This is a genomic window from Lederbergia panacisoli, assembly GCF_024626525.1.
In the GTDB taxonomy this organism is placed as follows: Bacteria; Bacillota; Bacilli; order Bacillales; family Bacillaceae_C; genus Lederbergia; species Lederbergia panacisoli.
The window spans coordinates 346,028-461,370 of record NZ_JANJGU010000002.1 but is presented as its reverse complement, the minus strand read 5'-3'; the positions used below and the strand labels follow the sequence as shown (position 1 = coordinate 461,370).

Below are 115,343 nucleotides of genomic sequence, written 5' to 3'. Positions count from 1 at the left end.
GCTACTAAATTAATGGAGAAGCAACACCAATATCTGAGAGAACTAGGCTATAAGGTTGTACAAACAAAAACAAAAAACAAATGGAGGCATATGCTTATTTTAAACATAAAAAATGGATTTAATGTTATGGATACATATACTGATAAAAACGGCGAAATGAAAATTATTCTTGAAAAAGATTTATAACGAAAATTGGTTTCTTGATGTGGTGGAGGGAATTGAGAATGAACATTTCTGAATTGAGATCCGAGGATCTAACAGATGAACTAATGACCAAACTCCTATACAGTGATATAAACGACGACCTTCTAAAAGGGGATTGCATTATGGTTTTTGGGAGCAGTAAAGCTGTACAATATCGCTTGCCAAAAGCTTTACAGTTATATCATGAAGGCAGGGCTAATAAAATATTATTTTCAGGTGGAGTAGCCTGGAATGGTAATTCTTTACCGGAAGCTATTGTATTAAAAAATAAGGCAATAGAGTTGGGTATTCCTGAAACAGATATATTAGTTGAAACACTATCAACGAATACGAAGGAAAATATACTGGCATCATTATTAGTGTTAGATCGATTTTTTGATTTGCACAAAGTAAAAAGGTTATTGATCGTAACAGCAAGTTACCATATGCAAAGAACTCACTTGACCTTAAAAACGTATATGCCAAGTTGGATTGAATTCTCCCTTTGTCCGGCAGAAGATCAAAGTACCAAAAAGGAAAATTGGTTTTTGAATGTTCATGGGAGGAAGAGAGTCACGGAAGAGTCTCGAAAAATTATAAGATATATTAAAGAAGGGGCAATTGTGGACGGGACTCTTCCGTAAACATTTTTATTAATAATCAATTTCTTCGTAATCTTTTGGTTGGGGTACTGGTTTCCCGCTATCTTGATCAAAGTAATCATCTACCGATTGTTGGAACTCATTTCTGTTACTGTCATTTCGATTTTTATCTTGCTTTTTGGGGTTTTTCATTTGAAATTACTCCTTTATGTTAAACTAAAAATTAATATGTATCATCTAAGGGCAAAGTATACGAGTAAAATAGTGCGACGGCCAGTAAATCGTGAGGAATGGCCCGTAAACATACGGTGACGGCCAGTAAATCGCAAAGGACGGCCAGTAAACTTGCCCAGTTCGCATGTACTTGAAAAATTTATGTTAGGATTATGGTAAAATCATATTTGTACATTTTAAAATGATTGGAATTAACTATAGAAAGAAGGAAATTCAGTGATTGTTCAAACTGAGGAGGATCTAAAAGGTCTAAAAGAGATTGGGAAAATAGTCGCTATAATTCGTGATGAAATGATTAAAAAAGCGAAACCTGGAGTCACAACAAAAGAGTTAGACGATTTTGCCGGGGAGCTTTTTGAAAAATATGCTGCCATTTCTGGTCCAAAAGGTGAATATGACTTCCCTGGTTTTACATGTATTAGCGTAAACGAAGAAGTGGCACATGGAATTCCTGGAAAACGTGTAATCAATGAAGGAGACTTAGTAAATATTGATGTATCAGGATCTAAAAATGGTTACTTTGCTGATACAGGTCTCTCCTTTGTTGCAGGCAACGGTGACCCTATCCTGTATTCTTTATGTGAGGTAGCCCAAAAAGCATTCGAAGCAGGCCTTGCAAAAATAAAAATCGGCGCTAAATTAAACGGGATTGGAAAAGCTGTACACAATACTGCAAAACAAAATGGCTTTACAGTTATTAAAAACTTGACCGGGCATGGGGTTGGACGCTCCTTGCATGAATCACCGAAACATATTATGAATTACTATGAGCCTTGGGATAACGAACTTTTAAAAGATGGAACAGTGTTAGCCTTTGAACCATTTATTTCTTCTAATGATGAGGAAGTATACGAAAAAGGGGATGGCTGGACATTTATTACATTAAATCAAAGTTATGTTGCGCAAATTGAACATACTGTAATCGTGACAAAAGAAGGTCCTATTATCATTACTAAATAAAGCCCCGAATTAAAACTGACAAAACATAGCAGAAAGAAACAGGATTGCGATCCCTTATGTTGTTATGATTTATTCAAGGGAAGGGGGCTGCTATATGGCATGGGTCGAATCTTTGCAAAAAGCAATTGATTATATAGAAGATCATTTACTGGATGACATGACGATGGAGCAAATTGCTCAACAGGCAAACTCATCACAATTTCATTTTCAACGAACATTTTCAATTTTAACGGATATGACTGTTGGCGAATATGTAAGACAGCGCAGGCTGACATTAGCTGCACAAGAATTAATAAGAACAAATGAGAAGATCATTGATTTGGCCCTAAAATATGGCTATGACTCTCCCGAAGCTTTCTCAAAAGCTTTTCGAAGACAACATGGAATCAGCCCAACAGAAGCGCGAAAAAATATGGGAAAGCTTAAATCATATAATCGCTTGGTGATCCAAGTGAGTCTGAAAGGGGCAGATCCAATGCAATACAAAATTGTAGAAAAAGAAAGTTTTCAAGTAGTGGGGGTCAAGGAAAATTTTTCGTGGGAAAACGGAGAAAACTTAATCGGTATTCCAAAAATGTGGGAAAAAGTCCATCAAGAAGGAATTGTAGACATACTGGTGGAAGTTAATGATGGAGCACTAAAAGGTTTATTGGGTGTTTGTTTTGACCCATTGTCTAACGGTGTGATTGATTACTGGGTTGCCACAGCATCTAAAAGTGATAAACCTGATCAATTAGAGAGCCTAACAATACCTGCATCTAAATGGTCTGTATTTGAGGTTCATGGTCCTATGCCAGACGCAATGCAAACCGCATGGAAAAAGATTCATACTGAATGGTTTCCATCGAGCGGCTATGTACATGCAGGAACTCCTGACTTGGAAGTTTATACAGATGACGATCCTTCCAGCCCAGATTGTTATTCAGAAATATGGATACCAGTAAAATAACTTTTTTGTGAGGCAGGTTTATTAACCTGTTAATAAAAGATGGTTGGCGTGATTCTAATTTATATAGCATTCTTGAACGTGAATGGAAAGCTAGATACCCCATGTACCTAGCTTTCCATTTTTGTTAAAGGTCTTTTCGTTTCCTTTTTCTAATAAGAAAGAAAACGGCCCCCACCATTATTAAAAGTATAACGATAACAGGTAAATTCCCTACAAAAAACACTACAAGAGCAGAGCATGCTGATAAAATAAAATTCATGCTATCGACAAATTGTTTTTTCGTCTTTTCCCACGTATTTAAGTTTTTATTATCTATCCCTGGAATTATGACACGGGTTTCTGTCATATAAATTTCAATTGTTGAAAAAGATGTTTGATTTTCAAGATACTTCATTCTTCCTACAAGAACTTCAATTTCTTCTTGCACTTTCGCTAAATCCGATGATATTTTCAATAAATCCTCTGTCTTTTTTGCATCAGTCATAAAATCAAGAAGTCTTTTTTCAACAGCTCTTTTTGATTTAAGTCTCGATTCCAAATCCACATATTCCTCAGTTACATCTTGACCCGTTACGTTTCGACTTAAAACTTCCGCTGCTTGTTCTTCGGCATCATTTAAAAAAGTTTGAAAATACTTTTCAGGAATGCGGACGATAATCGTACCACTGACTGTCTCATCAGTTTCACGATAAGTATTAGACTCTACAACATATCCTCCATATCCTTTTACTTTCTTTTCAATGTTAAGTTGAGCTTTCTCAAAGTTTTTTACCTTTACTTGCAATTGTGCTTGGTGGATGATCATTCTATCTGTTGTAATATTTATATCATCAGAGTTAACTGCTTTGTCAGCATTAGCAAAGTCTTCATTCGGCATTTCCATGGCTATTTCACCAGATGAATCTTCTCGCGACAATTCCATTTTACCTTGATCTGAAGCAATAGATGAATCATAACTTCCGGCACTATTTTCACTACTTTTTGCTTCATTAGAGTTTGAACTGCATGCTGTCATAAAAAGACTCGCCAACAATAATAATAAAAACCCCTTTTTCACAATAGTCCCTCCTGTCTGTTTAACATATTCGACGGTTAAATAAATAATAAGTTGCACTTAGGTATCAGAAACAATTATTTTTTAAAAGAAGGAAATGCTTCGAATTACTCGAATCTAGTAGATATCTAGAAATCTAAAAAAGTATTCGTTTAAGGTGGAGTTCATGTATGACAAAAGCAATAAATGATCGAAATTACTGGTTGCAAACAATGTTGAATATAGCTGATCCTGTTTTGCAAGCTATTTCCATCCGACAATTAAAGCAGAAAATGCCTATAGAAGGAACGCTTTTAGATCGAGACCAATATAGTCATTTAGAGGCATTTGCTAGGCTTCTTTCTGGAATGGCTCCTTGGTTAGAAAACAGTACGAAAGATGGCGAGGAATGTCAATTACGGGAAAAATATAGTCGATTGGCAAGAGAGGGGCTGGATGCCGCAACAGATCCCTGTTCGCCGGATTTTTTAAATTTTTCCGATGGTCATCAACCAATTGTCGATACCGCCTTTTTAGCACATGCAATTTTGCGAGCACCGACTGAGTTATATGAAAAACTGGATATGAGGGTGAAACAAAACTTGGTAATTGCTCTTAAAGCTTCAAGAACTCGAAAGCCATTTTTTAGTAATTGGCTGTTATTTTCCGCAATGATTGAAGCTGTATTGTTTAGATTAGGCGAGGACTGGGACCAAATGAGAATTGATTATGCATTAAGGCAGCATGAACAATGGTATTTAGGTGATGGCATATATGGGGACGGGCCAGAATTTCATGCGGATTACTATAATAGTTATGTCATTCAGCCAATGTTAGTGGATATTATCGAGACCATTGGCGATCAGTCTTCGGATTGGCAAGTAATGAAGGAAAAGATATATAAAAGGGCAAAAAGGTTTGCTGCCATCCAAGAAAGGAGCATCTCACCTGAAGGGACCTTTCCGGTTATCGGAAGGTCAATTGCTTATCGATTTGGAGCTTTTCAACATTTGGCGCAAATGGCTTATCAACATAGATTAGACGACAGCATAAAACCAGCTCAAGTAAGGTGTGCTCTTACGGCGGTCATCCAGCGAATGATTAAAATCCCTGGTACTTTTGATGAAAAAGGATGGCTTCGTATTGGATTCTGTGGCCATCAGCCGGAATTAGGGGAAAACTACATTTCAACTGGCAGCTTGTATCTCTGTGCTACGGTATTCTTACCCCTCGGATTGCCCAAGGAGGATCCTTTTTGGCAAGGAGAGGAAGACTGGACAACTAAGAAAGCATGGTCTGGAAAATCAATTCCAATTGATTTCGCGATATAAAATCGTTTATTAATGACATTTGCAAAAAATAAAAGCGAAAAGTGATTTTATCAGTAAGATATTTACAGGGCAAGTAATCTGGGGAAATGTTTTGTTTTATAAGATGGTCAGTAGGGGGTGGTAAAATGAGTGCTAGAATACTGCGAAGCGTTTTCTTCCTTTTATTATTATCTTTCATACTAGTACCATATTCACATGCTAGTTGGGCATATTCTTTTGTAGTATGGGACGGCTATGTTTATGTTGTCAGTGATGAACTTATCGATAATATTGATAAAGAAATTGGCCAAGTCACGAAATACTCCGATAAGGAAGGATCTTACTGGGGAAATTTTTCAAATACCTATAAAATAGGAACTAAATATTACTCAATAGTAGGGATAAATACAACTGAGGCTATTGCAGTTCAAACGGAGGATGGTACCTATATAAAAGCAATTAAAGAAGGAAAATATAAGAGTGAATGGCCATTGCCTATAATCATCGCTTGTATAATCGTTCTGATTGTCCTCATTTTAGGAATTATTATTTTCAGGAAGAAAAAAGGGGAATTAAACCTATGAATAAAATAGAAGTGTATTGGAAGAAATTTTTAGAAAAAACGAAAACGCCGAACCAACCTTATACGTCATGGCATTTCGAGCTGAATGAAAGATTAGCAAACGAATTGTTAGAACTTGTTTTGCAAGGGAAGAAGAGAGCAACAGCATCGTCCATTTATGATTTTGAACAAGAGCCACTTCCAAAGGTAGGGGATTATAGCGTCATTACGAATTGGCCAGGGGAACCAAAATGCATCATCCAAACGACATCTGTTCAAATTCTTCCATTTAAAGACGTTACATTCGAATTAGCGAGATTAGAAGGCGAAGATGACAATTTGGAATCATGGCGAGAAGGACATATAAGATATTATACACAAGTATGCGAGGCGGCTAATCAAGAATTCACATGGGATATGCCCGTTGTTTTTGAAGAATTTCAGGTTGTTTATCAATAGGAAGAAAAATAAAGATAGTCTTTGGGTAGGTTTGGAATCATAATGATTTTATTCTTATTTTCAGGGGGGAAAGAAGATTAATAAGAAGAACGCACTTATTTTTATGGTTGGGTTTGTAGTGACTGCATTCATTTTAATACCTTTATTTGGAAATCCTTTAACTGTTTTATTTAAATAATTCGTGTGAGCAGTCAGTTGGATGGCCATTTTTCTGTTGATGGGGAATAAAAAGTTAAAGAAGGTTTTTTAATATCAATAATTGAATGTTAATTTATATGTTTTTAGTAAGTGCATTTATTTGACAGTAATATTGAAAGGAGCTGCACTTTTGAGTGAATGGAAAGAGTTGAACCAAGAATCAAAATTAATGTGGAATAAAAATGCGGAATTTTGGGATGATTATATGGGAGAAGAAAGCAATCGGTTTCACCGTGAAATCATCAGACCACATACTGAAGAATTGTTGGATGTACAAGCTGATCATACAGTTCTGGATATTGCCTGCGGGAATGGTAATTTTTCTAGGAGGCTTGCGGAAAAAGCGGCCAATGTAGTTGCGATTGATTATAGTTCTAAAATGATTGAACGGGCGAAACTGCGATCTGAGTTGAAACAAATTGAGTATAAAGTTCTAGATGCAACGGATTTTGATTCATTAATAGCTCTCGGAAATGATCGATTTAATAGTGCGGTAGCTAATATGGCTTTAATGGATATTGTCGACATTCAGCCATTATTGAAAGCTTTATTTTATTTACTTAAAGATAATGGTGTCTTTGTTTTTTCAATCACACATCCTTGCTTTCAATCTCCGAATATGCGAAAAGTACATGAAGTAGAAGATATGGGTGGCATAGTAGAATCAAGGAATAGCATTCAGATTTTCAACTATCTTACACCACTTCCTTATAAAGCAATTGGCATTAAAGGGCAGCCGACCCCGCACTATATGTTTCATAGACCTTTATCATATTATTTAAATCTAGCATTTCAACACCACTTTGTCTTAGACGGCATAGAGGAACCAAGCTTTCAAAAAGAAAATGAAACGAATCAATTTGACTGGTATGAAATTCCTCCAGCCATTATTTTGCGTTTTAGGAAATATGCTGCAGCTTCAAATAATCATTTATAAAGAGGTGGAAACGATGTATGAATTAAAAACAAAAGAAAATGAGAGCAGTGTTATTGAATTTATTGAACATGTGGATAATCCGAAAAAACGAGAAGATGCGTACGAGTTATTAGACATTTTCACAGAAACAACAGGGTATAAAGCGAAAATGTGGGGACCAAGTATTATTGGATTCGGCTCTTATCATTATAAATATGAATCTGGACATGAGGGAGATGCACCTTTAGTTGGCTTCTCCCCGCGAAAAGCGAAAATCAGTTTATATTTTGCGACTGGCGATTCAGAAAGAGATGCATTATTAAAAGATTTCGGAAAGCATACTGCGGGAAAGGCATGTGTGTATATAAATAAAATAGCCGACATTAATATTGACGTGTTAATAAAATTAATCAAGCAATCAGTAATATTTTTGCGAGAAAAATACCCAAATCAATAAGGTGAGGTTTTGGAGTGTTAAATCATTTATTATTCTCCGTTTCTAATTTAGAAGAGTCTATTAAATTCTATGAAAATGTTTTAGATGCAAAGCTTCTCGTAAAGGGAAGAAAGATTGCTTATTTTGATTTGAAGGGGATTTGGCTAGCTCTTAATGAAGAAAGAGACATTCCCCGTAATGAAATAAAATATTCTTACACCCATATCGCTTTTTCAATAGAAGAATCCGACTTTAATTGTGTATATGAAAAACTGAAACAATTAAATGTTAATATACTTGAAGGGCGTAAAAGAGATAAAAAGGATAAAAAATCGATATATTTTACTGATCCGGACGGACATAAGTTCGAGTTCCATACTGGAACATTGGAAGATCGATTGGATTATTATAAACAGGAAAAAGACCATATGGAATTTTTTGTTTAGAGTGGAGGATATTATGGAGATTTCGAAAAAAAGGATCACGATTAATGAACTGGATCTTTGTTCAAAACTTTATATTTCCGTATTCAATCAAGCACCGTGGTTTGATGAATGGACACTGAAGAGTGCAAGCGAACGCTTGATGGGCATATTGAAACATCCTGAGTTCTGGGGAGTTGGCCTATATGACTCAAACGATCAACTTCTTGGATTTTTAATGGGATATTCAGAACCGTGGTGGGATGGCAAGCATTTTCAAGTTGTTGAAATGTGTGTGAAAACAGAAGAGCAAGGAAAAGGAATTGGTTCAAATTTACTTTCTGCACTTGAAGATTACTGCAAAGATTGTGGAGTCAAGCGTGTGTATCTTTTGACTGGAAGCGGTGGGCAGGCGGAGAATTTTTATATAAAAAATGGTTTTTACGTAAATCCAAGAATGATTATGATGTCAAAAATGATTGGGGATTAAAAATATGGGCGAACCAGTAACCATTCACATAGGTAAAGTGACTTTTCACTTAAGAGAATATCATCATTTTGATTGGCTTCAAAATATGGGCGAGGCATTTGCTGTTTTTGATCAGCAAGATTCAGGCAATATATGTTTTGGCATTGAAAAAGATGGTCAGAAAAAGTTTGTGAAATATGCAGGGGCAAAGACACTGGAATATGAGGGGCATCCCGATGATGCTATTGATGAGTTAAAAAATTCGGTGGTGCTTTATGAAAAATTAACTCATCCATATTTAGTGAAGTTGGAGAAGCATTTTCCCGTTGATCAAGGGTATGTATTAATTTTTGAATGGTTTGAAGGAGAATGTCTCCATTCACATTGGTCTTTTCCACCTCCTGCAAAATATGAACATCCTAAGTCGCCTTTTTATCGTTTCAAACAGTTAACACTGAAAAAAAGATTAGACTCCTTACAGGGAATCTACGATTTTCACGTACATATGGAAAGGAAAAACGTTGTTGCTGTTGATTTTTATGATGGAAGCATTATGTACCATTTTGAGACCAATGAAACGAAGATTTGTGATATTGATTTATATAAGATAAAGCCTTTTACCAATACGATGGGAAGGTTATGGGGTTCTTCCAGATTTATGTCACCGGAAGAATTTGAGCTCGGTTCGGCAATTGATGAGAGAACGAATGTTTTTAATATGGGAGCAGTTGCTTTTTGTTTACTTGGTGGAGAACTAGATCGTTCTTTCGAAAAATGGGAGGCAAATAAAGAATTGTATGAAGTTGCTTCACATGCTGTTGAAAAGGAAAGAAATAAGCGCTACCAATCGGTGGAAGAATTTTTCTTAGCTTGGAATAAGGCTTTAGGGGCGTAAATGATGTTATTTCAAAATGATGAATTATCAGTTCGTACTTTAACCTTGGAGGACAATCTTTTATTGGCACATTGGCTATCGAATCCTGTCGTTCTTGAATTCTACGAAGGGCGTGATAACCCTTTTAATAAGGAGAAAGTATTAGAGAAGTTTTATAATCGAAATGACGGAACTTACCGCTGTATAGTGGAATATAGTGGAATTCCGATTGGCTATATTCAATACTATCAATTGGATAATGAAGATAAAAAAGAATACGGATTTTTTGATTCAGAAATCATATTCGGCATGGATCAGTTTATTGGTGAGCCGGATTATTGGAACCGTGGGATTGGCCAGCTTTTAGTTAGTTCTATGGTGGAGTTTTTAATTGAGGAGAGACAGGCTGAAAAGATTGTAATGGACCCACAAACATGGAATAAAAGGGCAATTAGCTGCTACGAAAAATGCGGATTCAAGAAAGTGAAGTTTCTCCCAAAACATGAACTTCATGAAGGAGAATTTAGAGATTGCTGGTTGATTGAATATATTGCGAAATAAAGCGGTAAAAGAAAAAGTTTAAAAAACCCCTTGTGAATAATCATAAGGGGTTTGATCTTTACTATTTAATTTCACTGCATTTGTCACACGTTGTACCATAGCATTCATGTTGTTCTGTAATTTTTTCTCCGCATTCTGTACATTTTTTGGCAGGAAGGTTTTTAAAAAATTCTATGACGTTTTCTAGCATGCTCTCCACTCTCCCATATATTTTGTTGCAGTACTGAATCTCGTTATTTACATTGTATTATAACAGTTTTATAGGTGTCAATCCTTTTGTTAAATATGAAAAAATAAAGTATAGTAATAATTAGTTTGAATAAAGGAGCTAATCTTATGGAGATAACGGTAATAGGGCATTGGGGCGGTTATCCTAAAGCAGGGGAAGCAAGCTCCGGCTACTTGCTTACCCATGATGGATTTAATCTTCTCATTGACTGTGGGAGCGCTGTACTATCACAGCTGCAAATGTATATAAATCCTGAGGAACTAAATGCTGTCATTCTTTCGCACTACCATGCTGATCATATTGCAGATATTGGAGTACTTCATCATGCACTGCTAATCAGTAAATATGTGACTGGATATAACAGTAACTTGCCAATATATGGTCATACATACGATCAGGAAGGGTATATGGGGTTAACTTACAAAGATATTACAACAGGTATTCCTTACGATAAAAATGATCAAACACATATTGGTCCATTTAAACTTGAATTTTTGAAAACGAAACATCCTGTTCCATGCTTTGCTATGAGAATATCCTGCAATGAAAAAACGCTTGTTTACACTGCGGATTCTGCTTATTTTGATGATTTGATCAGTTTTTCCAAAGATGCAGACATATTGCTTGCGGAATCTAATTTTTATAAAGGTATGAATGGAGCAGATGCCGGTCATATGACTAGTGAGGAAGCCGGAAAACTTGCTAAAAAAGCGAATGTTAAAAAACTAGTCCTCACCCATTTACCGCACTTCGGTGACTTAAACCAATTAAAAGCTGAAGCGGCTGAATATTTTAAACAGGAAGTTATTCTTGCATCTAAAGGATTGAAATTGGCTTTTTAAAAGAAAATAGGAGGAAATGTAATGAAGTTTATTGATAATCAAGGAATTACGGATCCACGGATTAATTTGGCGATTGAAGAACATGCTTTGAAAAATTTGGATGTAAATGAATCCTATTTATTATTTTATATTAATGAACCTTCTATTATTATTGGTAAAAATCAAAATACGATTGAGGAAATTAATACTGAATATGTAGAGGGAAATGGCATTCACGTTGTGCGCAGATTATCTGGAGGCGGCGCGGTTTATCATGACTTAGGAAACTTGAACTTTAGTTTTATTACGAAAGATGAGGGTGACAGCTTCCTAAATTTCAAAAAGTTTACGGAACCGGTTGTTAAAGCATTAAATAAATTAGGTGTCGAGGCCGAATTAAAAGGACGTAATGATATCCTTGTTGGTGAAAGAAAAATTTCAGGGAATGCGCAATTCTCTACTAGGGGCAGAATGTTTAGCCATGGTACGTTAATGTTTGATTCCGAAATTGAAAATGTCGTTTCAGCTTTAAAAGTTCGTAAAGATAAAATAGAATCCAAGGGAATTAAATCTATCCGGAGCAGAGTCGCAAATATTTCTGAGTTTTTAGAAGCAAAAATGACGATTGAGCAATTTAAAGAGGAATTGCTTCGTTCTATATTTGAAGGCATAGATCCAATCCCAGAATATAAATTAACAGAAGATGACTGGAAACAAATTCATGAGATTTCAAAAGTGCATTATGCAAATTGGGATTGGAATTATGGAAGATCGCCTCATTTCAACATTCAACATTCACATCGATTCCCTGTAGGTCTTATTGAATTCAGGCTTGATGTGGACAAGGGGCAAATTCAAGAATGTAAAATCTTTGGAGACTTTTTTGGTGTCGGGGATGTCAGTGAAATTGAAAGCCGCCTAACGGGTGTACGCTACGAAAGATCTGATATTCTAAATGCATTGGAAGATGTAGACATTAAACACTATTTTGGAAACGTCACTAAAGATGAAATCATCAATCTGATTTATTAATATGAAGGATGGAAGTGCTATTAATTTGGCCTTCTATCCTTTTTCATAAGCATTCCTATTTCAGAAATTGCGTATATATTACAAAATACCTTTGGAGTGAGGGAATGCTTTGGAAACAGTAAAGTTAGATATTGCTGAAAATATAGCTGTAGTGACATTAAATCGGCCTGAAACATTAAATGCATTCAATTATGATATGTTGGTAGAATTATCACAAAGGGTAGATTTATTAAGAAGTTCTCCAGAAGCTCGAGTGATTATTTTTCAAGGGGCTGGAGAAAAAGCTTTCAGCGTTGGCGCTGATTTAAAAGAGCGGAAAACACTTACTGAGCAAGAGGTCCGGCGCAATTTACAAAAGATAGGGGAAGTAATTCTTGCCATTGAGACGCTGCCACAGCCGACAATAGCAGCTATTAATGGCTATGCTTTTGGCGGGGGGCTGGAACTAGCTTTGGCTTGTGATTTTCGTTTTGCCTCTGAAAAAGCAATTGTTGGGCTGACTGAAACGAGTTTAGCTATCATTCCGGGAGCGGGTGGAACGCAGCGGCTGCCACGGTTAATAGGAGAAACGAAAGCATTAGAGTTAATTTTAACTGCGAAAAGATTGAAGGCGTTTGAAGCTGAGGCATATGGAATTATATTAAAAGCTTTTGATAAAGATCGCTTCATGAAAGAGGTACAGGCATTTGCACAAGAAATTTTGAAAAATGGTCCAATCGCTGTCCAACAAGCAAAATACGCGATTAAAGCCGGGATGAACAAAGATCTTCTTTCAGGTCTTAAAATTGAAAGGAAAGCCTATGAAACTACCATACCTACGGAGGATAGGATAGAAGCATTAAAAGCTTTTAATGAAAAAAGAAAACCTATTTTTAAGGGAAAATAACCTTTAAAAGATTCCTTTGTTCTTGCCGAATGTACAATTCACGCTTATCATTGAAAAAATTAAATACAGTAACAGAGGGGGATTTAGGGATGGAGGCTTCGGTGCCAAAAGTGAAATTTACAGAATTTCGCCGGGGGCTTCAAGAGGGGATGAGTATCGCTATCGGTTATTCTCCCATTGCGCTTACGTTTGGCTTACTTGCAAAAACAACCGGTTTAACATTATTTGAAACAATATTAATGAGTTTAGTATTATATGCGGGAGCCTCTCAATATATTGCACTTAACATGTTTGCTCTTGGAACAGGTGCTGTGGAAATGATATTAACAACATTTATTGTCAACATCAGGCATTTTTTGATGTCTGCATCATTAAATGAAAAAGTTGAAGAAGATGTTCCCTGGAAAAAAGCTATTTATGCTTTTGGTGTAACGGATGAAACATTCTCCGTTGCGGCGACCAAAACGGATACGGTTTCGACTGGGTATTTATTTGGCCTCAACATAATTGCGTATATGAGCTGGGTAATTTTCTCGGGTGTAGGCTTTGGAATAGGTGCGGGTCTTCCTCAAGTATTGCAGGAAAGCATGGCTGTTGCTCTATATGCAATGTTTATCGGCCTGCTTGTACCTTCTTTGAAAAAAAGTATGAAAGTCGCTTGCCTCGCGTTGCTTGCGGCAGCCTTTAACAGTATTTTTGTATTTTCTGAAATGATGAGTAAAGGCTGGGCAATAGTCATTTCCACCCTTTTATCAGCTATTTTAGTTGAGACAGTGGAAACATTGAAGGGAAGGGGGCAAATGAAAGAATGAGTAGTTCTATTATCGTATTAACAATTATCGGAATGGGGCTAGTCACCTATATCCCGAGGATGATCCCATTTGTGATGTTTAGGGGAAATGAGCTTCCACCTTTTGTACAAGGAGTTTTGAAAAATGTTCCTTATGCCACCCTCGGTGCACTTATATTTCCTGCAGTTTTCTTTATCCAAGAAGGTAATATTTTGTTCGGAGCTGTAGGAATGGCTGCTGCCTTTCTGATTGCGTTTCTCGGAGCAAATGTAATAGCAGTTGTACTTGGATCGATCGCCATTCTTAGTGCATATTCTTGGCTTTTCTAATTTTCATAACGAAAGAAACAGCGCCACTTGATCAATCAGGTGGCGTAAATCATTTCATTTTAGTGCTACAATCGTAATGATGAAGAAAATTGAAGAAATAATAACTATAAGTATTGGGAAAAATATTCTTTCAGTTAGTTCTATTTAAAGATTTTCTTTCTACATATAATAAGAGATGGACAGGGGGGATATATCATTGATTAGAAAATGGGCGATGCGAGCCATTATAGCGTACCTTTTATTTGGACTAGCTATATTTTTGTATTTATTTTATTTGGCGGACACATCGATACCGGAAGCTCTTAAAGGGACAAACGCAGATCCGGCTACTTTCCTAAATGGAAGGGAACTTGAATTAAGTGAAGAATATTCAAGAATCCGTAATTTAATGTTTTTCTTAGCAACTCCTTATGAATGGCTATTTTATTATTTACTTTTAATATTTGGTGTATCGGCACTTTTTGAAAGATCTGCAAAGCATATATCCAAATTTTTCATAGCCAGGACTGCCATTTACTTATTCTGGCTCTCTCTTGCATCGTTCGTTGTCATGTTTCCACTTAGCTATTTATCTTATACGATTTCCAAATCTTATAATATCTCAACACAGATTTTCCCTGCATGGATGAAAGATAAAGTAATTGATTTCTGGGTACAGTACGCAACAATGCTAATCATTATTACCGTTTTATATGCATTGATGCGGAAATATAAAAGGCGCTGGTGGCTGGCGGCCTGGGTCGTATCAGTCCCATTTTCAATATTTATGATGTTTATCCAGCCGGTTGTAATTGATCCGCTATATAATGATTTTTATCCTTTAAAAGATAAGCATCTTGAGGCAAAAATATTGGCAATTGCAAAAGAAGCAGATATACCAGCCGAACATGTGTATGAGGTGGATATGTCTACTAAAACAAATTCTTTGAATGCATATGTGACCGGGGTAGGATCTAATTCTCGAATCGTTCTATGGGATACTACATTGGAAAGGCTGTCTGATGAAGAAATACTCTTTATTATGGCGCATGAAATGGGCCACTACGTAGAAAAGCATATTTATAAAGGAATTGCGGGATATTTGCTGCTCACTTTTGTTGGTTTATGGTTGACTGCCAAATTAATGGAAAAATGGATTTCACGACGTGGGAAGGAATGGAAAGTTGAAAAAGTAACAAATATTAGTTCACTCCCAGCATTTCTTTTAATTACATCGATACTTCTATTTTTGGCAAGCCCTCTTTCAAACTGGGTATCACGATATCAAGAAATGAGGGCAGACACGTATGCTATAAAAATGACTCAAGATAAAGAGGCAGGGATTCAAACATTTCAAAGTCTGACAAAAGCAGGTTTAAGTCAAGTAAATCCCCCTATTTTAGTTAAAATATTCCGCTATGGACACCCAACCATGCTCGAAAGAATAAAAATGATTCAGGAATATCAATTAAATATCCCTAAAGGTGAAGAAAGCTTTAGCGAAAAAAATCCCCCTAATTTTTAAGGGGGATTTAACATTTTCATTGACCCAAAAGATCAACTAACTCGTTCGTGAGCTTAGTAAAAGTTTCTTTATCATGTAGATCAAGCGCACGGTCAATATCTTCACGAAGCCGTTTTTCACGTCTTTGCAAAAGTAGGCCGTTTAGGAAAAAATCTGCATACCATTCCATAGCTTCTGTTTCATTTTTATTCTGGGTCATCGTATACTCTTTAAGCAGTTCCTGATAAGATTTCCTCTTTTCCATCGATGATCACCTCTGAAACTTTTTTTAATTATAAACGAAATGGGCAAAAAAATCAACTGAAGAGTGTAAATTTTCAGATGAGTTACTTAAATCCAAATTTTAATAACAGCCTTTCGTATTATTATCTGACTTTTTAAAAAAATAGTGACATTTGAACTAGAGTGTGATATGGTTAATTTGTCATATTATAAGGAGGGAAGTTAAAATATGTTGAAAACAGAATTATTTTTGGAGGAGTATGAAATTAATCCTTACACGGTGATGATCAAGCCATACATAAAGGATGATGAAGTATACTCAGAGATCTTTGAACTAGATGATCATTTCATAGTTCGCCAAAAGCCACTGGATATTGTCAAAAAAGGTTGTAAATATTTTGGAAGTTCTTTTGAAGGCAGGCGAGCCGGAACGAAATCACTTATTATGGTTACCCACAAACCGCCAATCATCATCGACCCCAACACCTCAATTTATTTAATTCCAACCACATCACCGACTAGACCTGACTGTATATGGATATCGCATGATCATATTACCTCCATACATAGAGGGGAAAATAATAATTCGATCATTAGTTTTCAAAATAATCAAAGCTTTGAAATTCCAATTTCTTTAAGTTCACTTTCTAACCAACTGTCCAGGGCCGCTCAACTACGAGTTAGTTTTCAACAAAATATTGAAAGAATGGAGTTCTATACATCACGTCCCCCAAAGCCTAAGAAAATGAGAGCAGCAGAATTTAAGAAGATTTATAGAATTAATAGAAAAAAGTAATTTAGGTTGAGCTTGTTAAGAAAGCGTTCTATTCTTAACAAGCTTTTTTGCTATTGCTATGTTAAAAAAATTCTTGACATATGAAAACGATTGCAATATGATTCTTGTAGAGAAAACGTTTTCGTAAAACGTTTTCTCCAGTGATTCAATTGTAGGTGGAGAAGAAATGAAAAGATGGACCATTAAAGACATTGCGAAAAAAGCAGGTGTTTCGATTACGACTGTTTCGCGTGTGTTGAATCAAAAAGAGGAGGGGATGTCCTCACAGACACGTGAGAAAGTACTCAAAGTGATGGAGGAGGTGGATTTTCAGCCCAATCAATTTGCCCGTGGTCTTGTTACTAAGCGGTCTAAAACATTTGGATTAATTGTACCAAATATATCTAATCCGTATTTCCCTGAATTATGCCGAGGAGTAGAAGATGAAGCGAATGAAGGTGAATATAGCTTAATTATATGTAATTCCGATGATCAAACAGATAAAGAGAAACGTTATTTGCGTCTTTTAGAAGAACAGCAGGTTGATGGAATAATATTTTCTGCAAAAGATCATTTAGACACATCAGATGAGGAGCAATTGAATCGTGCAAAAATTCCTTTCGTTCTTATAGATAGAGGAAAAGAGGAGAAAAAGCACGCGGGAGTGTTCCTGGATAATGATAAAGGTGGATATTTAGCTGGAAAACATTTAATAGAACTGGGTCATCGTAATATTGCATGCATAACAGGGCCAAAGTCTATTATTCTTTCAAATGAACGTTTGGAAGGATTCAAAAGGGCCTTAAATGAAGCTGGGGTTGAACTATTGCCATCACACATTATTGAAGGGGATTTTCAGATGGAGATGGCATATCACAAGTCTAAAGAAATTCTTTTGAAAAAAGATGTAACGGCAATATTTGCCTGTAATGACATGATGGCTTGCGGTGTTTATCAAATGGCACATGAGCTTGGGATTCGTATTCCAATTGACTTATCCATTGTAGGGTTTGACGATATACCATTAGTATCCGCGTTAATTCCGAAACTTACAACCATTCGGCAGGATACATATGAAATGGGGAGGGAGGCGGTAAAGATATTATTCCGTAAACTTGCAAATGCTGAAACGAAATCTATAATCTTTAATCCAAAACTGGTTGTACGGGATAGTAGTACAGCACCAATTCAATAGTACAACTTTCGTGTATTTTAACTAGAGGAGTGAATTCGTTGAATAAAATACCAGTAATCATAGATTGCGACCCAGGAATAGACGATGTTATGGCCTTGTTATTAGCCTTTTCCCGAGATGAACTAGATATTAAGTTAATCACGACTGAACCAGGTAATCAAACGCAAGACAAAACGATTTACAACGCTAGAGCTTTTACAAGTTACATGAAACAAAGCATTGAAATAGCGAGAGGATTAGACCAACCATTTTTTCGAGAGCTTGAAGTTGCAGACTATGTTCATGGAGAAAGTGGACTCGGAGAAGTAATCTTTCCGGAACCCGATTTACATGAAAGTGATAGAACTGCAATCAATGCCTTAAAGGAAGTCTTATCTGAAAGTGAAGAACCTGTCGTTCTAATAGCTACTGGTCCACTTACCAATATAGGCGCCTTGTTGTTGGCCCATCCGGAAATAAAGGAAAAAATTAGCTATATCTCCTATATGGGAGGTGCTGCGGTTGCCGGAAATATGAGCCCTTTTGCAGAATTTAATGTGTATGTTGATCCTCATGCAGCCGATATCGTTTTTCGTTCAGGAATCCCGATTGTAATGAGTGGACTAGATGTTACTCATAAAGCATATGTCAATATGGAAGAGTTAGAAAAAATTGAAACTATGGGTACCGATTTGGCGCAAAAAATTGCTTCAATGCTTCGTTTTTATATACAAACTGCAAAAAACAATGAGTTTCAAGAAACGGATTTTGAAAATGGTATTCGTTTACATGATCTTTGCGCCGTTTCTTACGTTGTCACTCCAGAACTTTTTGAAGGGGATGATTGCTATGTAGCCATTGAGACGGAAGGACGCTATACTGCTGGTGCGACTGTTGTAGATTACACGCAGAATTCAGGAAAACCTCATAATGTAAAGGTTTTGCATTCGGTACAGCGTGAGGCTTTTGTTAATCAGTTTATGGAAGCGATTAAAGAAATGGGCCGATATATCGGTCAATAATTTAAAAAGGTGGGGAAAAACAAGATGAAACGAAGTTTTAAAGATGATTTCAATATGATGGCTATGCTCCTCATACCAATTGGTGTAGCAGTAAACATTGTCGGTTTTCAAATTGCAAACGTTTTAAGACTCCCTATTTTTCTCGATACGATTGGTACAATCTTAATTGGGGTTATTGCGGGACCTTGGGTAGCACTGCTCGCTGGATTAATTACAAATCTAATCAATGGTATTTTTAATCCCGTTTATTTTCCATATGCCATCACATCTATAGCTATTGGTGTAGGAGTAGGGTATTTGTCGAAAGCAGGTATGTTTAAAAATATTCCAAAATCAATTATTTCTGGTATTATCGTTACTTTTATCGCCGTCATTGTATCTGCTCCGATTACTGTACTTGTGTTCGGTGGGGCAACAGGTAATACGTCTTCTCTTCTTACAGCAACTTTACTTGCATCAGGCCAAGAAATATGGGGAGCAGTATTTGCTTCATCTTTCATCTTCGAAATTGCTGACAAAATTGTATCTGTCCTTATCGTATATTTTATTGTAAGAAAAATGTCGGACCGCTATTTATCCAAAATGAATTACGGACTTCTTTATATGAAGCGCGGCGGCCGCAAATGATTGGATCATCAACTCTTTCCGTTCATATGAGCGGAAAGAGCCATTTTTTCAGGGAGGGTTTACAATGCAGAAAAATATAATCCTGCAGTTGCATCCAATGACTAAGTTTTATTTTGCATTGTTTATATCAGCTGCCGTTCTTATTGTTCCTGGGTATTTATTCTCATTCTTAAGTTTTGGCATTTTGCTTCTTATCGCTGTCGCGGCAGGTGTAGCAAAAGAATTTTTTGGAACGGTTATGAAAGCATTATTATTTTTACTTATCATTGTTTTTCTTATGCAGCTCTTTTTCTATCCCGGAGATCATGTCATAGGACAATGGGGAATATTAAAGTGGACAGAGGAAGGTTTAAATTATGGATTAACTCTTTCTTCACGAATTCTTGCAATGGGTTCTGCATTTATATTATTTTTTCGTATGACTGAAGTGCGTGACTTTGTGAAATCACTTGAAGATGCTGGACTACCTCCAATGGGGGCATATGTTGTTTTATCCACATTGCAAATTATTCCAGAAATGAGACGCCAAGCAAACACCATTATGGATGCTCAAAAAACACGTGGGGTTGAAACAGAGGGATCTTTATTTGTAAGAGCAAAAGCTTTTATTCCAACTCTGACACCACTCATATTATCTTCCATATCAAGTACGGAAGAACGGGCGATCACTTTGGAATCCAGAGCTTTTTCCGCTCCAACAAAAAAAACTAGTTTGCATAAGCTGACTAAAAATACAGCTGATCGAATTCTGCCATTTGTCTACATCGTCATCTTGGTAGGTCTAGTATTATGGAGGGTACTCACATGAATTCAATCGTTGAAATGAAAAATGTTTCTTACCAATATCCTGTAAGTGATGATCGGATTATAAAAAATGCATCTTTTACAATTGAAAAGGGAAAATTTACGGCTATTATCGGTAATAATGGCTCAGGTAAAACAACACTTTGTAATATTATCCGTGGATTCATTCCTCATTTTTACAAAGGTGAGCTTGAAGGAGATGTCATAGTAGATGAAAAGAATATTTTGGATTACCAATTAGGCCAACTAGGCGAAAAAATTGGATATGTCTTTCAAAATCCTTTCATTCAAGTATCAGGTGTAAAAGATACAGTTTTTGACGAAGTAGCTTATGGACTTGAAAACTTGGGAGTTGAGGAAAACGAAATTCGGGAACGGGTAAAGGAAATATTGAAGCTTGTTAAAATTGAGCATTTGAAGGATAAACATCCAATGGGACTATCAGGCGGCCAACGCCAACGTGTTGCCCTTGCTTCCATCATCGTTATGAATCCTGATATTCTCGTCATTGATGAGCCAACATCTCAGTTAGACCCAATTGGGACAGAACATGTATTTGATATTATTCGGCTTATGAAAGAAAAGGGAAAGACGATTATTTTAGTAGAACATAAAATGGATTTAATCGCTGAATATGCGGATAATCTTATAGTACTTCATAATGGGGAGATTGTTTTGCAAGGACCGACAAGAGAAATCTTTGCAGATCCTCGATATGGTGAATATCAAATTCAATATCCTCACGTAACAGAGGTGGCTCTTCAGTTACAAAAAAATGGTGTAAAACTAAAGTTTGTTCCAATTCGTGATGAAGAACTACCTGAAAGTATTGGTTGGACAAGTATGGGGGAGGGTGCTCATGACTGAACTTTTATTGAAAAGCGTTAGTTTCTCATATCCCGATGGAACAAAAGCATTGGAAGATTTAACACTTACAGTGCCTTCTGGTCAACGTCTTGCAATTATTGGGCAAAATGGCGCTGGTAAAACGACTGCTGTTAAATTAATGAATGGTCTTTTAAAGCCAACTGAAGGAGCGGTTTTTGTAGGAGACTGGAATACAAAAGATTATACAACGGCACAAGTATCCCGAAAGGTAGGGTATGTCTTTCAAAATCCAGATGACCAAATATTTCATAACGATGTAGAATCAGAAGTGCAGTTTGGCCCAAAAAATATGGGTTTTGATCCGGAGCGTGTGGAGAAATTAACGGATTGGGCGATGGAATTATGCGGGATTAGAAATGTTGCCGAAGAAAATCCTTATAATCTACCATATTCAGTTCGTAAATTTGTTACGATTGCTTCGGTCTTGGCAATGGATTCTGACGTCATTATTTTGGACGAACCGACCGCCGGACAGGATCGGGTCGGGTTGGATTTATTAGGTAAACTTCTTGAAGAATTAGAAAGCAAGGGAAAGACGGTTATTACGATTACACATGATATGGAATTTGTTACAGAATACTTTTCTAGAATTGTCGTGATGGCTAATCGACGGATTATTGCAGATGATGATTCAGAGTATATTTTTTATAATCATGATATTTTAGAAGAAAGCATGCTTAAACCGCCAGCAGTTGCTAAAATGGCAAATTTGTTAGGTCTTGAAAAAGGTATTTTAACAAAGAGCCAATTATTGTCGTTAATAAAAGAAAGAGATATTGCAGGAGGACGATAGGGTAATGGATATTTCATTAGTCGGCAGCATTAATATTGATCTTGTTTATCGTGTTCCCTATGTTGTAAATAATGGTGAAACACTGCATAGCACGTCACATAGTGTTCATTTCGGCGGAAAAGGGGCCAACCAAGCTGTGGCTGCCAGCCAGCTAGGAGCAAATGTTCATTTTATTGGAAAAGTCGGCAATGATGATTTTGGTGATCAAGCGCTAAATAATCTAAAAGATAAAGGCGTTTATATTGATTCCGTTCAAAAAGAAGGAGCGACTGGGCAAGCGATTATACAAGTGACAGAGACGGGCGATAATGCAATTGTTTTGTTTCCTGGAGCCAATTTTTTAGTTACACCAAAGCAAATTGAAGAGGAGGCTGATATCATTTCATCGAGTAAAGCACTTCTACTTCAGCTGGAGGTTCCGCTGGATACAGTTGAAAAGGCAGTGGAAATTGCCGCTCAACATGGGAAAATCGTTATTTTAAACCCAGCTCCTTCGCAAAAATTGCCGGATTCATTATTAAAGAATGTTACTTTTTTAACACCAAATGAAACAGAGCTAGCACAGATGACGGGTATTGAAACGACGACGGAGGAAGATATACGGGCTGCATGCAGTCTATTATTGGACAAGGGCGTCGGAACGGTAGTTGTTACACTCGGCTCAAAAGGGTCTTTTTATATGAACCATGAAGAAAGTGGTTGGGTACAAGCCTCGAAGGTTGATGCGGTTGATACAACTGGGGCGGGAGATGCATTTAATGGAGCATTTGCTGTAGGTCTTTGTCGTGGAAATTCACTTCGAAGTTCAATAGAGTTTGCCACGAAGATTGCTGCTTTCGTTGTTACTCAGATGGGTGCACAGCCACTTATCCCACATTCACTTTTGGAATAAACCTCGTAGCTCTTCGTATTTGTTGCGAAGCAGCTACGCTTTTTTTTCAATGTGTATATTTTTATACCTCCCAAATAAATAATAACGCAGCAATTCTTCCGTCTTGTTCCTTAGCCTTGGATTAAAGTAATTATGCTCCTCTTCGTATCCTTTATAAATAAAAACATACATTGTAAAGGCATCATCCGATTTAAGACGCTCCACTTTTATATTGTTTTTATGCAAATAGCGCCTTACTTCAGCGAGATCCTTTTGAATTGCCTTCATTGTTTCTTCAATCAGCTCTAAATAAGGTTTTTTTAATTTAAAGGAACTTGCATTTACTACGATTAAATCCCGATTTAATACTGTAAGCAGCATAGGTAAATATATTGCCTGTTCAATAATATCTCGATCACCAGTAGGAATTCTCGTCATATAGATACCTCCTAATAAGAACATCCGTTCCCTTATATAATACTAAGAAAAAATATGTATAGCAAGATTAAAATCCTGACAACATGAAAATGGGCTGAAAAAAACTTTTTCCTTCCTAAGCAGGGAAAATACTTAGGGTGTCGAAATATTGTATAATGTAAAGAATCAACTAGAAAGGGCGATGAAATATGACAATAGGAATTAAACCAAAAGATCTATATGAATTAAAATCAGTAGCTAATCCGCAACTATCACCGGATGGTACTGAGGTTGTGTATGTTGAGACACATATTGATGAAAAGAAAAAGGACTATGTTTCTAACTTATTTTACATAAATTTGAATGAAAAAATTCCTCAACAATGGACATTCGGAGAAAATAAAACGAATTCACCGGTTTGGTCTCCGGATGGCAGCAAAATTGCGTTCGTTTCTACACGAAATGGCAAACCGCAAATTTTTGTTCTTTCTAAAGCAGGCGGGGAAGCGAAGCAAATCACCGATTGTAAAAATGGCGCAACCTCTCCTGTTTGGTCTCCATGCGGAAAGAAACTTGCTTTTTCCGTGAAATTAGGGAAAGACGAAACGATTTTAGATAAAGCGGAAACAGATAAAAAGGAAGAAAAGGAACTAAAGCCGCTTGAAATCGAAAAAATGAAACATAAATCCGATGCAGCTGGATTTATCGATATGGAACAATTTAATCAAATTGCGGTCGTTAATATAGAATCTGGCGATGTAGAGCTTATTGTGCAAGGGAAACATAATTTCCAAATTGGCTCATGGTCACCTGACGGAAAGTATATTACTTATACAGGAGACCTGACTGAGGATCTTGATTTTTCTTTCATGAGTGATATTTATTTATTGGACATAGAAACGAAAGAATCTCGCAAGCTCACCGAAGGTTCAGGTATGTTTTATCAAACATCATGGTCACCAAACAGCCGTTACCTTGCTTATGTCGGAAGCGAGAGAGAATTCGAGAATGCGACTCATGCGAAGCTTTGGATTTACGATTTTGAAAATGACGGCAAAACATGTATAACAAGTGATTTTGACGCACCTGTCGGAGATTTTGTTGTCGGAGATTTCCTTCAAGGTACTGTGGCACCTGGAGTACAGTGGCTAGAGGACAGCAATAGCTTTTATTTCCAAGTTTCGGATCATGGAAATACGGCTATTTATTTCGGAAATCTTTCCGGAGAATTATATCCAGCAATTAACGATGACCAATATGTTTACGGATTTTCACTCGATGTCCAAAATGATAAAGCGGTAGTCGCTATTAGCACTACAACAAATCCTGGTGATTTATTTTACGTAGATTTAAAAACTGGCGAAAAGAAACAACTCACAAAGGTCAATGAGGAACTTTTACAAACGCGAGAATTATCTATTCCAGAAGCATTTGAATTTGAAGGGGCAGAAGGCTGGAAGGTTAGCGGCTGGATTATGAAGCCTGTTGGATATGAAGAAGGGAAAAAGTATCCGCTCGTTCTTGAAATCCATGGCGGTCCACATGCCATGTATGCAAACACGTATTTTAACGAGTTCCAAATCCTAGCTGCCCAAGGCTTTGGGGTCCTGTACACGAATCCCCGCGGAAGTCATGGATACGGTCAGAAATTTGTCGATGCAGTTCGCGGTGATTACGGTGGCAATGATTATAATGATTTAATGGCTGCCGTCGATTATGCAATAGAACGTTATGATTTTATTGATCAAGATCGTCTTGGAGTAACTGGTGGCAGCTACGGAGGGTTCATGACAAACTGGATCGTCGGCCATACTAATCGCTTTAAAGCAGCCGTTACCCAGCGTTCCATTTCGAATTGGATCAGCTTTTACGGTGTAAGTGATATCGGCTATTACTTTACAGACTGGCAAATTCTAGCTGACCTAGATAATATCGAAAAACTTTGGAATCATTCACCGCTTAAATATGTTAATGAAGTGGAAACCCCACTGTTGATTCTGCACGGTGAAAAAGACTATCGCTGTCCGATTGAACAGGCTGAGCAATTGTTCATCGCTTTAAAACATCGTAAAAAAGAGACGAAATTTGTTCGCTTCCCTGAATCCAATCATGAGCTTTCAAGGAGCGGAAAACCGACATTAAGAATTAATAGGTTGGAATATATTAGAGATTGGTTTGTGAAATATCTATAATATGAGACGGCTAGTAATTCAATGACGACGGCCAGTGATGCCAGCTGTAAATTGAAACAGATAGAAAATTTAAAAATTTTCTATCTGTTTTTTTACGAAATTTAAAGGAGTTTATCGTTTTGTAGAAAATTAATATAATATGAGGATTTTTATTATTATTTTGTTGGGGGTTATAGAGATGAAAAAAGTAAAAGTCGGTGTCATTGGCTGCGGCATGATCAGTGCAATTTACCTCAAAAATTGCACACAAGTTTTCAACAATATTTTAGAAGTTGTTGCAGTTGCGGATTTAGTTCCAGAGCTTGCAGCAAAACGAGCGGAGGAGTTTAACGTTCCTGTTTCATGCTCTGTTGAAGAGTTGCTTGCTAATCCAGAAATTGAAATTGTGATTAATTTAACAGCTCCAGCAGTTCATGCAATGCTCAATATGAAAGCGCTGCATGCCGGCAAGCATGTATATACGGAAAAGCCGTTTGCTCTTAATCGTGATGACGCAGATGAAGTTCTGAATCTAGCAGAATCAAAAGGTTTACTTGTAGGCTGTGCTCCCGACACTTTCCTAGGCGCTAGCGTTCAGACTTGTATTAAGCTAATTGAAGATGGAGAAATTGGGCAACCATATGCAGCGAATGCTTCTATCATTATGGGAAGTGCGGCTGATGGCATGCATCCGAATTTTCAAAATTTCCTAAAGCTCGGCGGGGATCCAATCATGGATATGGGACCATACTATTTGACAGCTTTAGTCGCAATGTTGGGACCTGTAAAAAGAGTAACCGGATCTGCACAAAAACTTCATGAAGAGGTTACCATTACAAATGAAAAATCTCCGCGTTTTGGAGAAACATTCCCGGTGGAAGCTCCTACTAATGTTGCGGCTACTTTGGATTTTCATAGTGGGGCAGTTGCCAATGTGCAAGCTGCAAAAGAAAGCTTTGGTTATCGCCCAAGAATGGAAATTTTCGGAACGAAAGGTAATTTGACTGTTCCTGATCCAAACTTTTTTGGCCCAATTCCCGGCTTTATTGGTGATGTAACCATTCAATATTCAAATTTTGAGAATAAGTCGATTCCGCTTACACACGGTTTTAATGAAGATAGCAGGGGAATTGGCGTTGCTGATATGGCCTACGCCATTCAATCAGGCAGAAAACATCGAGCAAGTGGAGAGTTGGCAAGACATATATTAGATATTTCACTAAGTATTTTTGAAGCATCAGAGAGCGAAAAACACATTTCTGTTCAATCAATGGTAGACCGTCCAGCGGCATTGCCAACTGGTCTTAAAGATAATGTATTAGATTAATATTTTGAGAGGATGATAAATGTATGAAAAAGTTTCTTATAGGTGTTCAGCCTTACACAATTCGTGAGGCAATGAGTGTAGATTATGTAGGTTCTATTAAAAAGGTGGCTGAAATTGGCTATAAAGGGATTGAACTTGGACCGCCGCCGGAAGGTATGACAATTGCAGAACAAAAATCACTTTTAGATGGATTAGGACTTAAGGTAGTTGGTACGCACGCAGGTTTTGATACATTGGATTTTGAAGTGGATAAAATTGCAGATTATCTTGAAGAAATCAATGGAGAAAAATTTGTCACAATATCGATGATTTTTAAATCAAGGGAAGATGTCTTGGAAAAAGCAGAGAAAATGAATAAAGTCGGCGATCAGTTCCGTAAGCGTGGAATTACTTTCCTATATCATAATCACCATTGGGAATTCTTTAAAGTAGATGGAGAATATGTATTAGATATTTTGCTTCGTGAAACAGATCCAGAGCTTGTTCAAACCGAGCTTGATACGTATTGGATTAGAAGGGGCGGGGAAGATCCTGTTCAATATCTTCGTAAATTAAAAAACCGTGCCCCTCTGCTTCATATTAAGGATATGAAAGCTGGAGGAGAGGAAGTCTCTACAGGGTTTGGTGAGGGAATCTTAGATTTGAAAGAACTTTTTGCCCAAGGTGTGAAGGAACCATTTGCTGAAATTGGAGAAGGAATTCTTGATTTTAAAGCAATAGCTGGCGTAGCGGAGGAAATCGGCACGAAGTGGTTAATCGTTGAACAAGATGAAAGTGATAGAGATCCATTTGAAAGCTTAAAAATAAGCTATGATAATCTAGTTAACTTAGGTTTAATAGAATCATAAGAATGGAGATATCATATGGCAATTAAATATGTAAAAAATGAAGGTGGACCGACTCTTGGATATTCATCGGAATCGGGTGTCCAAATTTTAGAGGTTGACGGCAAGTATTTTAAAGATTTAAGCAAAGATGGAAAGCTTGATAAATATGAGGATTGGCGTCTTACACCTAAAGAGCGAGCAAAAGACCTTGCCTCCAAAATGACGATTGAACAAATTGCGGGATTAATGCTTTACAGCAGCCATCAAGCCATTCCAGCATCCAAAGGCTTTTTTCCCGGAACTTTTGATGGGAAACCATTTGATGAAAGCGGGGCGAATTCCGCGGATTTATCTGATCAACAAAAGGATTTCCTACTTAACGATGATTTGCGCCATGTATTGATTACGACTGTAGAGAGTCCAGAAGTTGCAGCGAAATGGAATAATAATGCTCAAGCGCTTGTAGAAGGAATTGGGCTAGGGATTCCAATTAATAATAGTTCGGACCCACGTCATGCATCGATTGCGAGTGCGGAATTTAATGCCGGTGCTGGCGGAGCCATCTCGATGTGGCCAGAAACTCTTGGACTTGCTGCAACCTTTAATCCTGATCTAGTGAAAGAGTTTGGAGAAATTGCTTCCAAGGAATATCGGGCTTTAGGAATTACAACCGCCTTATCGCCGCAAATTGATCTAGCAACAGATCCAAGATGGATGCGGTTCAATGGAACTTTCGGGGAGGATCCAAAGCTAACAACTGATTTAGCACGTTCTTATGTAGACGGCTTTCAAACATCCGAAAAGGAGAATGAAACTACGGATGGATGGGGCTACGATAGTGTAAATGCGATGGTTAAACATTGGCCAGGCGGGGGATCTGGAGAAGGTGGGAGGGATGCTCATTGGGGCTTTGGAAAATACGCTGTTTATCCAGGGGATAATTTCGATGAACATTTAATTCCTTTTACTGAAGGTGCCTTCAAATTATCTGGAAAAACAAAAATGGCCTCAGCGGTTATGCCGTATTACACAATTTCATATGAACAAGATCATGAAACAAAGGAAAATGTCGGAAACTCATATAATAAATACATCATTCAAACTTTACTTCGTGAAAAATACGGTTATGATGGTGTTGTCTGTACGGATTGGATGATTACTGCGGATGAACCGCCAACCGTTGATATTTTTGCAGGAAAGTCTTGGGGTGTAGAGCACTTAACTGTTGCAGAACGGCATTATAAAGTATTAATGGCTGGCGTTGATCAGTTTGGTGGAAATAATGAAGCAGGACCGATTATTGAAGCATACCAAATGGGTGTAAAAGAACACGGTGGGGAGTATATGCGCCAACGTTTCGAAGAGTCTGCTGTGCGGCTTCTATTAAATATTTTTAGGCTAGGATTATTTAAAAATCCGTATTTACTGCCAGAAAAGAGCGCAGAGATTGTTGGTAACGCAGAATTTATGAAAACAGGGTATGAAGCCCAATTAAAATCTTTAGTTTTATTAAAAAATCAAAATAACGTGTTGCCACTTCAAAAAGGCAGGACAGTATATATTCCGAAACGCTATATTGCTGAAGGCAGAAGCTGGTTTGGGCATGTTATACCCGAAAGACTTGAATATCCGCTTAATTTGGATATCGTGAAGAATTATTATACTGTTACGGATAATCCTGATGAAGCAGATTTTGCCATTGTTGCAATCGCAAATCCCGAGGGTGCTGGCTTTACCAAGGAAGATGCTGAAGCTGGGGGAACTGGTTATGTTCCAATCAGCCTACAGTACAAGCCTTATAAAGCAGAATATGCGCGAGAAAAAAGTATTGCAGGTGATTCTAGGGAGGTTCTTGATCGAAATTACCGTAATAAGTCATTCACACCACCTAATACAACGGATCTTGATTTAATTTTGGAGACAAAAAAAGCAATGAAGGGAAAACCAGTTATTGTTTCGCTTCTCCTTTCTAAACCTGCTGTTGTTGAAGAGTTTGAAAAAGAAGTTGACGCGGTTCTCGCAAATTTCGGCGTACAGGATCAAGCGCTACTTGATATCATTAGTGGGGATAGTGAACCATCGGGGCTTCTTCCTATGCAAATGCCTGCCAATATGAAAACTGTTGAAGAACAATTCGAAGATGTTCCACATGATATGGAATGCCATACGGACTCTGAAGGAAATACGTATGATTTTGCTTTCGGTATCAATTGGCAAGGAGTAATCAATGATGAACGAACAGAAAAATATAAGAAGGAAAAAGTAAAACGATAGTATAAAAACAATCCGTAGTGCCAGTTGCTATGGGTTGTTTTCTTTTTAACGAAATCGAAAGGATTATCAATAGTAATTATTGGGTAATCTGTAACAAAGGATCATCAAATATGTGATATAATTTACCTGATTTTAAGGAGGTTTACTCTCTATTCTTAATATTGTGAATTGAGGAATGTTCATGGATTTTTATTCATTCAAAGAATGGTTTACAATGGAAAACGTAGTTGATTTAATTGATAAATACCGCTCGTTTGGCCCTCTTCCGGGTATATTATTACCCTTATTAGAAGCTTTTCTTCCATTCCTCCCCTTATTTCTTTTTGTGATGGCTAATGCAAATGCATTTGGTCTAGGATGGGGTTTCTTTTTTTCATGGTTAGGCTCTTCGTTAGGAGCACTATTGGTTTTTTTGCTAGTACGGAGATATGGAGACTCTCGTTTTTTTCGATTTTTACAGAGAAATAAGAAAGTGCAAAGTTTAACAACATGGGTAGAAAGACGAGGTTTTGGTCCTCTATTTATATTATTATGTTTCCCTTTTACACCATCAGCTATTGTCAATATTGTTGCGGGGCTTTCGAAAATCAATATTTACCAGTATATGTTTGCTGTTATTGGTGGAAAGGCAGTAATGATCTTTACATTAAGTTTTATCGGATATGACATTGTTTCTTTGATTAAACAGCCGATTCGAACAGGGATTGTCATTATCATAATCTTTATTCTTTGGTATGCCGGGAAGCATATCGAAAGCAGAATGAAGAATAAAGCTCATACTCGAGGATGAAAAGTTGCCTTATATATTTGGGTAGCTTTTTTACGTTAAGCAAGATACCTTGTTAAGGTAGGTAAAATTTCATACAATTATGATAACTATATTAAGAGGATGTGGAAAATGACTATTAAACCGCGAAAAGAAAGTAAAGAATTGAAAATATATAAGATTATTAATAGTAGGAAGGTGATGTCGAAAGAGGATACGAGTCATCTTGCAAGACTTGAAAAAGGTTATGGAGGGTAGCTGATTTTTGACGAGAGAGTAGAGCGGCCCTCAAAAGATTGGCTTAACCTCAATGATTTACTGTTAGAAAGAAATAATACGGAATTCCAAATCGATGCTGTTATTATTGCCCAAAATTCTATATTGTTGTTTGAGGTCAAAAATCATGAAGGGGACTATTATATTGAAAACAATCAATGGCTTTACTTTAACGGAACCCCACTACAAGACCCGGTGTCTCAGTTGGAAAGAAAACAATTACTTTTTCAGATGCTGCTTCGTGATTTAGAGTACAACAGTCCTATCAAATCCTATCTCGTGTATATTAATCCCGATTTCCACTTATACAACTCCCCACGAAATCTCCCAATTATATTTCCATCCCAATTAAATCGGTTTTTTAATGAATTGAATAAAATACCTTCAAATATATACGAACACCATAAGAAATTAGCATATAAGTTAGTCTCCCTACACAAGACTGGATCACGTAATACGAAAATCCCGGAATATAGTTATGAGGAATTACGGAAAGGGATTTCGTGTTCTTGTTGCTATTCATTTAATTTGGAAATCAAAAAATTAACTTTCATCTGTAAAAATTGTGGAGTGATCCAAAATAAAACCGCGGCAATTTTACGAAGCTAGATGAATACCACCTTTTATTTCCAAAAAGAAAAATCACAACAAATGATATCTTTGAATGGTGTAATGGTATTATTTCTAAGAAAGCGATTCAAAGAGTCTTGGTAAAAAACTTTTATTCTATGGAAAGTGCGAAAGCCGTTTATTATGTTAGAAAGGAAGATTGCTGAGTCAGAATGAATTGAGACTGATTGGGCATGAATCGGGACTGAAAATTGAGAATTACGAGATTTCAGTCTCGATTGAGCATGAATCGAGACTGAAAGTAAAGATATACAAGATTCAGTCTCGATAGGGCATGAATCGGGACTGAAAATTGAGAATTACGAGATTTCAGTCTCGATTGAGCATGAATCGAGACCGAAAGTAAAGATATACAAGATTCAGTCTCGATAGGGCGTGAATCGGGACTGAAAGTTGAGAATCACAAGATTTCAGTCTCGATTGAGCATGAATCGGGACTGAAAGTTGAGAATTACGAGATTTCAGTCTCGATTGAGCATGAATCGGGACTGAAAGTAAAGATATCCAAGATTTCAGTCTCGATCAAGCATGAAGTTTAGACCTCAAACCGTTAGTTATAGAGATTTTCAGAGAACTACAATTATTACTTATGAAGTATGCCTATTGATAAGCTATGCGCAAATAATATCAAAAATAATAGTCATCATTATACAATTTCAGTAAAATTAAACACTGAATTTACAAAAAGGTTGCACGCTTCAGTAATGGTAATGAATTCAATCACTAACTAAAGATTTTTATTTTAGGATCATATGTTCGATATGGTATAATAACTATAAATTGTATTTACTTAAAGGGGTTGGGAAAATTGTCGCTTCGTTTCGTCATTGGGCGGTCAGGGACAGGGAAAACTGCATTGTTCCTGGATGAAATTAAAGAAAAACTGATGAGCCATCCCGATGGTCACCCTGTTCTATATATTGTTCCGGAACAAATGACGTTTTTATCGGAGTATCGTTTAGTTAATACACCTGGATTATCGGGAATGATTCGTACACAGGTGTTTAGTTTCACACGTCTAGCTTGGAAAATCCTCCAAGAAACGGGAGGAGCAAGTAGAAATCACATTTCCAGTATTGGTTTAAATATGTTAATTCGAAAAATCATCGAAGACAATAAAGATGATTTAAAATTGTTTAAAAAAGCTGCTGATAAAAAAGGATTTATCGAGCATATTGAACGAATGCTTACTGAATTTAAGCATTATTGTATTTTACCCGAGGATCTTAAAAAATCTAAGGAAGAGCTTGTTTTTAAAGCATCCACTCGAGCCCTTGCGGATAAGTTGCATGATCTTGAACTAATCTATAACAAGTTCGAGGAATCACTCATCGGTAAATACACTAATTCAAATGATTTTTTACATTTGCTTGCTGATTCGATTAAGGATTCAAATTACTTAAAGGATGCAGAAATTTATATAGATGGATTCCATAATTTCACTCCACAGGAAAAAAGAGTGATCGAACAATTAATGAAATATTGTAGAAGGATATCCATTGCTCTCGTTTTGGATCGTCCCTACAAACATGGTGTAAAGCCGGACGATCTAAATTTATTCAGATTAACAGGGGAAACGTATTCTGATTTATATGAAATGGCTCTTGGAAACGGCATCTTATTGGAAGAGGATGTTTTTCTTGCTGAAACACCAAGATTTCAAGATGAAGGGTTACAGTACTTGCAGGCTCGGTTTGATAAACGTCCAATCAATTCCGTGCATTATAGGCCGGCAATTGAAATAAGAGAAGCGGCAAATAGGCGTGCAGAAGTTGAAAGCACAGCAAGAGAAATCCGCAGGCTAGTTATGGAGGAAGGTTATCGTTTTCATGATATTGCTGTTTTAACGAGAAATGGCCAAGAATATCAGGAGATGATGGAAACTGTTTTTTATGATCATGAGATTCCTTTTTTCGTTGATCAAAAACGCCCGATGTTAAATCATCCACTCATTGAATTGATCCGCAGTTCACTTGATATTATGAAAAGCAATTGGAGATACGAACCGGTGTTTCGAGCAATTAAGACAGATTTGCTTTTCCCTGTAGGCTCCGATATGGAAATGCTAAGGGAACAAATGGACAGGCTCGAAAATTATGTACTTGCAAACGGGATAAAAGGTGATAAATGGATTGATAAAAAACCTTGGAGCTACAAGCGTTTCTTCGGACTTGAGTATGAAGTATCACCACAAACAGATGCCGAAAAGAAAATGGAAGAGGAAATAAATGAGTCGCGAAATCTAGTCGTTGTACCCCTTTTGCGATTTTCTAGAAGGTTAAAAAAAGCAAAAAGTGGACGTGAGCTATGTGAAGCAGTTTATTTAGCGTTGGAGGAATTAGACATTCCAACCAAACTAGCAGAAAAAAGTAATATTGCCGAAGAAAAGGGCCAATTAGTCGTTTCGAGAGAATATGATCAAGCTTGGAATGCGGTTATAGATTTACTTGATCAATTTGTTGAAGTGATGGGTGATGAGCTAATCTCGATTGAAACGTTCATCGATATTCTCGATTCAGGTTTGGAATCTGCGAAATTTTCATTGATACCGCCCGCTATTGATCAGGTGTTTGTTGCAGACTTAGAATTATCCCGACTTTCAAACATAAAGGCTTCCTTTGTTATTGGCTTAAATGATGGTGTTATACCTGCAAAGCAAATGGATGAGGGGACATTGTCAGATGAGGATCGTAGTGAATTAAGCGGGATAGGGCTAGTGCTAGCCCCGGGTGCTAAAGAAAGACTACTGGATGAGGATTTTGTCGCATACAGGGCTTTTACAGTTCAAGAGCAGCGTCTTTATTTATCGTATCCACTTGCGAATGACGAGGGAAAGGGATTGTTGCCCTCTCCTTATATAAAAAGATTAAAAGAGCTTTTTCCAGAAATAAAAGAAATAAGTGAAGTAAACGAGCCGAGTGAACTTTTAATGGATGAGCAATTTGCATATGTTTCACATCCAAACACTGCGATAGCCTATTTAACGGCTCAATTGCAATTAAAAGCACGAGGATATCCAATCGCTGATTTCTGGTGGGATGTTTACAATTTTTATATGGAGAAACCTAAATATAATCAAAAAGCCAAAAGGATTCTTTCAAGCCTATTTTATAAAAATGAAACGAAAACACTATCTGAAAAAACAAGCAAAGAATTATATGGTGATGAAATGCTTGCCAGTGTATCAAGAATGGAGCTTTTTCACGGGTGCCCTTTTTCCCATTTTACGTCACATGGACTTCGATTGCGTGAAAGGGAGATTTATAGGTTAGATGCACCACATATCGGTGATTTATTCCATGCAGCGCTAAAGTGGATTTCAGAGGAAGTGGATAGAAACGGACTCGCATGGTCTAGACTTACGAAAGAGCAATGTGAATGGCTCGCGAAGAAGGCTGTAGAACAATTTGCACCAAAATTGCAAAATCAAATTCTGCTTAGCTCGAATCGACATTTTTATATTAAGAGGAAGCTTGAACAAATTATCGGGAGAGCATCCTACACACTAAGCAGCCACGCCAAAGTAAGTGGGTTTTCACCTGTCGGATTAGAGCTTGATTTCGGGCCGTTTAAACAGTTGCCTCCACTCGCCTTTACGTTGAAAAGCGGGATAAAGATGCAGCTTCAAGGTAGAATCGATCGAGTCGATAAGGCGGAAAATGAAAATGGAGTATATTTACGCGTCATCGATTATAAGTCCAGCTCAAGAGCTTTGGATTTGAATGAGGTATATCACGGTCTTGCATTACAAATGCTTACTTATTTAGATATTATCATCACTCATTCACAAAAATTGATAGGTGCGGAAGCGACACCTGCGGGCGTTTTATATTTTCATGTCCACAATCCAATGATTACGAGTGAAAAAATATTGACATTGGAGGATATTGAAAATGAAATGTTGAAGGAATTTAAAATGAAAGGGATGTTGCTAGGTGATCCCGATATCATTCGCCTTATGGACAATTCCTTGGAAACTGGAACTTCAAACGTTATATCGGCAAGTTTAAATAAAGATGGAAGTTTGTCGGCAAAATCTCAAGGAAGTTCTGCTAGTGAAGAAGATTTTAAAACATTAAGAAGGTTTGTTCGTAATCTTTATCAGGAATCTGGAAATCGAATTATTCAAGGTGATGTCGATATTGATCCGTATAAGCTAGGAGACAGAACACCTTGCCAATTCTGTTCATATAAATCTGTTTGCCAGTTTGATCAATCATTAGAAAATAATCGTTTTCGCATTATTCCTCAGCAAAACTCTCAAGATGTATTTGCTAGGATTCGAGAGGAGGGAATTAACCTTGAAAACAATCATTCCGACTAAGCCAGAGCATGTAACATGGACAGATGATCAGTGGAAAGCAATTATGGCGAAAAATCAAGATATTTTAGTTGCAGCCGCTGCGGGATCGGGGAAAACGGCCGTTCTCGTGGAACGGATTATTCAAAAAATATTAGAGAGTGAAGATCCGCTAAATATTGATCAATTGCTCGTAGTGACTTTTACGAATGCATCTGCTGCAGAAATGAGGCATCGAATAGGTGAGGCACTTGAAAAGGCTATAGATCAAGATCCATTATCATCACATTTACGAAGGCAGCTCGGTCTTTTGAACAGTGCAGCCATCTCCACCTTGCATTCATTTTGTCTTGAGGTTGTAAGGAAATATTATTATATGATCGATATCGATCCTGGTTTCCGAATTGCTGATCAAACGGAAGCTGACCTGCTTCGCGATGAAGTTCTCGATGAACTTTTCGAAACGGAATATGGGGAGCAAGGAAATGAATCATTTTATAAGCTTGTTGATACATTTTCGAATGACAGAAACGATAGTGCCTTACAAGAGTTAGTTCTTAAGCTTTATGATTTTTCTCGGTCCCATCCAGATCCATTTAAATGGCTCGATCAAATAGTAGAAATGTATGATGTGACGGAAAATACGAATATAGAAAACCTTCCTTTTATCGATATATTAAAATTTGATATTCAGCTTCAATTATCAGGAGCGAAAGAATTGCTTGAGCAAGCGTTATATATATCAAAAACTCCAGGAGGACCTGCAACAAGGGCGGAAAATTATGTAGCTGATCTTTCAATCGTGGAAGCGATGGAACGAGCAGCTGGCCAAGGTTGGGATCTTCTATACGAAACAATGAATAATTGGAGTTTTACGAGAGCCAAAACATGCAAGGGCGATGAATATGATCCAGACTTAATAAAGGAAGCTGATGAGCTAAGAAAAGCTGCCCGGGGAATACTGGACAAGCTCTCAAAGGAGTTATTTTCTAAAACTCCCGATAAGTTTTTAAAAGATATGCAGGAAATGAAACAGGTCCTTTCCACATTAGTTGAGATTGTTAAAAAGTTTTCACGCATTTTTGAAATGGAAAAAGCGGAAAAAGGACTAGTCGATTTTTCGGACCTGGAACACTTATGTCTTGAGATTCTGATGGATAGTGAAGAGGGGAAGAACGAAATTATTCCCTCTGAAATAGCCCTAACCTATCGAAATCAGTTTAAAGAAGTACTTGTTGATGAATATCAAGATACGAATATGGTTCAAGAAACTATTATTAAGTTGGTATCGAAAGATAGTGAGTTTGACGGAAATCTCTTTATGGTTGGAGATGTAAAGCAATCGATTTACCGTTTTCGTCTTGCTGAGCCTAATTTATTTCTCGGAAAATATTTGCGCTTTACGAGTGAGGGAGAAAATACAGGCTTACGGATCGACCTTTCCCGCAACTTCCGCAGTCGGGCAGAAGTACTTGATGGTGTGAACTATTTATTTAAACAGATCATGGGGCAAAAAGTGGGGGAAATTGAATATAACCGCGATGCAGAGCTCGTAAAAGGCTCGGGTTACTCAAATGAAGAGCCATTTCCGATTGAAGTTGCCATCATCAATCAATCCGATGATGAAACATTACAAGAGGTAGAAGCAACTGATGATGTTTTAGATCAAAATGAATTAGAACAAACGAAATTGGAAGCCCGTTATATGGCAGATACAATTAGGAAAATGATTGACGAAGAGAACCCTATTTACGAGTTAAAAACAAAGAGTGAACGGCCCATTCGCTATAAAGATATTGTCATTCTAGTTCGTTCACTTAGTTGGGCGCCGGATATAATGGAAGAATTCAAGCATGCAGGTATACCAGCACATGTTAATTTATCAACTGGATATTTTGATGCTACTGAAGTAGCGATTATGATGTCCTTACTTAAAATCATTGATAATCCTGATCAAGATATACCGCTTGCGGCAGTTCTCAGATCTCCAATTATAGGCATATCAGAAGATGAGCTAGCCCATATCCGGTTGCAATCAAGGAGAGGTAGTTATTACGAAGCAGTAAAATCGTTTATATCAAATATTCCTGATCATGAATTTGCTAATGCTTGGGAACGGGTTTCTGACTTATTTAATAGACTTCATGAGTGGAGAAGCATGGCCAGAAGCGGGGCTTTATCAGAACTGATTTGGCAGCTTTACCGCGACACAGGATTTTATGAATTTGTCGGTGGACTTCCGGGTGGAAAACAACGGCAGGCGAATTTACGAGCTTTTTACGACCGAGCCCGTCAATATGAAAATACTTCTTTTCGGGGGTTATTTCGTTTTCTAAGATTTGTTGAAAGAATGCGAGAAAGAGGAAATGATTTAGGGGCGGCACGTGCTCTTGGAGAACAGGAAGATGTCGTTCGGATTATGACGATTCACTCAAGCAAAGGTTTGGAGTTCCCTGTTGTTTTTGTCGCAGGGACTGCTAGAAAGTTTAATATGAGAGACTTATACAGTAATTATATGTTTGATAAGGAGTTTGGGTTTGCGTGTAAATTTGTGAACCCTGAAAAACGCATTTCATATTCTTCACTTCCACAATTAGCTTTAAAAAGAAAGAAAAAGATGGAACTGATTTCTGAGGAAATGCGTGTACTTTATGTTGCTTTGACAAGGGCGAAAGAAAAGCTATTTTTGGTCGCTTCTGTTAAAAACATTGATAAAGAAATGAAAAAGTGGATGAAGGCGATGAATCAATCAGGGTGGCTCTTATCAGACCATGATCGTGCACAAGCCAATTCCTACCTTGACTGGATTGGTATGGCCCTTATAAGACACGAAGATGGAGAAGAGATTCGCGGAACGGGCAGAGGAGAGCTGGATAACGAAATAGCGGAACATCCTTCACGCTGGAAAGTTAGAGTGTTGTCAAAATACCAATTTGATCAAGATATAGAGAACGAACATAATGGAGATGAAAATTGGCAGGAATCTGTCAAGAATGGAAATGCGATCGAGAGTGAATCGCCGTACAAAGAGGAAGTTATCTCGCGACTATCATGGGAATATGCTTATCCTTTTTCGACCAAACGAATGTCTAAACAATCCGTATCCGAGATTAAACGAATGTTTGAAACAAGAGATGAAGCAAGTGCTACACAGTTAATGAAAAAGGATAGCAAACTGCAATATGATCGTCCAAAGTTTATGAGTGAAAAGGGGATTCTAACACCTGCGGAACGAGGAACAGCGATGCATACGGTTATGCAGCATATTCCGCTTGATGAGCATCCGACAATAATATCGATAGAGATGTTATTAGAGGAACTAAACCAAAAAGAAATCCTCACTTCCGAACAGGCTGAAGTAGTCTCAAGCGAACAAATAATTCAGTTTTTTGAAAGTGAGATTGGTCAAAAAACAATTTTAGCTAAAAAAGTTCATCGTGAAGTTCCGTTTACAATGGGGATCCCAGCGCGAGAAGTTTATTCTGACTGGGATGGACTTGATGAAAAAGTGCTTGTCCAAGGAATCATCGACTGTATTATTGAAGAAAAAGATGGGGTAATTTTACTAGATTATAAAACAGATGCGATCCAAGGTAGATTCCCTAATGGATTTTCACAGGCAAAAAAGATTCTCTCTAGACGTTATGAAACACAATTGAATTTTTATGAACAAGCCATTGCTGAAATTTGGAAAAAGCCAGTAATCGGAAAATATTTATATTTCTTTGATGCCTGCGAGTTTTTAAAACTATAATGCGCCAAATTTTAAAATATGCTTATAAAGCATATGGTGGTTTACTCCATAATAGAAAAGCTGGGTCAGCCAATACTGGACCCAGCTTTAATTATTTCCTATTGTTGGTTGATCAACTAAGTTTGAATCGACAACAGGATTTACGCTAGCTCCATTTAAGGTAACAATAAATCCACCGGTATTACCGGATCCCGATCCCTCACTTGTTTTGGAAGCACTTTTCGGTGAAATAACCGCAACATCCCCGAAATGAACTACTCCACCGCCAACATTAATAATTTGAAGTGGTCCTATTATAGCCGGCATTAAAATCAGTCCCTTCGTACTTCTACTTTCGTTCTAGGGTGCATCGCCTGACCAGTAAGCTGGCGTATATGGTCTACCCTTGCCTCTTTATGAACGTGTTCTGTATTTCCGATTTGTACAACGCTTGCTGTGGATATCCCCTTTATGGAAATTCTTCCAACACGTATATTAGGGTTTTCGTGATATTTTCTAATATAAGGTGGGGGAATCGGAAGTGGCGGGAGTGGAATTTGCTCAAACCAAATGCGCGGCTTGTAATCTGCTTCCTTCCCAAGGTAAAGTTCTTGCTGACGTTGAACCGCAAGGGCTTGGGTTGCTGACCGTATTAGAACAGAATCACCTAGTTCCAATACTGCGTCTGAAAGAATGCTATAAACAAGTATATGCTGAACTACCGAATTTCGTCCCCACATTTATCTCACCCCGAAGTAATGGGGACAGTAATAGGCTGAAATGGTCCAATAATTAGAGATTCTGCTGGTGTGTCAAATGTAGAGGCTAGTTGAATTGTGTTTGCATCGCCAACTAAAAGCAATGAGGACGTCGTTACCCCGATCACATGTATTTCTCCAACATTCAATTCCCGGTTAATGACATTGAGTTCCATAGCGATTATTTTTCTTCCTTTCTATTAAGAGGCATTTGTGCTATGAAGGTGTAAACACCATTGTTTATATCAGCAACAATTGTTTTGTACATTTTTTCAAAGAGCTGTTCTTTCGTTAGTTCCTCATCCGTTCTTGTAGTGAAAAAGTGAAGATAGTGTTCGGCGCGTGTCGGCAATTGTTTACGTATGTCTTCTTTTATTAAATTGAAATAGGATTCCTCTAACTGAATGCCGATTTGGCTTTCTGAATCGTGAATGATTGTTTCCAATTGTTGGTCAACATATTGATTTAATTTTTCAAGGACTTCTTTTTTCATCTGATCGTTCTTATCTGATGGTTTTTTATCCCTCATATTCGGTACTGCAGAAAAATCATCGATATTATTCAAATCTGCTGGATTCAACCCAATATTTAATGTACCCTCCAATGTTTCCACTTTTAATTGATCAAATTTGTATTCCAGCCTTTCTACGGTTACAGAAGGCTTTTCTTGTAATTTTTTTATATCTGCGGATAATTGAGCCATGGTTGTTTGCAAGCGATTGATTTCCTGTTGTTGCCAAACGACATACTCATGTAATTGTTTAAGAAATAAAGTAAGATCCATGTCATCTCCGCCTTTTGATTTTATAGTGGTACGAGAATTGGATGTTCGATTGCTTCACCAAGAGCTGTTTCCTTTTCTGCTGCAATTGTGGAAGGAGCCGCGCCTGTGAAACCACCTGTATTAAATAAATTGGAAGCCTCTGTAATAATTCCTGTTGTTCCAATTTGTAGGACAGAGGAGTTTGTAATTCCTCCAATCTTTATCATATGAATATGAATTGATTGTTGAACATTTATGACCAATGATGGTCCCTCCCATTGGAAGTATCTTTTGCTGGCATTACTATTATTCAATTACACTTATAATGTAAATCCTATTCCTTGATCCACCAAATCTGCGTCAAACGTATTTGTGGAAGATAATTCATTAATGACTTTAACTTGATCTGCCGTATTAAATGATCCTGCTCCGGCAAAAACCTTAGTGGAAGATATGGGATGGATTTGAAATACATCTCCTATGTTAAAGACACCTGACGATGAGATATTCACAACTTGAACGGCACCTACAAAAGCTGGCATCGCCGTTCACATCCTTTATATTATTGAGTCAATCATACTTTATCTTATGAAAAGCGAAAGGATTTGTGATTAAATGGCCTAGAAGTTACAATAATGAATGATACATTAGGGATGTAGGGGAGAATGGAGAAATTATGAAACAATCGTTGGGGCCAATTCGGCCGGAGGAGCGTATTCACACTCTAGACGTACTTAGAGGATTTTCATTGCTGGGAATTTTACTGATTAACATGATAAGTTTTCAATCACCAATGAGTTATTATAATCCGTATGAATGGTGGCAATACGATGATGCGCGCCTTTATATGTGGCTGGATATATTTGTTCAAGCAAGCTTTTACCCCATATTTGCGATGATGTTTGGCTACGGAATGGTCATCATGAAAGATCGGCTGAATGAAAAAGGTTTTTCTTTTTGGAAGGTTAGTATTAGACGATTAATTGTATTATTGTTTTTGGGGATTTTCCATGCCTTTTTGATATGGTATGGTGACATTTTAATAACGTATGCGACGATGGGACTTATTTTACTTTTATTTTTAAGATTGTCAGGTCCAATGTTATTAGGGCTAGGCGGAATTCTTTATTTATTGCCACAGCTGTTTTATGGTGCCTTAATTATGCTTTCTACTTTATTTGGTTCTGACTCTCTTGCTGATTTCGTTGACATTGTGAATTTACAGCAGTCATCTGAAATTTATGCGAACGGGTCATTTTGGGAGATTACAATGCAACGTATCGCTGATTGGTCAATGGGTAATGGACCAGCAGAATTTTTTCTATATCTTTTTATGATATTACCTTTAATGTTGCTTGGCGCTGGTGCGGCTAAATTGAAATGGCTGCAAAAGGCGAATGATCAAAGAAAAAAGTGGATAACCATTCTAACTATAAGTTTGCCAATAGGATTAGTTGTAAAATTACTGCCGTTATTGATTGAACCATCTATAAGCATTCAATATATTCAGGACATGATTGGAGGACCATTACTAGGGATAGCTTACATAGCAATCATTGTCCTGCTCATGTCATATAATCTCATAGGAAAATTATTAAAACCAATCGCATCTGCTGGAAGAATGTCCATCACCATTTACTTAAGCCAGTCTATTATCGGTACACTTATCTTTTACAATTATGGACTTGGCCTATATGGTCAAATGTCGATGGCAACCGGTACTCTGCTTGCTTTTGCAATTTACGTTATTCAAGTTATTATTGCGGAAATGTGGTTAGCAAAGTTTAAGCACGGTCCGGTAGAAAAATTGTGGAGAATTTTAACATATGGGAGACAAAAGGGAGAACGGAGCGAAAAAAATGAAATTCGTGTCATTTAAATTAAAAAGTGAGGAAAGATTCGGCGTAGTTGATATTGAAAAGTCAAGTGTATGGGATCTTATTTCTATTTCCAAAGATAGTGGGATATTGTGCCCCGTATCATTACTCGAAGGGATTGTGGAAAGTGAGCAGTTTATAAATAGAGTTGAGAAATTAATAGAATGGGGGAAAAATGCGGACAACGAATCGTATTTCATCCCACTTTCTGAAATAACATGGTTGCCTCCAATTCCAAAACCTACAAAAAATATTATGTGTGTTGGTAAAAATTATCGGGAGCATGCCATTGAGATGGGCAGTGAAGCGGACATACCAGAACATGTCATGGTATTTACAAAGGCGCCCACAACGGTTATTGGTCATAATGATCATATTGATGCCCACTCAAAAATTACGGAACAATTGGATTATGAAGGTGAATTAGCTTTAGTCATTGGCAAAAAAGGCAAAAACATATCTCAACAAGATGCACTGGACTATGTGTTCGGTTATACCATTTTAAATGATGTGACCGCAAGAGACATCCAACAGCGCCATAAACAATTTTTTATAGGGAAAAGTCTTGATGCATCATGTCCAATGGGTCCATGGATTGTCTACAGTGATGAAATTAGCAACCCAAATCGTTTACATATTACAACAAAGGTGAATGGAGAAATTCGTCAAAACTCAAATACTGAGCATTTTATTTTTCCAGTTGAAGAGGTTATTTCCGTCCTTTCGCAAGGAATGACACTTGAGCCAGGTGATATTATTGCAACTGGCACTCCGGCAGGGGTTGGAAAGGGCTTTAAGCCGCCAAGATTTTTAAAGCAAGGGGATGTAATAGAAATAGAAGTAGAGGGTATAGGCAAATTGAACAATATTGTGAAATAGAAACATTATAGCTGTGGAGTCTATGTAATTTATGGTAAGATGAGAGAAATATTGCCAACTAGGACTGTATAAAGAAAAGCGTACACTAATTCTTGAGACCAATTAAGGAGGAAGTTTATATGTTTGATAATACACATGCACATATTACAACGTGGGCAATTGCCATCATATTATTCATTACTGCTGTCTTGTTGCACAAAGCAGGAAACAAAAAAGCAACGAAAATAGTACAAATGATATTACGTGTCTTTTATTTATTAATTATTGCTACAGGAATAACATTATTTGCAAGACATAGCAGCTTTGACCCAGCTTTATATGGAGTAAAGTTCCTTTTTGGAGTAATCGTTATTGCCATGATGGAAATGGTTCTAATCCGTTTGAAGCTAGATAAAAAAACTGGGGTATTCTGGTCAATTTTAATTATTTCTTTTGTGATTACATTCTATTTAGGTGCAAAACTACCGTTGAACTGGAACTGGTTTGCTTAATAAAATGTATTAATAAATGTAAAAGCCATACTAATTGGTTTTTACATTTTTCTTTTAATGACTTTCAGGCAATTCTTCATTAAAATAAAGATAGGATAATGCCTGATTATGTCGAAAATGATAGCGGTGGTGAAAGGCAATTTGATTAAGTCATATACCTACATATATAAAGACAAAAATGATTTACTTAGTTTTATGAACATGAATAATTTCTCAAGCAATGAATTATTCGTTATCAAGTCGTATTTACCAGATTGGCCGCGTACAGAAATCAATCAATTAAAGAGGTTTCTTCTAAATTTCTTACCAAATTCCGTTTTTATAATAGTAAATTCAACAAATGAAGAAGAAGCTTCTTTGACATTTAATCAATATGGATCGATAGCTGGGTCAATCATTAATGAAAAAAGCGATCATTCCGAAAATGACTCGCAAATGGCCGATTTACTTAATCTAGCAACTAATCAATATATAAATTTGTCTAAAAAATATGATGAAATAAAAGAATACTTTTATTCAATTGTTGAAGGTATTCCTGATATTATCTTCACTACTGATTTAAAGGGATGCTTTACAAGTGTGAATGAAGCTTTTAAAGATACATTCGCATTAGGAATGGATGAATTAAAGGAAGAAACGGCACTTACATATGTTTCATCAAAAGAAATTCCAATTAAAAGATATTTCATACGAGCTGTTAGGGGAATACCTGTTCAATTTGAGCTCAATATTAAAGTGAAAACAGGCGAAATAGCAACTTTTATCATGCATATGATTCCAATCACCGTTCGAAATAAGACAGTTGAAATCTTTGTTATAGGACGGAATATTACAAAACAACGAAAAATAGAGAAGAAAATGGAGAGAATCGCCTATTTCGATGAAGATACAGGCCTTCCTAATCGCCTGAAATTTGATGAAACTCTTCAAAAAAGGGTTAAAAAGGCGAAAAAAGGAAATGACCATTTTTTAGTCATGTTTTTAGATTTGGACCGTTTTAAAACGGTAAATGATATGCTCGGGCACAAGTCAGGAGATAAAGTATTAAAAGTACTAGCTAAAAGAATTTCATCAGTTATTCCAAAATTAGCTTATTTAGGAAGGTTTAGCGGTGATAAATTTTCAATTATTTTGCCTGAAGGAACGAAATCCGATGTAGCAATGGAGATTGGACAAGATATCTTGCAATCGATTCAAATGCCATTGCACTTTGAAAATCAAGAGTTGTACGTGTCGGCAAGTATTGGAATTAGCTCTTATCCATCGGATGGCACTGAAAATGTAGAATTACTGAAGAATGCAGATGCAGCATTGAATCGCGCAAAACAACAAGGCGGGAGCTCGATCGTTTTTTTCGCTGGGGAAATGAATAAAGAGACATGGCAAAGAATAGAGATTGAGCGAAGTTTACGAAAAGCACTAGAAAACAACGAGTTTTTTATTGCCTATCAGCCAATTATCGATGTAAAAACAGGCAAATTATCTACTTGTGAAGCATTGCTCAGATGGGACCACTCCGAGTATGGACTAATTCCGCCGATGCAATTTATTCCAATAGCAGAAGAAATAGGATTGATTCATTCATTTGGAAACTGGGTCTTAAAAAATGCTTGCAAGCAAACGAAGAAGTGGCAAGAAAAAGGCTTGAAAGATTTAAGTGTTTCGGTAAATGTTTCAGCATTTCAATTCCAGAATCGGCATTTTATAGAAGAGGTGAAGGCAGCACTTGATTACTCAAAACTTGACGCAAAATATCTGCATCTGGAACTAACAGAAAGTGCCATGCTAAACCATACAATGGATGCAATTAATACGATGCATATATTAAATGAATTAGGTGTTAACATTTCCATCGACGATTTCGGAACGGGATATTCTTCATTAAGCTATTTAAAACAATTGCCTATCCATAGATTGAAAATTGATCGCTCGTTTATTAATCATATTAAAACAGATTCCCCGGAATATGCGATTGTAAATGCCATCATGACGATGGGGCATGGTTTGGGATTGAATGTCGTAGCTGAAGGAGTAGAGACAAAAGAACAATTCACTTTACTGAAACAGCTGAAATGCGATTATATACAGGGATACTTAATTGAAAAACCGATGCCGCCAAAAAAATTTGAGGAATGGTATTATAAAGCAGATTGAATGTCAAAGCTATATCATTAAGTCTTGTTTTACATTGTCAGGAGGCAAAAAAATTGTTTAAAAAAGCGTTAAGCTTATTATTGATTTCACTTTTTCTCTTTTCCACTATTACTGTTCATGCTGATGAACAAAAGGAACGATCATGGCAAGATGAAATTATTTATTCTTTAATGGTTGATCGTTTTTATAATGGTGATTATGGAAATGATTCTGGTGTGAACTTAAAGGATCCTCTTAGCTATCAAGGTGGAGATTTTAAAGGAATTATAGATAAATTAGACTATTTACAGGAAATGAATTTTACGGCTATACAGCTTTCACCTATTTTTGAAAATAAAGATGGTGGCTATCATGGTGAGTGGGTTAATGATTACTATAAAATAAATGAACACTTTGGATCAATTGAAGATTTAAAACAATTGGTTGACCGTTCTCATAAAAAAGATATCCGAATTATTTTGGAATTTCCCATTCAAAAAGAAATGAGCGCCAAAGATATTGTTGATATAGCAGATTGGTGGATTACAGAAACAAATATAGATGGATTTAAAATGACAAATATTAAGACAAAGCCGTTAGAATTTTGGAAAGAAGTCACTTCTAATATTTTGAACGTGAAAGATGACTTTTACATAGCAGGTGCAGCTTTAAATTTGAGTGGCGAAGAGATGAACGAATATTTTCAAGCTGGATTTACAAGTATGTCAAATGTATCCTTAGTCGAACCTCTTCGAGATGCGATTTCTAAACCTGATGTTCCATCTACGGCATTATTTACAACACGTGAACAAGATATGAGTGATGGACTAAAAGAAGCTTTTTTTGACAATCAGAATACTGATAGATTTACTCGAGAAATGGTAAGCAATAACACTTACCCAGTAACAAGGTGGAAACTGGCCCTTGCATATTTGTATACACAACCTGAAATTCCAGTTGTTTATTATGCGACTGAAATTGCAGTAAATGGAGGCGAATCACCTAATAATACACCAATGATGAATTTCAGAACCGAAAAGGACATCATTGATTATATATCCGATTTGGGAGCAGTCAGAAAGCATCAAAAGGCACTTTCAAGAGGGACGATAGAGTTATTATATGAAAAAGATGGAATGACAGTTTTTAAACGACAGTATCATTCAGAAATAGTTGTAGTAGCTATTAATAATACAAGTGCAGACCAAAAAGTTATTATTCCAGAAGAAAAAGTTGAAAAAAATAAAGAACTTCGCGGCTTACTTGATACGGATCTCATTCGAATTGATGAAAATGGTGATTACCATATTGTTTTAGAAAGAGAAACTGCGGGAATTTATAAAGTAACAGAAAAAAGTGGTTATAATATACCATTTATTTTATCGATTTTCGCTGTATTTGGTTTATTCGTTCTCTTTATGTATATAACGTGGAAACGCGGTAAAAAGCTGAATCCACAAAAATAAAAAATGAAACCGCCATAGCTGAGCGGTTTCATTTTTTTAGCCTATTTCTATTATAGTCTTATCCGTTGATTACTTCTCCGCCATTAATATGAAGCATTTGACCGGTGACATAGCTTGAATCATCAGATGCTAGATAAACATATCCAGGACCTAGTTCAGAAGGTTGTCCAGGACGACCTAATGGCTGGGTTCCACCAAATTTACTTACCTTTTCTGCGTCAAACGTAGCAGGGATGAGAGGTGTCCAAATAGGACCTGGTGCTACTCCATTGACTCGAATGCGTTGTTCGGCAAGTGATTTTGATAAGGATCTAGTAAAAGATACAATCGCCCCTTTTGTCGCTGAATAGTCCAGCAACTCGGGGCTTCCAGCATAAGCCGTAATAGACGCAGTATTAATGATGGAACTTCCAGCTTGCAAGTGAGGTAGGACTGCTTTCGTCAAAAAGAAATAGGCATATATATTCGTGCGAAATGTTTTTTCAAGTTGAGCTTCGGTAATTTCTAGAAGGCTTTTTTGTGGATATTGTTCGGCCGCGTTGTTAACAAGTATATCTATTTTACCAAAATTGCCCATTACTTGTTCAACAACATCTATGCAATGCTGAGCTCGTCCAAGATCACCGCGTATCAATAAACATTTTCTACCCTCATTTTCGATTAGCTGTTTTGTATTTTCCGCATCTTGATCTTCTTCAAGATAACAAATGGCAACGTCGGCCCCTTCTTTTGCAAAATGAAGCGCAACAGATTTACCTATACCGCTATCTCCACCAGTAACAATGGCGACTTTGCCTTCTAACTTTCCACAACCCTTATAAGTTGACTTAATCGATTCAGGCTCGGGGTTCATTAATGTTTCCAAACCCGGCTGTTGTAATTGTTTTTGCTTTGGCATTGTTTGTTTTTCATTACTCATGTGATCACTCCTTTGATAAAAAATAAAGAACGGGCATATCATTGATATACCCGTTCGCTTATTTTTTATTCTTTTTTAAAAATCGATAATCAAGAACTCCGTGGATAACTTATCAAGAAATAGATTCGTCTAGCTCCATTGCCTATTGACTAGCAAACTTTTTGTCCTTTTCGCTTGCGTAGGAAGCCAGACGCGTCCCTCGTCGTGTTTCCTTTATCGCAAGTCCTGGGCCAAAAAAGGAACGTCGACTAAAAACGCCCACATCCTGTGGCGACGTCGATGGACAGGCACTTTGATTTTTACCTATATATAGTTTACAAATTGAACTTCAATCGGGAGCTCGGCGGAACGTATTGCACTGATAATCTGCTGCAAATCGTCTCGATTCTTCCCGGTAACCCTAATTTGATCATCTTGAACCTGGCTTTTAACTTTTAGCCCACTATTTTTAATGAGATTGTTGATTTTTTTAGCATTCTCCTTATCTATGCCCTGTACAATCTTTGCACGTTGGCGGACTGTGCCGCCAAATGCATTTTCCATTTTCCCATAATCAAGGTTTTTAACAGGAACTTCTCTTCTAATTAATTTGCTAATAAATACATCTTTTAATTGTGACATTTTAAAATCATCATCGGAAATTAGTACAACTTCTTCATTTTCTAATTTAATGTCACTTTTACTCCCTTTAAAATCATAGCGAGTTTGAATTTCTTTCAAAGCAATATTAATTGCATTATTTACTTCTGACAAATTAACTTTAGAAACAACATCAAAAGAATTTTCTTTAGCCATTTTCTACCTCCGTTGCGTCATTTTCCCTCATTATAGTTGATTTGCAACGTTCCAACAAGGTTAGAAAGAATGGGCAAAAAGATTTAAAGATGGTCAGTTTTCTTTGAATATTTAGATTTTCCAGCTTGCAGATTTTTCTCTCTCAAAAGATTCTTTTCTTCTCGCGCGGCTTGATTGTCTCTAGGCTTCTTATCATTATCAGATGTATTATAGCGCATTATATTTTCTCCTTTCTAAATGGGGTTTACTGAGTAGTATCCCCGAACGTTGAGAAAAAATATTATGCTTGCTTCTTATTTAAGAAAAAAATGGCTAATGTTCCTGGTCCAGCATGAGCTGCAATGACAGACCCGATAATGTTAACGGAAAAGTTTTTAGTTCCAAATCTTTCTTCGATCATTTTTTTCACTTCTAAAGCTGTTTCTTCATCATCCCCATGACTTATCCCGATTGTTTGGTTACTGAGATCAGCACCCCGTTCTTCCATTACATCGAGAATTCTTTTAATAAGTTTTTTCTTACCCCGAATTTTTTCGATTGGAACGAGTTTTCCTTCCTCGACATGTAGAAGTGGCTTAATGTTTAGCAACCCTCCTAGAAAAGCGGATGCTCTCGAAAGTCGTCCACCTCTTGCTAAGAAATCTAAATCTTCCACTGTAAATAAATGTTCCATATGTCCGCATTGAAATGTAATAATGTGAATTAAATCTTCTTTTGAAACGCCACTTTTTAGTTGTTCGACTGCTGATATTACTGTTAGACCATAGCCTAAAGAAGCACATTTGGAATCAATGATTGTTAAGTCTAAATCAGGGTATTCTTCTAGTACTTGCTCTCGTATCATCACAGCAGTTTGATACGTCCCTGATAGTTCAGATGAAAATGCAATATAGATTCCTGATTCTCCTGATTTCGCCAAATTTGTAAATAATTCTTCGAATAGTTGTGGTGAAACTTGTGATGTTTTTGGCATTTTTCCTGCTCGTATTTCTTCATACACTTTTTTTGGCTGAATGGTTAGTAAATCTTTATATTCATCTTGATCAATATGTACTTGAAGCGGAATTAATTGAACGTCATTTTCTTGAAAAAAAGATAACGGTAAATCTGAAGCACTATCAGCAAAAAGTTTAATTGACATAAAAATCACCTCTCGTGGGAAAATAATGTAATAATGATGCGGCAAAAGATTATTCAGAAAATTGTCCTATATTTTAAGTGTACCGACTTTGTAAGAAAAGTACAATCTTCTATTAACTTTATTGTAGGAAAAAGGAGGGGGAAAAATGGTGAAAAAACAATTTTCTATTTGGACTCATACTAAAATCACGATAACTGTTCTAATTGGGGCATTTTTGAATGCTGTAGCTTTGAATTACTTTTTAATACCAGCAGGAGTTTATGCAAGTGGGGTTACGGGGGCAGCACAGTTGGTGTCCAATATATTAACGGATTTTACGCCTATTCATTTTTCAACAGGAATTCTCATTTTATTATTCAATATTCCCGTAGTGATTTTAGGATGGCTAAAAGTCGGGAGAGCCTTTACGATGTATAGTTTTATCTCTGTCTTATTCATGACTATTTTCTTAGAGATTTTTCCGATTAAAGCTGAAACAAATGATATTTTGCTCTATGCCGTTTTTGGTGGTGTAATAGCTGCTGTCGGAATTGGTATTACTTTAAGAGTAGGAGCTTCAACGGGTGGATTAGATATCATCGCAATGGTTCTTTCGCGTATGAAAGATAAACCGGTAGGAATTTATTTCTTTATTATTAATGCGATCATCATTGTAACTGCAGGAGCAATTTATGGATGGGATAAAGCTCTATATACACTAGTGTCTTTATACGCTTCTACAAGGGTAATTGATGCGATTCATACGCGTCATCAGAAATTAACAGCCATGATCGTAACGAAAAAATCACGTGAACTAAAAGAAGCAATCCACGCACGAATGGTGAGGGGGATAACATTAGTGCCTGTGAAAGGGGCTTTTTCCAATGAGGAAAAAGAAATGATGATGATTGTAATTACTCGTTATGAATTATATGAGCTTGAACTAATTGTAAAAAACGTTGATCCAAAGGCGTTTACTAATATAGTCCAAACATCTGCAGTATTTGGTTTTTTTAGGAAAGAATAAATAGAAACGGGAGCATAAGCACTCCCGTTTCAACGATTTATTTTAAACGATCAAGGACCTGTTGGTATTCACGAAGCTGCTCTTGCTCGGCGAACGTCGTATTGGCATAAGCAGAGGAAAGGGCGTTCTTCGCTACTTGCAAGGCCTGTTCTTTTTCTTCATTTGAACCTCCTGTAAGGAAGAGTTCTTCAGCGTGTTCAACAAAATCTCGTGCTTCTTGGAAGAGTCTGTTTCCCACTACTAAATACCCCCTAGAGATTCATCATTTCTTTTCAATTCCGCTTCTGCAAAGGTCGAACGATATGGAAAACGTTCTGCATGTTTTTCTACAGAGTTTTTGCCATGTTGGACAAAACGTTTGGATTTACTTTTTTTACCCACACGTATCACCCCTATATAGAATTGGAAAGGAACGTCTTTACGTTCTAAGTTATTGTTTGTCAAAGACCAGTGAAAAACCCGTGAAAGAATTGGCAGTTCAGTGCAATTTTTTGAAATTAGCCAAAAGGGAGTGCTAAAATAAATAGGAAAAGAATTTAGGGAAAAGGGGATAGCATCATGATTGAAATAAGGAACGAAAAAGCAAATGACATTCCGTTACTACATGTCGTAAAAAGCGGAAACGAAGAAAAGATGCTACCACTTATTTTTTTTGTCCATGGGTTTACTTCTGCGAAAGAGCATAATCTTCATTATGCGTACCTTTTAGCAGAATCAGGCTTTCGTGTTGTGTTGCCGGAAGCGAAGTTTCATGGAGAAAGAAGCGCCGGTCATAGTGATGATGAAATTATGTATCATTTTTGGGATATCGTAATTAATACGGTAACTGAATTAGATTTGATAAAAGATTATTTTGTGAATAGGGGAATAGCTGATCCCGCAAACATAGGCTTAGCGGGTACATCAATGGGTGGAATTGTCACATTAGGGGCATTAACTCAATATGAATGGATAAAAGCCGCTGTATCCCTAATGGGGAGTCCCCATTACGAAGCGTTTGCTCGAGCTCAGATTGATCATCTGCAAAAAGTTAATCCTAGTTTGTCTTTTTCAAATAAGGAATTGGAAGAAATGTACGCTAGTTTGCAGAAATTTGATCTTAGTAACCAACCGGAAAAACTTAGAGATAGACCACTTATGTTCTGGCATGGAAAAAAAGATCCAGTTGTGCCATTTGGGCCTACATATACTTTTTATGAAAAGATAAAGAAAGAATATGAACATAATCCATCTTACTTAAAATTTATCGTTGATGAAGAGGCAGATCATAAAGTGAGCAGGGAAGGTTTATTGGAAACAGTCGCCTGGTTTGAGAAATATTTGCTTGAAAAATGAAATCATTTCAGTTTGTTTTTTTACCATGTTTGGTATGATAGGAAGAGAAGCAATTTATTTTGAAAAGGAGTGTGTTCAAATGGATGAGGCTTTAAAAGAGAATATATATGGTGCTCTTGAACAAGTGATCGACCCCGAGCTGGGGATTGATATAGTAAACCTTGGTTTAGTCTATGATGTTGACCTAAATGATGAAGGCATTGCGAAAGTTACGATGACATTAACATCTATGGGCTGCCCACTTGCCCCTGTTATTGTTGATCAAGTTCAGGCAGCTTTAGCAGATTTACCTGAAGTAAAACAAACGGAAGTCGACATTGTTTGGAATCCGCCTTGGACGAAGGATAAAATGTCACGATATGCGAAAATTGCTCTTGGCGTAACATGATGATAAAGGAACGCCGCGTTATTAGGGTATAAATTAGGGAAAATATATAGCGGAATGCTCCTTGAAATAAAGAAGCTTTCCGCTATTTTTAATATTTGTAAGGAGGTGCGCCAATGGATTTAAGCAAAATGACGATGACCATGCAGGAAGCATTTGCTGAAGCTCAGCAAACGGCGATTAGGCTCAATCACCCTGAAATTGATATTGTTCACGTTTGGAAAGCTTTATCAGATAGAAATGATAGTTTGCTCAATAATTTATATGAACATGCAGGACTAGGAAAAAGTACTCTTCAGCACGAAATACATCAATTAATTGAAAAAATGCCACAAGTGACAGGATCAGGAATTAAAGGTGGGCAATATCTCAGTTTAGATATGCAAAATCTCATGAACAATGCAGAGAAAGAAAAGGAATCATTCAAAGATGAATATTTATCAGTCGAACACTTTGCACTAGCGTTAATGGATCAGAAAAGAAGTGAACTTACGATTTTTTTAGTTCAACATGGAATGACAAAACAAAAATTACGTACAGAAATTGAAAAAGTGAGAGGGGGACAGCGTGTGGTGTCACAAAATCCAGAAGCTACATATGAAGTATTAGAAAAGTACGGGCGAGATCTTGTCTCTGAAGTAAAATCCGGCAAAGTGGATCCAGTCATTGGCAGGGATAATGAAATTAGAAATGTCATTCGGATATTATCTCGCAAAACAAAAAACAACCCTGTTCTAATTGGGGAACCGGGAGTAGGGAAAACGGCTATTGTTGAAGGGCTTGCACAACGTATAGTTAGGAAGGATGTACCAGAGGGATTAAAGGATAAAACCATTTTTGCATTAGATATGGGTGCGTTGATTGCAGGTGCAAAATTTCGAGGAGAATTCGAAGAAAGGCTGAAAGCTGTTTTACAGGAAATTAAAAAGAGCGAAGGAAAAATACTTCTATTTATAGATGAAATCCATACGATTGTTGGGGCTGGAAAAGCGGAAGGGTCGATGGATGCAGGCAATATGCTGAAACCGATGCTCGCAAGGGGAGAGCTGCATTGCATCGGTGCTACTACTTTGGATGAATATCGTTTGTATATTGAAAAGGATCCTGCCCTTGAAAGAAGATTTCAAAAAGTATTAGTTCCTGAACCATCTGTAGAAGACACGATCTCCATATTGCGCGGTTTGAAAGAACGTTTTGAAATTCACCATGGAGTAAATATACATGATAGGGCGCTTGTTGCATCTGCCACTTTGTCTGATCGGTATATTACAGATCGTTTTTTACCGGATAAGGCAATTGACCTCGTTGATGAAGCTTGCGCAAATATTCGTGTTGAAATTGATTCTATGCCCAGTGAATTGGATGAAATAACAAGGAGAGTCATGCAACTGGAAATCGAAGAGGCCGCACTTCAAAAAGAAGAAGATGAAGCGAGTAAAGCAAGGCTTGAAATTCTTCAAAAGGATTTGGCCGATTTAAAAGAGAAGGCCAATGAGATGAGGGCTAAATGGCAGTCGGAGAAAGATGAAATTTTACAAATTAAAGAGAAGCGAGAAAAATTAGAGAAACTGCGCAGAGAATTGGAAGATGCAGAAAATCAGTATGATTTAAATCGAGCAGCCGAACTTCGCCATGGGAAAATTCCAGCAGTTGAAAAAGAATTAAAGGATTTGGAAATAAACTTACAGCAGCATCAAGAAGATGAAAATCGCTTAGTAAAAGAAGAAGTAACTGAAGATGAAATAGCAGATATTGTCTCACGATGGACTGGAATTCCCGTCATGAAGCTAGTCGAAGGAGAGCGGGAAAAGCTTTTAAGACTTGAAAGTATTTTGCATAAACGAGTAATTGGTCAAGATGAAGCGGTTGAACTTGTTAGCAATGCAGTACTGCGTGCCAGAGCGGGAATTAAGGATCCAAACCGTCCAATCGGTTCATTTATTTTTCTTGGTCCTACAGGAGTCGGTAAAACTGAACTTGCTAAAGCGTTAGCAGAAACATTATTCGATAGTGAAGAACATATGATAAGGATTGATATGTCTGAATATATGGAAAAACATGCAGTATCTAGATTAATAGGTGCTCCTCCCGGATATGTCGGATATGAAGAAGGTGGACAGCTTACAGAAGCTGTAAGAAGAAAACCGTATTCTGTCATTTTACTTGATGAAATTGAGAAGGCCCATCCTGAAGTGTTCAATATTTTACTGCAAGTGCTTGATGACGGTAGAATTACAGATTCCCAAGGAAGGCGAATTGACTTTAAAAATACAGTAATCATTATGACATCAAATATCGGCTCTGCATTTTTATTAGAACGTGAAAAAAATGAGGAACATATTGATGAACAAACTAAAGACCTCGTTATGGGGCAACTCCGTGCAGCGTTTAAGCCTGAATTTTTAAACAGAGTGGATGATATAATACTGTTTAAGCCACTTACTTTGGAAAACATCAAAGGCATAGTAGGTAAGCTGGCAGAAGAATTACAGCGCCGTTTGATAGAACAAAATATATATTTAAAAATATCTGAGCAAGCAAAAGAGTTTGTTGCTCGAGCAGCTTATGATCCAGTGTACGGCGCTCGTCCGTTAAAAAGATTTTTACAAAGTCATATAGAAACTAAGCTGGCAAAGGAAATGATTGCTGGACATGTTCATCCATATGATACAATAGTAATTAATGAGGAAAATGAAGAACTATCCATATCTGTACAAAAATAAAAACGGGAAAGGTGCTGTGACACCTTTCCCGTTTATTATAATTAATGTTCCTCAACATTAGTAACCGTAGGTAATACTGCAGTGACAATGACCATTAATATAAATGCACCAATTCCTAATATGCTTCCAGTTTTAAAGTCATAAGGAACGGATAACATTGAACCTGCAACATACGTCAACATTTGGATGAGAAGAAAAGTCCAAATAAATCCCCATACATATTTCATAAATCGTTCACCCCAATTCAAAATGAAGTTTATGTAAAGTAATTCACTCCATGGATATACCTATAAAATCATACCATACATATTAGTAATGTAAAAGTGATAATTCTGTGATTTTGGTTATACTCTTTGGCATTTGCATAGGATGTAATAAGGGATATTAGAAAGGAGATGGATGATTTGAAATCTGCTGTAGTATTCGGAGCAAGACAGTTTCTTGGCTATGAATTTTGCGTTCAATTGCTTGAGAAAGGATATAAAGTATTTGCGAAGGATTTTGCCGAATGGCAGAACGAGGAACATGAAGAAAAGTGGTTATTCATTGGTAGAAATGCCAATTTACAATATGAACAATTAGAAGAAAATTGTATAAAAAAAATCAATGAGCCCATACACTATTTTATTATTCCACTAACTGACTTTTATTCCAATGACTTTCCTGATATTCATACACATTTTATACGCATAATAAAAACACTTGCACTAGATGAAACATATAAACAATCAACTTTTGTATTTATTCAACCACCTGCCATAGATAAACGAAATTCTAATTTTTGTTCCAATATTGAAAACCTTAAAAGTGAAATACGGGAAAGAGGAATGAACCTCGTCGAATATTGTATTCTTAATAATGAATTAAACAAGGAGGATGCTTTTCTCTTTTTAAATTCTAGCTTGGATAAAAAGTGGAGGAAAATGGAAATCGCATCATCTAATATAACGAGAGGAATAATTGAGCATGTAGAGAAAAATACAGATGAACTATATATATAGTAATAATGTTATTACTATTTTACTTTTCAGTAATTGGGTCTTGGGCTAAAATGTAAGTAATATAAGGAAAGGAGAATGACTGGACAAGTACGCTTAAAATACATAATGATGGAAATCGATCCAATCAAATTAAATTAATCCCAATTTACAAGAATTCCGCCTGATGTTATAATTAGCACCAAGTCTTAATATATGATAATAATTTTTATTCAATGAAGGTAGGGATTAGCTACATGGGTGCTGGAATAATCGGAGTTGGAAAATATGTTCCTGAAAAGATCTTAACGAATCGAGATATGGAAAAAATGATGGATACTTCTGACGAATGGATCAGGACACGGACAGGCATCGAAGAGAGAAGAATCGCCGCCGATGATGTAGATACAGCTGATATGGCGTATGTAGCTGCTAAAAATGCAATAGAAAATGCAGGATTATCACCTGAAGATATTGATATGATTTTGGTTGCAACAGTTACCCCAGATCGGCCATTTCCTACTGTATCGTGTATGCTTCAAGCTAGATTAGGTTGTACTAAGGCTGCCGCAATGGATCTTAGTGCTGCGTGTGCAGGCTTTATGTACGGAATTGCCACAGCAAAACAATTTATCGAAAATGGTGCATATAAACATATTTTAATTGTTGGAGCTGAAAAGCTTTCAAAAATTACGGATTGGAATGACCGTAACACTGCCGTTTTATTTGGTGATGGAGCAGGTGCTGCAGTATTAGGACCAGTTTCGGAAGGCAGGGGTATACTTTCGTTTGAATTGGGTGCAGATGGATCTGGTGGCAACTATCTTTATCAAGAACAATTCATTATGATGAATGGTAGAGAAGTTTTTAAATTTGCTGTAAGACAGATGGGAGAATCATCCGTAAATGTGTTAGAAAAAGCAGGTCTTTCAAAAGACGATGTTGACTTTCTAATTCCACATCAGGCTAATATTAGAATTATGGAAGCTGCTAGGCAGAGGCTTGACCTACCAGAAGAAAAGATGTCCAAAACAATTCATAAATACGGAAACACATCGTCAGCATCTATCCCTATTGCGCTTGCTGATGAATTGGAAGCTGGAAAAATTAAAGATGATGATATAATTGTTATGGTTGGCTTTGGCGGTGGATTAACATGGGGAGCCATTGCCATGAAATGGGGACTATAATAATTTTTAAACCTTCTTTTTTTATTTAAAGGAGCTGGTAAAAAATGAAAAAAAGAGTTGTAGTAACAGGAATTGGTGCTGTATCACCACTTGGTAATGATGCAGCTGCAACATGGAAAAATGTATTAGCAGGTAAATCAGGAGTAGGACCATTAACAAGATTGAACCCTGATGAATATTCAGCAAAAGTTGCTGCAGAAGTAAAAGGTTTTGATATTGAAAACTATGTCGAAAGAAAAGAAGCTCGGAAAATGGATCGCTTTACTCATTATGCTGTAGCTGCTGCAATGATGGCGGTTAAAGATGCCGAATTAAAAATTGATGATTCAAATGCTGATCAAATTGGGGTCTGGGTAGGTTCAGGGATTGGCGGTTTGGAAACTTTCGAAAATCAGTTTGAAGTATTCCAAAAAAGAGGATATCGCCGTGTAAGTCCGTTTTTTGTTCCAATGATGATTCCAGACATGGCTACAGGGCAGATTTCAATCTATCTTGGAGCAAAAGGTGTCAACTCTTGTACAGTAACTGCATGTGCGACAGGAACGAATTCTATCGGAGACGCCTTTAAAGTTATCCAGCGCGGAGATGCTACCGCAATGATTGCTGGAGGAGCTGAAGCGCCAATTACTCGTATGTCTGTGGCGGGATTCTGTGCAAATACTGCTTTATCTACAAATCCTGATCCAGAAACAGCAAGCAGACCATTTGACTTGAACCGTGATGGTTTTGTTATTGGAGAAGGGGCCGGAATCGTTGTTCTTGAAGAACTCGAGCATGCTTTAAGTCGTGGAGCCCATATTTATGCAGAAATTGTGGGCTATGGTTCAACTGGTGACGCTCATCATATTACGGCGCCTGCACCAGGTGGTGAAGGCGGAGTGCGTGCTATGAAAATCGCCATTCAAGATGCGGGACTTGTACCGGAAGATATTGATTATATTAATGCTCATGGTACAAGTACTCCATATAATGATAAATATGAAACAATGGCTGTAAAAGAAGTTTTTGGGGATCATGCTTATAAATTAGCGATGAGTTCCACAAAATCGATGACTGGACATCTTCTGGGGGCTGCAGGTGGAGTTGAAGCTATTTTCTCTGTATTAGCATTAAAAGAAGGAATACTTCCACCAACAATGAATTATGAAACACCAGATCCAGACTGTGATCTCGATTATGTTGTAAATGAAGCAAGAAAAGCTGATATTAAGGCAGTCCTAAGCAATTCACTAGGATTTGGCGGACATAACGCTACAATTGCATTCAAAAAATATGAATAATACCAAAAGCATAAGCGCTTGTTTATCGACGTACAGGCCCACAGGATGTGGGTCTGTCGACGAAGACATAAGGACGTGGCGGTTTTTAGTCGACGTTACTTTTTCGGCCTAAGACTTGCGATAAAGGAAACACGGCGAGGGACGAGCCGATTTTGACTACGCAAGCGAAAATGGCAAGAAGTTTGCTAGTCGATAGGCGCTGAAGCTAGACTGAAAATGGGAAAACACGATCTTCATAAGACGTGTTTTCTTTTTTACGTGTATTCTTATAAATATCATGTACCTCCCTCTTTATTGTTTAATAACATAACAAAAGGAGGCGGTAATTATGGGGGTAATTGAAACCGATAAATGGCTTGAGAATCACTTTAATCAGCCTTGGGAAATGGGAAAGATGGCTAAGCCGGAAGTACAGGATGCGGAAGACTTTTATGAGTACTTAACACAATTCGGTATGTATAGGCCATCACGTAATGCATTTCACATCTTAAATAGGCTAAAAGAAGAGGAAGTTTGGGCGAAAATAAACAAAATATACTTAAAATATCGTAGAAAATGGAAAGGTCCAGCTGTGGATATATATATATTTCCAATCAACCAACAAAATTCTTTACTTAGACGGCGGAACAACGGTCGTTCAGGGTTGGCATTTCATAATAAATTGTTCCTTTTTATTTCTGAAGGGCTAAATGAAAAGGAATTAGAAGCCCTTTTTGTTCATGAATATCATCATTGCGCAAGATTAAGCAAACTTAGAAAGAATGAAAAAGATTATACTTTGCTTGATTCAATTCTTTTTGAAGGATTTGCTGAGCTGGCTGTACTTAACAGTTGTGGATCAGAATACTTAGCACCATGGACAAAACTATATACGAAAGAGAAATTGAAAAGGGATTTGAAGCAAATGTATGAACCTAATTTTCAACTAACCCGAAGAGACCGTGAACATGATGAACTCTTATTTGGGAGAAGAGGAGTGCCTTTTATGTTGGGCTACGCGGTCGGATACGAATTGGCAAAAGGTTATGTAAAACGAAACAATATCACGATGATTGATACATTTACTATTCCGTCAAAAAAAATCCTATATAATAATGAAATTTTTGATTCGCCTTCCAGTTAACGGAGGGCTTTTTTTAAAGCATGTCCCATTGGAGTTATACATATACTCAATAAAAAGGCGAGCTAAAGAATGAATAAGGATGTGCCATACTATGTTATTTAGGGGTTTTATGCTAATGCTTGGGTTTGGCTTTTCCGTATCAGGTGGTGTTAGCTTAATCGGATATTTAAATTTGGTCACTATGGGAAGAAGTTTTAGTGATTATTTCTTCTTTATATTAAGGAGACCTGAATGTTACTTAATGCCAATTGGATTAATCATGATAGCTGGTGCTATTTTTTATAGTAATGAGAAAATAATCAGTCACAATGATAAAGAGGAATAAATTAACTGCACCCTGCCTATACTGATTGACAAAAGGTTATGAAGTGAGGGATAAGGATGCTATATCTTCACGATGTTTGGGTCAATTGGTTTGAAGGGGAGGAGAACGGCTATAACGTATGCCATTTTCATGAATGGCGTCGAGGAGAAGATGTTATCGAGCTCCTTGATCAAGTTCCACTATTGTTGATTGAGCCGGTCCTCTTCCACTACATAGAAAATAATTTGGCTGAACTGCCACAGACCCTATTAAATGATGTTTATAAGAAAGCATACTTAAGAAAAAATCATGAGCGTGTACAATTGGAGTATTGTTTTGTCGTAACAGATGGAAAAGGGATCATGGCGGTTGACACAATTGGCTATTCAATTCCGCTTCGCAAAAGCAGATTAATTCCTCGTCAAGAACAGTTGGTTTATGAGATGACGATGAAAAATGAACCGTTTCCTTACAAGTTTAATAAAGAAAATATGGATAAAGAGCACCATATATTGTCGCCAGAACCAGAATTGATGTATGGTTTGACAAGAAAGGAACGTCAATTAAAACACTTAATGTTTATGGCCCTGGACCAGCTATACTCTTCGAAAAACACTCCTGAAATACGTTATTGGTATACTGAATGGGCACCTAACAAATACAACGAGATCCAGACGATGGAATTTGAAGAAGTATGGAACTATCTTTACCAGGAAACAAAGATGGGCTGGTCGGAAAAACATTTAATGCTGTGCGAAAATCTTATTAAAGGTCAGCCATTTTTCGAAAAGCTATGGGACATGGAATACGATTCAAAAGTGAATTAGATAGAAAAGCATAAGTGCCTTGCTTATCGATGGGCGCTGGAATTGGACAGCTAAAGGCTAATTTCAAAAAATATAAAAACTTATACTTATCCCTATTCTTTTTGAAAAAAGCAAAAGAGCCATGCTCAGAATTGAGATTGGCTCTTTATATTATTTACTTTCTTTTTCTTCCTAAACCCATCGCATTTTCCATTTTCTTTAACATTTTATTAGCTTTTCTAGAAGCTTTTTCTGCCCCTGCATCAAGGATGTCATCAAGTTCTTTTGAATCAAGCAATTCTTTGTAGCGTTCTTGTATAGGAGATAAGGCATTAATAACAACGGCAGCCAAATCGGCTTTGAAATCCCCATACCCTTTTCCTTCGTAATATTGCTCAAGTTCCGGAATTGGTTTATTTTCTAAAATAGAGTAAATCGAAAGTAAGTTTGATACCCCAGGCTTGTTCTCCTTGTCATATTTAACAATTCCATCGGAGTCTGTTACAGCACTTTTAATTTTTTTCTCGATTTGATTAGGTTCATCTAATAAAGTAATGAAAGCCCTTTGGTTTGCATCGGATTTACTCATTTTTTTCGTCGGTTCTTGCAACGACATGACCCTTGCTCCAACCTTTGGAATTCTAACTTCAGGAACTGTGAAAATATCATTATAACGATTATTAAACCGTTCTGCTAAATCCCTCGTAAGTTCTAAATGTTGCTTTTGATCCTCTCCAACAGGAACTAAATCAGCATTATACAATAGAATATCCGCAGCCATTAAAGGAGGATATGTTAATAATCCTGCGGAAACTGCATCCTTCCCAGATGATTTATCTTTAAATTGTGTCATACGCTCCAATTCACCGATATACGCGATACATTGCAGCATCCACGCAGCTTGCGAGTGCGCAGGAACCTCCGATTGAATAAAAAGAGTTGCTTTTTCAGGATCTAGTCCAGCAGCTACATAGAGTGCAGCTAATCTTTTAATGTTTTTTCTTAATTCTAGTCGATCTTGCGGAACTGTTATAGCGTGTTGGTCAACAACACAAAAATAACAATCATAATCATGCTGCAATTCAATAAATTGCTGAATGGCACCTATGTAATTTCCAAGAGTAATGACACCGCTTGGCTGAATACCAGAAAATATCGTTTTCATTTAAGAAGCCTCCTCAATATAAAAAACCATCCGTCCAAAAATTAGGATGAATGATACAAACTTAAGAAAATCCTTTTTATTAATTATAACCTCACAAAATATGACAATCAAGCCGGGACGAAAGAATCAACTTGGGATTTAATTAAATAACATACAAGAAAACATTATCAATTCGTATTAATCCTTGTTAAAATAGAATAGGACAAAAAATCTCAAATAATGACAAGATCCGCAAAAGGGAGAGAGATACGTTGAAATGGTTAAAAGTAATGACGGTTGCGGGACTTGCAGCTTCGTTATTATGGCAGCTTCCTTCGAGAGCTGCTTTTGCAGAAGATATTAAAGAAGTACATACTCATGTTGCTAGACAGTTATCTGTTGAAAAAAAGGTTTTGGCTGACGATCTTCCCCGTTTTGTATTTAATTCTGGACGCAATTTCGAATATCCTGATGCAGTTAGAGGAATTTATGTGACTGGCCACTCCGCGGGTGGGAGTAGGTTTAATGATTTAGTGAATTTAATAGATTCCACGGAACTAAATGCAATGGTTATCGATGTGAAGGACGATTGGGGTCAAATTACATATAAACTTCCAAAAGATTCCCCATTCGCTCATCTTGGACAGAATTATATTCATGATCCAAAAGAAATGCTGGATGTATTGGAGGAAAAACAGATATATCCAATCGCTAGAATAGTAGTTTTTAAAGACTCTACATTGCCAAAAACGAGACCAGATCTATCCTTTAAAGATGGTAAAAAGATATGGGTAAACGGGAGAGGTGAATCTTTTGTCAACCCATTTTTAAAAGAAGTATGGGATTATAACGTTGATATTGCGATTGAAGCAGCAAAACTAGGTTTTCAAGAAATTCAATTTGATTATGTTCGCTTTCCAGAAGGGTTTGAAAATCGAGATACCGAGTTGAAATATGGACTTGGTGAATATAAAGATACAAAAACAGACAATGTTCAGAAACGTGTTCACGCTGTTACAGATTTTGTGGCATACGCTAGAGAGAAATTGGCAAAGTACGGAGTAAAAGTATCTGTTGATATTTTTGGCTACACCGCTACCTTACCAGAAGCTCCTGGAATCGGACAAAACTTCTCCAAAATATCGGAAAATGTAGATGTTATTTCTTCCATGATCTATCCAAGTCATTGGACATCCTATTTTGGTATCGCCAAACCCGATTTGGAACCATATAAGCTCGTACGTGAATATGCGAAATTAGAAAATGCTAAATTAAGGGAATTGAAAAACCCTCCGGTTTCTCGTCCGTGGATTCAAGATTTCACCGCATCCTATTTAGGTGCTGGAAATTATCAAGTTTACGGAAAAGAACAAGTAGAGGCACAAATTAAAGCATTAAACGACGAAGGCATTAAAGAATATTTACTTTGGAATGCTGGAAATAAATATTCACCAAATGTAAATTATATCCCAGATAAAAAGTAATGCTGAATTAATAAAAGTACTGATAAAATCTCCTCTATTTAAACCTGGTTGTTGATTTGTGCTCAAGGCGCTTTGCTTTTCGCGGGAGGTGCGGGAACCTTTCTCAGCGCTTTGGGGCGAGGGACTGAAATACTACATTTGTGTCTTGATTTGAATCCTATCGAGACTGAAATGATGTGAAAACATTTTTGAGTCTCGACTCATGCCAATTGGGACTGAAATGACGAGAAAATAGTTTTTGAGTCTCAATTCGAATTCGATCGAGACAGAAACCACAGAAAAAGAACTATTTCAAAGTCCTCGAATTCATTTCGGCATTTTTTTTCCTTTTTTGGGAACGATAAAACGAGGAAGTTAAAGAAAAAACAAAAAAAGAATTCATATTTTTGTTTAAAGCTTGTTCGGCGGTGGTATAAAAAAATATACAAAAAAGGGACTATAACAGCATTGCAATTTTCATAGTAACAGATTTAGAAATTCCTTAAAAAACCTATTCAATCTGCTTGGAATAGTGTATAATACATTAGAAGGGTTGTTTCTATATAATCATTTTTTTAGAATGGAAACCAACAAAAATCGATAAATATTGAAACATGATTCTAAATTCTGTTATATAAGAGGCACTTTTATAAAGAATTTAATTCTTAAAAAAGGAGTGTGATTTGTATTATGGTAACATTGTACACATCACCAAGTTGCACATCGTGTAGAAAAGCAAGAATCTGGCTCGAGGAACAAAGCATTCCATATAAAGAGAGAAATATTTTCTCAGAACCACTTAGCTTGGAAGAAATTAAGGAAATCTTAAGAATGACAGAGGATGGGACAGACGAAATCATCTCAACGCGTTCAAAGATTTTCCAAAAGCTAAATATTGATTTGGATTCCCTTCCACTTCAACAATTATATGATCTAATCCAAAAAAACCCTGGACTTTTAAGAAGACCGATTATTTTGGATGAAAAACGACTTCAAGTCGGATACAATGAAGATGAAATTAGACGATTCCTTCCTAGGAAGGTAAGAACATATCAGTTGCGCGAAGCACAGAAAATGGTAAATTAAGCCCTGCATATATACTTATATGGAAAAGTGGCTGTTCCTAAGGCCGTTAAGGCACAGGGACAGCCTTTTTACTATGTCCAGCTTCGTCGCCTATCGCCTAGCGAACTGTCATGCCTTCTCTTTTGAGTAGTCAACATCAGATTTATCCCATCTGACTGTTTATGTTTTCTTTATCTTAGTAAAAATCACTACAGTTTTTACGTATGTCTATAGGCGAGGCACCTATGTTTTTCTTATAAAAATTTAGAAAATTGGCTTGATTTTAATGTGTATGTCATATAAAATAATCGAAACATTAATAAAAGTCATTGGGCATATGACTATTTTATAATTGGGAATATCTTTTGTTTCCAATTTAGCTAAACTTATCATAAAATATGAGTACAAGGAGAAAGGCACTAAGTACTTTGAGTACGGGATGATGATCCCTTCACCACCCAATAATAGAAGGGAGAGTTGATGTATGGAAATTGAACGTATTAACGAGCACACAGTAAAGTTTTACATTTCATATGTTGATATAGAAGAACGAGGCTTTGATCGGGAAGAAATTTGGTACAATCGCGAAAGAGGCGAAGAACTATTTTGGGAAATGATGGACGAAATTCATCAAGAAGATGATTTTGTACCGGATGGGCCTCTTTGGATTCAAATACAGGCATTGGACAAAGGGCTGGAAGTTATCGTGACAAAAGCACAGCTGTCAAAGGATGGACAAAAATTAGAGCTTCCTATCCCAACAGATAAAGGTGACATGCACGTTAATGATAAAATAGAAGAATTTTTAGATCAGCATTTTCACATTAAGCATTATGAAGAAAAAGCAGATGATGAGGCAGAGCTTGAATTTGTTCTTTTATTTAAGGATTTTGAGCATTTATTGGCGCTTTCCAAAGTGCACGATGTTGCCGAAATGGAAACAAAACTTTTTTCTTATGAAAACAATTATTATCTATATGTAAAATTCCCAGAGGATGTATTTGATGAAGAACAAATTGAAGATGCCTTGAGTATTCTCCTTGAATATGGCACAGAAAGCAATTACACTATTCATCGAATTGCTGAATATGGTAAAAACATCATTGATCTTGATGTTTTTAGTACACTTCGTCAATATTTCCAATAAGACGGCTGATTTCATTATCATGGAATCAGTCTTTTTTTGTTTCTCATTAAATAAAGGTTTTTTACAGAGACATGTAGAAGTAGTATTTTGAAAGGAAGTGGTAAATTGTTAACAGCCCTCAATCAAGACGGGAAGTATATTACGCTTGTTCACTCTTTTTACAACAAAGAGTTATTAGAACGATTACGAAGCAACGTTTATTTTTGTCCTCAATGCCATGAGCCCCTAATTCTTAAGGCAGGTGAAATCCGTATTCCTCATTTTTCTCATAGGAAACATTCATTATGTACAACCTCTCAAAGCGAGCCAGAAAGCATCCAGCATTTGCAAGGAAAAAAATATTTGTACAACTTTCTTACGCAGCAAGGCCTCTCAGTTACGATAGAGCATTATTTCCCAGACATTAAACAGCGTGCTGATCTTTTCGTACAAACTTATTCACATTCTTATGCGATTGAATATCAATGTTCTCCTTTAGCAAGAAGTTTATTGGAAGAGAGGACAAAAGGGTACAAAAGTATAGGTATTGTTCCATTATGGATTATGGGGGGAAAGCCATACCAAAAAATGCAAAAGGGTCTTTTTAGTCTATCGGATTTTCACTGGTCAATGATTAGGCAAAAGAAAGGATATGGCCACCATTTATTGAGTTTTGATTCAGAAAGCATGAGATTTTACCTCCTATCCCAAATTACCTCGATTAGCTCCAAAATAGTTTCTGCTACATTAACATCCCGTACAATAAGTACTGCGACTCTTCCACTACATTTTCCAATTTCAAAAACAAGAATGAAGCATTTAACATGGCTGCAGCATAAAAGAAAATGGCTTCAAAATAAAGTACAATACGGAAACCTCGTTCATGATCACTTCCTTAAAACAATTTATTCATCTGGAAACAATCCATTTTTGCTGCCGCCTATTTGTGGGCTTCCAGTCCCTCATATGGAATGCTTCTATTCCCATCCACTTGAATGGCAGTTTTTAATTTTTCAAGAATGTTTAAGTAAACTACAAATTGGTACCCGTGTATCATTGAAATATATTAATCAAAAGATGGAAGCGGGGATAAAATCAGGATTCATAAACCCTAGATTTTTCCCCTTGGATCGTGAAATTACATGGAGGAATGCTGTCGAGAATTATTTTTCGCTTTTAACAGAAATGGAATATTTCACGAAATTAGGCGAAGACTTATTTAAGATGAATAAACAAGTCAAAATTCCAATGTCAATAGAAGAGGGAATGCAGTGGGAGGAAGCAATTTTTCGGAAAATAAACGATAGGAACTCAAGTCTAGCGAAAATAGATGAATCTTGTTTCTTTTTTGAAGGTCTAGCAGGATTCACCAAAATTAAGTAGAATATGTATTAAGTGCTTACCTTTCGATTTACGAAAGAAATATAGTTAAAAATGAATGGAGGATGGCAATGGCCAATGAAACTGTAGTAAAAACACTTCCTTCTCGTTCTGAAATAAACGAGGAAATGACATGGAGACTGGAAGATATTTTCTCATCAGATGATTCTTGGGAAAAAGAATATGATGATATAAAAGAAATGTTAAAAGAAGCTGGTCAATTTAAAGGCAAGCTGAGTGAAAGTGCTGATCAATTATTTGAAGCTCTTGAGTTCCAGTCTAAAGTATCGGAGCGGATGGGAAAACTCTATACATATGCACATATGCGTTATGATCAAGATACTGGGGATTCTCATTATCAAGGATTCAATGCGCGGGCAGAAAGTCTTTATTCTGTTTTAGCAAGTGAATTTTCTTACATTGTACCGGAAATTTTAGATATGGACGAAAGTAAAATTGCTCAGTTTTTAGATGAAAATAAAGATCTTCAATTATACAAAAAAGCTTTGGAAGAAATCAATCTGCAAAGAGGCCATGTATTAACGGCTGAACAAGAGGCTTTACTTGCTCAAGCATCTGAGGTGCTAGGGGCTTCTAGTACTACTTTTGGAATGTTGAATAATGCCGATTTGGAGTTTCCGGTAATTAAAGATGAGGAAGGACAAGAGGTCCAAATCTCCCACGGAAACTATATTCGCTTTTTGGAAAGCTCCAATCGCAGGGTTCGTGAAGAAGCTTTCAAAAAGGTATACGAAACGTACGGAAAGTTCAGTAATACATTTTCAAGTACATTGAGTGGTGCAGTAAAGAAAGATAATTTTTATGCGAAAGCCCGAAATTATGAATCTGCAAGGCATGCTGCACTATCGGCTAATAATATTCCGGAAAGTGTGTATGATAATTTAGTCAATACGATCAATAAGAACTTACATTTATTGCATCGCTATGTGAAACTGCGCAAAAAAGTACTTGGTGTCGATCAGCTACATATGTATGATCTTTATACGCCTTTAGTAAAAGATGTAAAAATGGATATACCTTACGATGAAGCAAAACAATTGGTTATTGACGGTCTTGCTCCGCTTGGCGAAGAGTATGCCTATATTCTAAAAGAAGGTTTCGAGAATCGCTGGGTAGACGTATTTGAAAATAAAGGGAAACGCAGTGGTGCCTATTCATCAGGTGCTTACGGTACAAATCCGTATATTCTAATGAATTGGCAAGACAATGTGAATAATTTATATACACTTGCCCATGAATTTGGCCATAGTGTCCATAGCTACTATACAAGAAAAACACAACCATACCCATATGGAGATTATTCTATTTTTGTAGCGGAAGTAGCATCTACGTGCAATGAGGCGTTGCTCGGCGACTATATGCTGAAACGGACAGACGATAAGCAGGAACAGCTCTATTTGCTTAATCACTATTTAGAAGGATTCCGTGGTACTGTCTTCCGTCAAACCATGTTCGCCGAATTTGAACATCTCATCCATCAAAAAGCTCAAAATGGCGAAGCTTTAACTGCTGATATGCTGACGAAGGAATATTATGCATTAAATAAAAAGTACTTTGGCGAAGAAGACATTCATATCGACGAGGAAATTGGATTAGAATGGTCTAGAATCCCTCATTTCTATTACAATTACTACGTATATCAATATGCGACAGGCTTCAGTGCGGCTGCTGCCTTATCCAGTCAGATTCTTGAAGAAGGAGAATCTGCTGTTACTAGGTATTTGGAATTCTTAAAAGCAGGAAGCTCTGATTATCCAATCGAAGTATTGAAAAAAGCGGGAGTCGATATGACGACTGCGGCCCCAATCGAAGCAGCATGTAAAGTATTTGAAGAAAAGCTTGCTGAAATGGAGCAATTATTAGCTGAATAAAAAGGAAACAAAAAGCTGCTCTCTTTATATAAGGAGCAGCTTTACTTATTGAATCCTCGGAATTTGTTTCTGCTATTTAAAAACGTCAATAATACAAGCAATGCTAAAAAAAGTAAAGGGGAAGTGATATATATTGGAATTAAATTCAATAAGCCAAGAATATTAAAGAAAAAGCAGACAATGATAATAGCAACCATCAAGAATATGATAATTTTTCTCAAGGTCCCCGTCTCCATTCTCATAGTATTTATTAACGTATATGCAAGCGATAAATATAAAATTCTCTTTCTAATGGAATCAAAAAAATACCAGGTAAAGAACCTGGCATTTAGACAATCTATAAACCACCTGATGTATATTTCCAAAAGGGGCCATTTTTCGCATCAATTTTTTGAACTTTTTGTTGCAATTGCAACTTCTTCAATTGCTTTTCTATTTGTTGGACGGGTAGATCATAAATCATTGCTAGATCCTTTGATGCTACGATTGGATGAGCGGACAAAAAAAGCTCTAAAGGGGGTTTTTCCGCTGGTTTAGGATGCCGCTCCAACATTTCTGTTAAAAGTTGGACGTAAATATCATAAGAGTATAAACCGGTAATTTTTAAGCCTTCATCCTCGATATTCTCGTTGAAAAATACCATTGCGGGCATTTCACTAATTTCCATTTCGGAGGAAATCTTTAAGTCGCATTGAAAAGCTTTTGCTGAACTGTAAGAATAAACATCACTTATAAATTCCTCTAAATCTATCCCTACATATTTTGCACATTGCTGAATTACATTTATATCTGTAATATCAGCATTTTCTACAAAAAGTAATTCCTGCAGCCTGCGAATAAATCGAATCCCAGCTCTTTTCCCCTGTAGTTCCGCTGCTTTAATGCTAATAGCAGCTAAATGAGGTGTACAGAAATTTTGTGGGTTCTTAAGTTGCTGGTCATTTTTCTTTTCGCTTAGTTTTCCAACTTTTTTATTCCATATTGCGAGATTTCCTGATAATACATATTTCAGTGTGAAATAATCCCCGTACTCAATTTGGAGCTTATTGATAATAGGTGAAAGTGACCAGCATTCCGAACAAAAAGGATCGATAAACAAATAAATTTCCATGGGCTTATTGTCCATATAATGCGTGTTACGTTTATTTGCTGAACGTTGTTTATTCAAAACTATTCACCAAGACTTTTGATATGCCTGAAGTTTTTATTAGTTTATTAGCAATAAATGCGTCATACGGCTTAACACGATTCCCAACCATATGAATCGCTCCTTTTTCTAAAATAGTATGTTTATTGTAGCAACCACTGGATAATAACTCAAACAAATAGCACTGCAAAAACAAAAGCGTAAGCACCTGTCCATCGACGTACAGGCCCACAGGATGTGGGTCCGTCGACGTCGCCACAGGACGTGGCGTTTTTAGTCGACGTTCCTTTTTCGGCCTAAGACTTGCGATAAAGAAACACGGCGAGGTTGGAAAAGCGGAAGTCGCCTAATCAGCCTCGAAAAGCAAATGTTCTAAGGCAAAAAAAGTCTGTATTTTAACTTTTATTGACGCTGGTTTATGACCTCGAGGGGCTGGCGACTGCAGCTAGACAAGACAAGCTAGTGAAATTGGCACTTTAAATTTCACCTGATGTTGACTATGCAAGCGAAAAGGGCAAGAAGTTTGCTAGTCGATAGGTGCTGAAGCTGGACGGAACTATCTTAAAATAGAATTTTCCAAGGGTTCTAATTAATTTGTATTTAGCATAAAAAAACTGCTCACATAAGTGGGCAGTAGTTTCTCAAGTATAAAATGTTTCGGTAACTTTCCTTACATAATTTTGTGTTTCTTTAAATGGTGGAATGCCTCCATATTTATCGACATTTCCCGGTCCAGCATTATAGGCTGCAAGTGCAAAGGTAAGATTCCCATCATACTTGTCCAGCATATTTCGTAAATACTTACTTCCACCCATTACATTTTGGAGAGGGTCGAAAATATCAGTAACACCAAGACCTTTTGCCGTTTGTGGCATGAGCTGCATTAACCCCGTAGCACCGGCACTACTGACAGTCGTAGGATTAAAATTGGATTCATGCTTAATGATTGATTTTATGAGTTTGGCAGGGAGGTTGTACACTTCTGATGCTTTCTGGATGATCGTCTCTATATTTTCAGGGATAGTAGTATTATTATTAATCGTTGTATTTAAGTTGACAGCCATCTGGAATTGACTTTGATCAATAATAGGTTGGTTTCTTAATTGCATTTGGAAGATGGCACCAAGACTATTCGTATTAATAGTGTGTGATGGGGAAGCGTGAACAGAGTTCGTTAACGTCTCCTGCAATAACTCCCCAAAAGAACTGCTTTCATCGCTAAGTTGGGATGTATTTCGTTCCCCTGAAAAACCTTTTATTAATTGAATATCAAGGATTGTTTTTAAGTGGCCTAACGTATTCATGGGGATTCATCCTTCTTTCCTTGTATTACTTTATACAGCCTGCTTATTTTATTATCGGCATGCCGAATGTTGATGTTTAACTTCTTTAGCAGCTCGTAAAATATTGTTTCGCCTTTTTCCCGATTCATTGTTTCATATTCCAACTCGAAATCTTCATTACCTAGATAGAAACTATGATCAAATACAAGAAGTCCACTTTCATATTCTGTTTCCGCTCGATCTGTCCGCAATGATCCGAAAAGGTAAAAATCTTTAATAGGGATATTCATTTTAAGTAATTCATCTTTTACTTCACCATCATATATAACAGAATCATTCAACATCAAATATGCTTCAGAATGAGATAGTGTATCGTTTATTTCTAAAAGCCCTGTTTTTGCTGGCTTTTTCAAAGTTAATTCATATTTTCCTGGTAATTCTCGGATTCGTAAAGCAGCACCTAATTGCTTTAAAGCGAAATCCTTCGTATCAAAATAATGATTGGTTTGTGAGAAAAAATGATTTTTAGTAATATGAAAGGTTTGTAGTAGATGGTGGAATTCTTTTTCCGTCACAATGTTTTTAAATTCAATTTCAATATTTCTAGACAATTTGCTAACCCCTTCCATACTTAACTATTCTTATTTTACCTTAAAAAGGATTGATTACAATAAAATTCAATAAAGTATCAAATTGCAGACAGTGAAACTTTAAGAAAATATTGTTTGTGCTAAAATAAGGAGGAAATCTTTCATAAATGTCTAGCTGCAGCGCCATCGACTAGCAACTTTCATGATCTCCCGCTTGAGAAGTCAACATCGACTTTTCCTACCGGACTTGTCGTGTTTCCTTTATTTCAAGTCTAAGGTCGAAAAAGAGCGTCGACTAAAAACGCCACTTCTTGTGGTGACATTGAGGGAGCCGCATCATGTGGACCAGTAAGTCGATGATCAAAGCGCTTGAGCTTTTCTAAATAGTCATTATTGAGGTGAAGTTATAGTGAACCACTGGGAACAATTTTTAGCTCCTTATAAACAAGCGATAGATGAATTGAAAATTAAATTAAAAGGCATGAGAAGCCAATTTGAGCAGGAACATATACATTCACCAATCGAATTTGTAACTGGACGGGTAAAACCAATCGCGAGTATCCTGGATAAAGCCCAGCAAAAGAATATACCGTTGGATAAAATCGAGACCGAAATGCAGGATATAGCTGGACTAAGGATGATGTGCCAATTTGTCGACGATATTGAAACAGTTGTTAAACTTTTGAGACAACGAAATGATTTCAGGATTGTAGAGGAACGAAACTATATATCAAATAAAAAACCAAGCGGATACCGTTCTTATCATGTCGTAATAGAATATCCCGTCCAAACCATTAACGGCGAGAAAAAAATACTTGCTGAAATTCAAATTCGTACACTTGCGATGAACTTTTGGGCAACGATCGAACATTCTTTAAACTATAAATACAAGGGACAGTTCCCGGAAGAAATTAATAAAAGGCTGCAGGATGCAGCGGAGGCAGCTTTTCGTTTAGATGAAGAAATGTCACAAATAAAAGAAGAAATTCAGGAAGCGCAAGTATATTTTTCAAAAAATAAAGAAGCCGTTAAAAAGTTAGAGAAAAAAAACGACTATGATTAACAACTTGCCAGAAAGGATGAGAAAAGTGAAATTTGCGATTACGTCGAAAGGGAATCCAACGTCTAATACACTAATGCATAAAATGAGATTATATTTACAGGATTTTGAAATGGTCTATGATGAAGATCAACCGGATATCGTCATATCTGTTGGAGGAGATGGGACTTTACTGTATGCGTTTCATCGCTATAGTTCCCGTTTGGATAAAACAGCTTTCGTGGGAGTACATACTGGTCATCTTGGCTTTTATGCAGATTGGGTGCCGAGTGAAATAGAAAAGCTCGTCATTGCGATTGCAAAAACTCCATATCAAATTGTTGAATACCCGCTGCTTGAGGTATTGATTCGTTATCGTCACGGCGGCAAAGAAACTCGTTATTTAGGATTAAATGAGTCTACTGTTAAAAGTATTGTCGGTACACTTGTTATGGATGTGGAAATCCGTGGAGACCATTTTGAACGTTTTAGGGGTGATGGTTTATGTGTATCCACTCCATCGGGAAGTACGGCTTATAATAAAGCATTAGGCGGAGCGATTATTCATCCGTCTCTTCATTCCATACAGCTTGCTGAAATGGCATCGATTAATAATAAGGTTTTCCGAACGGTTGGATCGCCGCTTATCTTGCCTGATCATCATACTCTTGTCCTTAAACCAGTCAAAACATTTGATTTTCATGTAACAGTAGACCATCTTACAGTCATGCACCGGGATGTGAAGTCGATTCAATTCCGTGTGGCAGAAGAAAAAATCCGCTTTGCGAGATTCCGTCCCTTCCCATTTTGGAAAAGAGTTCACGATTCTTTTATTTCTGATGGTAACTAATAAGATGGATCCTTATTCATTAAAGTGGACAATTGAAAAAAAGGATGAAGGGCAAACAATAAAAGAATATTTGTACATAAAAGGGATATCAAAAAGGGCGTTAACGGATATCAAATTTACAGGTGGCTCAATCATAGTAAATGGACAAGAACAGAATGTCCGATATCTATTGAAGGAATTCGATGTACTCATCATCGAATTTCCTCCCGAGGAAATTAATGAAAGGATGAAAGGGGAGGATATCAGTCTTTCTATTTGTTATGAAGACGATGATATCATTGTCGTTGAAAAGCCGCCTTATATGAATACGATTCCTTCACGTGATCATCCAATAGGAAGTCTTGCAAATGCACTAGTCTATCATTATGAAAAGGCTGGAAATGCGTCAGCTATCCATATTGTCACTCGATTGGACCGAAATACATCTGGTTTAGTGCTAATTGCGAAACATCGCCATGCCCATCACTTATTGAGTTTACAGCAACAAAAAGGACAGATTCGAAGGTATTATGAAGCTTTTGCAGAAAATGAATTCGATGAAGTTATAGGGTGTATTGATGCTCCGATTGGACGAAAGCCAACGAGTATAATCGAAAGGGAAGTGAGGGCGGACGGTCAAAGTGCTGTTACTCATTACAGACTAATCCGTAATTATCCTCATTTTTCGCATGTTCAATTGGAACTTGAAACGGGAAGGACCCATCAAATTAGGGTGCACATGGCTCATTTAGGGCATCCTTTGCTTGGCGATGATTTATATGGAGGGAATCAAAAAATCATTAATCGCCAAGCACTTCATTGCAAAGAATTACACTTCATACACCCTTTTAAACAAATTGAACTAATCTTTTCTTCGGCGCTTCCGGATGATATGGAAATGCTCATTATAAAGGAAAGCTTTTGAACTTTTCAGCGACAAAAGGCATGCTTGATGGAACGGAGACAGTCTTTATCTCAGGATAACGCAGTGCCGTGAGTTTTCCGCCAAAGACGGCCCCTGTGTCTATATTCATCGTATTACCGACCAATCGCGGTTCTTGGACTGGTGTATGTCCATATACGATGAATGGCTTCCCATTATATGATTTTGCCCAATCGCGACGAACAGGCATTCCATTTGGCAGGAATTCCCCCGTCACATCTCCGTATAATACAAAGGATTTAACACTTTTATTGTGCTTCCCAATATAATCTGCTCTTATCCCAGCATGTGCAATAACAAGTTTCCCATCATCTAGTACATAATAAAGTGGCGATCCATCATATAAATCCGTGAACATTTTCTTATAATGATTGAATTCTTTTAATGGGAGGGCGTTCAATTCTGCTACCGTAGTTTCGAGACCGTGGGTGGTTTGCACGTTCCGGCCAAGAAAATACCGATATAATTTATTACAATGATTGCCTGGAACATAATAAGCTCCGTGACTTTTCCATAGTTTCCAAACAATTTCAATCATTTTTAATGAATGTGGACCGCGATCGGTAATATCACCGACGAAGGCCAATTTTCTATGACAATTGTGGGCAGGAAATCCGTCTTTCCACGAATAATCCATTTTTTCTGTCAAGGCGACAAATTCATCATAACAACCATGTACATCTCCAATAATATCAATATTCAAGTCATTCACCTCGTATCATTTAAAATTACCATCTTAGCTATAGATACTTTATTTCAATATTTTAGCGACAAATGTAAATAGATTTGTTAGGATAGTGTAGACAAAAGGGAAGGAGGAGTCAATATGGACAATACATTTGAATCAAATGGCCAAATTAATGAAGAACTTCTCAATCAAACAATAGATGAAGACAATATGCTAGGATTTCGAGAGGAGTTCATGACTCTTCACCCATATGATCAAGCACAGTTTTTTTTCAAGCTCTCTCCTCAGGAAAGAATGAAAGTATACCATTATTTATCTCCTAAAGAACTTGCCGACTTTTTTGAAATGCTTGAAATTGAGGATAGTGAATATAAAAGTATTTTAGCGGAAATGGAACCTAAATATGCGGCAGATATGCTGGCAAATATGTTTGCCGATAATGCAGTTGACGTTTTAAATAATTTGGATAAAGATCAGACTGCGAGTTATCTATCTATTATGGATCATACATCCGCACAGGAAATAAAAGGCTTGCTTCATTATGAGGAGTATACGGCTGGAAGTATCATGACAACGGAATTTATTGCGATCTCAGCAAATCAAACCGTCCGTTCGGCTATGTATATTTTAAAGAAAGAAGCGCCAAAAGCTGAGACTATTTATTATGTGTATGTGATCGATGAGGATGGTCGACTGGTCGGCGTCATTTCCCTTCGTGATTTAATCATTAGCAGTGATGACACGATGATTTATGATATTATGTTTGATCGAATAGTTTCCATTTCTGTAAGTGCTGACCAAGAAGAAGCAGCAAAACAAATGAGAGACTACGACTTGCTTGCACTGCCTGTTGTCGACTTTCAAAATCATTTACTTGGAATTATTACGGTCGATGATATTATTGACGTTATCGACGAGGAAGCATCTGATGACTATTCAAAGCTTGCGGGTGTTTCTGATATGGATACAATCGACAAAAATCCATTTGCTGCAGCAAAGAAAAGACTTCCGTGGCTAATCATTTTGCTGTTTTTAGGTATGTTCACTGCAAGCCTAATTGGGAGATTTGAAGATACGTTAAGCCAAGTGCCAATTGTAGCAGTTTTTATTCCACTTATTGCGGGAATGGCTGGGAATACAGGAACTCAAAGCTTGGCGGTAGCGGTCCGAGGAATTGCCACTGGGGAACTTCAAGAATTGAGTAAAATTAAACTTATTATTAGAGAATCAGGTACAGGACTGATTACGGGAACGATATGTGGTGTATTGGTATCTATTATCGTGTATGTATGGAAAGGTGAACTCCTACTAGGTTTTCTAGTCGGGATTTCCATCTTGGCATCATTATTTGTTGCAACACTGGCCGGCTCTTTAGTTCCTTTAATTATGCATAAATTTAAAATCGATCCAGCTGTGGCATCAGGGCCTTTTATTACGACAATGAATGATATTACTTCTATCCTAATATATTTTGGCTTGGCAACTATGTTTATGAGTTACTTGATTCATTAATTTAGCAATCTTATTGAAAGTTGGTACACCGTTATGGAACAAGAATCATCTCTACTCTCTCTTGTAATTGTATTGGTTGTTGCATTTATTACTCCATTTATATTACATCGTTTTCGGCTAACATTTATGCCAGTCGTCATTGCTGAAATTATTATGGGCTTAATTATTGGGAAAAGTGGATTTGATCTAATTCAAGACGGATCTTGGTTAAACACACTTTCGACCCTAGGGTTCATATTTTTAATGTTTTTAAGTGGGCTGGAAATTGATTTCACAGCCTTTAAACCAAGTAAAAAGAAAACAGTATTACATAATGGGAACGTTGAGCCAAATCGATTAATAGTTTCTATTATTATTTTCACCGGAATTTTTATATTATCAGTTGGATTATCGTTTCTGTTTGTAAAAATGGGATTGATTGATAATGTATTTTTAATGACATTAATCATTTCAACCATATCATTAGGGGTCGTAGTTCCTACTCTTAAAGAAGGAAATGTATTAAAAACAGGAATTGGTCAAATTATTTTACTAATTGCTGTCATTGCGGATCTTGTCACGATGATTTTACTTGCTATTTTTGTTTCCGTTTCGAGTGACACTCAAGGAAATATGTGGTTATTGCTTATTTTATTCGCTGCAGGTATATTTCTCTATTTTATCGGAAATCGACTTAAAAATCGTCCAATCATTGAGAGATTATCAACAGGAACCGTTCAAATTGGAACGAGAGCTATCTTTACATTGATTATTGTGTTAGTCGCTTTATCTGAATCGGTAGGTGCAGAAAATATATTGGGTGCCTTTTTAGCCGGTACCTTAGTTTCTTTATTGAATCCGAAACAAGAAATGGTCCAGCAACTTGATTCATTTGGATATGGTTTTTTAATTCCGATTTTCTTCGTAATGGTGGGTGTTGATCTTGATTTATGGTCACTTTTGAGTGATAAAAATTTACTCGTATTAATCCCATTATTATTAGTGGCATTATTGGCTTCAAAAATTATTCCAGTCTTCATTTTAAGAAAATGGTATGATACAAAAACAGTTGTTGCTTCAGCCTTCTTACTTACGTCCACTTTGTCACTTGTAATAGCCGCTGCAAAGATAGCGGAGCGAATCGAAGTGATTACGCCCGAAATGAGCGGGACGTTTATATTAGTTGCAGTGATTTCATGTATCATTACTCCGATTTTCTTTAAGAAATGGTTTCCGAAAGAAAATGGATATGAACGCAAACTTAAATTGGCTTTCATTGGAGCAAATCAACTAACCCTTCCAGTATCAAAGGAATTAAGTAGTGAGCAGTTTGAATCAACTGTTTATCATAAAAAAATGGAAAAGTTAGAATCACAAAACACCGACATGGTATTTAATATTGTCGAAATTCATGATTATCAAAATGCCGTATTAGAAAGTGCGGGAATATTTGAGTCAGACATTGTTTTTATTTCCACTGGAGATGAAAAGCAAAATGCCATTTTAGCCAGCGAAGCAAAGAATCGTGGAATTGAGAGAGTCATTGCGAGAATCGAGAGTCCTGAACTAGCAAAACAATTAAAAGAAATGGATATTGAAGTATTTTCGACTATTCTTTCAACAACAGCTTTACTAAAAGCTTTAATAGAATCACCGAAGGTTGCACAAATTATGACGAATGGCGAAACGGCATTATATGAAATAGAAATGCTAAATAGGCAATTCGCTCATATGACATTAAGGGAATTTCCATTCATGGGTGATATCATAGTCGTTAGAATATTTAGGGAGAATGATTCGCTTGTTCCTCACGGCGATACCGAATTAAGAATGGGAGATCGTTTAATCGTGACTGGAACGAAGGAATATGTTGATCACTTAATGAAGGAACTGCAATACTCCCTCTAGGGAAAACCATTTTTAATCATACTTTACAACATTGAAACTTCTCGTGTATGATTAGGACTAGGTACTAATAACTTGTATAATAAGGGGATGATCGAATTGAATCTTTCTTTAAACGGAAAAACATATGTTGTAATGGGAGTAGCAAATAAACGTAGCATCGCTTGGGGAATCGCTCGTTCTCTTCATAGCGCTGGAGCTAAATTGATTTTTACATATGCCGGGGAACGTCTTGAAAAAAGTGTCCGTGAGCTTGCTGATTCTTTAGAGGGAGAAAAATCACTTGTACTGCCTTGTGATATTACTAAAGATGAAGATATCGAGCTGTGCTTTAGTCAAATAAAAGAAGCTGCTGGTCCAATTCATGGTATCGCACATTGCATCGCATTTGCTAATAAGGAAGAACTAACTGGAGATTATTTAAATGTAACAAGAGATGGATTTTTACTAGCTCATAATATCAGTGCTTATTCGCTCACAGCAGTAGCGAAAACAGTACAAAAGCTAGACGTCATGTCTGAGGGCGGCAGCATCGTAACAATGACTTATCTTGGTGGAGAGCGCGTCGTTACAAATTATAATGTAATGGGTGTAGCAAAAGCTTCTCTTGATGCAAGTGTTATGTATTTGGCAAGTGATCTTGGAAAACATGGAATCAGAGTCAATTCCATCTCAGCAGGACCAATTAGAACACTTTCTGCTAAAGGGATCAGTGATTTCAATAGCATCTTAAAAGACATTGAAGAAAAAGCACCGCTTCGTAGAACAACAACACCTGAAGAAGTTGGCGACACAGCACTATTCTTATTTAGTGACCTATCTCGCGGTATTACGGGTGAAAATATTCATGTAGATTCAGGATTTCATATACTAGCTATATAATTATAAGCAACTGTCACTAACATTGTGGCAGTTGCTTATTTGTTTCTCAGAAGGAAACCTTAGGCTCTTTTTGGCATACATATAAAACGAAGTATGATAAACGGAGGTGCCCCTTCATGGAGAATAATAATGAAGGAAATAAAGAGGAGCCTTTATTATATATCCACCAGCCGAAATTCCAAAGGCCCGCTAGGAAAATGCAAGATTCCTTTTTATCTGAGGATGTAAAGGAAAATGTTCAAATGGAAAACAATGTCCAACAAGAGGTACACAAAAAGCAAACTTTTACTATTCCTCCTTTAGGCAGTGAAAATATGATAGAGGTTGTACAAGAGATTCCAGAAGAAAAGCAAGAAGAAGTACAAAAGCCAGTATCTGCAGCAGATTATTTCAGGCGGAACCCGGGTACTTCATCAAGAAAGAGTTGGAACTTGACTCCTGTAAAACCATTTAGAGACATGTCCATTCTGGAAAAACTACAATACTTATCCGGATTTCCAAGCAGTCAACAACCATACCCATGTGAATTTATTACGGAAAGTAAGCGATATAGAGGTACATTAAGTAAGTTTGAACATGATCGAATTGCAGTTAAAAATTCTCAAGGCGATGTAAACGAAGTAGATGTGAAGGATCTACAAGCAATAAGAATAATTATATAACGGAAAGATAAAATGGGGCTGATTGGCCCCATTTTACAATCACACTTCGCAAATTCCAAGATTTACATCGGCGATACATTGTACAGCGCAGAAGCAATGTAAATCTACTGTTATACAGCTGTTGCTTGAAGCCCAGTTGTTTACAGAACAAAGTGCTTCGTAGCTAAGTTTACCGTTAGGGAATAAGTTAACAACTGTTTGATTGTTTAAAGGAACTAATACACGCAAAGTTGCGCAGCAATTATCGAAAATGTCCTCGACTCTAAAAAATACTGATACACATTTTCCGGCAGTACCTTTAAATAATCCTTTGAATAAGTCTCCGTTTTTATTAGTTAAAGTAAAAACACGAGTATCCGAACGTTGGCGAGCTGGGAGTGCTAAATCACCAAGAGGCTCAACAAAACAATTGGATGTACAAGTGAGACATTCTTCTTCTACTGCTTCGTCTTGTATATCCTTAATGGCGCGGACTACTTGACAAACACAGTTCATTTGACATCCGCACCCTGAATTAGAATTGGTGCCAAGCACTTCACTTGATTCCATCTCTTCATAACTCATGGATTATTTTCCTCCTTCTTTAAAATTGATTCATTTACACTACTAACATATTAGGTAGGAGCCAAATGAGTTACGGACAAACGCCCCCTTTTGGGAAAATAGGCAGGTTAGGAGCCAAGGAAATGGATATAACATGGATTAAATTTTTATTGATGAGTCTAGCGATATTCCGTATCACAAGACTGATTGTATTTGACCAAATAACTACTTTTATAAGAGCCCCTTTTTTAATGGAATATGAAGAAACAAATATTTTAGGGCAAAAAGAAGAATACTTAATCCCTCGTGTAGGCGGATTACGTGGTTGGATCGGAAAGCTGATTAGTTGCTATTGGTGTACAGGCGTATGGACGGCAATCGGAGTTTTTATTTTCCAGTTTTATTTTCCTGTCATTATGGATCCTGTCATCCTTATTTTTGCTTTAGCAGGAATGGCGGCCATAATTGAAACGATTATTCAAAAGCTGACATTAGACTAAATTTGCCTTTTATAAAAACAAATCACGTGTGGATTTCATAAAATGTAAAAGGTTAGATTTCAAAAATTTAGGAAGTGATTGTGATGCAAAGACCACCTAGAAGGCCAAGACCCATTGGAACAACCAAGCCGAAGAAATCCGGGTGTGGGTGCGGAAGGCCGACAAAAAAGCCTAGAAGTTATTAAAATGGGGTAGAAAAATGATTTGAAATTGGGGATGACTTCAAAAGCGAAGTCATCCCTATTCTTTTTTAACGATTAGCATTCATAATTTAGCAAATGTAGAGAAAAATATTGATAACCTTACTTATTTTCTACGCCAGCGTGTCGAGTTTCCTGCAGATTCGCTGTATTGTATAGCGATTATGAACTTAATGCTCTTATAACTGGGAGGAATCCATGGTCAAAAAAATGATTGTTACCGCTATAATATGTGTTGTATGTTTCATGAGCGGATGTTCGAATGAACCTCATGAAAAAAAGAGCGACACATCATTAGTGAAAAAAACTCAACCCGCCCCTATTGAAATCAATTACAAGAAAAAGGAAAGTTCTATTGCTTATCAGGTGAAGAAAGAAGTTAAAAAGATGGATGAAATTTATGATGTTGCAATTATTGAAGGAGATAAAAATATACTTGTTTCTTATAAAGTAAAGCATCTTCAACGATTCCGCATGAAAAAAATTGAAAAAGAATTAACTAAGTCTTTAAAAAAGAAATTTCCTAAGCATAAATTCATCGTTTCAAGTGACTATAAAATTTTCCTTGAAGCCATTCGGTTAAAGGAGAAAATAGAATACGACAATCTTTCAAATAAAGACGCGGAAAAACGCCTAAATAAAATTATTAAATTAAAAAAGGAAATGACATAATATGGCTCAAAAAAGTAAAACGAAAACTCCTGAACAAATTCAGTATGATCAAATGCAAAAAAAGCATGAACTGAAAAGACCGATTTTTAAAAATTGTATTCGTGCTTTTTTCGTTGGCGGAACGATTTGCTTAATTGGCCAGGCGATTACTTATGTTTATATTTATTACTTTGATTTTACTGAAAAAACTGCTGGAAACCCTACCGTCGCCACGATGGTTTTTATTGCGATGCTCTTAACAGGGTTCGGGGTGTATGACAGGCTTGGGCAATTTGCGGGAGCGGGAAGTGCCGTACCTGTAACAGGATTCGGTAATGCGGTCATTTCTTCAGCGATTGAGCACCGAACAGAGGGCTTTGTATTAGGGGTAGGAGGAAATATATTTAAACTTGCCGGCTCAGTTATTGTATTTGGGGTATTTTCAGCTTTTGTAGTAGCACTTATTAAAACTATATTCCTACAGTGGGGGGGATTCTAATGCTTCAGGGCTCGCAATCATGGGTTTTTCAAAATCAACCTGTCATTCTTTCTACAGGAGTGGTGGGTGGCCCTTTTGAAAAGGAATGTAGAGTAGCAAATGATTTTGATAAATTTCACGATGACCTATGGATGGGCCAGGATTCATATGAAAAAGCACAGCGGGTTCTATTGGAGGATGCGGTACAAATCGCACTAAGGAAAAAAGGAGTTAAAGAAGATGCAATTCAATTTTTTCTCGCAGGTGATTTAATCAACCAAATTACTCCTACCAGTTTTGCGGCAAGAACAAACCAAATTCCCCATCTAGGCTTATTCAGTGCATGTGCTGTGTCAACTCAAGGTCTTGCCCTGGCAGCGATGATCATAAATAATGGAGGGGCAAAGCGCATTCTAACTGGTGCGGCAAGTCATAATGCTTCTGCAGAAAAGCAATTTCGCTATCCAACTGAGTACGGAGGACAAAAACCACCTACTGCACAATGGACAGCTACTGGAGCAGGTGTAGCGTTGGTTAGTGTGAACGAAAATCTACAACATCCACATCCGAGGGTAATCTCCGCCACTATTGGAAAGGTAATTGATTTAGGACTCAAAGACCCATTTAATATGGGTGGAGCAATGGCACCCGCAGCCGTCGATACTATCCAGCGTCATTTATTTGATTTGAAAATTGATCCATCCTATTATGATTTAATTATTACAGGGGATCTTGCAGAAATTGGAAGAAATACTGCATTGGAACTATTTAATGAAAAGGGATTGTCTATCGACGAACACTTATTCCAAGACTGCGGCCTCCTTCTATATAGTCCGGAACAAGAAGTATTTGCTGGTGCAAGTGGTCCCGGATGTTCGGCAACAGTCATGTACGGCCATTTACTAAATCAAATGGCAAAAGGAGTTTACAAGCGAATTTTAGTAGTAGCAACAGGCGCTTTATTATCCCCATTATCCTTTCAACAAAAAGAAAGCATTCCATGTATTGCTCACGCAGTAGCAATTGAATACAGTTAAGCATTTTATATAGGAGGGTGAAGTGTATGCTAGCCATGTTTTTGTGGGCATTTATTATTGGTGGCTTAATTTGTGTGATCGGACAACTAATGTTTGATGCTGCAAAATTAACACCAGCGCACACTTTAAGCATTTTAGTTTGTATGGGTGCTGTTTTGGCCGGATTTGGGCTTTATGAACCACTGATTGATTTTGCTGGAGCGGGTGCGACGATTCCGATTACTAGTTTTGGGAATGCGCTTGTGAATGGAGCCATGTTGGAAGCAGAGAAACATGGAATTGTAGGTGTGATGACAGGTATGTTCGAAGTAACTTCTTCAGGAATATCAGCCGCCATTATTTTTGGTTTTATCGGAGCTCTTGTGTTTAAACCAAAAGGCTAATCGGTGCTAAAGTTTAGATTACGCTGTAAATGCCCATACAGATTACCCTTTTACCACATAAATTATTAGGGATACAACTAAAGTGAGGTGAAAGTGTATGTTTGGATATGGCGGTTTTGGAGGTTATGGTGGCTGTGGTTACGGCGGCTACGCAGGCGGCTTTGGTGGTGGAAGTGCATTTGTATTGATTGTTGTACTGTTCATCTTGCTAATCATTGTAGGAGCTAGCTTTTGCTAATGTAAAAACGTAAAAAGATGGAATACTTTAATATGGGTATTCCGTCTTTTTTTATTCTCCATTTCACTTATTGATATATACCTACATATCATATAAAGATGAAAGGGAGGGAGCGGCTAGTAATGGAAAATCAATTTTTTAAAAACATTGAAAAGAAAACGGGAGTTAACATGAATGATGTCTTTGCATTAGCAAATTCGCTGCAAAATGCTAATTTCAAAGATGAAAAAACTGTAAGAGGAATCATTAAGAGAGTATCCGAGTTGGCTAATAAACCTGTCCCGAAGGAACTTGAAGATAAAATGGTGCAAACCATTATCCAAGATGGAAATAAACTTGACTTAGGTTCAATCAGTAAAATGATAAATAATAAATAAATATGGATAATAGAAAATAGCTATACCTGATCCAAGTATTCTGAATTGTTTTGGAATTGTTTGAGTGCCTGGCACTCAAACAATTCCAGAGCAGTTATTTTTTTGTATTAAGGTTTATAACTTATATAAAAGGGAATTGTTTAAAAAAGGGGTGAGGAAAATGGGCTATATTGCCCCAATGACACAATATCAATATGTGCAATATCATGATAGGGTCAGAGCGAAGGGAGAAAAAGTTGACCCGTACCCGATTACTACAGTCCAAAAGGTAAACTTGAACACAAATTCATTCTATAATAACGTTCTGAACGAAAATACAGCAATGACAATTGAGAAATTAACAGGAAAAGGAAGACATTTCAGCGAATATGTATAAAAACATATTTGAAAGGAATGTCTTTTTTATGTTGGAGAAAATATCTGATTATTGTTTCTATATAAAAGGCCATGTAAACATTGGTTATATTACAAAAGATGGAAAAGGCTTACTGATCGACTGCGGGTTGGATAAAGGGGCTGCAAAAAAAATAATAAGAACTCTGAATGAGAACCAACTTCCTCTCGATTTTTGCATTATTACCCATGGTCATGTAGATCATTACGGGGGAGCAGCATATTTACAAAAAGAACGGGACGTGGAGCTTTTCACTTCGAAAATAGAATCCTCGTTTGTTCAAAATCCAATCCTTGAGCCAATATACTTATGGAATGGGGCAATGCCTATTAAGGAATTGAGAAATAAATTTTTAGAGGGAGAAGCTGCCAATATTTCTGATTTTTTAAATGAAGGGGTACAGAAAATTGGTCCATTCTCATTTGAGGTGCTTTCTTTTCCGGGTCATAGTTATGGACAAATTGGAATATTATTTGATGAAATCTTATTTGCCGCGGATTCATATTTTGGGAAAGATGTATTGGATAAGCACAAGGTCCCTTTTATCGTCGATGCCAAGGCAACGATAGGGACGTTGAAAAAAATTAGTGATATCCCGTGCAAGGGTGCTTTACCTGGGCATGGGGAGTATGAGGTAGAGTTCCAAAAGACAATTCAAGCGAATATTGAATGTCATGAAAATATAATATCTTTTTTATTGACGAGTTTAAAAGATGCAGAGAATGGAATCCCGATGAATCAACTGCAAACAATATTGTTTAATCAATATGTGTTAACCCCGGCAAATATCGGGTCATGGCTTTTGTATAGAACTTCCTTTACTGCCTATATTTCTTCTTTGATTGATGATGGTTTCATGTCCGTTTCAATCAAAGACCATCAACTTTCGCTAAAGCTAAAGCCTCGGTCATAATTATTTACGGACCAAGGCTTGTTCTTACGTAATATTTTTTTCCATTGTTTTATGTGGGATGCCTGCATCTAGAAACTCTTCTGAAACGACACTATATCCCAATTTCTCATAAAACGGAATCGCATAAGTTTGTGCATTAAGTTTCAGCACATTAATGCCGCTTTTTTTTGCGTAATGTTCAATTTCATTCATTAATTTTTTTCCTGCTCCAGTCCCACGTTGGTCCGATAATACACAAATGCGTTCCAATTTTCCTTTTCCTTCCAACAGCCTAAATCTACCGGCTCCGACTGGCGTGTCTTTAGAGTAAAGGACAAAATGGTCGGAGTTATTTTCAAATTCATCTATCTCAAGTTCAATAGGTACTTTTTGTTCTTCTACAAATACTGTTTTTCTTATGTTAAAAGCATCTTGAAGCTGAGCTTCCGTATTGGCTTTGACTACTATCATGTTTACTGAGGATCCCTTCCTAATCGAAATGTTTCATACACTGTCCATGAGTCATTTTCTAATTGATAGACTAAATGGAAGCGGTCAATGATTTCTTCATGATTGATTCCAAGCATACGTAAGGAACCATATACATCTGAATGCTCATCATTCGATAATTTTTGAGCAATCGTTACATGAGGAACAAAAGGATGTTCAGGTTTTCCGCCTGGGAGCTGCTCATAACAATCTTCATGAAGTCCCTTTAATTCGTTGTGATTCTCGGCTTTAAAATAGATTGTATTCGTGATAGGTTGGAATGAGCTTACTTTATGGACTTTTAAATTGAATGGTTCATACTTTTTAGCGATTTCTTCAAGTTTATCAGTCAATTTATCGGCATCCAAATCAGTATTAAAAGCCGCTTTTAAAGTTAAATGCGGTGGAATCAAAGCATAGTGGGGATCATACCGTTTTCGATAAGAGTTTGCCAAATCTTGTAATTTTTTGGATGGGAAAATAACGATGCCGTATTTCATTTTCTTTGCCTCCTTTTTTCTTACTAATGTTATGTTTTGGCAATTATAACATTCAATACCACTATATCAAATATTTGAAAAACTTTATATAGGATGCAAGTAGTTTATTTTGTGACAAAAAAATTAAGAAAACATTTTCAGCAATGCTCTTTTAACATCGGGCTGCCAATATTTCCAAGAATGTCCTCCATCAAACTCATCATAAAAAGTATTATATCCCTTTTCCTTGAATAGCTCATGAAGTTCCCTATTTGGTGTCAAAAAGTCACGATTTTTCGATACTTTGACAACTGTTTCCTCTTTCCCAATAACATGGTAAATGTCAAGATGCGAGGTGGTTTGGTGATTTTCAACAGCCTTTAGTACAGTATCATTTACAAAAGGTGAATGTAAAATAACACGCCCAAATATATTTGGGTATTTTAATGCCGCCATTAACGATACTGTTCCCGCCAAGCTATCTCCCATAAGTGTTCTACCTTTACCCATTCCCGTCGTTGGATACTCCTTGTCGATCCAAGGCACAAGTTCGTGAGATAAAAATCGAATATATGCTTGGTTTTGTTCACCAGCTGGGTGATATTTATTTCTTCTATCCGTGACACTTCTATAATGTGCCCCAACAATAATAATATTTTCCATTTTCTTTTCGGCAATCAGTTCATCAGCATATCGGGCCAAACGACCCATTTGAAAATAATCTTTACCATCCTGGACTATAAGTAAGGAATAATTGTAAAGCGGTGAAAAGGTTGCGGGTAAATATACTAATAACGATAATGTTTCATCAAGTTCATTGCTTTTAAAATCAATGTCATGAATAGTTCCTTGCGGGAATGACATTCACATTCCTCCCTATAAAACTTTATTGGTAAATATATTAACACAGATGTCATTAAGTCATGGTAAAAGATGCACGTATTGTTCTTGATATAGGTATAAAGTCTTGAAATAGGCGTTTTTTGTTCATTTAAAAGAAATATATGATAGAATTGTGAACAGAAATAACATTAAAGGAGGAGAACATATGAAAAGGAAAAGTCTTTTTATGGGCGCGGCACTATTGATCATATTGTCCATCTTCTTAACCGGTTGTGGGAGCAGTGATAAAGAAGGCGAAAAAAATAATACTGGTGGAAATAAAGGTGCAGAAAACACAGATGAAGGAAAAAAGGATTACGGGATTAAATTCTTAAGTATCGCCACTGGCGGTACGGGAGGTACGTATTATCCTCTTGGAGGTAATTTTGCGAGTTTTATTCAAGATGCAACTGGAATTGATTCCAATGCGGTAACATCCAATGCGTCTGCAGAAAATATGGCGCTTATTAAGAAGGAAGAAGTAGAGGTTGCCTTTACACAAACGGATATCGCTACATACGCAAGTGAAGGTACGATGATGTTTAATGGAGACAAGGTGGAGAATGTAAGAGGGCTTGGAACGTTGTACCCAGAAACCATTCAAATTGTTACAACTGCAAATACAGGAATTAAATCTGTGGAAGATTTAAAAGGAAAATCAGTTTCCGTTGGTGAAGCGGGTTCTGGTACGAGGGCAAATGCCGAACAAATCTTGGAAATGTATGGAATGACAGTGGATGATGTGAAAGCACGTAATTTGTCCTTTGACGATTCTACTACAGGTATTCAAGATGGAACGATTGACGCTGCCTTTATAACGGCTGGAACTCCAACAGGTGCAGTTGAAGGATTGGCTGCTACTGAAGATGTAGTCATCATCCCGCTAGATGGGGATAAGATCGATGCGTTAATTGAAAAGTATCCATATTATGCCAAAGATACAATTGCAGAAGGAACATATGGTTCAAAAGCCGATATTGAAACAGTTGCGGTTCAGGCAATGCTTGTTGTTCGCAGTGATTTGAGCGATGATTTAGTGTACGATATTACAAAAGCAATTTTCGAAAATACAGATAAAATCGGTCATGCAAAAGGTAAGCTGATTAAAACTGAAAATGCACTGAATGGTATGGGCATTGAACTCCATCCTGGTGCTAAAAAATATTTTGATGAAAATGGTGTTTCAGCAAAATAATAAGGTGGAATATAGGAATAGACCGTTTCTAACCATCCGGTCTATTCTTTCTACTTTCATTGTTTTAGGGAACCACATGTTAAATTTGGAGATTACATTGTGAGATACGTAAAAATAATTCTTTTCGCCAATATAATTTTTTTGCTTTTTTGCATACCCTTTCAAAAGTCCTTATGCTTAGAAAAAGGAAACTCTGGAAAGGTCCTCGCCTATTTTCCATTACATAAATCTAACAAAATCTTTCACATTCTATATACTCATTCCATTCATCTATCCGATGTGAAGGAGACATATACCATTTTAAAAAATAATCAAATACGCCAAATTGAATTAATGTATGAAGATATGTCAATTGGTATGCCTTCCAACGCGGAGAAAGGTGAAATTTTCGAAATGAAGGACGGGAAATATACAATTCGTAATATGAAAAGGGATTTTACTTCAATAGATATGCGTGTTGCCCAAGTAGTGGGGGACCATATATTAATGGTGGATGGACACCGAAAAAAATTCAGCTCCATTGCGGAACCAGGTTCCCATATCAAATTAAGAGTAAGGCGATTATCTTTGTGGCAGTTATGGAGAGGAGTGAATATTGTTGGTCAATCAACATGAAACATTATCAGCTGAACAACAGCAGGAAATTTTAGAAAAGTATGATCCAGATGCGGCAACAAGAAAGTTAAAAGGAACGATGGGGATCATTGTTTTTTTAGGCTTGCTTGCATTTTCAATTTTTCAACTATATGCATCCATTGCCCAGACTGTACCAAGGCAAATATTATTGTCCGTTCATTTAGGATTTGCCTTATCACTCATCTTTATTTTATTTCCAGCTAGTAGGAAAACAAGAAAAAAAGACTCAGTCGCTTGGTATGATTACATACTTGCGCTACTTGCCGTTGGTGTAGGAGCTTATTGGCCGTTGATGTTAGAAACAATCTTTAATCGAGTCGGTGTGTTGACAACTCTTGATTTAACAGTCGGAACAATTGGAATCTTATTAACGCTAGAGGCAACTAGACGTGCGGTCGGGCTGCCAATTACGATCATTGCCACATTATTTATGGCATACGCCTATTTCGGACAATCCATGCCTGGATTTTTGGCTCATCGTGGGTTGAACTTTGAAGGACTTGTCAACACAATGTTTTTCACATCTCAAGGAATTCTTGGAACACCATTATACGTATCTGCTACTTTTATTTTCTTATTTTTGCTGTTTGGAGCATTTCTTGTAAAAACAGGTGTTGGACAATATTTTAATGATTTGGCGTTATCTATTGCTGGAAGGAGAATCGGTGGACCTGCAAAAGTAGCCATTTTTTCAAGTGCCCTTCAAGGAACAATAAGTGGAAGCTCTGTTGCAAACGTTGTAACATCGGGTTCCTTTACAATACCTATGATGAAAAGACTGGGGTATAGGAGGGAATTTGCTGGAGCAGTTGAAGCAGCAGCATCGACTGGAGGTCAAATCATGCCTCCTGTAATGGGAGCTGCAGCCTTTTTAATGGTCGAGTTTATAGGAGGAATTAGCTACTGGGATATCGCGAAAGCAGCAGCCATTCCAGCGATTCTCTATTTCTCCGGAATATGGATTATGACTCACTTTGAAGCGAAAAGAGTTGGGCTTAAAGGATTGCCAAAAGAACAACTTCCAAATCGAAAAGAAGTTTTATCGAAAATCTATCTTCTCATTCCTATATTAATGGTAATTATTCTTTTAATGAGCGGAGTAAGTGTTATGAGGGCTGCTCTTTGGTCCATAGTTGGGACCATAGTCGTGAGCGCTATCCGCAAAGATACACGGATTGGATTTGCAAAAATGATTGAAGCATTGGTCGATGGGGCTCGAACAGCGTTATCAGTAGCTGCGGCAACAGCATCCGCTGGAATTATTGTAGGGGTCGTAACAAAAACAGGACTGGGGTTAAAATTAGCCAATGGGCTTGTTGGACTAGCGAATGAACAATTGTTATTAACATTATTTTTTACGATGATAACATCAATCGTGTTGGGGATGGGATCCCCAACAACAGCCAACTACGTTATTACATCGACGATTGCAGCACCCGCGATTATATTACTAGGTGTACCGGCACTATCTGCACATCTATTCGTTTTCTACTTCGGAATTGTCGCTGACATCACACCACCAGTGGCACTAGCTGCTTTTGCCGCGGCTGGAGTGGCAGGGGGAGAACCGATCCGAACAGGAGTAAATGCATCGAAACTCGCGATTGCAGCATTCGTCATACCTTATATGTTTGTACTATCACCCGAATTATTAATGATTAATACAACAATACCATATTTAATATGGGTTCTTTTCACCGCCTTCACGGGTATGTTAGCAATTGGTGCGGGCATCATCGGATATTGGTATAGAAAAATGTATTGGTTTGAGCGGATTATTGCTGTAGCAGCGGGACTGATGCTCATGTATCCAGAGGGATTGTCTGACACCATAGGCATGATTCTATTTGTCTTATTAGTTGCAAGCCAAATTATGACGAAAAATAAAGGGAAGTTTAAGTTGGCATAGTAAAATCTTACTCTCGCAGGACGAGTTGAAGCGGTCTCCAAGATTTTAGTATGAAATAAAAGATAATTCGGACTCAAATCATTTAAAACAAGGATTTGAGTCCGAAATAGAGTGTGATTCGGCCGGAAAAATAAATGCGGGAAGTTGATCTTGGCGATTACGTTGATTCAGATAATAGCAAGACAAACCGCAATCGGAAATATGGAATCATCACAGCCAATGGCTAAAGGGAGGCTGAAACAGAATGGACTAAGGAGATTGTAACAAGTAATCAAGGAATATTGAAAAATACGTTGACTGATTCCTCAGTTCATTGTATATTATTAAGTGTCCAGATTAATTACATACGATCCGATAGTTCAGTGGGAGAATACATCCTTGACAGGGATGGGGTCGGGGGTTCGAATCCCTCTCGGATCATCAGTTATAAGAAGCGTTAATCCTTTTATATATTACGGGATTGACGCTTCTTCTTTTTTTGGAGTCATCGTCCTTTTTACTGAATAATTATCTAATGCACTATTACTTCACTAAACCGTTGCAGAAGGCTTACCACTTCCTTGCGGCCATTTTTTTCTTCATTTGGGTTAGTAAATATCAAGAGTTATGCCTATTCTCGCATGTCCCAATCTCTCACTAACCACTTTAGGATTTTCCCCGATCATCATTAACAGGGTGAAATAGGTATGCCTGAAGTTATGAAATAGAAAATTTCCTAGGTCTTCATATTATCGTTTTTAATAACCATATTTTTGTTTAAATATGTACAGTGTTTGAAATTAGACAAGGAATAATAGAACTATAGGGGCATTTTGATTTAACGATAATAGATTCCAACAGTCTGATAACAATTATATCTTGGATGTGTCACATTGCTATTCAGATATATCACAACAATAGCAAAATTGGAAAACGTTGTTTTTATTCAACAGCGTTTTCTAACCTCGATTAGTTTTTTTTATAAAGAAATATTTTTTAATTAATATTCAAACAACAAATCCTGGCATCACACATATCAATGGAAGCCAAACAGGTCCTAAGAGAACACCGACAAGTCGAAAAGTCGAAGAAAAAATACATCCGAGAGTAACAAAATACCCAGTAAACAAAAAAGGGAAAAAAGTAAATTTTTCTTTTCTTTCCCCAGCATCTTTCCAAGCATCCCACATAGCAAAAAAATATAAACAAGGATAAAACATTAACCACTGATAATTAGCTTGCATGATACCTTCTTCAATTTCTCCGAGAAAGCTTAATATAATAATTTCATTGAAATTCGCTTGTACATTAATGATAACTTCTAATAGCAACAAAACAGTCCCTTTAAATAGTTTCCCGTTTAAATACTGGCCGAATCCCGGAAGTGCAATGCTCCACAACAATGCTTCTTTTCTGTTCTCCACATTGGTCTAATCCTTTGCCAAATCTTTACGATTTGCTGATAAAGGTTGCTGTTCCAACCAACCGTTTGCAATCATAATGTTTGCACCATCTTCGGAATACTTTAGAATTTCGGCCACTAAACGAGAATAATCTATTGTCAAATCACTTCTTTGACATTCGGAAATAGCTACCCCGTAATTTCCAATACCAGCATAAATCATAAGACTAAAATGAAACATCATTAACTTATCAGAAAAAGGGGATTCCTTTGATTCAGTCACATCTTGGTCATAAGACATTGGAACTGGTAAAGAACACATCTCCAAATAACTACCAAATACTTTAATATGTTTTTTTGCTATATCTTTTCCTCTTAAAAAAAATTTACGAACTTTTTCAGATTCTGTTACTTGGCTAAAAGCAATAGCTAAAGAAGTACCTAAGAAATTAGTTTGTATATTTGAATAAAGATTGGTTATTTCAGAACATGTGAGTGATCCTCTTCTCCCAAGACCTTCTACAATAAAGGATTGTTTATGGACGAATTCTACCTCTTCGGGATATGGAATTGTTGGCGGGCGTATGGCTAGTCCCTTTTCTAATAACAGTTGAGTTGCTTTTGTATTCAATTCGATTGTTTCTTTTAAGCAACTGTTAAAAAAGTCAAGAATGTCTTTACGAAAAATATTCTGTATTATTCTTCCATAGGTAGCTAATCCACCTTTTGCCATGTGCTTTATATATTTTAAATAAAAAACATCAGAAAATAAACGTCTTGCATTTAAATTAACATCGGCATTGGAGAATCCTTGTGGATTCTGTATCTTTTCTTTTGTGAATAGGGAGCGCATAAAATCAATATGTTCTTCCGATAATTGCAAAGCATAATTGACAAGAGATTTAATTTCATCATCTTCAATATATTCAAGGAAATGCTTAAAAACACAAACTGACATACTATCCGCAAGATAATTGGTCCATAAATAAGCTAACTCAGAAGAAGTTAATTTGACAATACTGTGATTATTTTCCATAAAGGCCCCTCCTATTTCTATTCAATACATTCAAGAATAATGTTCCCAAAACTAGGGAAAACAATTTATCTACACTTATGAAAACAATCATGAAAAGGGCTCAAGTTAGCCCACAGTAAAATCATACATCTAGGCTAACTAAGGCTTTAGGAAAAAATGCAATGCTCCAAAAATTTGTAGCCTAAAATTGCACAGAATTTCTAAAAACAATAAAAATAACGGAATTAATTTGTATAATTACGCATTGGAACATTGAGTTAATGGACTTAATGGAATCAATTTATACAGAAATAATATATAAAAATAGTTTTAGAGAATTGACAGGGAAGGGATGGGGGATTCGAATCCCTTTCGAATCATACAGTAAAAAGGCGCATTCCACCTTTGAATGTGCCTTTTTCGTTCTTCAATAATTAAAACCAAAAGAAATCAAAGAAACCAAAACCGAAAGGAACAAAGAATGGTGCTCCGAAAAATGGACCTCCAAAAAATCCAAACCCGTACCCTCCATAAGAATCTGAATTAAGCTCAGATATTTCTAATCCATCCTCTCTAACCTTTACAACTTTGCCGATACTCCAATCACCGTTTCCATTGCGAAAGCGTATCATCTGACCTTTAAAATGATGTCGCATTTCACGATTATTTTCCATAATGGAAACCCTCCTCTCATAAGAGACTTACAATAAGATATGAAAGGAATGCATAATTGAAAGGGCTGGTAACTAAATCTTGTCCGTTTTTCAAAGAAAAGATTGAGAAGCTTATATCTTAGTATGATCCAATTTTTAGCTTATAATAGGAAGCTTTTTGGGTTAAATGTTAAAAGTCAAAATGGATGCGACTGTCATAACAATACCGGTAATCATATAAATTTGAATTGTTTTTTGATTGGCTTCCAGAAGTTTTGGTATATCATTCATATATTTTTTAGTGATTTTAATAGATTTTATGGCAAGTGGTAAACTAATCAAACCTAATAACCAAATGGGATTCTTCAACAAAATGGCTAGTAAGGCTAAACTTACATAAGCACCACCGTATAAAAGTGCATAAATGATAAGTCCATTTTCTTTTCCAATTCTAACAAGCCAATTTCTCTTTCCTCCTTTTATATCAGCTTCATAATCTGGATATTGGTTGATCCAGAGAATGGCTGTAATAAGAAATGCAATTGGCAGACCAGCCATTACCACCTCCCAATTCCATGTACCAGTAAGTAATAGGAATGTACCACACATTATTAATGGTCCAAATGCTAATCCGACAGCGAGCTCGCCCATGCCACGATAATTTAATTTAAACGGTGGGAGGCTATAGAATACTGCTAGAGACAAACCAATTATGCCTATCCAAAATATAGAAGGTTCTCTCAATATCGCAATCAAGATGCCAATAATAAATGCGCCTAACAAAGTGAGAACTGCAATAATCCTCGTTTCTTTCATAGATAATTTTCCATCAACGATTGTTTTTTTGCCTCCGCTGAATGGATTTCTTTTATCTTCCGTAATGAAACGGTCGACACCAGTTTGGAAGTCAACAAATTCATTAACAGCATTTTTTCCAATTTCAATTAGATAGATTCCTAATAACGCAAGGACAAACCATCCAAAATCAAATGTTTTCGTGTAACCATATGACAAAGCTGCTGCGATAAACATCGGGATAGTTGACGCAATCCAAATTTTCGGATCAGATAATTGCCAAAAACCTTGCCAAATTCTTTCCATCATGGCCACCTTCAATCTAATATAGTTTTTTATTTTAGATATTGTGAAAACATTCACAATATCTATCTTTATTTTAGCATATTTTTCTAAAAAGAAAGCAATTTTTATAAATATTTTTATATTTAAGGACGTTTCTTATAGGGGAAACTAATCTGTTTTTTTGTTAAAATGAAAATTGCGGCTCAAATGGAAAGAGAGGAATTCATGCGTAAACAATCTTCTTCATTAACAACGGTATTTGCTTCTGTCCAATGGTTATTCTTTATTTTTGCTAATATTGTCGTCGTGCCGGTATCGATAGGCTTTGCGTTTGAGCTTTCTTCTGCCGATATCGCATCATTACTTAGAACATCATTGATTGTAACTGGGATTGCATGTATGCTACAGGGCTTGTGGGGACATCGTTTTCCTTTAATGGAAGGTCCGTCAGGCGTCATTTGGGGAATGTTATTGAACTTAAGTTTATCCGCTCCGGTGCTGGGCTTAAGTTTAACTGAAGTAGGAGGAGGCATTGCAACGGGGATGCTCCTTGCCGGTGCGGTAACTATTCTACTTGTTGTTTGCAATCTCATTCCATTTATTCAAAAGGTATTCAGCCCAATGGTGTTAAGTGTGTATTTATTCTTACTTACCTTTCAACTCGTGTTTGTATTTTTTAAAGGGATGTTAAAGGTAAATAGTGATGGCTCGTTGAATTTACCAATAACGTTATTTTCATTTTCTATTGCAATACTTGTAGCTCTTTTAAAAATAAAAGGGAGTAAGATGGTCGGTAACTTTTCTATTTTAATTGGAATGATTGCTGGCTGGATTCTATATCGATTTCTATTTCCACTTGAACAGCAGATAAGCTCGGGATCAGCTCATCTTTTTACATTATTCCCTTTAGGAAAACCTAATTTAGAAATTGGAATTATAGCGATTACTTTTTTAGGGTGTTTAATTAATTTGATTAATACGATTACTTCTATAAAAGCAGCCTCCAATTTATTAAAAAAGGAAGCAAAAATGAGTCAATTTAGAAATTCGTATTTATTAACAGGATTATATACATTCGCCGCATCTTTGTTTGGGCTAGTTTCATATGCTCCATTTGCATCATCTATCGGATTTTTGGAAAGTACGCAAATTTTTAGGAGAAAACCTTTTATTGTTGGCGGGGCGCTTATTTCCTTACTTGGAATCCTCCCGTACTTTTCTTTACTACTTGCTACACTACCGATAACCGTTGGGAATGCAGTTCTTTTCGTAGCATACCTTCAGCTTTTTGGAACTTCATTAAAAAGCTTGGGTGGTTACTCATTTAATTCCATTACGATTCATCGAATTGCTGCACCTATTCTCATTGGTGTTTGTTTAATGACGGTTGGAACTGAACTGTTTAGTAATTTTCCCCCTGTAATTCAGCCTCTTATAAGCAACGGGTTCATTATGGGTGTACTCATATCCATTTTTCTAGAATCCATAATAAATTGGGATACGACAGTTTTGGAGAAAAAATCTGTTGAATAGGAGAGAAGTGTATGCACGTTTATTTTATTACGGGTGCTTCAAAAGGCATCGGTCACGCATTATGCAAGGAGTTGTTGCAAGAAAATAACTTGATTGTATGTGTAGCGCGGACGAAAAGTGAAGATCTCATTCATCTTGCGAATGAAAGAAACAGTAAGCTGGTTTTTCTTGAATACGACTTGGCTAATAATTCCGGTTTAGAGGGATTAATGGAAGAAATGATTCGTCATATGTCCGAGCAGCCCCAATCCCTTACTTTAATAAATAATGCCGGAGTGATCGACCCGATAGGGCGAACAGAAGATAATGACTCAGGTGCTATTATAAAGAGCATCGCCGTTAATTTAACTGCTCCAATGATATTAACATCAGCATTTATTAAACAATTACATAGTTACCAGATTCCCAAAAAAGTCATCAATATTTCTTCAGGTGCAGGTAGAAATCCATATTCGGGTTGGAGCAGTTACTGCGCTGGAAAGGCAGGACTTGATCATTATACGCGAGTCGTTTCCGAGGAACAAAAAAGTGTGCCAAATGGAGTCAAGATCATTTCCATTGCCCCTGGAATTATAGATACAGGCATGCAAGGTAGGATTCGAGAAAGCGATAAGGAAGATTTTGAATTGATAGATCGCTTTGTAGAGTATAAAAAACAAGGCATGCTAAGTTCGCCGGAAAATACCGCCAAGAAACTTATTCAAGTTATTCATAGTGATGATTTTAATGAACTCGTGGCTGTTGTGGATGTAAGAGATTTTTAAAATATACTTAAAAGTTCTTTTATATAATAAAATTCATTCTATTAATCTAATAAATGTGGTGATAATATGACCTTTGGGATTTTATGTAATGGAAAATGGTTCACAGTAGAAGCTTTTATACAAACTTCGCAGCAGGTTCATCATTCTGATGGAAGTATTAATGAGGTAACAAAATTTATCGGCAAGGAGTTCACAGTTCATTATCATATAAAAAAGTTCAAAAGTGTGGAAGAACGTTGGCTAGTTATCGAAAACACTTCAAACGAATACCTTATTATTGAAAGAATCGATACGATATATGATCAAATACCTTTTTCCCAAAAAAATATTAAGTATTTTAAAAGTGGCTGGGGAAATGAGTATCATCCAGTTAATAATGAGCTTACAAAGCCGCTCATTCTGGAATCTAGGGCAGGGCGTTCCTCCGAAGCTATCCACCCATTTGTATTACTAGAGGGTAAGGAAAAATTATCTTTATATACAGTAGCTTGGTCAGGAAACTGGATTTTGCGATTTGAGCCGAATGTAGATGTTTTGACTATAAGTGGAGGTCTTTCCAACTGGGAATTATCAAAAACGGTAGGGCCACAGGAAAAACTAGAAAGTATCCATGTGCTTGTTGCTAAAACAGCTTCTAAAGATATGAACATATTATCTAATGAATTATCTTCTTATGGAAAACATTTTATATATCCTAAAAATGAGTTATTAGAAGACCCACTTGTAGAATGGAATCATTGGTGGAAGTATGAGGACTTAGATATAAATGAAGCAGTGTTTAAGGCGAATGTGGATGTGGCTAAGGAAATCGGTATTGATGTTTGTACGTTAGATGCAGGCTGGTTCGGTCCAAGTGATTCAGAGAGTCATTGGTTTGATTGGCGTGGAGACTGGGAACTAGTCAATACGTCAAGATTTCCATCAGGAATTAAAGCTTTAGCCAATTATGTTCATGATAAAGGAATGAAGTTTGGATTTTGGTGCGAAATAGAGGGACTAGGGAAACTGGCAAGAATAAGGGAGACACATCCATCACTTCCGGCAATGCGGGACGATGAGGACTTGGGGTATATTTGCTATGGTAATCGGGAAGCACAGGAATGGGCATTTACAATTCTCGATCCAATCATCACTGATTATGGGTGTGATTGGATTAAGTTGGATTTTAATCTAAATCCGGGAGCGGGTTGTAATCGTTGTGATCACGGTCATGATTCTGGCGACGGGCTGCTCGAACATTATAATGGATATTATCAAGTTCTTAGTCGTATTCGTGAAAAACATCCAAACATCATTTTGGAAAACTGCTCATCAGGTGGTCTACGTACAGATTTAGGAATTATGAAACAAACCCATTTAAATTTTCTAAGTGATCCGGATTATTCTTTTCATAAATTCCAGTCGTTTTGGGCTTCATCTATATTACTAGCATCGTCCAATATATTACACTGGATGTGGTCCAAATCAAGGGAAAAAAATGAAGGAGGGTATCATTTTCCGCCACTTGACTTGGAATTATGTACTAAAAAACAATTAGATTTTCATGTGCGAGCCGGTATGGTTCATCGCTTCGGACTTTCCCATCCCTTGTCCACTTACAATAAAGATGTTATCAAAAAGCTAAAAAAAGATATTCAATTTTATAAAGAGAAAGTCTTTCCATTTATTTTAAATGCCGATTTATATAGATTATCAGGACAAACTATGAATAATGGAGTAGACGGAGATTTATGGAGTGCATATCAGTACGTCATGCCGGATAGGGATAAAAGTATCGTTTTCATTTTTTGTATGGATGACAATGATAAGACGAGAAACTTTAAGTTTTTCGGACTTAATAAAAATGCCGATTAACGTTTGAAAAATATTGATGCAAATAGTGTAGAAGTATACTCTGGTGAAGAGCTAATGACAAATGGAATCTCAATACATGTTGATGAAAAGTGGGAATCGCATGTCCTGTTGATTGATCTAGTTTAAGGACAGAGAAAAAATATATCAAAAGAAATAGCAAGTGGGAATTTTTCCACTTGCTGCTTTTGTACTTTTTATTTTATGTGTATAAGATTATGATTTTATTAACACTTCAATCGGACAGCTCCAGAGATTAATGCATGACCACTGGCACTTTAACCGCTTTAATAGGACAGTTCCGCTGCTTTTTTAGTGATTATGGGGACTTTGAACGCTTCAATCGGACAACTCCATCGCTTTTTGCATGGTCAAGGTCACTTTGAATATTCCATGTGGATAAACATAACTATTTTCCCGCTTCAGATCTCAATTGCGTGGTTTCTGTTTCAAATCAATACTTCCTATCATAATTGGCCAAAGCCAATAAAGGAAAAATATATTTATAGCTATGATAACGAATGTAAAATGCGTCTCCCATTCCTTGACCGACCGGGTAATCGACAGTCCAGTCATCCTTATAAATGGCAGCCTTTAAATACTCAATTCCAGCTTGGATTTCTGGAGTAGGCTTTTCATGTACTGCAATTAATGAATCAACTGCCCAAGCGGTTTGGGTGATATTACTCGCTCCAAGAGGAAGATACATATGGTTGATATCACTTTTACACGATTCGCCCCATCCGCCATCTTTATTTTGAATGTCCTGCAACCATTTAATGGCTTTTTGAATGTTGGCGTCTTTCAGGTCCCCACCACATGCCATGAGTCCCGTAATTGCAGCCCATGTTCCGTAAATATAACAAATTCCCCAACGACCATACCATGATCCATCTTTTTTTTGATCTTTAATAATCCAGTCTTTCCCTCTATCCATCATTTTTGTGTTTTTTGGTAGATTCGTATAGTGCCCAAGAAATTCAAGTGTCCTGCCAGTTAAGTCTGCACTGCTTGGATCCCCTAGTAAAAACCTTGCTCCTTCTATAGGCAACAAATTAAATATTTTTTTGTCGACATTTCTTTCAAATGCAGGCCAGCCACCATCTGAATTTTGCATGGAAGTTACCCAATATACGCCTTTATCCCAGGAATCACGGTATCGGGTATCTTGTTGTACGAGTGGGGAAATGGCTCTTAGCGATGCGGTCGTATCATCCACATCGGGCTCTAACGTGTTAATATCTGAAAATCCCCAGCCACCGGGTGGGACCCCGGGTGCGTGAACCGCCCAATCCCCGTACTTATGTTGTTGTCTACTAAGTAAATAATCATTTGCTTTTTTTACCATTGGATCATCGGGAGAAATTCCAGCTTTTTGAAGTGTAAAGCTGATTAAGGATGTATTCCAAACATTCGCAGTCGTATATTGCATATGTGTATGCCCGTCAATTTTACATTTCATTGCTTTTAAGCCTTTGACGGCATTCACGATTATGGGATCCTTCCGTGAATGTCCTAAAGATAGTAAAGCGAAAATCATTAAAAAAGTAGCACTGAAATAGCTATAAAAAGTGCCATCTGGTTCTATACGATCAAGCATATATTGCTTTGCCCGTTGAATGGCCAATGAGTGAATGTGTTGTGGCAGGCCAATTATACTTTTAATCCCTTGTTCAATCGTTAAAAAAATGTTTCTTGAATCTCGAGTTTCTGTCCAATTGAAAAAGTCTTCAGATCTAGAAATATATAAATCTGATAAATCTGGGCTTTTTTTTGTTTTTTTACTAAATTTTTTTGCTGCTACAATCATTAGCGGAGCTAAATTTGCTCTTCCAAAAGAAGAAATATCAAAAAAATTAATTGGAAAGGACTGAGGTAAAAGAATGAACTCTACCGGTACTGGAAAGTGGATGCTTTGCGGAGTTTGTCCGGTTAATGCAAGCATGATTTTCGTAAACATATGTGCCTTTTCGATACCGCCATGATCTAATATATACTTTCTAGCCTTCATGAGCTGTTCATCATTTTTTTTATAATAGCCTGAATAAAGAAGTGAATAATAGGCTTCAACTGCCGGGGTAACATTTCCTTCTTCCTCATCGTAAAATAACTTCCATGACCCATTTTTTTCTTGCTTACTTAAAATTCTCTCGGTTAATTCCAATATTAACTCTTCATCATTTATTCCTAACGTTCTTAATAAAATAATCATGTAAGCATCAGTTGATATTCCGGTATCAAAAGCATAATCCCAAGAGCCATCAGCTAATTGGTCATTTTGAAGTGTATCTATAATGCTTCTCATATGTTGGTTTACATGATGCTTTTTCACAATAACAACTCTCCTTTAGGTTTATATCCATATACATATTCCTCAATAAAATAAAGGATTCTTTATGGGGGTGATCAATCATTTTATTTCGGAAAAAACAAAAGAAAATGGGTAAACTCCCGAAAGAATTAACTATTTTAAAGTCTGATTTAATAAAAATGCAAAGAAAGATTCCGATAAACGAGATGTTTCTAACTATGGAAGAAAAGCAAATCCTCAAAAACATTCGTTCACAAACCGCTCGCTGGAATGTAAATAATGTAACTAGAACTCAAGCCTATCTTGACTTTTTTTGCAGTAACCCTGATATCCATTGGGCGTTCCTAGGACATATGGTTTCAAGAAATGGTGGTTGGAATATGACCGATTTGAAAGGGGACCTTGTTTCAAAGCTTATGAGTGATGATACAAAAAACGTGTTTTTTTCATTTTTGGAGCGTGGAAATTGGTTGATTTTTCAAGATGCATTTCCACAGTTCTTATTGTATGAGGAATGTCGAAAAAGAAATAAAAACCTATTTTATCTTTTGCCATATTTAAATGTATCTGTTTTTATGCAAGCAAATTGGGAGCATTATTGGCAATTTGAAAATCGATATGTACTTGCGATTGCTCAAGTCATTAATGAACAAAGCTATTTGGAACACCGTATTGTTCATAATCCAAAATATAAAGATAAAGTTCTGAATTCTCTACAGTTTTTTTTACAAGATATTTTGTCCTTTAATCATATTCTATTTCCTTTTAATAATGGGAAAAGAATTACCCTGTTGGGGCAGACCCTTCATCAGTTTGACTCCTTGCACGAGAGAATTATGCTTGGTAAAAGGTTATATTATATCCTTTTTCATAGTGGGGATCAGTTTGAAAGAATTTTTCATTGGGCTCTTTCCAACCCCCATACTGGTTCTCGAAAAGATTATTGGAAAGATGTGTTTAATGATATTAATGAAGGGATACCTGGTAGGTTTTCACGTCGTCTAAAAGAATGCAACGTGAAAAAAGGGGAGGCAAAATTATATAGTCCCATATTGAGAAATGCTTGGAGTAATGTTAAACATCCTGCTGCAGAAATAGGAGATTGGTTTGTTCATTCAGATGTAATCCGTTATTTAGTAAAAGATGAAAAGAAAATCAAAGGAGAAATTGAAGGTGACTATTGTGAAGCATTGGAAAAGCTCGAACTCGCGGCAATGGCGAAAACTATCATATTTAAATAGACATAGCCCATATTTTGTTACGATTGCAATAGCTGCTTTGCTGGGAACTTTTTTAGACTTCTATTATGTTAGCAATGGTTATTATGAGTTTCCGATTCGTCCATTCCCGGAAGTCTTTTCAGTAAATATTGGCTTTACATTTTTCATCCTTCCATTTATGACATGGCTTTATTTACTTTTAATGAAGAAAATAAACAAGATAGAAAGATTAATAGTCATATTAATGATTTGTTTTCTCGTACCGTTAGGTGAAATGATTTCGGAAAAATTTGGATTTTTCAGCCATGCTAATACATGGAATCATAGTTCCTCGTTCATAGGCTATTTTCTCTATTTGATCATTATTTGGAAACTATTTCAATCGTTGAATAAAAGCCGTGATCTGTAGAGTGAAGAGACGCCTTTAAGTTAATGTTTATGAATAAATATGCAAGTAATATAAATAAAAATATAAAAAGGACTTGTAAACAAGTAAAATACAAGCTATTATACTTATATTGAATACATTACAAGGGGTTGGCAGGATGAAAGTTTCATTCAAAAAAACATTATTTGCGCTTGCCGCTAGTTCTGCATTATTGTTAGCAGCATGCGGTACATCGCAAGACGATTCTAATAAAAATGGAAGTAAGGATAATGAAAAGAAAGTACTACATGTAGGGACTGAAGCTACATTTCCTCCTTTTGAATTAGTTGAAAAGGGAGAACTTACGGGATTTGATGTTGAATTGATCCATGCTCTTGGTGAAGAAGCAGGGTATAAAATTGACATGAAAAATACAGGCTGGGATTCAATGCTAGCGGGACTCGATACGAAAGATCTAGACATCGGCATGTCAGGAATTACGATTAAAAAAGATCGTTTGGAATCATATGATTTTTCCATTCCTTATTATGAATCTGAAGGATTCTTAATTTTATTTAAGGATAATGTAGAAATTAAAAATGCCGAGGACTTGAAAAATCTAAAGGTTGGAGTTCAAAACGGAACAACTGGTGCTGAGGCAGCTGAATCAGTTGTAGGCCAAAACTCCAAAAATATTTCTAAATATGAATCTTCAGGTCTAATGTTCCAAGCTTTATTAAGCGGAAGTGTGGATGCGGCCGTAACAGACAAGCCAGTTGCAGAGGAGTATATCAAACAAAATCCTGATAGCAACATCCAGTCAGTCGAAGATAAAGAACGCTTCAAGCCTGAATACTACGGGATTGCTTTCCAAAAGGGGAGCCCTTATAAAGAAGATTTTGATAAAGCATTAAACACATTGTTCGATAATGGAAAGTATACGGAACTATACAAAAAGTGGTTTAATGAAGAACCAGATCTTGAGTCTTTAAAAGGTGCAAAAAATTATATTGAGACTTTAAAAGAAGATTGATTAAATAGAAATAAGATTCTATTATTAATGTAGTGGCTGTCTCAGGCTCTTTGCCAGTAGACAGCCGCTTTTCATGAGATGAACAATCGGAAAAAATTTTTATGTAGAAGGGAGGAGCTGCCATCATGGGAAATATTCGATTTGATATCATTATTGATTATTTACCGTTATTTATTAAAGGAACATTATTAACCCTTGGGTTTACAATTGCCGGTATTTCTTTAGGTCTTATATTAGGATTGATCATCGGATTAGGGAAAATGTCAGACAAATCATTCATTCGCTTTCCTTTTGTCTGGTATATTAACTTTTTTAGAGGTACACCATTCCTCGTACAAATACTCTTAATGCATTTTGCCATTGTTCCACTTTTTATGGCTCCGGCCAATCCAATCGTTTCGGCTATTATCGCCTTAGCTTTAAATTCAGCAGCTTATATTTCTGAAATATTTCGTGCGGGAATTCAGTCCATTGATAAAGGACAAACAGAAGCAGCTCGTTCTCTTGGAATGACGCATGCTCAAGCAATGAGGCATGTTATTTTGCCACAGGCAATTAAACGGATGATTCCACCGCTTGGAAATGAATTTATTACGTTATTAAAAGAAACGTCACTTGCGGCTATCATTGCTGCACCTGAATTAATGTATTGGGGACGCGTTGCTGGTTCACAATATATGAGGGTGTGGGAGCCTTATATTTTTGTTTCCCTCATTTATTTAGTATTAACGTTATCACTTACTTACTTAATGGATCGAATTGAAAGGAGACTGAAGACCGAATGATCTCCGTAAAACATTTAAAGAAATCTTTTGGGAATAACGAAGTATTAAAAGATATATCACTTGAAGTTAAGCCTCAGGAAGTAGTAGTGGTTATTGGCCCTTCAGGATCTGGAAAGTCTACTTTTATTCGTTGTTTAAATTTACTTGAATCAGTTTCTGGTGGCCAAGTAGTTGTAACTGGAAAAGACTTAACGGATAAAAAGACAGATATTAATGAAATTCGAAAAAACGTTGGAATGGTTTTTCAGCATTTTAATTTATTTCCTCATAAAACAATTTTGCAAAACATTACGCTTGCTCCGATCAATGTTAAAGGAATGAAAAAAGAGGATGCTGAAAAAAAAGCAAAGGAACTTTTAGCAAAGGTAGGCTTGTCTGATAAAGCTTCTGCCTATCCAGATTCACTTTCAGGAGGTCAAAAACAACGTGTTGCTATCGCTAGAGCATTAGCAATGGAGCCGAAAATTATGTTGTTTGATGAACCGACGTCTGCACTAGATCCTGAGATGGTTGGAGAAGTACTTGAAGTTATGAAGCAGCTTGCAAAAGAAGGCATGACGATGATTGTCGTAACACATGAAATGGGCTTTGCTCGTGAAGTCGGCGACCGTGTCATTTTTATGGATAATGGCTATATCGTGGAAGAAAACGTACCGAATGAGCTATTTTCCAATCCACAGCATGAACGAACACAGTCATTTTTAAGTAAAGTCCTTTAAATTTAGAAGGCGTCTATTTCAATAGGCGCCTTTTTTTAGCAGGAATTACGGGGAATTTGTCGAATTAGAATGTAGTATAATACGTTTATTCAATGGAAGAAGAGATAATTGGAATGGCACCTTTATTTTTTATATTTGTTGATATCATATTACCTGTTTTTATTTTGATTGCCATTGGAATCATTATGCAACGAGTTTTCCAACTGGATCTTTACACACTTGCAAAAATAAATATCTATTTTTTGAGCCCAGCTCTTATTTTTATTAAACTATATGAAAGCTCTTTCTCCTTATCACTATTTTTGCAAGTAATAATGTTCAGTTTTGCATTCGTTGTGTTATTGTATGTATTAAGTATGGCTACAGCCAAGCTATGTAAATTAAGCGATAAAATGAAACTTTCTTTCTCAAATAGTATTATTTTTTATAATTCCGGAAACTATGGCATTCCTGTCAATGATTTAGTTTTTAAACAAGACCCATTTGCGATGTCAATCCAAATTGCCGTCATGGCCTTCCAAAATACTTTGACTTTTTCTTACGGGGTAGTTGCCCTGAAGTCGGTACATGGTGGCAAATTAAAAGCAATTATGGGTTATTTTAAAATGCCATTGTTTTATGCCATGTTTATCGGTATTTTGTTTAATGTGTTAAATGTTCCTATGCCGAATTTTATTCTTACGCCCATTTCATATATTTCTAATGCGTTAATTGCCATGGCGTTGCTTACGGTTGGAGCGCAAATTGCCCATATTAATATTTCTTTAACATATATCCCACTTTATTTAACTATTTTTTATCGTTTAATAGTTGGCCCGGCAATTGCTCTAATTGGTCTACTCTTGCTAGGATTGGATGGGGTCATTGCCCAAGCTTTACTTATTTCAACCGCAATGCCTACATCCGTTAATAGTGCCATCATTGCTCAGGAATATAATAATGAACCCGAATTTGCTTCCCAAGCGGTTATTGCGACAACATTATTTAGTTCCTTTACGTTAACATTAGTCATTTTTATTGCTATGCATATTTTCTAAGTCCCTTAAGCGAGTAAACAATAAACTCTAATGTCCCATCATTGAGATTTACATAAAATAGCAACAATGTTTAGGAAAGAGACTTTTCTAATAAGATCCAGGAAAGAAAGAAGTGAAGAATGTGAAAAAAACTCTTAAAGAAATACTTTCAGACATGAGTACATCCGAAAAGGCGAAATATATTTGGGAGTATTATAAACTTTTTATTATCGGCGGCATCGTGCTTGTCATATTAGTTGCCTCTATGGTTCATAGTATCGCAACAAAGAAGGAAGTTGTATTAAATGTCGTCATCATGGCGGGAATATATGATCCCGAGTATAAAGATAAGTTCCAGGAGACGCTTTATCAAGACTTTTTGACAGATGAAGAACGAGATAAATCAAATATCGTTATACAAACGTTGAAATCCTCGAGCGACGCATTAGATATGCAGGTTGGAGTGGATATGCAAAAAATGGCTGCAGAGCTTTCTGCTGGGTATATTGATTTCTTTATCGTCGACAAAGACTTTTATGATAATATGAATGACCAAAATCAGTTGATGTCTTTTCAAAAAACGAGTGGAATTACAGAATGGCCGATACAAGAAGAGCAGTTGTATTTTTCCAAAGAAAATAAAGAAGAGATTACTGGGATTAATATATCTGCATTTCCTATATTAAAAGGTATCGTCCCGAATGAGGAAAAAGTGATTTGTGTACCTGCCAACGCGAAAAACACCGAATATATTTCTCGTTTCCTGCAATATTTAAATAAGAATATATAGAAAGGCGGATGTAAATGAATATTTTGGTTACTGGTGCAAATCGGGGACTTGGATTTTCGCTTTCCAAGGCCGCGGCGGAAAGAGGGCATACGGTTTTAGCATGTGCACGGAATGGGGAGCAGCCAATTGGCAGCTTGAAAGATCTTGTAAGTCAATTTCCTAATCAAATATTCCCTTTATCCCTTGACGTGACAGATGAACAATCAGTATCAGCTGCTGCCGCGAAGGTAATGGAAGAATGGGGATCTATCGATGCCATTATAAACAATGCAGGTGTTTTGTACGCACGTGACTCGAAAATTGAGGAACTCGATTTCTCTTTACTAGATGTGACGATTGATGTGAATTTATATGGACCGATGCGAGTAGTTAAACACTTCCTACCATTACTATATAAAGGGGCCAAGCAAACAATCATCAACATTTCATCTGATGCAGGAAGCATTACAAATGCATATGGGGAAGATTATCCGTATGCCATTTCTAAAGCTGCTCTTAACATGTTCACAAAACAGATTAAAAGTTACGTATCCGACAAAAATATTAATGTTTATGCCATTCATCCCGGCTGGATTAAAACGGATATGGGTGGGGATAAGGCACCTGGATCACCTGAAGAAACTGCTAATAATTTGCTGGATATAATAGAAAAGAAAAAGATAATAGCAGAAGATTTATTTTTCATCAAGCATGATGGAGAATCTATGAAAATATGATTTGTAAAAGTCTATCCCAATTATTAAGTTGCGGGATAGACTTTTTCTAATGATCTTTTAAGAAATTGTTCGACTGAAAAAGCGGCCACTCCTAAAGCGGTTGCAGGAAATACCGGGTCAGAAAATTGTACTTTCACTTCTGATTGGTGGGATGTCATCGCACGATTTTTTACATAATCTTGAACTGTTTTTTCCATCCAAGGCTTAGCACCTGCTAACCGATTGCCAATGATTATTTTTTGCGGATTGAGAGCATGAACGATATTCACAATACCCATCCCGAGATGAACGGCTGTTTCTTGTAAAAGATTGATGGCATGCTCGTTCCCATTTTGTGCAAGTTCAATGATTTGCTCTATATTTGCATTTGTATCCGTCACCAGTTGAAGCTTTAACGCTTTTTGAATTACGTATTGTTCCGATGCATACATTTCCCAACAGCCCTTATTTCCACATCTGCACGTTTCCCCGTTCATATTAATCGTCATATGACCAAATTCTCCTGAAAAACCGGTAGCGCCTCTATATAGTTTTTCATGCATGATAATTCCTGTTCCAATTCCAATCCCTGTACTAATATATACTAGGGTTTCTACATTTTTACCGAGCCCAAACATTTTTTCCCCATAAGCACCTGCGTTTGCTTCGTTTTCAATAACAACGGGTATATGAAATATAGCCTCGATTTCTTCCTTTATGGAAGAGTTTTTCCAACCTAAATTAGGGGCTAGAACTAATGAACTGTTATTGTCGACTATCCCTGGGGCGCCAATCCCAATTCCTACGATTCCGTATCGAGTGTTCGGTGCTTTAGACATTAATTCTTGAATATCATTATGTATTTGCTGTAATGTTTCTTCAAAAGATTGGGGATTGAAAGTGTGCCTCTTTCTTTCAATAATATTTCCTTGTAAGTCTGTTAAAATTCCTAATATATAATTGACTCCCAAATCGATTCCAATCGTACACCCCGAATTTTCATTAAACACCAACATGACTGGCCGCCTGCCACCGCTAGATACCCCTGGACCTGTTTCAAGAATTAATTGTTCATCAATTAATTCAGCAACGAGTGTTGAGACAGTTCCTTTGTTTAAACCTGATTTAAGGGCAATATCAGCACGGGATATGGGGGCTTGTTGAATAATTAGTTGAAGCACAATCGTTTTATTCTCTTTTTTAATTAATTGTTGATTCCACGTCGGATTCATAAAGAAATTCTCCTTTAATACGTTCAGGCTAAAATATATATTATCACAAATACTTTGTTTAATGAATAGACAAAGGCGAAAAGGAGATGTTATACTATTGGCAGAAGTGATGGAGATAAATACATAAAAGGAATGTAAACGCCATCATTGAAAGATTATTTGGAGGGAAGAAATATGGCTTACTTTGAGGAAATTAACAAAATTCAGTACGAAGGTTCTTCATCTAAGAATCCATTTGCATTTAAGTATTACAATCCTGAGGAATCGATCAATGGAAAGAAGATGGAAGAAATTTTGCGTTTTTCTGTAGCTTATTGGCATACGTTCACAGCGGACGGTACAGATCCGTTTGGAGTCGGGACTGCCATTCGTCCATGGGATCATTTAAAAGGACTTGACCTTGCAAAAGCGCGAGTTGAGGCTGCATTCGAACTTTTTGAGAAATTGAATGTACCATTCTTCTGTTTTCATGATTCCGATATTGCGCCTGAAGCGGACACATTAAAGGAAACATATGAAAATCTCGATGTCATTACAGCGATGATTAAAGATTACATGAAAGATAGTAAAGTAAAATTACTTTGGAATACAGCAAATATGTTTACTCATCCAAGATATGTACATGGAGCTGCAACTTCCAGTAATGCAGATGTATATGCTTTCGCTGCTGCAAAAGTGAAGAAGGGCTTGGAAGTTGGTAAAGAGCTTGGTGCTGAAAACTATGTATTCTGGGGCGGGCGCGAAGGATATGAGACACTTTTAAATACAGATATGAAGCTTGAACTTGATAACTTGGCACGCTTCTTTCATATGGCTGTTGATTATGCAAAAGAAATTGGTTTTGACGGCCAGTTCCTAATTGAACCTAAGCCAAAAGAGCCAACAAAGCATCAATATGATTTTGATGTAGCAACTGGACATGCTTTCCTACAAAACTACGATCTAGATAAATATTTCAAATTTAATGTTGAAGCAAACCACGCTACCCTTGCTGGCCATACATTCGAACATGAATTACGTGTTGCGCGTATTAATGGTATGCTCGGTTCTGTAGATGCGAATCAAGGCGATACCTTAATTGGATGGGATACAGATGAATTCCCAACAGACCTTTATTCTACAACTCTAGCAATGTATGAAGTTTTACAAAATGGCGGGTTAGGAAAAGGCGGCTTGAATTTCGATGCGAAAGTGCGCAGAGGTTCATTTGAAGCTGAGGATTTATTCCATGCACATATTGCCGGAATGGATAGTTTCGCGATTGGCTTGAAAGTAGCTGCGAAGTTATTGGAAGATCGTGTGTTGGAAGACTTCGTCGCTGATCGTTATAGCAGTTACACTGAAGGAATAGGCTTGGATATTGTAGAAGGACGTACTGACTTCCATAAACTTGAAGAGTATGCACTTCAACTCGGTAATATTCAAAACCGTTCTGGAAGACAAGAAAGGTTGAAAGCTATTGTAAATCAATATTTACTTGAAACACTTTCTGGAAAATAAACCAAATTAACGTGCTGGAGTTGAAAAATTCCAGCACCTTTTTATAAGAGGGTGAATGCAATGAAATATGTATTAGGTGTAGATCTTGGGACGAGCGCAGTAAAAATTTTACTTATGAATCAAAGTGGTGATGTGTGTTATGAAGTGTCAAAATCGTATCCATTGATTCAAGAAAAATCAGGCTATAGCGAACAGGAACCCGAAGAATGGGTTGAAAAAACAATTGAAGGTTTAACTGAAATTGTTGAGAATTTTAATGGAGACGTTCAAGATATTGAAGGGTTAAGCTTTTCGGGGCAAATGCATGGCCTTGTATTATTGGATAGTGACCATCAAGTACTAAGAAATGCCATTCTTTGGAATGACACAAGAACAACGGCGCAATGTAGAGAAATTGAAGAAATGGTTGGTAAAGAAAGGCTGCTAGCTATTACAAAAAATCCCGCACTTGAAGGCTTTACACTGCCAAAAATTTTATGGATAAAGGAATATGAACCAACTATTTTTGAAAAGGCCGCTGTTTTCTTGCTTCCGAAAGATTATTTACGGTATCGACTAACTGGGCTTTTACATAGTGAATATTCAGATGCCGCGGGTACATTGCTATTGGATGTCGGGGAGAAAAAATGGAGCGAAGAAATTTGTACGCTTTTAGGGCTGGAAGCTTCCCTCTGTCCCCCACTTGTAGCATCCCATGAGCAAACTGGTACAATTACAAGTGAAGTAGCTGAAAAAACAGGCTTATCAGCTGATATTAAAGTGTTTGCTGGTGGAGCAGATAATGCATGTGGAGCTATCGGATCCGGCATTTTATCTGAAGGGAAAACGCTTTGTAGTATTGGGACTTCCGGGGTCGTTTTATCGTATGAACAAAGAAACGACCTAGATTTTGGCGGCAAGGTTCATTATTTTAACCATGGGGAAGAAAATGCCTTTTACACAATGGGGGTAACACTTGCTGCTGGATACAGCTTAAGTTGGTTCAAAGATGTGTTTGCAAAAGAAATTGATTTTGAAGAGTTACTAAACGGTGTTGATGGGGTGCCGATTGGTGCGAATGGCTTACTATTTACGCCTTATATTGCTGGAGAAAGAACACCGCATGCAGATTCAGTAATTAGAGGAAGCTTCATTGGCATGGACGCCTCCCATGAGAGAAAAGATTTTGTAAGGGCAGTCCTTGAAGGAATTACTTTCTCTTTAAATGAATCAATCGAGATTTTTAGGGAGAATGGTAAAAAGATTGATACCGTCATTTCAATAGGCGGAGGAGCTAAAAATAAAACTTGGCTGCAAATGCAAGCTGATATTTTTAATGTGGAGATTAAGAAGCTTGCAAGCGAACAAGGACCTGGAATGGGTGCTGCTATGCTTGCTGCTTTTGGCAGCGGCTGGTTCTCTTCATTAAAGGAATGCGCTGATCAGTTTGTACAAGTAAGCGAAACATATACGCCAAAAGTGGAAAATGTGGAAGTATATAAAAAATTGTTTAAACTCTATCAAGATGTATACAAAAGTACTAAAACTTTGAATGAAGGCTTGCAAGAATTTAGGAAATAATAAAAATGGCCGGCTAAAATAGTAGGGTTCCGTTTTTATGGTGCTTTTCTTATTAAAAGACACAAGAATTGACGTATGAATGGGCATACGTCTTTTTTTATTTATCGAGGTTTTTAGGAAATTCTATTAACTTTGACAAATAGACAGTCAAAACTTCTATCATTTACAGTGTTGTTTTGAGTACCGACTTTATTGATTTTTATAAGCTGTCGATACAAAGCTACCGATCCTCCAGTTGTCTACACTATCGGTTTGGGGTCAGGTTAAATAGACGGAGAAATTCCGCTTAATTAGTTATGTTTATTAAAAAAGGCTTAAATAAACGGAGAGATTCCGCCTATTGACTCGAAAAATTCGAAAATGGGGGATTTCATTTTGCTTAATCGGAAAACCTTCCCTTATATACCCCGAAACGAACTTCTTTCTACATATAACCGGAAAATCTCCGCTTATTTTTATTTAAAGTCTCAAAAATACAAAAGAACCACATTTTGATGCATTCCGGTGAGGTGTTATAGATAAGGTTTTATTGTATACCTAATAAAGAAACTCGGCAATCACTATGGGAAGTTTTACTTTTTTTACACCAATAACGAAGCCAATACGATTGTCACATCAGTTTTTTTTAGAAAATCACCTCAAAACGGAACCCTTACTATATGTGGCGGTCATTTAATGTTAGCTTCTAGCTTAATATCTACATTTCCTTTTAATGCCCTTGAAATCATACAGCTTTTTTCCGCTTTTTCAGCAAGTTTTTGAGTTAATTCCATCTGTTCATCATTAGCTAAAGTAACAGTTGGTCGGTGGATGATGGTTTTATATGTGATGACACCTTTTTCAACCTCGACAATTCCTTCAGATTCCATCGATAAATTCGAAACTTGAATGGAAGCACGCTCCAACATGGCGGCCAATGTAATGATATAGCATGTTGCCGCAGCACCTAAAAGCATTTCATCAGGATTAGTGCCTACTCCCGGGCCATCCATTTCCGGTGGAATCGAAACTTCTGTTT

Annotated in this window: 124 protein-coding genes, 1 tRNA gene and 1 pseudogene (2 of these 126 running past the window's edge); 90 read left to right on the top strand and 36 right to left on the bottom strand. The window is 36.8% G+C overall.

Going from position 1 to position 115,343, the window contains the following annotated elements:
- Window positions 1–186 carry the final stretch of a GNAT family N-acetyltransferase gene (locus tag NQ185_RS05215; protein ID WP_257580519.1) on the top strand. Its footprint begins 249 nt before the window's first position, so only the last 186 of its 435 coding nucleotides appear in the window; the start codon falls outside the window, past its left edge; the stop codon is at window positions 184–186.
- A gap of 38 nt (window positions 187–224) precedes the next feature.
- A complete protein-coding gene (locus tag NQ185_RS05210) occupies window positions 225–827 on the top strand; it encodes a YdcF family protein (RefSeq protein ID WP_257580518.1) in 603 nt (200 codons plus the stop codon).
- 9 nt (window positions 828–836) lie between these two features.
- Here the strand turns inward: NQ185_RS05210 and NQ185_RS05205 are convergent, their stop codons facing one another.
- On the bottom strand, window positions 837–977 hold the full coding sequence (locus NQ185_RS05205) for a hypothetical protein (RefSeq protein ID WP_257580517.1): 141 nt from the start codon (window positions 975–977) through the stop codon (window positions 837–839).
- Window positions 978–1,235: 258 nt separating this feature from the next.
- Between NQ185_RS05205 and map the strand changes: the two genes are divergently transcribed.
- Both map and NQ185_RS05195 read left to right on the top strand, forming a co-directional pair.
- Window positions 1,236–1,979 (top strand): type I methionyl aminopeptidase, encoded by a 744-nt coding sequence (map, locus tag NQ185_RS05200; RefSeq protein ID WP_257580516.1) that lies wholly within the window; start codon window positions 1,236–1,238, stop codon window positions 1,977–1,979.
- 94 nt (window positions 1,980–2,073) lie between these two features.
- Complete coding sequence (locus tag NQ185_RS05195) at window positions 2,074–2,928, top strand: AraC family transcriptional regulator (protein WP_257580515.1); 855 nt, start codon at window positions 2,074–2,076, stop codon at window positions 2,926–2,928.
- A gap of 124 nt (window positions 2,929–3,052) precedes the next feature.
- Here the strand turns inward: NQ185_RS05195 and NQ185_RS05190 are convergent, their stop codons facing one another.
- The gene (locus NQ185_RS05190; protein WP_257580514.1) at window positions 3,053–3,985 is read right to left on the bottom strand and encodes a DUF4349 domain-containing protein; all 933 of its coding nucleotides are present in this window, start codon (window positions 3,983–3,985) and stop codon (window positions 3,053–3,055) included.
- A 167-nt stretch (window positions 3,986–4,152) separates the two neighbouring features.
- Between NQ185_RS05190 and NQ185_RS05185 the strand changes: the two genes are divergently transcribed.
- The 9 genes from NQ185_RS05185 to NQ185_RS05145 all read left to right on the top strand — a co-directional run bounded on the left by NQ185_RS05185 (window position 4,153) and on the right by NQ185_RS05145 (window position 10,168).
- Window positions 4,153–5,292: a DUF2264 domain-containing protein gene (locus NQ185_RS05185; RefSeq protein WP_257580513.1), complete on the top strand. Its 1,140-nt coding sequence runs from the start codon at window positions 4,153–4,155 to the stop codon at window positions 5,290–5,292.
- Window positions 5,293–5,417: 125 nt separating this feature from the next.
- Window positions 5,418–5,855, top strand: a complete 438-nt coding sequence (locus NQ185_RS05180; protein WP_257580512.1) for a hypothetical protein — start codon at window positions 5,418–5,420, stop codon at window positions 5,853–5,855.
- Window positions 5,852–6,292, top strand: coding sequence for an ASCH domain-containing protein (locus NQ185_RS05175; protein WP_257580511.1), 441 nt, complete (start codon window positions 5,852–5,854; stop codon window positions 6,290–6,292). Before NQ185_RS05180 ends, NQ185_RS05175 begins: the two co-directional genes overlap by 4 nt.
- A 328-nt stretch (window positions 6,293–6,620) precedes the next feature.
- Window positions 6,621–7,427, top strand: a complete 807-nt coding sequence (locus NQ185_RS05170; protein ID WP_257580510.1) for a class I SAM-dependent methyltransferase — start codon at window positions 6,621–6,623, stop codon at window positions 7,425–7,427.
- Between the two features lie 13 nt (window positions 7,428–7,440).
- Window positions 7,441–7,863 (top strand): DUF1801 domain-containing protein, encoded by a 423-nt coding sequence (locus NQ185_RS05165; protein ID WP_257580509.1) that lies wholly within the window; start codon window positions 7,441–7,443, stop codon window positions 7,861–7,863.
- 14 nt (window positions 7,864–7,877) lie between these two features.
- Window positions 7,878–8,288 carry a FosM family fosfomycin resistance protein gene (gene fosM, locus NQ185_RS05160; protein WP_257580508.1) on the top strand — a complete coding sequence of 137 codons (411 nt, stop codon included), beginning with the start codon at window positions 7,878–7,880 and terminating at the stop codon, window positions 8,286–8,288.
- Between the two features lie 13 nt (window positions 8,289–8,301).
- Complete coding sequence (locus tag NQ185_RS05155) at window positions 8,302–8,754, top strand: GNAT family N-acetyltransferase (protein ID WP_257580507.1); 453 nt, start codon at window positions 8,302–8,304, stop codon at window positions 8,752–8,754.
- 4 nt (window positions 8,755–8,758) lie between these two features.
- Window positions 8,759–9,628 carry a protein kinase domain-containing protein gene (locus tag NQ185_RS05150; protein WP_257580506.1) on the top strand — a complete coding sequence of 290 codons (870 nt, stop codon included), beginning with the start codon at window positions 8,759–8,761 and terminating at the stop codon, window positions 9,626–9,628.
- A 3-nt stretch (window positions 9,629–9,631) separates the two neighbouring features.
- Window positions 9,632–10,168 (top strand): GNAT family N-acetyltransferase, encoded by a 537-nt coding sequence (locus NQ185_RS05145; protein ID WP_257580505.1) that lies wholly within the window; start codon window positions 9,632–9,634, stop codon window positions 10,166–10,168.
- A gap of 61 nt (window positions 10,169–10,229) precedes the next feature.
- Here NQ185_RS05145 and yhfH read toward each other — a convergent pair whose 3' ends face one another.
- Window positions 10,230–10,358: a protein YhfH gene (yhfH, locus tag NQ185_RS05140; protein ID WP_257580504.1), complete on the bottom strand. Its 129-nt coding sequence runs from the start codon at window positions 10,356–10,358 to the stop codon at window positions 10,230–10,232.
- Window positions 10,359–10,504: 146 nt separating this feature from the next.
- Here yhfH and NQ185_RS05135 point away from each other — a divergent pair, with 146 nt between their 5' ends.
- From NQ185_RS05135 to NQ185_RS05110, 6 genes are all read left to right on the top strand, one after another.
- Complete coding sequence (locus tag NQ185_RS05135) at window positions 10,505–11,239, top strand: MBL fold metallo-hydrolase (protein WP_257580503.1); 735 nt, start codon at window positions 10,505–10,507, stop codon at window positions 11,237–11,239.
- A gap of 21 nt (window positions 11,240–11,260) precedes the next feature.
- Window positions 11,261–12,250: a lipoate--protein ligase gene (gene lplA, locus NQ185_RS05130; protein ID WP_257580502.1), complete on the top strand. Its 990-nt coding sequence runs from the start codon at window positions 11,261–11,263 to the stop codon at window positions 12,248–12,250.
- A gap of 109 nt (window positions 12,251–12,359) precedes the next feature.
- A complete protein-coding gene (locus tag NQ185_RS05125) occupies window positions 12,360–13,136 on the top strand; it encodes an enoyl-CoA hydratase-related protein (RefSeq protein ID WP_257580501.1) in 777 nt (258 codons plus the stop codon).
- A gap of 89 nt (window positions 13,137–13,225) precedes the next feature.
- Window positions 13,226–13,948, top strand: a complete 723-nt coding sequence (locus NQ185_RS05120) for an AzlC family ABC transporter permease (protein ID WP_257580500.1) — start codon at window positions 13,226–13,228, stop codon at window positions 13,946–13,948.
- A complete protein-coding gene (locus NQ185_RS05115; RefSeq protein ID WP_257580499.1) occupies window positions 13,945–14,256 on the top strand; it encodes an AzlD domain-containing protein in 312 nt (103 codons plus the stop codon). Before NQ185_RS05120 ends, NQ185_RS05115 begins: the two co-directional genes overlap by 4 nt.
- 196 nt (window positions 14,257–14,452) lie before the next feature.
- Window positions 14,453–15,760, top strand: a complete 1,308-nt coding sequence (locus NQ185_RS05110) for a M48 family metallopeptidase (protein WP_257580498.1) — start codon at window positions 14,453–14,455, stop codon at window positions 15,758–15,760.
- A gap of 16 nt (window positions 15,761–15,776) precedes the next feature.
- Here the strand turns inward: NQ185_RS05110 and NQ185_RS05105 are convergent, their stop codons facing one another.
- Window positions 15,777–16,004 (bottom strand): IDEAL domain-containing protein, encoded by a 228-nt coding sequence (locus tag NQ185_RS05105; RefSeq protein ID WP_257580497.1) that lies wholly within the window; start codon window positions 16,002–16,004, stop codon window positions 15,777–15,779.
- A gap of 207 nt (window positions 16,005–16,211) precedes the next feature.
- On the opposite strand from NQ185_RS05105, the gene NQ185_RS05100 reads away from it, so the two are divergent.
- From NQ185_RS05100 to rbsK, 8 genes are all read left to right on the top strand, one after another.
- On the top strand, window positions 16,212–16,778 hold the full coding sequence (locus NQ185_RS05100; protein WP_257580496.1) for a competence protein ComK: 567 nt from the start codon (window positions 16,212–16,214) through the stop codon (window positions 16,776–16,778).
- 166 nt (window positions 16,779–16,944) lie between these two features.
- Window positions 16,945–17,952: a LacI family DNA-binding transcriptional regulator gene (locus NQ185_RS05095; RefSeq protein ID WP_257580495.1), complete on the top strand. Its 1,008-nt coding sequence runs from the start codon at window positions 16,945–16,947 to the stop codon at window positions 17,950–17,952.
- A 29-nt stretch (window positions 17,953–17,981) separates the two neighbouring features.
- Window positions 17,982–18,953, top strand: a complete 972-nt coding sequence (locus tag NQ185_RS05090) for a nucleoside hydrolase (RefSeq protein WP_257580494.1) — start codon at window positions 17,982–17,984, stop codon at window positions 18,951–18,953.
- Window positions 18,954–18,977: 24 nt separating this feature from the next.
- Complete coding sequence (locus tag NQ185_RS05085) at window positions 18,978–19,580, top strand: ECF transporter S component (RefSeq protein ID WP_257580493.1); 603 nt, start codon at window positions 18,978–18,980, stop codon at window positions 19,578–19,580.
- 64 nt (window positions 19,581–19,644) lie between these two features.
- Window positions 19,645–20,388 (top strand): energy-coupling factor transporter transmembrane component T family protein, encoded by a 744-nt coding sequence (locus NQ185_RS05080; RefSeq protein WP_257580492.1) that lies wholly within the window; start codon window positions 19,645–19,647, stop codon window positions 20,386–20,388.
- Window positions 20,385–21,251, top strand: a complete 867-nt coding sequence (locus NQ185_RS05075; protein ID WP_257580491.1) for an energy-coupling factor ABC transporter ATP-binding protein — start codon at window positions 20,385–20,387, stop codon at window positions 21,249–21,251. The genes NQ185_RS05080 and NQ185_RS05075 overlap by 4 nt, the downstream gene beginning before the upstream one ends.
- Entirely contained in the window at window positions 21,244–22,065 is an 822-nt protein-coding gene (locus tag NQ185_RS05070; RefSeq protein ID WP_257580490.1) for an energy-coupling factor ABC transporter ATP-binding protein, read from the top strand. The genes NQ185_RS05075 and NQ185_RS05070 overlap by 8 nt, the downstream gene beginning before the upstream one ends.
- A 4-nt stretch (window positions 22,066–22,069) precedes the next feature.
- A complete protein-coding gene (rbsK, locus tag NQ185_RS05065; RefSeq protein WP_257580489.1) occupies window positions 22,070–22,957 on the top strand; it encodes a ribokinase in 888 nt (295 codons plus the stop codon).
- Window positions 22,958–22,990: 33 nt separating this feature from the next.
- On the opposite strand, the gene NQ185_RS05060 is transcribed toward rbsK, so the two are convergent.
- Window positions 22,991–23,374 (bottom strand): YhjD family protein, encoded by a 384-nt coding sequence (locus NQ185_RS05060; protein WP_257580488.1) that lies wholly within the window; start codon window positions 23,372–23,374, stop codon window positions 22,991–22,993.
- Window positions 23,375–23,562: 188 nt separating this feature from the next.
- Here NQ185_RS05060 and NQ185_RS05055 point away from each other — a divergent pair, with 188 nt between their 5' ends.
- The 9 genes from NQ185_RS05055 (at window position 23,563) to addA (ending at window position 39,678) form a co-directional block, all read left to right on the top strand.
- Window positions 23,563–25,545 carry a S9 family peptidase gene (locus NQ185_RS05055; RefSeq protein WP_257580487.1) on the top strand — a complete coding sequence of 661 codons (1,983 nt, stop codon included), beginning with the start codon at window positions 23,563–23,565 and terminating at the stop codon, window positions 25,543–25,545.
- A 178-nt stretch (window positions 25,546–25,723) separates the two neighbouring features.
- Complete coding sequence (locus tag NQ185_RS05050) at window positions 25,724–26,851, top strand: Gfo/Idh/MocA family protein (RefSeq protein ID WP_257580486.1); 1,128 nt, start codon at window positions 25,724–25,726, stop codon at window positions 26,849–26,851.
- 23 nt (window positions 26,852–26,874) lie between these two features.
- Window positions 26,875–27,699, top strand: a complete 825-nt coding sequence (locus NQ185_RS05045) for a sugar phosphate isomerase/epimerase family protein (RefSeq protein WP_257580484.1) — start codon at window positions 26,875–26,877, stop codon at window positions 27,697–27,699.
- 15 nt (window positions 27,700–27,714) lie between these two features.
- On the top strand, window positions 27,715–29,952 hold the full coding sequence (locus NQ185_RS05040; protein WP_257580483.1) for a glycoside hydrolase family 3 protein: 2,238 nt from the start codon (window positions 27,715–27,717) through the stop codon (window positions 29,950–29,952).
- Window positions 29,953–30,133: 181 nt separating this feature from the next.
- Entirely contained in the window at window positions 30,134–30,742 is a 609-nt protein-coding gene (locus tag NQ185_RS05035) for a TVP38/TMEM64 family protein (protein ID WP_257580481.1), read from the top strand.
- A gap of 108 nt (window positions 30,743–30,850) precedes the next feature.
- A complete protein-coding gene (locus tag NQ185_RS05030; RefSeq protein WP_257580480.1) occupies window positions 30,851–30,976 on the top strand; it encodes a hypothetical protein in 126 nt (41 codons plus the stop codon).
- On the top strand, window positions 30,977–31,603 hold the full coding sequence (locus NQ185_RS20310; protein WP_373370781.1) for a nuclease-related domain-containing protein: 627 nt from the start codon (window positions 30,977–30,979) through the stop codon (window positions 31,601–31,603). It abuts the gene before it with no gap.
- 829 nt (window positions 31,604–32,432) lie between these two features.
- Window positions 32,433–35,948, top strand: a complete 3,516-nt coding sequence (addB, locus tag NQ185_RS05025) for a helicase-exonuclease AddAB subunit AddB (protein ID WP_257580479.1) — start codon at window positions 32,433–32,435, stop codon at window positions 35,946–35,948.
- Entirely contained in the window at window positions 35,926–39,678 is a 3,753-nt protein-coding gene (addA, locus tag NQ185_RS05020; RefSeq protein WP_257580478.1) for a helicase-exonuclease AddAB subunit AddA, read from the top strand. Before addB ends, addA begins: the two co-directional genes overlap by 23 nt.
- A gap of 87 nt (window positions 39,679–39,765) precedes the next feature.
- Here the strand turns inward: addA and NQ185_RS05015 are convergent, their stop codons facing one another.
- The 6 genes from NQ185_RS05015 to NQ185_RS04990 all read right to left on the bottom strand — a co-directional run bounded on the left by NQ185_RS05015 (window position 39,766) and on the right by NQ185_RS04990 (window position 41,720).
- Window positions 39,766–39,984, bottom strand: coding sequence for a spore germination protein (locus tag NQ185_RS05015; RefSeq protein WP_257580476.1), 219 nt, complete (start codon window positions 39,982–39,984; stop codon window positions 39,766–39,768).
- A gap of 5 nt (window positions 39,985–39,989) precedes the next feature.
- Complete coding sequence (locus tag NQ185_RS05010; protein ID WP_257580475.1) at window positions 39,990–40,397, bottom strand: spore germination protein GerPE; 408 nt, start codon at window positions 40,395–40,397, stop codon at window positions 39,990–39,992.
- 5 nt (window positions 40,398–40,402) lie between these two features.
- Window positions 40,403–40,591: a spore germination protein GerPD gene (locus NQ185_RS05005; protein WP_257580474.1), complete on the bottom strand. Its 189-nt coding sequence runs from the start codon at window positions 40,589–40,591 to the stop codon at window positions 40,403–40,405.
- Window positions 40,592–40,596: 5 nt separating this feature from the next.
- A complete protein-coding gene (gene gerPC, locus NQ185_RS05000; RefSeq protein ID WP_257580473.1) occupies window positions 40,597–41,199 on the bottom strand; it encodes a spore germination protein GerPC in 603 nt (200 codons plus the stop codon).
- A gap of 20 nt (window positions 41,200–41,219) precedes the next feature.
- On the bottom strand, window positions 41,220–41,405 hold the full coding sequence (locus NQ185_RS04995) for a spore germination protein GerPB (RefSeq protein ID WP_373370780.1): 186 nt from the start codon (window positions 41,403–41,405) through the stop codon (window positions 41,220–41,222).
- Between the two features lie 93 nt (window positions 41,406–41,498).
- Window positions 41,499–41,720, bottom strand: coding sequence for a spore germination protein (locus NQ185_RS04990; protein ID WP_257580471.1), 222 nt, complete (start codon window positions 41,718–41,720; stop codon window positions 41,499–41,501).
- Window positions 41,721–41,854: 134 nt separating this feature from the next.
- Between NQ185_RS04990 and NQ185_RS04985 the strand changes: the two genes are divergently transcribed.
- The 5 genes from NQ185_RS04985 to NQ185_RS04965 all read left to right on the top strand — a co-directional run bounded on the left by NQ185_RS04985 (window position 41,855) and on the right by NQ185_RS04965 (window position 48,024).
- On the top strand, window positions 41,855–43,057 hold the full coding sequence (locus NQ185_RS04985) for a DUF418 domain-containing protein (RefSeq protein WP_257580470.1): 1,203 nt from the start codon (window positions 41,855–41,857) through the stop codon (window positions 43,055–43,057).
- Window positions 43,038–43,934, top strand: a complete 897-nt coding sequence (locus NQ185_RS04980) for a fumarylacetoacetate hydrolase family protein (protein ID WP_257580469.1) — start codon at window positions 43,038–43,040, stop codon at window positions 43,932–43,934. The genes NQ185_RS04985 and NQ185_RS04980 overlap by 20 nt, the downstream gene beginning before the upstream one ends.
- Window positions 43,935–44,053: 119 nt before the next feature.
- The gene (locus NQ185_RS04975) at window positions 44,054–44,425 is read left to right on the top strand and encodes a YisL family protein (protein ID WP_257580468.1); all 372 of its coding nucleotides are present in this window, start codon (window positions 44,054–44,056) and stop codon (window positions 44,423–44,425) included.
- Window positions 44,426–44,533: 108 nt separating this feature from the next.
- On the top strand, window positions 44,534–46,579 hold the full coding sequence (locus NQ185_RS04970; protein ID WP_257580467.1) for an EAL domain-containing protein: 2,046 nt from the start codon (window positions 44,534–44,536) through the stop codon (window positions 46,577–46,579).
- Window positions 46,580–46,632: 53 nt separating this feature from the next.
- A complete protein-coding gene (locus NQ185_RS04965) occupies window positions 46,633–48,024 on the top strand; it encodes an alpha-amylase family glycosyl hydrolase (RefSeq protein WP_257580466.1) in 1,392 nt (463 codons plus the stop codon).
- A 58-nt stretch (window positions 48,025–48,082) separates the two neighbouring features.
- Here NQ185_RS04965 and NQ185_RS04960 read toward each other — a convergent pair whose 3' ends face one another.
- The 4 genes from NQ185_RS04960 to fakB all read right to left on the bottom strand — a co-directional run bounded on the left by NQ185_RS04960 (window position 48,083) and on the right by fakB (window position 50,879).
- Complete coding sequence (locus NQ185_RS04960) at window positions 48,083–48,943, bottom strand: SDR family oxidoreductase (RefSeq protein ID WP_257580465.1); 861 nt, start codon at window positions 48,941–48,943, stop codon at window positions 48,083–48,085.
- Window positions 48,944–49,246: 303 nt separating this feature from the next.
- Window positions 49,247–49,738: a YajQ family cyclic di-GMP-binding protein gene (locus tag NQ185_RS04955; RefSeq protein WP_257580464.1), complete on the bottom strand. Its 492-nt coding sequence runs from the start codon at window positions 49,736–49,738 to the stop codon at window positions 49,247–49,249.
- An 83-nt stretch (window positions 49,739–49,821) separates the two neighbouring features.
- On the bottom strand, window positions 49,822–49,956 hold the full coding sequence (locus tag NQ185_RS04950) for a DUF3941 domain-containing protein (RefSeq protein ID WP_257580463.1): 135 nt from the start codon (window positions 49,954–49,956) through the stop codon (window positions 49,822–49,824).
- A 62-nt stretch (window positions 49,957–50,018) separates the two neighbouring features.
- A complete protein-coding gene (gene fakB / locus NQ185_RS04945; protein ID WP_257580462.1) occupies window positions 50,019–50,879 on the bottom strand; it encodes a DegV family protein in 861 nt (286 codons plus the stop codon).
- A gap of 145 nt (window positions 50,880–51,024) precedes the next feature.
- Between fakB and NQ185_RS04940 the strand changes: the two genes are divergently transcribed.
- A complete protein-coding gene (locus NQ185_RS04940; RefSeq protein WP_257580461.1) occupies window positions 51,025–51,885 on the top strand; it encodes a YitT family protein in 861 nt (286 codons plus the stop codon).
- 37 nt (window positions 51,886–51,922) lie between these two features.
- On the opposite strand, the gene NQ185_RS04935 is transcribed toward NQ185_RS04940, so the two are convergent.
- Complete coding sequence (locus NQ185_RS04935) at window positions 51,923–52,123, bottom strand: DUF3813 domain-containing protein (RefSeq protein WP_257580459.1); 201 nt, start codon at window positions 52,121–52,123, stop codon at window positions 51,923–51,925.
- A 2-nt stretch (window positions 52,124–52,125) separates the two neighbouring features.
- Complete coding sequence (locus NQ185_RS04930) at window positions 52,126–52,266, bottom strand: competence protein (RefSeq protein WP_257580458.1); 141 nt, start codon at window positions 52,264–52,266, stop codon at window positions 52,126–52,128.
- Window positions 52,267–52,443: 177 nt separating this feature from the next.
- Between NQ185_RS04930 and NQ185_RS04925 the strand changes: the two genes are divergently transcribed.
- The 3 genes from NQ185_RS04925 (at window position 52,444) to clpB (ending at window position 56,328) form a co-directional block, all read left to right on the top strand.
- A complete protein-coding gene (locus tag NQ185_RS04925) occupies window positions 52,444–53,220 on the top strand; it encodes a prolyl oligopeptidase family serine peptidase (protein ID WP_257580457.1) in 777 nt (258 codons plus the stop codon).
- A gap of 79 nt (window positions 53,221–53,299) precedes the next feature.
- Entirely contained in the window at window positions 53,300–53,608 is a 309-nt protein-coding gene (locus NQ185_RS04920) for a metal-sulfur cluster assembly factor (RefSeq protein WP_257580456.1), read from the top strand.
- Window positions 53,609–53,721: 113 nt separating this feature from the next.
- Window positions 53,722–56,328, top strand: coding sequence for an ATP-dependent chaperone ClpB (gene clpB, locus NQ185_RS04915; protein WP_257580455.1), 2,607 nt, complete (start codon window positions 53,722–53,724; stop codon window positions 56,326–56,328).
- 41 nt (window positions 56,329–56,369) lie between these two features.
- Here clpB and NQ185_RS04910 read toward each other — a convergent pair whose 3' ends face one another.
- The gene (locus NQ185_RS04910; RefSeq protein ID WP_257580454.1) at window positions 56,370–56,555 is read right to left on the bottom strand and encodes a YjzD family protein; all 186 of its coding nucleotides are present in this window, start codon (window positions 56,553–56,555) and stop codon (window positions 56,370–56,372) included.
- Window positions 56,556–56,732: 177 nt separating this feature from the next.
- On the opposite strand from NQ185_RS04910, the gene NQ185_RS04905 reads away from it, so the two are divergent.
- The 6 genes from NQ185_RS04905 to NQ185_RS04880 all read left to right on the top strand — a co-directional run bounded on the left by NQ185_RS04905 (window position 56,733) and on the right by NQ185_RS04880 (window position 62,029).
- Complete coding sequence (locus NQ185_RS04905) at window positions 56,733–57,329, top strand: hypothetical protein (RefSeq protein WP_257580452.1); 597 nt, start codon at window positions 56,733–56,735, stop codon at window positions 57,327–57,329.
- 233 nt (window positions 57,330–57,562) lie between these two features.
- Entirely contained in the window at window positions 57,563–58,495 is a 933-nt protein-coding gene (locus NQ185_RS04900) for a beta-ketoacyl-ACP synthase III (protein WP_257580451.1), read from the top strand.
- Window positions 58,496–58,539: 44 nt separating this feature from the next.
- Entirely contained in the window at window positions 58,540–59,775 is a 1,236-nt protein-coding gene (gene fabF, locus NQ185_RS04895; RefSeq protein ID WP_257580449.1) for a beta-ketoacyl-ACP synthase II, read from the top strand.
- A 328-nt stretch (window positions 59,776–60,103) separates the two neighbouring features.
- Window positions 60,104–60,898 (top strand): DUF2268 domain-containing putative Zn-dependent protease, encoded by a 795-nt coding sequence (locus NQ185_RS04890; protein ID WP_257580448.1) that lies wholly within the window; start codon window positions 60,104–60,106, stop codon window positions 60,896–60,898.
- A 91-nt stretch (window positions 60,899–60,989) separates the two neighbouring features.
- Entirely contained in the window at window positions 60,990–61,223 is a 234-nt protein-coding gene (locus NQ185_RS04885; protein ID WP_257580447.1) for a YuzI family membrane protein, read from the top strand.
- A gap of 56 nt (window positions 61,224–61,279) precedes the next feature.
- A complete protein-coding gene (locus tag NQ185_RS04880) occupies window positions 61,280–62,029 on the top strand; it encodes a YjbA family protein (RefSeq protein WP_257580446.1) in 750 nt (249 codons plus the stop codon).
- Window positions 62,030–62,183: 154 nt separating this feature from the next.
- Here NQ185_RS04880 and trpS read toward each other — a convergent pair whose 3' ends face one another.
- A complete protein-coding gene (gene trpS / locus NQ185_RS04875) occupies window positions 62,184–63,173 on the bottom strand; it encodes a tryptophan--tRNA ligase (RefSeq protein WP_257580445.1) in 990 nt (329 codons plus the stop codon).
- Between the two features lie 251 nt (window positions 63,174–63,424).
- Here trpS and NQ185_RS04870 point away from each other — a divergent pair, with 251 nt between their 5' ends.
- The 5 genes from NQ185_RS04870 to pepF all read left to right on the top strand — a co-directional run bounded on the left by NQ185_RS04870 (window position 63,425) and on the right by pepF (window position 70,078).
- Entirely contained in the window at window positions 63,425–64,636 is a 1,212-nt protein-coding gene (locus tag NQ185_RS04870) for a putative glycoside hydrolase (RefSeq protein ID WP_373370774.1), read from the top strand.
- Window positions 64,637–65,305: 669 nt separating this feature from the next.
- Window positions 65,306–65,701, top strand: coding sequence for a transcriptional regulator SpxA (spxA, locus tag NQ185_RS04865; RefSeq protein WP_213128464.1), 396 nt, complete (start codon window positions 65,306–65,308; stop codon window positions 65,699–65,701).
- A 463-nt stretch (window positions 65,702–66,164) separates the two neighbouring features.
- Window positions 66,165–66,827 carry an adaptor protein MecA gene (mecA, locus tag NQ185_RS04860; RefSeq protein ID WP_257580444.1) on the top strand — a complete coding sequence of 221 codons (663 nt, stop codon included), beginning with the start codon at window positions 66,165–66,167 and terminating at the stop codon, window positions 66,825–66,827.
- Between the two features lie 105 nt (window positions 66,828–66,932).
- The gene (locus NQ185_RS04855; RefSeq protein WP_257580443.1) at window positions 66,933–68,189 is read left to right on the top strand and encodes a competence protein CoiA; all 1,257 of its coding nucleotides are present in this window, start codon (window positions 66,933–66,935) and stop codon (window positions 68,187–68,189) included.
- 68 nt (window positions 68,190–68,257) lie between these two features.
- Entirely contained in the window at window positions 68,258–70,078 is a 1,821-nt protein-coding gene (gene pepF / locus NQ185_RS04850; RefSeq protein WP_257580442.1) for an oligoendopeptidase F, read from the top strand.
- Window positions 70,079–70,119: 41 nt separating this feature from the next.
- On the opposite strand, the gene NQ185_RS20410 is transcribed toward pepF, so the two are convergent.
- The 4 genes from NQ185_RS20410 to NQ185_RS04835 all read right to left on the bottom strand — a co-directional run bounded on the left by NQ185_RS20410 (window position 70,120) and on the right by NQ185_RS04835 (window position 73,119).
- The gene (locus NQ185_RS20410; protein WP_506323675.1) at window positions 70,120–70,275 is read right to left on the bottom strand and encodes a hypothetical protein; all 156 of its coding nucleotides are present in this window, start codon (window positions 70,273–70,275) and stop codon (window positions 70,120–70,122) included.
- A 140-nt stretch (window positions 70,276–70,415) separates the two neighbouring features.
- Window positions 70,416–71,246 carry a ClpXP adapter SpxH family protein gene (locus NQ185_RS04845; protein ID WP_307000101.1) on the bottom strand — a complete coding sequence of 277 codons (831 nt, stop codon included), beginning with the start codon at window positions 71,244–71,246 and terminating at the stop codon, window positions 70,416–70,418.
- 620 nt (window positions 71,247–71,866) lie between these two features.
- A complete protein-coding gene (locus NQ185_RS20130) occupies window positions 71,867–72,529 on the bottom strand; it encodes a lytic transglycosylase domain-containing protein (RefSeq protein ID WP_307000098.1) in 663 nt (220 codons plus the stop codon).
- A complete protein-coding gene (locus NQ185_RS04835) occupies window positions 72,526–73,119 on the bottom strand; it encodes a CYTH domain-containing protein (RefSeq protein ID WP_257580441.1) in 594 nt (197 codons plus the stop codon). Before NQ185_RS04835 ends, NQ185_RS20130 begins: the two co-directional genes overlap by 4 nt.
- Before the next feature lie 388 nt (window positions 73,120–73,507).
- On the opposite strand from NQ185_RS04835, the gene yjbM reads away from it, so the two are divergent.
- The 3 genes from yjbM to NQ185_RS04820 are packed head-to-tail and all read left to right on the top strand — an operon-like array spanning window position 73,508 to window position 75,891.
- Window positions 73,508–74,161 carry a GTP diphosphokinase gene (gene yjbM, locus NQ185_RS04830; RefSeq protein WP_257580440.1) on the top strand — a complete coding sequence of 218 codons (654 nt, stop codon included), beginning with the start codon at window positions 73,508–73,510 and terminating at the stop codon, window positions 74,159–74,161.
- 25 nt (window positions 74,162–74,186) lie between these two features.
- Entirely contained in the window at window positions 74,187–74,987 is an 801-nt protein-coding gene (locus tag NQ185_RS04825) for an NAD kinase (protein WP_257580439.1), read from the top strand.
- Between the two features lie 4 nt (window positions 74,988–74,991).
- Window positions 74,992–75,891, top strand: coding sequence for an RluA family pseudouridine synthase (locus NQ185_RS04820; RefSeq protein ID WP_257580438.1), 900 nt, complete (start codon window positions 74,992–74,994; stop codon window positions 75,889–75,891).
- Here NQ185_RS04820 and prpE read toward each other — a convergent pair.
- Window positions 75,872–76,612, bottom strand: coding sequence for a bis(5'-nucleosyl)-tetraphosphatase PrpE (gene prpE, locus NQ185_RS04815; protein WP_257580437.1), 741 nt, complete (start codon window positions 76,610–76,612; stop codon window positions 75,872–75,874). The genes NQ185_RS04820 and prpE overlap by 20 nt on opposite strands.
- Window positions 76,613–76,735: 123 nt before the next feature.
- Here prpE and mgtE point away from each other — a divergent pair, with 123 nt between their 5' ends.
- The 4 genes from mgtE to NQ185_RS04795 all read left to right on the top strand — a co-directional run bounded on the left by mgtE (window position 76,736) and on the right by NQ185_RS04795 (window position 81,537).
- The gene (gene mgtE, locus NQ185_RS04810; RefSeq protein WP_257580436.1) at window positions 76,736–78,109 is read left to right on the top strand and encodes a magnesium transporter; all 1,374 of its coding nucleotides are present in this window, start codon (window positions 76,736–76,738) and stop codon (window positions 78,107–78,109) included.
- A 33-nt stretch (window positions 78,110–78,142) separates the two neighbouring features.
- Window positions 78,143–79,996 (top strand): monovalent cation:proton antiporter family protein, encoded by a 1,854-nt coding sequence (locus tag NQ185_RS04805; protein ID WP_257580435.1) that lies wholly within the window; start codon window positions 78,143–78,145, stop codon window positions 79,994–79,996.
- A 96-nt stretch (window positions 79,997–80,092) separates the two neighbouring features.
- Window positions 80,093–80,875, top strand: a complete 783-nt coding sequence (fabI, locus tag NQ185_RS04800) for an enoyl-ACP reductase FabI (protein ID WP_307000095.1) — start codon at window positions 80,093–80,095, stop codon at window positions 80,873–80,875.
- 116 nt (window positions 80,876–80,991) lie between these two features.
- Window positions 80,992–81,537: a CotO family spore coat protein gene (locus NQ185_RS04795; RefSeq protein ID WP_257580434.1), complete on the top strand. Its 546-nt coding sequence runs from the start codon at window positions 80,992–80,994 to the stop codon at window positions 81,535–81,537.
- 39 nt (window positions 81,538–81,576) lie between these two features.
- Here NQ185_RS04795 and NQ185_RS04790 read toward each other — a convergent pair whose 3' ends face one another.
- Window positions 81,577–82,101: a CotY/CotZ family spore coat protein gene (locus NQ185_RS04790; RefSeq protein ID WP_373370773.1), complete on the bottom strand. Its 525-nt coding sequence runs from the start codon at window positions 82,099–82,101 to the stop codon at window positions 81,577–81,579.
- A gap of 122 nt (window positions 82,102–82,223) precedes the next feature.
- Here NQ185_RS04790 and NQ185_RS04785 point away from each other — a divergent pair, with 122 nt between their 5' ends.
- The 9 genes from NQ185_RS04785 to NQ185_RS04745 all read left to right on the top strand — a co-directional run bounded on the left by NQ185_RS04785 (window position 82,224) and on the right by NQ185_RS04745 (window position 87,251).
- On the top strand, window positions 82,224–82,580 hold the full coding sequence (locus tag NQ185_RS04785) for a DUF1360 domain-containing protein (protein ID WP_257580433.1): 357 nt from the start codon (window positions 82,224–82,226) through the stop codon (window positions 82,578–82,580).
- 398 nt (window positions 82,581–82,978) lie between these two features.
- Complete coding sequence (locus tag NQ185_RS04780; protein WP_257580432.1) at window positions 82,979–83,452, top strand: sporulation protein; 474 nt, start codon at window positions 82,979–82,981, stop codon at window positions 83,450–83,452.
- Window position 83,453: 1 nt separating this feature from the next.
- Window positions 83,454–83,930 carry a stage V sporulation protein AC gene (gene spoVAC, locus NQ185_RS04775; RefSeq protein WP_257580431.1) on the top strand — a complete coding sequence of 159 codons (477 nt, stop codon included), beginning with the start codon at window positions 83,454–83,456 and terminating at the stop codon, window positions 83,928–83,930.
- Window positions 83,930–84,946, top strand: coding sequence for a stage V sporulation protein AD (gene spoVAD, locus NQ185_RS04770; protein WP_257580430.1), 1,017 nt, complete (start codon window positions 83,930–83,932; stop codon window positions 84,944–84,946). The genes spoVAC and spoVAD overlap by 1 nt, the downstream gene beginning before the upstream one ends.
- Before the next feature lie 26 nt (window positions 84,947–84,972).
- Complete coding sequence (gene spoVAE, locus NQ185_RS04765) at window positions 84,973–85,329, top strand: stage V sporulation protein AE (protein ID WP_257580429.1); 357 nt, start codon at window positions 84,973–84,975, stop codon at window positions 85,327–85,329.
- 97 nt (window positions 85,330–85,426) lie between these two features.
- Window positions 85,427–85,567 carry a YjcZ family sporulation protein gene (locus tag NQ185_RS04760; RefSeq protein ID WP_257580428.1) on the top strand — a complete coding sequence of 47 codons (141 nt, stop codon included), beginning with the start codon at window positions 85,427–85,429 and terminating at the stop codon, window positions 85,565–85,567.
- Between the two features lie 122 nt (window positions 85,568–85,689).
- On the top strand, window positions 85,690–85,944 hold the full coding sequence (spoVIF, locus tag NQ185_RS04755) for a sporulation-specific transcription regulator SpoVIF (RefSeq protein WP_257580427.1): 255 nt from the start codon (window positions 85,690–85,692) through the stop codon (window positions 85,942–85,944).
- Window positions 85,945–86,104: 160 nt separating this feature from the next.
- A complete protein-coding gene (locus tag NQ185_RS04750) occupies window positions 86,105–86,320 on the top strand; it encodes a hypothetical protein (protein WP_257580426.1) in 216 nt (71 codons plus the stop codon).
- 28 nt (window positions 86,321–86,348) lie between these two features.
- A complete protein-coding gene (locus tag NQ185_RS04745) occupies window positions 86,349–87,251 on the top strand; it encodes an MBL fold metallo-hydrolase (RefSeq protein ID WP_257580425.1) in 903 nt (300 codons plus the stop codon).
- 24 nt (window positions 87,252–87,275) lie between these two features.
- On the opposite strand, the gene NQ185_RS04740 is transcribed toward NQ185_RS04745, so the two are convergent.
- The 3 genes from NQ185_RS04740 to NQ185_RS04730 all read right to left on the bottom strand — a co-directional run bounded on the left by NQ185_RS04740 (window position 87,276) and on the right by NQ185_RS04730 (window position 89,062).
- A complete protein-coding gene (locus NQ185_RS04740) occupies window positions 87,276–87,701 on the bottom strand; it encodes a GNAT family N-acetyltransferase (protein WP_257580424.1) in 426 nt (141 codons plus the stop codon).
- A 2-nt stretch (window positions 87,702–87,703) separates the two neighbouring features.
- On the bottom strand, window positions 87,704–88,219 hold the full coding sequence (locus NQ185_RS04735) for a YjcG family protein (RefSeq protein WP_257580423.1): 516 nt from the start codon (window positions 88,217–88,219) through the stop codon (window positions 87,704–87,706).
- Between the two features lie 123 nt (window positions 88,220–88,342).
- Window positions 88,343–89,062 carry an alpha/beta hydrolase gene (locus tag NQ185_RS04730; protein WP_257580422.1) on the bottom strand — a complete coding sequence of 240 codons (720 nt, stop codon included), beginning with the start codon at window positions 89,060–89,062 and terminating at the stop codon, window positions 88,343–88,345.
- 184 nt (window positions 89,063–89,246) lie between these two features.
- On the opposite strand from NQ185_RS04730, the gene NQ185_RS04725 reads away from it, so the two are divergent.
- From NQ185_RS04725 to NQ185_RS04710, 4 genes are all read left to right on the top strand, one after another.
- A complete protein-coding gene (locus NQ185_RS04725; RefSeq protein WP_257580421.1) occupies window positions 89,247–90,275 on the top strand; it encodes a TAXI family TRAP transporter solute-binding subunit in 1,029 nt (342 codons plus the stop codon).
- 99 nt (window positions 90,276–90,374) lie between these two features.
- Window positions 90,375–90,890 (top strand): DUF1850 domain-containing protein, encoded by a 516-nt coding sequence (locus NQ185_RS04720; protein WP_257580420.1) that lies wholly within the window; start codon window positions 90,375–90,377, stop codon window positions 90,888–90,890.
- The gene (locus tag NQ185_RS04715) at window positions 90,874–92,820 is read left to right on the top strand and encodes a TRAP transporter permease (protein ID WP_257580419.1); all 1,947 of its coding nucleotides are present in this window, start codon (window positions 90,874–90,876) and stop codon (window positions 92,818–92,820) included. Before NQ185_RS04720 ends, NQ185_RS04715 begins: the two co-directional genes overlap by 17 nt.
- A gap of 348 nt (window positions 92,821–93,168) precedes the next feature.
- Window positions 93,169–93,240, top strand: a tRNA-Val gene (locus tag NQ185_RS04710).
- A 170-nt stretch (window positions 93,241–93,410) separates the two neighbouring features.
- Here the strand turns inward: NQ185_RS04710 and NQ185_RS04705 are convergent.
- From NQ185_RS04705 to NQ185_RS04685, 5 genes and pseudogenes are all read right to left on the bottom strand, one after another.
- Window positions 93,411–93,524 (bottom strand): annotated as a pseudogene (locus tag NQ185_RS04705) (site-specific integrase); the annotation flags it as partial.
- Between the two features lie 282 nt (window positions 93,525–93,806).
- A complete protein-coding gene (locus NQ185_RS04700; RefSeq protein WP_257580418.1) occupies window positions 93,807–94,223 on the bottom strand; it encodes a hypothetical protein in 417 nt (138 codons plus the stop codon).
- Window positions 94,224–94,229: 6 nt separating this feature from the next.
- Window positions 94,230–95,237, bottom strand: coding sequence for a DUF3231 family protein (locus NQ185_RS04695; RefSeq protein WP_257580417.1), 1,008 nt, complete (start codon window positions 95,235–95,237; stop codon window positions 94,230–94,232).
- A 413-nt stretch (window positions 95,238–95,650) separates the two neighbouring features.
- Window positions 95,651–95,890: a hypothetical protein gene (locus tag NQ185_RS04690; protein ID WP_257580415.1), complete on the bottom strand. Its 240-nt coding sequence runs from the start codon at window positions 95,888–95,890 to the stop codon at window positions 95,651–95,653.
- Window positions 95,891–96,052: 162 nt separating this feature from the next.
- Window positions 96,053–96,970: a prenyltransferase gene (locus tag NQ185_RS04685; protein WP_257580414.1), complete on the bottom strand. Its 918-nt coding sequence runs from the start codon at window positions 96,968–96,970 to the stop codon at window positions 96,053–96,055.
- A 204-nt stretch (window positions 96,971–97,174) separates the two neighbouring features.
- Here NQ185_RS04685 and NQ185_RS04680 point away from each other — a divergent pair, with 204 nt between their 5' ends.
- The 4 genes from NQ185_RS04680 (at window position 97,175) to NQ185_RS04665 (ending at window position 101,226) form a co-directional block, all read left to right on the top strand.
- Window positions 97,175–98,482 carry a uracil/xanthine transporter gene (locus NQ185_RS04680; RefSeq protein ID WP_257580413.1) on the top strand — a complete coding sequence of 436 codons (1,308 nt, stop codon included), beginning with the start codon at window positions 97,175–97,177 and terminating at the stop codon, window positions 98,480–98,482.
- A gap of 11 nt (window positions 98,483–98,493) precedes the next feature.
- A complete protein-coding gene (locus NQ185_RS04675; protein ID WP_257580412.1) occupies window positions 98,494–99,246 on the top strand; it encodes a (S)-benzoin forming benzil reductase in 753 nt (250 codons plus the stop codon).
- 66 nt (window positions 99,247–99,312) lie between these two features.
- On the top strand, window positions 99,313–101,100 hold the full coding sequence (locus NQ185_RS04670) for an alpha-galactosidase (RefSeq protein WP_257580411.1): 1,788 nt from the start codon (window positions 99,313–99,315) through the stop codon (window positions 101,098–101,100).
- A gap of 3 nt (window positions 101,101–101,103) precedes the next feature.
- A complete protein-coding gene (locus NQ185_RS04665; protein WP_257580410.1) occupies window positions 101,104–101,226 on the top strand; it encodes a hypothetical protein in 123 nt (40 codons plus the stop codon).
- Window positions 101,227–101,551: 325 nt separating this feature from the next.
- On the opposite strand, the gene shc is transcribed toward NQ185_RS04665, so the two are convergent.
- The gene (shc, locus tag NQ185_RS04660; protein ID WP_308784464.1) at window positions 101,552–103,429 is read right to left on the bottom strand and encodes a squalene--hopene cyclase; all 1,878 of its coding nucleotides are present in this window, start codon (window positions 103,427–103,429) and stop codon (window positions 101,552–101,554) included.
- A gap of 107 nt (window positions 103,430–103,536) precedes the next feature.
- Between shc and NQ185_RS04655 the strand changes: the two genes are divergently transcribed.
- The 8 genes from NQ185_RS04655 to NQ185_RS04620 all read left to right on the top strand — a co-directional run bounded on the left by NQ185_RS04655 (window position 103,537) and on the right by NQ185_RS04620 (window position 110,054).
- Window positions 103,537–104,649, top strand: a complete 1,113-nt coding sequence (locus tag NQ185_RS04655; RefSeq protein WP_257580409.1) for a DUF2515 family protein — start codon at window positions 103,537–103,539, stop codon at window positions 104,647–104,649.
- Entirely contained in the window at window positions 104,582–105,037 is a 456-nt protein-coding gene (locus tag NQ185_RS04650) for a CBO0543 family protein (protein WP_257580408.1), read from the top strand. Before NQ185_RS04655 ends, NQ185_RS04650 begins: the two co-directional genes overlap by 68 nt.
- A 136-nt stretch (window positions 105,038–105,173) precedes the next feature.
- A complete protein-coding gene (locus tag NQ185_RS04645; RefSeq protein ID WP_257580407.1) occupies window positions 105,174–106,028 on the top strand; it encodes a basic amino acid ABC transporter substrate-binding protein in 855 nt (284 codons plus the stop codon).
- A gap of 125 nt (window positions 106,029–106,153) precedes the next feature.
- A complete protein-coding gene (locus NQ185_RS04640; protein ID WP_257580406.1) occupies window positions 106,154–106,813 on the top strand; it encodes an amino acid ABC transporter permease in 660 nt (219 codons plus the stop codon).
- Window positions 106,810–107,532, top strand: coding sequence for an amino acid ABC transporter ATP-binding protein (locus tag NQ185_RS04635; RefSeq protein ID WP_257580405.1), 723 nt, complete (start codon window positions 106,810–106,812; stop codon window positions 107,530–107,532). The genes NQ185_RS04640 and NQ185_RS04635 overlap by 4 nt, the downstream gene beginning before the upstream one ends.
- Before the next feature lie 113 nt (window positions 107,533–107,645).
- Entirely contained in the window at window positions 107,646–108,569 is a 924-nt protein-coding gene (locus NQ185_RS04630; RefSeq protein ID WP_257580404.1) for an AEC family transporter, read from the top strand.
- 112 nt (window positions 108,570–108,681) lie between these two features.
- The gene (locus NQ185_RS04625) at window positions 108,682–109,338 is read left to right on the top strand and encodes a hypothetical protein (protein ID WP_257580403.1); all 657 of its coding nucleotides are present in this window, start codon (window positions 108,682–108,684) and stop codon (window positions 109,336–109,338) included.
- Window positions 109,339–109,352: 14 nt separating this feature from the next.
- Entirely contained in the window at window positions 109,353–110,054 is a 702-nt protein-coding gene (locus tag NQ185_RS04620; RefSeq protein ID WP_257580402.1) for an SDR family oxidoreductase, read from the top strand.
- A 23-nt stretch (window positions 110,055–110,077) separates the two neighbouring features.
- Here NQ185_RS04620 and NQ185_RS04615 read toward each other — a convergent pair whose 3' ends face one another.
- Window positions 110,078–111,265, bottom strand: a complete 1,188-nt coding sequence (locus NQ185_RS04615) for an ROK family transcriptional regulator (protein WP_257580401.1) — start codon at window positions 111,263–111,265, stop codon at window positions 110,078–110,080.
- Between the two features lie 174 nt (window positions 111,266–111,439).
- On the opposite strand from NQ185_RS04615, the gene xylA reads away from it, so the two are divergent.
- Both xylA and xylB read left to right on the top strand, forming a co-directional pair.
- Window positions 111,440–112,765: a xylose isomerase gene (gene xylA, locus NQ185_RS04610; RefSeq protein WP_257580400.1), complete on the top strand. Its 1,326-nt coding sequence runs from the start codon at window positions 111,440–111,442 to the stop codon at window positions 112,763–112,765.
- Between the two features lie 60 nt (window positions 112,766–112,825).
- On the top strand, window positions 112,826–114,325 hold the full coding sequence (xylB, locus tag NQ185_RS04605) for a xylulokinase (RefSeq protein WP_257580398.1): 1,500 nt from the start codon (window positions 112,826–112,828) through the stop codon (window positions 114,323–114,325).
- A 668-nt stretch (window positions 114,326–114,993) separates the two neighbouring features.
- Here xylB and NQ185_RS04600 read toward each other — a convergent pair.
- Window positions 114,994–115,343, bottom strand: partial view of an OsmC family protein gene (locus NQ185_RS04600; RefSeq protein ID WP_257580397.1) — the 3' portion only. The gene runs 82 nt beyond the window's last position; only the last 350 of its 432 coding nucleotides appear in the window; its start codon lies off the right edge, out of view — the gene reads right to left on this strand; the stop codon is at window positions 114,994–114,996.

Excerpts from the sequence above, each read along its gene's own strand:
- NQ185_RS05210 (WP_257580518.1), top strand. The coding sequence starts at position 225 with ATGAACATTTCTGAATTGAGATCCGAGGATCTAACAGATGAACTAATG.
- NQ185_RS05205 (WP_257580517.1), bottom strand. The coding sequence starts at position 977 with ATGAAAAACCCCAAAAAGCAAGATAAAAATCGAAATGACAGTAACAGA.
- NQ185_RS05195 (WP_257580515.1), top strand. The coding sequence starts at position 2,074 with ATGGCATGGGTCGAATCTTTGCAAAAAGCAATTGATTATATAGAAGAT.
- NQ185_RS05185 (WP_257580513.1), top strand. The coding sequence starts at position 4,153 with ATGACAAAAGCAATAAATGATCGAAATTACTGGTTGCAAACAATGTTG.
- NQ185_RS05180 (WP_257580512.1), top strand. The coding sequence starts at position 5,418 with ATGAGTGCTAGAATACTGCGAAGCGTTTTCTTCCTTTTATTATTATCT.
- NQ185_RS05175 (WP_257580511.1), top strand. The coding sequence starts at position 5,852 with ATGAATAAAATAGAAGTGTATTGGAAGAAATTTTTAGAAAAAACGAAA.
- NQ185_RS05165 (WP_257580509.1), top strand. The coding sequence starts at position 7,441 with ATGTATGAATTAAAAACAAAAGAAAATGAGAGCAGTGTTATTGAATTT.
- NQ185_RS05155 (WP_257580507.1), top strand. The coding sequence starts at position 8,302 with ATGGAGATTTCGAAAAAAAGGATCACGATTAATGAACTGGATCTTTGT.
- NQ185_RS05150 (WP_257580506.1), top strand. The coding sequence starts at position 8,759 with ATGGGCGAACCAGTAACCATTCACATAGGTAAAGTGACTTTTCACTTA.
- NQ185_RS05145 (WP_257580505.1), top strand. The coding sequence starts at position 9,632 with ATGTTATTTCAAAATGATGAATTATCAGTTCGTACTTTAACCTTGGAG.
- yhfH (WP_257580504.1), bottom strand. The coding sequence starts at position 10,358 with ATGCTAGAAAACGTCATAGAATTTTTTAAAAACCTTCCTGCCAAAAAA.
- NQ185_RS05135 (WP_257580503.1), top strand. The coding sequence starts at position 10,505 with ATGGAGATAACGGTAATAGGGCATTGGGGCGGTTATCCTAAAGCAGGG.
- lplA (WP_257580502.1), top strand. The coding sequence starts at position 11,261 with ATGAAGTTTATTGATAATCAAGGAATTACGGATCCACGGATTAATTTG.
- NQ185_RS05120 (WP_257580500.1), top strand. The coding sequence starts at position 13,226 with ATGGAGGCTTCGGTGCCAAAAGTGAAATTTACAGAATTTCGCCGGGGG.
- NQ185_RS05115 (WP_257580499.1), top strand. The coding sequence starts at position 13,945 with ATGAGTAGTTCTATTATCGTATTAACAATTATCGGAATGGGGCTAGTC.
- NQ185_RS05105 (WP_257580497.1), bottom strand. The coding sequence starts at position 16,004 with ATGGAAAAGAGGAAATCTTATCAGGAACTGCTTAAAGAGTATACGATG.
- NQ185_RS05100 (WP_257580496.1), top strand. The coding sequence starts at position 16,212 with ATGTTGAAAACAGAATTATTTTTGGAGGAGTATGAAATTAATCCTTAC.
- NQ185_RS05095 (WP_257580495.1), top strand. The coding sequence starts at position 16,945 with ATGAAAAGATGGACCATTAAAGACATTGCGAAAAAAGCAGGTGTTTCG.
- NQ185_RS05085 (WP_257580493.1), top strand. The coding sequence starts at position 18,978 with ATGAAACGAAGTTTTAAAGATGATTTCAATATGATGGCTATGCTCCTC.
- NQ185_RS05080 (WP_257580492.1), top strand. The coding sequence starts at position 19,645 with ATGCAGAAAAATATAATCCTGCAGTTGCATCCAATGACTAAGTTTTAT.
- NQ185_RS05075 (WP_257580491.1), top strand. The coding sequence starts at position 20,385 with ATGAATTCAATCGTTGAAATGAAAAATGTTTCTTACCAATATCCTGTA.
- NQ185_RS05070 (WP_257580490.1), top strand. The coding sequence starts at position 21,244 with ATGACTGAACTTTTATTGAAAAGCGTTAGTTTCTCATATCCCGATGGA.
- rbsK (WP_257580489.1), top strand. The coding sequence starts at position 22,070 with ATGGATATTTCATTAGTCGGCAGCATTAATATTGATCTTGTTTATCGT.
- NQ185_RS05060 (WP_257580488.1), bottom strand. The coding sequence starts at position 23,374 with ATGACGAGAATTCCTACTGGTGATCGAGATATTATTGAACAGGCAATA.
- NQ185_RS05055 (WP_257580487.1), top strand. The coding sequence starts at position 23,563 with ATGACAATAGGAATTAAACCAAAAGATCTATATGAATTAAAATCAGTA.
- NQ185_RS05050 (WP_257580486.1), top strand. The coding sequence starts at position 25,724 with ATGAAAAAAGTAAAAGTCGGTGTCATTGGCTGCGGCATGATCAGTGCA.
- NQ185_RS05045 (WP_257580484.1), top strand. The coding sequence starts at position 26,875 with ATGAAAAAGTTTCTTATAGGTGTTCAGCCTTACACAATTCGTGAGGCA.
- NQ185_RS05040 (WP_257580483.1), top strand. The coding sequence starts at position 27,715 with ATGGCAATTAAATATGTAAAAAATGAAGGTGGACCGACTCTTGGATAT.
- NQ185_RS05035 (WP_257580481.1), top strand. The coding sequence starts at position 30,134 with ATGGATTTTTATTCATTCAAAGAATGGTTTACAATGGAAAACGTAGTT.
- NQ185_RS05030 (WP_257580480.1), top strand. The coding sequence starts at position 30,851 with ATGACTATTAAACCGCGAAAAGAAAGTAAAGAATTGAAAATATATAAG.
- NQ185_RS05015 (WP_257580476.1), bottom strand. The coding sequence starts at position 39,984 with ATGCCGGCTATAATAGGACCACTTCAAATTATTAATGTTGGCGGTGGA.
- NQ185_RS05010 (WP_257580475.1), bottom strand. The coding sequence starts at position 40,397 with ATGTGGGGACGAAATTCGGTAGTTCAGCATATACTTGTTTATAGCATT.
- NQ185_RS05005 (WP_257580474.1), bottom strand. The coding sequence starts at position 40,591 with ATGGAACTCAATGTCATTAACCGGGAATTGAATGTTGGAGAAATACAT.
- gerPC (WP_257580473.1), bottom strand. The coding sequence starts at position 41,199 with ATGGATCTTACTTTATTTCTTAAACAATTACATGAGTATGTCGTTTGG.
- NQ185_RS04995 (WP_373370780.1), bottom strand. The coding sequence starts at position 41,405 with ATGATAAAGATTGGAGGAATTACAAACTCCTCTGTCCTACAAATTGGA.
- NQ185_RS04990 (WP_257580471.1), bottom strand. The coding sequence starts at position 41,720 with ATGCCAGCTTTTGTAGGTGCCGTTCAAGTTGTGAATATCTCATCGTCA.
- NQ185_RS04985 (WP_257580470.1), top strand. The coding sequence starts at position 41,855 with ATGAAACAATCGTTGGGGCCAATTCGGCCGGAGGAGCGTATTCACACT.
- NQ185_RS04980 (WP_257580469.1), top strand. The coding sequence starts at position 43,038 with ATGAAATTCGTGTCATTTAAATTAAAAAGTGAGGAAAGATTCGGCGTA.
- NQ185_RS04975 (WP_257580468.1), top strand. The coding sequence starts at position 44,054 with ATGTTTGATAATACACATGCACATATTACAACGTGGGCAATTGCCATC.
- NQ185_RS04970 (WP_257580467.1), top strand. The coding sequence starts at position 44,534 with ATGTCGAAAATGATAGCGGTGGTGAAAGGCAATTTGATTAAGTCATAT.
- NQ185_RS04960 (WP_257580465.1), bottom strand. The coding sequence starts at position 48,943 with ATGAGTAATGAAAAACAAACAATGCCAAAGCAAAAACAATTACAACAG.
- NQ185_RS04955 (WP_257580464.1), bottom strand. The coding sequence starts at position 49,738 with ATGGCTAAAGAAAATTCTTTTGATGTTGTTTCTAAAGTTAATTTGTCA.
- NQ185_RS04950 (WP_257580463.1), bottom strand. The coding sequence starts at position 49,956 with ATGCGCTATAATACATCTGATAATGATAAGAAGCCTAGAGACAATCAA.
- fakB (WP_257580462.1), bottom strand. The coding sequence starts at position 50,879 with ATGTCAATTAAACTTTTTGCTGATAGTGCTTCAGATTTACCGTTATCT.
- NQ185_RS04940 (WP_257580461.1), top strand. The coding sequence starts at position 51,025 with ATGGTGAAAAAACAATTTTCTATTTGGACTCATACTAAAATCACGATA.
- NQ185_RS04925 (WP_257580457.1), top strand. The coding sequence starts at position 52,444 with ATGATTGAAATAAGGAACGAAAAAGCAAATGACATTCCGTTACTACAT.
- NQ185_RS04920 (WP_257580456.1), top strand. The coding sequence starts at position 53,300 with ATGGATGAGGCTTTAAAAGAGAATATATATGGTGCTCTTGAACAAGTG.
- clpB (WP_257580455.1), top strand. The coding sequence starts at position 53,722 with ATGGATTTAAGCAAAATGACGATGACCATGCAGGAAGCATTTGCTGAA.
- NQ185_RS04910 (WP_257580454.1), bottom strand. The coding sequence starts at position 56,555 with ATGAAATATGTATGGGGATTTATTTGGACTTTTCTTCTCATCCAAATG.
- NQ185_RS04900 (WP_257580451.1), top strand. The coding sequence starts at position 57,563 with ATGGGTGCTGGAATAATCGGAGTTGGAAAATATGTTCCTGAAAAGATC.
- fabF (WP_257580449.1), top strand. The coding sequence starts at position 58,540 with ATGAAAAAAAGAGTTGTAGTAACAGGAATTGGTGCTGTATCACCACTT.
- NQ185_RS04890 (WP_257580448.1), top strand. The coding sequence starts at position 60,104 with ATGGGGGTAATTGAAACCGATAAATGGCTTGAGAATCACTTTAATCAG.
- NQ185_RS04885 (WP_257580447.1), top strand. The coding sequence starts at position 60,990 with ATGTTATTTAGGGGTTTTATGCTAATGCTTGGGTTTGGCTTTTCCGTA.
- NQ185_RS04880 (WP_257580446.1), top strand. The coding sequence starts at position 61,280 with ATGCTATATCTTCACGATGTTTGGGTCAATTGGTTTGAAGGGGAGGAG.
- trpS (WP_257580445.1), bottom strand. The coding sequence starts at position 63,173 with ATGAAAACGATATTTTCTGGTATTCAGCCAAGCGGTGTCATTACTCTT.
- spxA (WP_213128464.1), top strand. The coding sequence starts at position 65,306 with ATGGTAACATTGTACACATCACCAAGTTGCACATCGTGTAGAAAAGCA.
- mecA (WP_257580444.1), top strand. The coding sequence starts at position 66,165 with ATGGAAATTGAACGTATTAACGAGCACACAGTAAAGTTTTACATTTCA.
- pepF (WP_257580442.1), top strand. The coding sequence starts at position 68,258 with ATGGCCAATGAAACTGTAGTAAAAACACTTCCTTCTCGTTCTGAAATA.
- NQ185_RS20410 (WP_506323675.1), bottom strand. The coding sequence starts at position 70,275 with ATGGTTGCTATTATCATTGTCTGCTTTTTCTTTAATATTCTTGGCTTA.
- NQ185_RS20130 (WP_307000098.1), bottom strand. The coding sequence starts at position 72,529 with ATGAATACGTTAGGCCACTTAAAAACAATCCTTGATATTCAATTAATA.
- NQ185_RS04820 (WP_257580438.1), top strand. The coding sequence starts at position 74,992 with ATGGATCCTTATTCATTAAAGTGGACAATTGAAAAAAAGGATGAAGGG.
- mgtE (WP_257580436.1), top strand. The coding sequence starts at position 76,736 with ATGGACAATACATTTGAATCAAATGGCCAAATTAATGAAGAACTTCTC.
- NQ185_RS04805 (WP_257580435.1), top strand. The coding sequence starts at position 78,143 with ATGGAACAAGAATCATCTCTACTCTCTCTTGTAATTGTATTGGTTGTT.
- NQ185_RS04795 (WP_257580434.1), top strand. The coding sequence starts at position 80,992 with ATGGAGAATAATAATGAAGGAAATAAAGAGGAGCCTTTATTATATATC.
- NQ185_RS04790 (WP_373370773.1), bottom strand. The coding sequence starts at position 82,101 with ATGAGTTATGAAGAGATGGAATCAAGTGAAGTGCTTGGCACCAATTCT.
- NQ185_RS04785 (WP_257580433.1), top strand. The coding sequence starts at position 82,224 with ATGGATATAACATGGATTAAATTTTTATTGATGAGTCTAGCGATATTC.
- NQ185_RS04780 (WP_257580432.1), top strand. The coding sequence starts at position 82,979 with ATGGTCAAAAAAATGATTGTTACCGCTATAATATGTGTTGTATGTTTC.
- spoVAC (WP_257580431.1), top strand. The coding sequence starts at position 83,454 with ATGGCTCAAAAAAGTAAAACGAAAACTCCTGAACAAATTCAGTATGAT.
- spoVAD (WP_257580430.1), top strand. The coding sequence starts at position 83,930 with ATGCTTCAGGGCTCGCAATCATGGGTTTTTCAAAATCAACCTGTCATT.
- spoVAE (WP_257580429.1), top strand. The coding sequence starts at position 84,973 with ATGCTAGCCATGTTTTTGTGGGCATTTATTATTGGTGGCTTAATTTGT.
- NQ185_RS04760 (WP_257580428.1), top strand. The coding sequence starts at position 85,427 with ATGTTTGGATATGGCGGTTTTGGAGGTTATGGTGGCTGTGGTTACGGC.
- spoVIF (WP_257580427.1), top strand. The coding sequence starts at position 85,690 with ATGGAAAATCAATTTTTTAAAAACATTGAAAAGAAAACGGGAGTTAAC.
- NQ185_RS04750 (WP_257580426.1), top strand. The coding sequence starts at position 86,105 with ATGGGCTATATTGCCCCAATGACACAATATCAATATGTGCAATATCAT.
- NQ185_RS04745 (WP_257580425.1), top strand. The coding sequence starts at position 86,349 with ATGTTGGAGAAAATATCTGATTATTGTTTCTATATAAAAGGCCATGTA.
- NQ185_RS04740 (WP_257580424.1), bottom strand. The coding sequence starts at position 87,701 with ATGATAGTAGTCAAAGCCAATACGGAAGCTCAGCTTCAAGATGCTTTT.
- NQ185_RS04735 (WP_257580423.1), bottom strand. The coding sequence starts at position 88,219 with ATGAAATACGGCATCGTTATTTTCCCATCCAAAAAATTACAAGATTTG.
- NQ185_RS04730 (WP_257580422.1), bottom strand. The coding sequence starts at position 89,062 with ATGTCATTCCCGCAAGGAACTATTCATGACATTGATTTTAAAAGCAAT.
- NQ185_RS04725 (WP_257580421.1), top strand. The coding sequence starts at position 89,247 with ATGAAAAGGAAAAGTCTTTTTATGGGCGCGGCACTATTGATCATATTG.
- NQ185_RS04695 (WP_257580417.1), bottom strand. The coding sequence starts at position 95,237 with ATGGAAAATAATCACAGTATTGTCAAATTAACTTCTTCTGAGTTAGCT.
- NQ185_RS04690 (WP_257580415.1), bottom strand. The coding sequence starts at position 95,890 with ATGGAAAATAATCGTGAAATGCGACATCATTTTAAAGGTCAGATGATA.
- NQ185_RS04685 (WP_257580414.1), bottom strand. The coding sequence starts at position 96,970 with ATGGAAAGAATTTGGCAAGGTTTTTGGCAATTATCTGATCCGAAAATT.
- NQ185_RS04680 (WP_257580413.1), top strand. The coding sequence starts at position 97,175 with ATGCGTAAACAATCTTCTTCATTAACAACGGTATTTGCTTCTGTCCAA.
- NQ185_RS04675 (WP_257580412.1), top strand. The coding sequence starts at position 98,494 with ATGCACGTTTATTTTATTACGGGTGCTTCAAAAGGCATCGGTCACGCA.
- NQ185_RS04670 (WP_257580411.1), top strand. The coding sequence starts at position 99,313 with ATGACCTTTGGGATTTTATGTAATGGAAAATGGTTCACAGTAGAAGCT.
- NQ185_RS04655 (WP_257580409.1), top strand. The coding sequence starts at position 103,537 with ATGGGTAAACTCCCGAAAGAATTAACTATTTTAAAGTCTGATTTAATA.
- NQ185_RS04645 (WP_257580407.1), top strand. The coding sequence starts at position 105,174 with ATGAAAGTTTCATTCAAAAAAACATTATTTGCGCTTGCCGCTAGTTCT.
- NQ185_RS04640 (WP_257580406.1), top strand. The coding sequence starts at position 106,154 with ATGGGAAATATTCGATTTGATATCATTATTGATTATTTACCGTTATTT.
- NQ185_RS04635 (WP_257580405.1), top strand. The coding sequence starts at position 106,810 with ATGATCTCCGTAAAACATTTAAAGAAATCTTTTGGGAATAACGAAGTA.
- NQ185_RS04630 (WP_257580404.1), top strand. The coding sequence starts at position 107,646 with ATGGCACCTTTATTTTTTATATTTGTTGATATCATATTACCTGTTTTT.
- NQ185_RS04620 (WP_257580402.1), top strand. The coding sequence starts at position 109,353 with ATGAATATTTTGGTTACTGGTGCAAATCGGGGACTTGGATTTTCGCTT.
- NQ185_RS04615 (WP_257580401.1), bottom strand. The coding sequence starts at position 111,265 with ATGAATCCGACGTGGAATCAACAATTAATTAAAAAAGAGAATAAAACG.
- xylA (WP_257580400.1), top strand. The coding sequence starts at position 111,440 with ATGGCTTACTTTGAGGAAATTAACAAAATTCAGTACGAAGGTTCTTCA.
- xylB (WP_257580398.1), top strand. The coding sequence starts at position 112,826 with ATGAAATATGTATTAGGTGTAGATCTTGGGACGAGCGCAGTAAAAATT.